The sequence below is a fragment of the Thalassospira lucentensis genome (genome assembly GCF_011806425.1).
GTDB lineage: Bacteria > Pseudomonadota > Alphaproteobacteria > Rhodospirillales > Thalassospiraceae > Thalassospira > Thalassospira lucentensis_B.
In genome coordinates, this window is record NZ_JAATOV010000004.1 from 57,672 (window position 1) to 173,014 (window position 115,343).

At 53.2% G+C, this 115,343-nt stretch carries 108 protein-coding genes and 5 tRNA genes (1 of these 113 only partly in view); 49 read left to right on the forward strand and 64 right to left on the reverse strand.

The window, feature by feature from the left end; all coding sequences use genetic code 11:
* Nucleotides 1–123: 123 nt before the first annotated feature.
* Nucleotides 124–1,344: an aspartate kinase gene (locus tag HCZ99_RS13765; RefSeq protein WP_167447599.1), complete on the reverse strand. Its 1,221-nt coding sequence runs from the start codon at nucleotides 1,342–1,344 to the stop codon at nucleotides 124–126.
* A gap of 145 nt (nucleotides 1,345–1,489) precedes the next feature.
* A complete protein-coding gene (locus tag HCZ99_RS13770) occupies nucleotides 1,490–1,819 on the reverse strand; it encodes a hypothetical protein (RefSeq protein WP_167447600.1) in 330 nt (109 codons plus the stop codon).
* A gap of 122 nt (nucleotides 1,820–1,941) precedes the next feature.
* On the opposite strand from HCZ99_RS13770, the gene ubiG reads away from it, so the two are divergent.
* A complete protein-coding gene (gene ubiG, locus HCZ99_RS13775; RefSeq protein WP_167447601.1) occupies nucleotides 1,942–2,700 on the forward strand; it encodes a bifunctional 2-polyprenyl-6-hydroxyphenol methylase/3-demethylubiquinol 3-O-methyltransferase UbiG in 759 nt (252 codons plus the stop codon).
* 82 nt (nucleotides 2,701–2,782) lie between these two features.
* Here ubiG and HCZ99_RS13780 read toward each other — a convergent pair whose 3' ends face one another.
* Nucleotides 2,783–4,216, reverse strand: a complete 1,434-nt coding sequence (locus HCZ99_RS13780) for a GGDEF domain-containing protein (protein ID WP_167447602.1) — start codon at nucleotides 4,214–4,216, stop codon at nucleotides 2,783–2,785.
* 277 nt (nucleotides 4,217–4,493) lie between these two features.
* Nucleotides 4,494–4,928 carry a DUF1178 family protein gene (locus tag HCZ99_RS13785; RefSeq protein ID WP_167447603.1) on the reverse strand — a complete coding sequence of 145 codons (435 nt, stop codon included), beginning with the start codon at nucleotides 4,926–4,928 and terminating at the stop codon, nucleotides 4,494–4,496.
* 116 nt (nucleotides 4,929–5,044) lie between these two features.
* Between HCZ99_RS13785 and HCZ99_RS13790 the strand changes: the two genes are divergently transcribed.
* Together HCZ99_RS13790 and HCZ99_RS13795 are read left to right on the forward strand one after the other, a co-directional pair.
* Nucleotides 5,045–5,587 carry a class I SAM-dependent methyltransferase gene (locus HCZ99_RS13790; RefSeq protein ID WP_167447604.1) on the forward strand — a complete coding sequence of 181 codons (543 nt, stop codon included), beginning with the start codon at nucleotides 5,045–5,047 and terminating at the stop codon, nucleotides 5,585–5,587.
* Between the two features lie 148 nt (nucleotides 5,588–5,735).
* Entirely contained in the window at nucleotides 5,736–7,649 is a 1,914-nt protein-coding gene (locus HCZ99_RS13795; RefSeq protein WP_167447605.1) for a PhoX family protein, read from the forward strand.
* A 118-nt stretch (nucleotides 7,650–7,767) separates the two neighbouring features.
* Here the strand turns inward: HCZ99_RS13795 and HCZ99_RS13800 are convergent, their stop codons facing one another.
* Nucleotides 7,768–8,307, reverse strand: coding sequence for a YHS domain-containing (seleno)protein (locus HCZ99_RS13800; RefSeq protein WP_175581511.1), 540 nt, complete (start codon nucleotides 8,305–8,307; stop codon nucleotides 7,768–7,770).
* 231 nt (nucleotides 8,308–8,538) lie between these two features.
* On the opposite strand from HCZ99_RS13800, the gene HCZ99_RS13805 reads away from it, so the two are divergent.
* From HCZ99_RS13805 to HCZ99_RS20515, 3 genes are all read left to right on the forward strand, one after another.
* Nucleotides 8,539–8,922 carry a VOC family protein gene (locus HCZ99_RS13805; RefSeq protein ID WP_167447606.1) on the forward strand — a complete coding sequence of 128 codons (384 nt, stop codon included), beginning with the start codon at nucleotides 8,539–8,541 and terminating at the stop codon, nucleotides 8,920–8,922.
* Nucleotides 8,900–9,079, forward strand: coding sequence for a VOC family protein (locus HCZ99_RS13810; protein ID WP_175581512.1), 180 nt, complete (start codon nucleotides 8,900–8,902; stop codon nucleotides 9,077–9,079). Before HCZ99_RS13805 ends, HCZ99_RS13810 begins: the two co-directional genes overlap by 23 nt.
* Before the next feature lie 62 nt (nucleotides 9,080–9,141).
* Nucleotides 9,142–9,393: a VOC family protein gene (locus HCZ99_RS20515; RefSeq protein WP_175581513.1), complete on the forward strand. Its 252-nt coding sequence runs from the start codon at nucleotides 9,142–9,144 to the stop codon at nucleotides 9,391–9,393.
* A 65-nt stretch (nucleotides 9,394–9,458) separates the two neighbouring features.
* Here HCZ99_RS20515 and HCZ99_RS13820 read toward each other — a convergent pair whose 3' ends face one another.
* On the reverse strand, nucleotides 9,459–10,295 hold the full coding sequence (locus HCZ99_RS13820) for a carbon-nitrogen hydrolase family protein (RefSeq protein ID WP_167447607.1): 837 nt from the start codon (nucleotides 10,293–10,295) through the stop codon (nucleotides 9,459–9,461).
* A 272-nt stretch (nucleotides 10,296–10,567) separates the two neighbouring features.
* Here HCZ99_RS13820 and HCZ99_RS13825 point away from each other — a divergent pair, with 272 nt between their 5' ends.
* Complete coding sequence (locus tag HCZ99_RS13825) at nucleotides 10,568–11,239, forward strand: GntR family transcriptional regulator (RefSeq protein WP_167447608.1); 672 nt, start codon at nucleotides 10,568–10,570, stop codon at nucleotides 11,237–11,239.
* A gap of 300 nt (nucleotides 11,240–11,539) precedes the next feature.
* On the opposite strand, the gene grxC is transcribed toward HCZ99_RS13825, so the two are convergent.
* On the reverse strand, nucleotides 11,540–11,797 hold the full coding sequence (grxC, locus tag HCZ99_RS13830; protein WP_167447609.1) for a glutaredoxin 3: 258 nt from the start codon (nucleotides 11,795–11,797) through the stop codon (nucleotides 11,540–11,542).
* A 136-nt stretch (nucleotides 11,798–11,933) separates the two neighbouring features.
* Nucleotides 11,934–12,689, reverse strand: coding sequence for a ComF family protein (locus HCZ99_RS13835; protein ID WP_167447842.1), 756 nt, complete (start codon nucleotides 12,687–12,689; stop codon nucleotides 11,934–11,936).
* A gap of 191 nt (nucleotides 12,690–12,880) precedes the next feature.
* Between HCZ99_RS13835 and HCZ99_RS13840 the strand changes: the two genes are divergently transcribed.
* Entirely contained in the window at nucleotides 12,881–13,798 is a 918-nt protein-coding gene (locus HCZ99_RS13840; RefSeq protein WP_167447610.1) for a methyltransferase domain-containing protein, read from the forward strand.
* A gap of 13 nt (nucleotides 13,799–13,811) precedes the next feature.
* On the opposite strand, the gene HCZ99_RS13845 is transcribed toward HCZ99_RS13840, so the two are convergent.
* Nucleotides 13,812–15,515: a methyl-accepting chemotaxis protein gene (locus HCZ99_RS13845; RefSeq protein WP_167447611.1), complete on the reverse strand. Its 1,704-nt coding sequence runs from the start codon at nucleotides 15,513–15,515 to the stop codon at nucleotides 13,812–13,814.
* Nucleotides 15,516–15,730: 215 nt separating this feature from the next.
* On the reverse strand, nucleotides 15,731–16,003 hold the full coding sequence (locus tag HCZ99_RS13850) for a DUF6500 family protein (RefSeq protein ID WP_167447612.1): 273 nt from the start codon (nucleotides 16,001–16,003) through the stop codon (nucleotides 15,731–15,733).
* Nucleotides 16,004–16,150: 147 nt separating this feature from the next.
* On the opposite strand from HCZ99_RS13850, the gene sfsA reads away from it, so the two are divergent.
* A complete protein-coding gene (gene sfsA / locus HCZ99_RS13855; protein WP_167447613.1) occupies nucleotides 16,151–16,864 on the forward strand; it encodes a DNA/RNA nuclease SfsA in 714 nt (237 codons plus the stop codon).
* Nucleotides 16,865–16,898: 34 nt separating this feature from the next.
* Here sfsA and HCZ99_RS13860 read toward each other — a convergent pair whose 3' ends face one another.
* On the reverse strand, nucleotides 16,899–17,570 hold the full coding sequence (locus HCZ99_RS13860) for a GntR family transcriptional regulator (protein WP_167447614.1): 672 nt from the start codon (nucleotides 17,568–17,570) through the stop codon (nucleotides 16,899–16,901).
* Between the two features lie 118 nt (nucleotides 17,571–17,688).
* Between HCZ99_RS13860 and HCZ99_RS13865 the strand changes: the two genes are divergently transcribed.
* The 9 genes from HCZ99_RS13865 to HCZ99_RS13905 all read left to right on the forward strand — a co-directional run bounded on the left by HCZ99_RS13865 (nucleotide 17,689) and on the right by HCZ99_RS13905 (nucleotide 28,086).
* Nucleotides 17,689–19,626, forward strand: a complete 1,938-nt coding sequence (locus tag HCZ99_RS13865; RefSeq protein ID WP_217701502.1) for an alpha/beta hydrolase domain-containing protein — start codon at nucleotides 17,689–17,691, stop codon at nucleotides 19,624–19,626.
* Nucleotides 19,627–19,901: 275 nt separating this feature from the next.
* The gene (gene map, locus HCZ99_RS13870; RefSeq protein ID WP_167447616.1) at nucleotides 19,902–20,708 is read left to right on the forward strand and encodes a type I methionyl aminopeptidase; all 807 of its coding nucleotides are present in this window, start codon (nucleotides 19,902–19,904) and stop codon (nucleotides 20,706–20,708) included.
* Between the two features lie 23 nt (nucleotides 20,709–20,731).
* The gene (gene radC, locus HCZ99_RS13875; protein WP_175581514.1) at nucleotides 20,732–21,670 is read left to right on the forward strand and encodes a RadC family protein; all 939 of its coding nucleotides are present in this window, start codon (nucleotides 20,732–20,734) and stop codon (nucleotides 21,668–21,670) included.
* Between the two features lie 49 nt (nucleotides 21,671–21,719).
* Nucleotides 21,720–22,109: a VOC family protein gene (locus tag HCZ99_RS13880; RefSeq protein WP_167447617.1), complete on the forward strand. Its 390-nt coding sequence runs from the start codon at nucleotides 21,720–21,722 to the stop codon at nucleotides 22,107–22,109.
* A gap of 422 nt (nucleotides 22,110–22,531) precedes the next feature.
* Nucleotides 22,532–24,166 carry a peptide ABC transporter substrate-binding protein gene (locus tag HCZ99_RS13885; RefSeq protein ID WP_167447618.1) on the forward strand — a complete coding sequence of 545 codons (1,635 nt, stop codon included), beginning with the start codon at nucleotides 22,532–22,534 and terminating at the stop codon, nucleotides 24,164–24,166.
* Nucleotides 24,167–24,247: 81 nt separating this feature from the next.
* Nucleotides 24,248–25,171 (forward strand): oligopeptide ABC transporter permease OppB, encoded by a 924-nt coding sequence (gene oppB / locus HCZ99_RS13890; RefSeq protein ID WP_167447619.1) that lies wholly within the window; start codon nucleotides 24,248–24,250, stop codon nucleotides 25,169–25,171.
* Nucleotides 25,171–26,079: an oligopeptide ABC transporter permease OppC gene (gene oppC / locus HCZ99_RS13895; RefSeq protein ID WP_167447620.1), complete on the forward strand. Its 909-nt coding sequence runs from the start codon at nucleotides 25,171–25,173 to the stop codon at nucleotides 26,077–26,079. The genes oppB and oppC overlap by 1 nt, the downstream gene beginning before the upstream one ends.
* A gap of 19 nt (nucleotides 26,080–26,098) precedes the next feature.
* Entirely contained in the window at nucleotides 26,099–27,073 is a 975-nt protein-coding gene (locus HCZ99_RS13900; RefSeq protein WP_167447621.1) for an ABC transporter ATP-binding protein, read from the forward strand.
* Nucleotides 27,070–28,086, forward strand: a complete 1,017-nt coding sequence (locus HCZ99_RS13905) for an ABC transporter ATP-binding protein (RefSeq protein ID WP_439654660.1) — start codon at nucleotides 27,070–27,072, stop codon at nucleotides 28,084–28,086. The genes HCZ99_RS13900 and HCZ99_RS13905 overlap by 4 nt, the downstream gene beginning before the upstream one ends.
* 116 nt (nucleotides 28,087–28,202) lie before the next feature.
* Here HCZ99_RS13905 and HCZ99_RS13910 read toward each other — a convergent pair whose 3' ends face one another.
* The gene (locus HCZ99_RS13910; protein WP_254869619.1) at nucleotides 28,203–29,045 is read right to left on the reverse strand and encodes a MipA/OmpV family protein; all 843 of its coding nucleotides are present in this window, start codon (nucleotides 29,043–29,045) and stop codon (nucleotides 28,203–28,205) included.
* 191 nt (nucleotides 29,046–29,236) lie between these two features.
* Nucleotides 29,237–30,991: an HD family phosphohydrolase gene (locus tag HCZ99_RS13915; RefSeq protein WP_167447623.1), complete on the reverse strand. Its 1,755-nt coding sequence runs from the start codon at nucleotides 30,989–30,991 to the stop codon at nucleotides 29,237–29,239.
* Between the two features lie 301 nt (nucleotides 30,992–31,292).
* Between HCZ99_RS13915 and purB the strand changes: the two genes are divergently transcribed.
* Nucleotides 31,293–32,603, forward strand: coding sequence for an adenylosuccinate lyase (gene purB, locus HCZ99_RS13920; protein WP_167447845.1), 1,311 nt, complete (start codon nucleotides 31,293–31,295; stop codon nucleotides 32,601–32,603).
* 109 nt (nucleotides 32,604–32,712) lie between these two features.
* Here the strand turns inward: purB and HCZ99_RS13925 are convergent, their stop codons facing one another.
* From HCZ99_RS13925 to HCZ99_RS13955, 7 genes are all read right to left on the reverse strand, one after another.
* On the reverse strand, nucleotides 32,713–34,284 hold the full coding sequence (locus HCZ99_RS13925) for a ribulokinase (protein ID WP_167447624.1): 1,572 nt from the start codon (nucleotides 34,282–34,284) through the stop codon (nucleotides 32,713–32,715).
* 11 nt (nucleotides 34,285–34,295) lie between these two features.
* Complete coding sequence (gene araD / locus HCZ99_RS13930) at nucleotides 34,296–34,997, reverse strand: L-ribulose-5-phosphate 4-epimerase AraD (protein WP_254869620.1); 702 nt, start codon at nucleotides 34,995–34,997, stop codon at nucleotides 34,296–34,298.
* A gap of 65 nt (nucleotides 34,998–35,062) precedes the next feature.
* Entirely contained in the window at nucleotides 35,063–36,043 is a 981-nt protein-coding gene (locus tag HCZ99_RS13935) for an ABC transporter substrate-binding protein (protein WP_217701503.1), read from the reverse strand.
* Between the two features lie 42 nt (nucleotides 36,044–36,085).
* Complete coding sequence (locus HCZ99_RS13940; protein WP_368484267.1) at nucleotides 36,086–37,069, reverse strand: ABC transporter permease subunit; 984 nt, start codon at nucleotides 37,067–37,069, stop codon at nucleotides 36,086–36,088.
* Between the two features lie 25 nt (nucleotides 37,070–37,094).
* On the reverse strand, nucleotides 37,095–38,672 hold the full coding sequence (locus HCZ99_RS13945; RefSeq protein ID WP_167447625.1) for a sugar ABC transporter ATP-binding protein: 1,578 nt from the start codon (nucleotides 38,670–38,672) through the stop codon (nucleotides 37,095–37,097).
* Nucleotides 38,669–39,454: a DeoR/GlpR family DNA-binding transcription regulator gene (locus HCZ99_RS13950; protein ID WP_167447626.1), complete on the reverse strand. Its 786-nt coding sequence runs from the start codon at nucleotides 39,452–39,454 to the stop codon at nucleotides 38,669–38,671. The genes HCZ99_RS13945 and HCZ99_RS13950 overlap by 4 nt, the downstream gene beginning before the upstream one ends.
* 447 nt (nucleotides 39,455–39,901) lie before the next feature.
* Entirely contained in the window at nucleotides 39,902–40,801 is a 900-nt protein-coding gene (locus HCZ99_RS13955; protein ID WP_167447627.1) for a LysR substrate-binding domain-containing protein, read from the reverse strand.
* Between the two features lie 97 nt (nucleotides 40,802–40,898).
* On the opposite strand from HCZ99_RS13955, the gene HCZ99_RS13960 reads away from it, so the two are divergent.
* Nucleotides 40,899–41,867: a DMT family transporter gene (locus tag HCZ99_RS13960; protein ID WP_167447628.1), complete on the forward strand. Its 969-nt coding sequence runs from the start codon at nucleotides 40,899–40,901 to the stop codon at nucleotides 41,865–41,867.
* A gap of 54 nt (nucleotides 41,868–41,921) precedes the next feature.
* Here HCZ99_RS13960 and HCZ99_RS13965 read toward each other — a convergent pair whose 3' ends face one another.
* From HCZ99_RS13965 to HCZ99_RS13975, 3 genes are all read right to left on the reverse strand, one after another.
* The gene (locus HCZ99_RS13965) at nucleotides 41,922–42,626 is read right to left on the reverse strand and encodes a CTP synthase C-terminal region-related (seleno)protein (protein WP_167447629.1); all 705 of its coding nucleotides are present in this window, start codon (nucleotides 42,624–42,626) and stop codon (nucleotides 41,922–41,924) included.
* A gap of 121 nt (nucleotides 42,627–42,747) precedes the next feature.
* Nucleotides 42,748–43,425: a response regulator gene (locus HCZ99_RS13970; protein ID WP_167447630.1), complete on the reverse strand. Its 678-nt coding sequence runs from the start codon at nucleotides 43,423–43,425 to the stop codon at nucleotides 42,748–42,750.
* A gap of 158 nt (nucleotides 43,426–43,583) precedes the next feature.
* Complete coding sequence (locus tag HCZ99_RS13975; protein ID WP_167447631.1) at nucleotides 43,584–43,904, reverse strand: DUF1476 domain-containing protein; 321 nt, start codon at nucleotides 43,902–43,904, stop codon at nucleotides 43,584–43,586.
* A 146-nt stretch (nucleotides 43,905–44,050) separates the two neighbouring features.
* Between HCZ99_RS13975 and HCZ99_RS13980 the strand changes: the two genes are divergently transcribed.
* The 5 genes from HCZ99_RS13980 to purL all read left to right on the forward strand — a co-directional run bounded on the left by HCZ99_RS13980 (nucleotide 44,051) and on the right by purL (nucleotide 49,183).
* Entirely contained in the window at nucleotides 44,051–44,830 is a 780-nt protein-coding gene (locus HCZ99_RS13980) for an NRDE family protein (RefSeq protein WP_167447632.1), read from the forward strand.
* A gap of 253 nt (nucleotides 44,831–45,083) precedes the next feature.
* Nucleotides 45,084–45,842, forward strand: a complete 759-nt coding sequence (gene purC / locus HCZ99_RS13985) for a phosphoribosylaminoimidazolesuccinocarboxamide synthase (protein ID WP_167447633.1) — start codon at nucleotides 45,084–45,086, stop codon at nucleotides 45,840–45,842.
* 124 nt (nucleotides 45,843–45,966) lie between these two features.
* Nucleotides 45,967–46,206, forward strand: a complete 240-nt coding sequence (purS, locus tag HCZ99_RS13990; protein ID WP_167447634.1) for a phosphoribosylformylglycinamidine synthase subunit PurS — start codon at nucleotides 45,967–45,969, stop codon at nucleotides 46,204–46,206.
* 80 nt (nucleotides 46,207–46,286) lie between these two features.
* Nucleotides 46,287–46,976 (forward strand): phosphoribosylformylglycinamidine synthase subunit PurQ, encoded by a 690-nt coding sequence (gene purQ / locus HCZ99_RS13995; protein WP_167447635.1) that lies wholly within the window; start codon nucleotides 46,287–46,289, stop codon nucleotides 46,974–46,976.
* Nucleotides 46,973–49,183: a phosphoribosylformylglycinamidine synthase subunit PurL gene (gene purL / locus HCZ99_RS14000; RefSeq protein ID WP_167447636.1), complete on the forward strand. Its 2,211-nt coding sequence runs from the start codon at nucleotides 46,973–46,975 to the stop codon at nucleotides 49,181–49,183. The genes purQ and purL overlap by 4 nt, the downstream gene beginning before the upstream one ends.
* Before the next feature lie 103 nt (nucleotides 49,184–49,286).
* Here purL and HCZ99_RS14005 read toward each other — a convergent pair whose 3' ends face one another.
* Nucleotides 49,287–50,516: an Mrp/NBP35 family ATP-binding protein gene (locus HCZ99_RS14005; RefSeq protein ID WP_167447637.1), complete on the reverse strand. Its 1,230-nt coding sequence runs from the start codon at nucleotides 50,514–50,516 to the stop codon at nucleotides 49,287–49,289.
* A gap of 396 nt (nucleotides 50,517–50,912) precedes the next feature.
* Here HCZ99_RS14005 and hflK point away from each other — a divergent pair, with 396 nt between their 5' ends.
* From hflK to HCZ99_RS14025, 4 genes are all read left to right on the forward strand, one after another.
* The gene (hflK, locus tag HCZ99_RS14010; protein WP_167447638.1) at nucleotides 50,913–52,040 is read left to right on the forward strand and encodes an FtsH protease activity modulator HflK; all 1,128 of its coding nucleotides are present in this window, start codon (nucleotides 50,913–50,915) and stop codon (nucleotides 52,038–52,040) included.
* The gene (gene hflC / locus HCZ99_RS14015; protein WP_167447639.1) at nucleotides 52,040–52,912 is read left to right on the forward strand and encodes a protease modulator HflC; all 873 of its coding nucleotides are present in this window, start codon (nucleotides 52,040–52,042) and stop codon (nucleotides 52,910–52,912) included. The genes hflK and hflC overlap by 1 nt, the downstream gene beginning before the upstream one ends.
* Nucleotides 52,913–53,026: 114 nt before the next feature.
* Nucleotides 53,027–53,218 (forward strand): DUF2065 domain-containing protein, encoded by a 192-nt coding sequence (locus HCZ99_RS14020; protein ID WP_167447640.1) that lies wholly within the window; start codon nucleotides 53,027–53,029, stop codon nucleotides 53,216–53,218.
* A 209-nt stretch (nucleotides 53,219–53,427) separates the two neighbouring features.
* Entirely contained in the window at nucleotides 53,428–54,915 is a 1,488-nt protein-coding gene (locus HCZ99_RS14025) for a DegQ family serine endoprotease (protein ID WP_167447641.1), read from the forward strand.
* Between the two features lie 79 nt (nucleotides 54,916–54,994).
* On the opposite strand, the gene serB is transcribed toward HCZ99_RS14025, so the two are convergent.
* Both serB and HCZ99_RS14035 read right to left on the reverse strand, forming a co-directional pair.
* Nucleotides 54,995–55,885, reverse strand: a complete 891-nt coding sequence (serB, locus tag HCZ99_RS14030; RefSeq protein ID WP_167447642.1) for a phosphoserine phosphatase SerB — start codon at nucleotides 55,883–55,885, stop codon at nucleotides 54,995–54,997.
* A gap of 86 nt (nucleotides 55,886–55,971) precedes the next feature.
* Nucleotides 55,972–56,613 (reverse strand): glutathione S-transferase family protein, encoded by a 642-nt coding sequence (locus HCZ99_RS14035; RefSeq protein WP_167447643.1) that lies wholly within the window; start codon nucleotides 56,611–56,613, stop codon nucleotides 55,972–55,974.
* 440 nt (nucleotides 56,614–57,053) lie between these two features.
* Here HCZ99_RS14035 and miaA point away from each other — a divergent pair, with 440 nt between their 5' ends.
* From miaA to ilvC, 4 genes are all read left to right on the forward strand, one after another.
* Nucleotides 57,054–58,019, forward strand: coding sequence for a tRNA (adenosine(37)-N6)-dimethylallyltransferase MiaA (gene miaA, locus HCZ99_RS14045; RefSeq protein ID WP_167447644.1), 966 nt, complete (start codon nucleotides 57,054–57,056; stop codon nucleotides 58,017–58,019).
* A 152-nt stretch (nucleotides 58,020–58,171) separates the two neighbouring features.
* On the forward strand, nucleotides 58,172–59,935 hold the full coding sequence (locus tag HCZ99_RS14050; RefSeq protein ID WP_167447645.1) for an acetolactate synthase 3 large subunit: 1,764 nt from the start codon (nucleotides 58,172–58,174) through the stop codon (nucleotides 59,933–59,935).
* Between the two features lie 104 nt (nucleotides 59,936–60,039).
* Nucleotides 60,040–60,549: an acetolactate synthase small subunit gene (gene ilvN / locus HCZ99_RS14055; RefSeq protein WP_167447646.1), complete on the forward strand. Its 510-nt coding sequence runs from the start codon at nucleotides 60,040–60,042 to the stop codon at nucleotides 60,547–60,549.
* Between the two features lie 121 nt (nucleotides 60,550–60,670).
* Entirely contained in the window at nucleotides 60,671–61,690 is a 1,020-nt protein-coding gene (gene ilvC / locus HCZ99_RS14060; protein ID WP_167447647.1) for a ketol-acid reductoisomerase, read from the forward strand.
* 109 nt (nucleotides 61,691–61,799) lie between these two features.
* Here ilvC and HCZ99_RS14065 read toward each other — a convergent pair whose 3' ends face one another.
* Nucleotides 61,800–62,987, reverse strand: coding sequence for an MFS transporter (locus HCZ99_RS14065; RefSeq protein ID WP_217701504.1), 1,188 nt, complete (start codon nucleotides 62,985–62,987; stop codon nucleotides 61,800–61,802).
* A 271-nt stretch (nucleotides 62,988–63,258) separates the two neighbouring features.
* On the opposite strand from HCZ99_RS14065, the gene HCZ99_RS14070 reads away from it, so the two are divergent.
* On the forward strand, nucleotides 63,259–64,167 hold the full coding sequence (locus tag HCZ99_RS14070) for a pseudouridine-5'-phosphate glycosidase (RefSeq protein WP_167447648.1): 909 nt from the start codon (nucleotides 63,259–63,261) through the stop codon (nucleotides 64,165–64,167).
* Between the two features lie 86 nt (nucleotides 64,168–64,253).
* Here HCZ99_RS14070 and HCZ99_RS14075 read toward each other — a convergent pair whose 3' ends face one another.
* Nucleotides 64,254–64,916, reverse strand: coding sequence for a pyridoxamine 5'-phosphate oxidase family protein (locus HCZ99_RS14075; RefSeq protein WP_167447649.1), 663 nt, complete (start codon nucleotides 64,914–64,916; stop codon nucleotides 64,254–64,256).
* 131 nt (nucleotides 64,917–65,047) lie between these two features.
* On the opposite strand from HCZ99_RS14075, the gene HCZ99_RS14080 reads away from it, so the two are divergent.
* The gene (locus tag HCZ99_RS14080) at nucleotides 65,048–66,568 is read left to right on the forward strand and encodes a PLP-dependent aminotransferase family protein (RefSeq protein WP_167447650.1); all 1,521 of its coding nucleotides are present in this window, start codon (nucleotides 65,048–65,050) and stop codon (nucleotides 66,566–66,568) included.
* Between the two features lie 110 nt (nucleotides 66,569–66,678).
* Complete coding sequence (locus HCZ99_RS14085) at nucleotides 66,679–68,172, forward strand: cryptochrome/photolyase family protein (protein ID WP_167447651.1); 1,494 nt, start codon at nucleotides 66,679–66,681, stop codon at nucleotides 68,170–68,172.
* Between the two features lie 56 nt (nucleotides 68,173–68,228).
* Here the strand turns inward: HCZ99_RS14085 and HCZ99_RS14090 are convergent, their stop codons facing one another.
* From HCZ99_RS14090 to infA, 6 genes are all read right to left on the reverse strand, one after another.
* Nucleotides 68,229–69,776, reverse strand: a complete 1,548-nt coding sequence (locus tag HCZ99_RS14090) for a CYTH and CHAD domain-containing protein (RefSeq protein ID WP_167447652.1) — start codon at nucleotides 69,774–69,776, stop codon at nucleotides 68,229–68,231.
* Nucleotides 69,777–70,311: 535 nt separating this feature from the next.
* A tRNA-Phe gene (locus tag HCZ99_RS14095) sits at nucleotides 70,312–70,387 on the reverse strand.
* Between the two features lie 104 nt (nucleotides 70,388–70,491).
* Nucleotides 70,492–70,692: a DNA gyrase inhibitor YacG gene (locus HCZ99_RS14100; RefSeq protein ID WP_167447653.1), complete on the reverse strand. Its 201-nt coding sequence runs from the start codon at nucleotides 70,690–70,692 to the stop codon at nucleotides 70,492–70,494.
* Nucleotides 70,689–72,116, reverse strand: a complete 1,428-nt coding sequence (locus HCZ99_RS14105; RefSeq protein ID WP_167447654.1) for a ribonuclease E/G — start codon at nucleotides 72,114–72,116, stop codon at nucleotides 70,689–70,691. Before HCZ99_RS14105 ends, HCZ99_RS14100 begins: the two co-directional genes overlap by 4 nt.
* Before the next feature lie 2 nt (nucleotides 72,117–72,118).
* The gene (locus HCZ99_RS14110; RefSeq protein WP_167447655.1) at nucleotides 72,119–72,751 is read right to left on the reverse strand and encodes a Maf family protein; all 633 of its coding nucleotides are present in this window, start codon (nucleotides 72,749–72,751) and stop codon (nucleotides 72,119–72,121) included.
* 94 nt (nucleotides 72,752–72,845) lie between these two features.
* Nucleotides 72,846–73,064 carry a translation initiation factor IF-1 gene (gene infA / locus HCZ99_RS14115; RefSeq protein WP_007092059.1) on the reverse strand — a complete coding sequence of 73 codons (219 nt, stop codon included), beginning with the start codon at nucleotides 73,062–73,064 and terminating at the stop codon, nucleotides 72,846–72,848.
* A gap of 276 nt (nucleotides 73,065–73,340) precedes the next feature.
* Here infA and HCZ99_RS14120 point away from each other — a divergent pair, with 276 nt between their 5' ends.
* The gene (locus tag HCZ99_RS14120) at nucleotides 73,341–73,835 is read left to right on the forward strand and encodes a GNAT family N-acetyltransferase (RefSeq protein WP_167447656.1); all 495 of its coding nucleotides are present in this window, start codon (nucleotides 73,341–73,343) and stop codon (nucleotides 73,833–73,835) included.
* 82 nt (nucleotides 73,836–73,917) lie between these two features.
* Here the strand turns inward: HCZ99_RS14120 and HCZ99_RS14125 are convergent, their stop codons facing one another.
* The 7 genes from HCZ99_RS14125 to HCZ99_RS14155 form a co-directional block, all read right to left on the reverse strand.
* Nucleotides 73,918–74,364, reverse strand: coding sequence for an arsenate reductase/protein-tyrosine-phosphatase family protein (locus tag HCZ99_RS14125; RefSeq protein ID WP_167447657.1), 447 nt, complete (start codon nucleotides 74,362–74,364; stop codon nucleotides 73,918–73,920).
* Nucleotides 74,365–74,370: 6 nt separating this feature from the next.
* Nucleotides 74,371–74,847 carry a UPF0262 family protein gene (locus HCZ99_RS14130; RefSeq protein WP_167447658.1) on the reverse strand — a complete coding sequence of 159 codons (477 nt, stop codon included), beginning with the start codon at nucleotides 74,845–74,847 and terminating at the stop codon, nucleotides 74,371–74,373.
* 50 nt (nucleotides 74,848–74,897) lie between these two features.
* Nucleotides 74,898–76,193, reverse strand: a complete 1,296-nt coding sequence (hisD, locus tag HCZ99_RS14135) for a histidinol dehydrogenase (protein ID WP_167447659.1) — start codon at nucleotides 76,191–76,193, stop codon at nucleotides 74,898–74,900.
* The gene (hisG, locus tag HCZ99_RS14140) at nucleotides 76,183–76,842 is read right to left on the reverse strand and encodes an ATP phosphoribosyltransferase (protein ID WP_175581515.1); all 660 of its coding nucleotides are present in this window, start codon (nucleotides 76,840–76,842) and stop codon (nucleotides 76,183–76,185) included. Before hisG ends, hisD begins: the two co-directional genes overlap by 11 nt.
* A 59-nt stretch (nucleotides 76,843–76,901) precedes the next feature.
* Nucleotides 76,902–78,194 carry a UDP-N-acetylglucosamine 1-carboxyvinyltransferase gene (murA, locus tag HCZ99_RS14145; protein ID WP_167447661.1) on the reverse strand — a complete coding sequence of 431 codons (1,293 nt, stop codon included), beginning with the start codon at nucleotides 78,192–78,194 and terminating at the stop codon, nucleotides 76,902–76,904.
* An 83-nt stretch (nucleotides 78,195–78,277) separates the two neighbouring features.
* On the reverse strand, nucleotides 78,278–78,832 hold the full coding sequence (gene dcd, locus HCZ99_RS14150; protein WP_167447662.1) for a dCTP deaminase: 555 nt from the start codon (nucleotides 78,830–78,832) through the stop codon (nucleotides 78,278–78,280).
* 116 nt (nucleotides 78,833–78,948) lie between these two features.
* A complete protein-coding gene (locus tag HCZ99_RS14155; RefSeq protein WP_167447663.1) occupies nucleotides 78,949–79,122 on the reverse strand; it encodes a hypothetical protein in 174 nt (57 codons plus the stop codon).
* 200 nt (nucleotides 79,123–79,322) lie between these two features.
* Here HCZ99_RS14155 and HCZ99_RS14160 point away from each other — a divergent pair.
* Both HCZ99_RS14160 and HCZ99_RS14165 read left to right on the forward strand, forming a co-directional pair.
* Nucleotides 79,323–79,397, forward strand: a tRNA-Thr gene (locus HCZ99_RS14160).
* Between the two features lie 25 nt (nucleotides 79,398–79,422).
* Nucleotides 79,423–79,497 (forward strand) — tRNA-Thr (locus HCZ99_RS14165).
* 97 nt (nucleotides 79,498–79,594) lie between these two features.
* Here HCZ99_RS14165 and HCZ99_RS14170 read toward each other — a convergent pair.
* Nucleotides 79,595–80,878, reverse strand: a complete 1,284-nt coding sequence (locus HCZ99_RS14170) for an oligosaccharide flippase family protein (protein WP_167447664.1) — start codon at nucleotides 80,876–80,878, stop codon at nucleotides 79,595–79,597.
* A gap of 6 nt (nucleotides 80,879–80,884) precedes the next feature.
* Nucleotides 80,885–81,916 (reverse strand): NAD-dependent epimerase, encoded by a 1,032-nt coding sequence (locus HCZ99_RS14175; protein ID WP_167447665.1) that lies wholly within the window; start codon nucleotides 81,914–81,916, stop codon nucleotides 80,885–80,887.
* Between the two features lie 210 nt (nucleotides 81,917–82,126).
* On the opposite strand from HCZ99_RS14175, the gene HCZ99_RS14180 reads away from it, so the two are divergent.
* Nucleotides 82,127–82,870, forward strand: a complete 744-nt coding sequence (locus HCZ99_RS14180) for a putative metalloprotease CJM1_0395 family protein (RefSeq protein WP_167447666.1) — start codon at nucleotides 82,127–82,129, stop codon at nucleotides 82,868–82,870.
* 284 nt (nucleotides 82,871–83,154) lie between these two features.
* Entirely contained in the window at nucleotides 83,155–83,808 is a 654-nt protein-coding gene (locus tag HCZ99_RS14185; RefSeq protein WP_167447667.1) for a response regulator, read from the forward strand.
* A 101-nt stretch (nucleotides 83,809–83,909) separates the two neighbouring features.
* Here the strand turns inward: HCZ99_RS14185 and HCZ99_RS14190 are convergent, their stop codons facing one another.
* The 10 genes from HCZ99_RS14190 to HCZ99_RS14235 all read right to left on the reverse strand — a co-directional run bounded on the left by HCZ99_RS14190 (nucleotide 83,910) and on the right by HCZ99_RS14235 (nucleotide 94,489).
* Nucleotides 83,910–85,874: a response regulator gene (locus HCZ99_RS14190; RefSeq protein ID WP_167447668.1), complete on the reverse strand. Its 1,965-nt coding sequence runs from the start codon at nucleotides 85,872–85,874 to the stop codon at nucleotides 83,910–83,912.
* Nucleotides 85,875–86,033: 159 nt separating this feature from the next.
* Nucleotides 86,034–87,032: an acrylyl-CoA reductase (NADPH) gene (acuI, locus tag HCZ99_RS14195; protein ID WP_167447669.1), complete on the reverse strand. Its 999-nt coding sequence runs from the start codon at nucleotides 87,030–87,032 to the stop codon at nucleotides 86,034–86,036.
* A gap of 95 nt (nucleotides 87,033–87,127) precedes the next feature.
* Nucleotides 87,128–87,508, reverse strand: coding sequence for a YkvA family protein (locus HCZ99_RS14200; RefSeq protein WP_254869621.1), 381 nt, complete (start codon nucleotides 87,506–87,508; stop codon nucleotides 87,128–87,130).
* A gap of 62 nt (nucleotides 87,509–87,570) precedes the next feature.
* On the reverse strand, nucleotides 87,571–87,795 hold the full coding sequence (locus tag HCZ99_RS14205) for a hypothetical protein (RefSeq protein ID WP_167447670.1): 225 nt from the start codon (nucleotides 87,793–87,795) through the stop codon (nucleotides 87,571–87,573).
* Between the two features lie 117 nt (nucleotides 87,796–87,912).
* Nucleotides 87,913–89,673 carry an asparagine synthase (glutamine-hydrolyzing) gene (gene asnB / locus HCZ99_RS14210; protein ID WP_167447671.1) on the reverse strand — a complete coding sequence of 587 codons (1,761 nt, stop codon included), beginning with the start codon at nucleotides 89,671–89,673 and terminating at the stop codon, nucleotides 87,913–87,915.
* Nucleotides 89,673–90,692 (reverse strand): glycosyltransferase, encoded by a 1,020-nt coding sequence (locus tag HCZ99_RS14215; RefSeq protein WP_175581530.1) that lies wholly within the window; start codon nucleotides 90,690–90,692, stop codon nucleotides 89,673–89,675. Before HCZ99_RS14215 ends, asnB begins: the two co-directional genes overlap by 1 nt.
* A gap of 2 nt (nucleotides 90,693–90,694) precedes the next feature.
* Nucleotides 90,695–91,729, reverse strand: coding sequence for a glycosyltransferase family 4 protein (locus tag HCZ99_RS14220; RefSeq protein WP_167447851.1), 1,035 nt, complete (start codon nucleotides 91,727–91,729; stop codon nucleotides 90,695–90,697).
* A 4-nt stretch (nucleotides 91,730–91,733) separates the two neighbouring features.
* Complete coding sequence (locus tag HCZ99_RS14225; protein WP_167447673.1) at nucleotides 91,734–92,498, reverse strand: glycosyltransferase family 2 protein; 765 nt, start codon at nucleotides 92,496–92,498, stop codon at nucleotides 91,734–91,736.
* Nucleotides 92,495–93,457, reverse strand: coding sequence for a glycosyltransferase family 9 protein (locus HCZ99_RS14230; protein ID WP_167447674.1), 963 nt, complete (start codon nucleotides 93,455–93,457; stop codon nucleotides 92,495–92,497). Before HCZ99_RS14230 ends, HCZ99_RS14225 begins: the two co-directional genes overlap by 4 nt.
* A gap of 3 nt (nucleotides 93,458–93,460) precedes the next feature.
* The gene (locus tag HCZ99_RS14235) at nucleotides 93,461–94,489 is read right to left on the reverse strand and encodes a glycosyltransferase (RefSeq protein WP_254869623.1); all 1,029 of its coding nucleotides are present in this window, start codon (nucleotides 94,487–94,489) and stop codon (nucleotides 93,461–93,463) included.
* Nucleotides 94,490–94,648: 159 nt separating this feature from the next.
* Here HCZ99_RS14235 and ygfZ point away from each other — a divergent pair, with 159 nt between their 5' ends.
* Nucleotides 94,649–95,563 carry a CAF17-like 4Fe-4S cluster assembly/insertion protein YgfZ gene (ygfZ, locus tag HCZ99_RS14240; RefSeq protein ID WP_167447676.1) on the forward strand — a complete coding sequence of 305 codons (915 nt, stop codon included), beginning with the start codon at nucleotides 94,649–94,651 and terminating at the stop codon, nucleotides 95,561–95,563.
* 122 nt (nucleotides 95,564–95,685) lie between these two features.
* Here the strand turns inward: ygfZ and ppdK are convergent, their stop codons facing one another.
* From ppdK to HCZ99_RS14275, 7 genes are all read right to left on the reverse strand, one after another.
* On the reverse strand, nucleotides 95,686–98,352 hold the full coding sequence (ppdK, locus tag HCZ99_RS14245) for a pyruvate, phosphate dikinase (protein WP_167447677.1): 2,667 nt from the start codon (nucleotides 98,350–98,352) through the stop codon (nucleotides 95,686–95,688).
* 78 nt (nucleotides 98,353–98,430) lie between these two features.
* On the reverse strand, nucleotides 98,431–100,494 hold the full coding sequence (gene glyS / locus HCZ99_RS14250) for a glycine--tRNA ligase subunit beta (protein WP_167447678.1): 2,064 nt from the start codon (nucleotides 100,492–100,494) through the stop codon (nucleotides 98,431–98,433).
* 3 nt (nucleotides 100,495–100,497) lie between these two features.
* The gene (locus tag HCZ99_RS14255) at nucleotides 100,498–101,373 is read right to left on the reverse strand and encodes a glycine--tRNA ligase subunit alpha (RefSeq protein ID WP_167447852.1); all 876 of its coding nucleotides are present in this window, start codon (nucleotides 101,371–101,373) and stop codon (nucleotides 100,498–100,500) included.
* Nucleotides 101,374–101,643: 270 nt separating this feature from the next.
* The gene (locus tag HCZ99_RS14260) at nucleotides 101,644–102,138 is read right to left on the reverse strand and encodes a hypothetical protein (RefSeq protein ID WP_167447679.1); all 495 of its coding nucleotides are present in this window, start codon (nucleotides 102,136–102,138) and stop codon (nucleotides 101,644–101,646) included.
* A complete protein-coding gene (locus HCZ99_RS14265; RefSeq protein ID WP_167447680.1) occupies nucleotides 102,107–103,795 on the reverse strand; it encodes a methyl-accepting chemotaxis protein in 1,689 nt (562 codons plus the stop codon). Before HCZ99_RS14265 ends, HCZ99_RS14260 begins: the two co-directional genes overlap by 32 nt.
* Nucleotides 103,796–104,276: 481 nt before the next feature.
* Nucleotides 104,277–105,059 (reverse strand): tRNA1(Val) (adenine(37)-N6)-methyltransferase, encoded by a 783-nt coding sequence (locus HCZ99_RS14270; protein WP_167447681.1) that lies wholly within the window; start codon nucleotides 105,057–105,059, stop codon nucleotides 104,277–104,279.
* 88 nt (nucleotides 105,060–105,147) lie between these two features.
* Complete coding sequence (locus HCZ99_RS14275) at nucleotides 105,148–105,414, reverse strand: putative signal transducing protein (protein ID WP_167447682.1); 267 nt, start codon at nucleotides 105,412–105,414, stop codon at nucleotides 105,148–105,150.
* A gap of 304 nt (nucleotides 105,415–105,718) precedes the next feature.
* On the opposite strand from HCZ99_RS14275, the gene HCZ99_RS14280 reads away from it, so the two are divergent.
* The 6 genes from HCZ99_RS14280 (at nucleotide 105,719) to HCZ99_RS14305 (ending at nucleotide 110,919) form a co-directional block, all read left to right on the forward strand.
* The gene (locus HCZ99_RS14280; RefSeq protein ID WP_167447683.1) at nucleotides 105,719–106,729 is read left to right on the forward strand and encodes a polyprenyl synthetase family protein; all 1,011 of its coding nucleotides are present in this window, start codon (nucleotides 105,719–105,721) and stop codon (nucleotides 106,727–106,729) included.
* Nucleotides 106,730–106,841: 112 nt separating this feature from the next.
* A tRNA-Pro gene (locus HCZ99_RS14285) sits at nucleotides 106,842–106,918 on the forward strand.
* Nucleotides 106,919–107,119: 201 nt separating this feature from the next.
* Nucleotides 107,120–107,196 (forward strand) — tRNA-Pro (locus HCZ99_RS14290).
* Between the two features lie 553 nt (nucleotides 107,197–107,749).
* Nucleotides 107,750–108,811, forward strand: coding sequence for a TRAP transporter substrate-binding protein (locus HCZ99_RS14295; RefSeq protein ID WP_167447684.1), 1,062 nt, complete (start codon nucleotides 107,750–107,752; stop codon nucleotides 108,809–108,811).
* A gap of 110 nt (nucleotides 108,812–108,921) precedes the next feature.
* Nucleotides 108,922–109,506, forward strand: a complete 585-nt coding sequence (locus HCZ99_RS14300) for a TRAP transporter small permease subunit (protein ID WP_167447685.1) — start codon at nucleotides 108,922–108,924, stop codon at nucleotides 109,504–109,506.
* Between the two features lie 21 nt (nucleotides 109,507–109,527).
* The gene (locus tag HCZ99_RS14305) at nucleotides 109,528–110,919 is read left to right on the forward strand and encodes a TRAP transporter large permease (protein ID WP_167447686.1); all 1,392 of its coding nucleotides are present in this window, start codon (nucleotides 109,528–109,530) and stop codon (nucleotides 110,917–110,919) included.
* A gap of 168 nt (nucleotides 110,920–111,087) precedes the next feature.
* Here HCZ99_RS14305 and HCZ99_RS14310 read toward each other — a convergent pair whose 3' ends face one another.
* Nucleotides 111,088–112,224: a DUF2336 domain-containing protein gene (locus HCZ99_RS14310; protein WP_167447687.1), complete on the reverse strand. Its 1,137-nt coding sequence runs from the start codon at nucleotides 112,222–112,224 to the stop codon at nucleotides 111,088–111,090.
* A 448-nt stretch (nucleotides 112,225–112,672) separates the two neighbouring features.
* Between HCZ99_RS14310 and HCZ99_RS14315 the strand changes: the two genes are divergently transcribed.
* Nucleotides 112,673–113,071, forward strand: a complete 399-nt coding sequence (locus HCZ99_RS14315) for a c-type cytochrome (RefSeq protein WP_167447688.1) — start codon at nucleotides 112,673–112,675, stop codon at nucleotides 113,069–113,071.
* Between the two features lie 90 nt (nucleotides 113,072–113,161).
* On the opposite strand, the gene HCZ99_RS14320 is transcribed toward HCZ99_RS14315, so the two are convergent.
* From HCZ99_RS14320 to HCZ99_RS14330, 3 genes are all read right to left on the reverse strand, one after another.
* Nucleotides 113,162–113,902, reverse strand: coding sequence for a DUF6969 family protein (locus HCZ99_RS14320; protein ID WP_167447689.1), 741 nt, complete (start codon nucleotides 113,900–113,902; stop codon nucleotides 113,162–113,164).
* A 203-nt stretch (nucleotides 113,903–114,105) separates the two neighbouring features.
* Entirely contained in the window at nucleotides 114,106–114,978 is an 873-nt protein-coding gene (locus HCZ99_RS14325; protein WP_167447690.1) for a formylglycine-generating enzyme family protein, read from the reverse strand.
* 207 nt (nucleotides 114,979–115,185) lie between these two features.
* On the reverse strand, nucleotides 115,186–115,343 hold the 3' end of the coding sequence (locus HCZ99_RS14330; RefSeq protein ID WP_167447691.1) for a hypothetical protein. Its footprint extends 253 nt past the window's final position; 158 of the gene's 411 nt are visible here — the last part of the coding sequence; its start codon lies beyond the right edge, outside the window; the stop codon is at nucleotides 115,186–115,188.

Consider the following 115,343-nt stretch of genomic DNA (forward strand, 5'->3'; position numbering starts at 1 on the left):
ATCATAACGGCCAAGACAGATCGTCCCAGCCAGAGCACATCTAAGGCAACATGCTCTACTATGTAATATTACACGTAATTTAACAGTGCCTTAATCGCCTAAAAAGCGATAGCACCCTGAAAATTAATCCGCGTCCAGACCGTATGCGGTGTGCAAGGCACGGACCGCAAGCTCGGTATATTCCTCGGCGATCAGAACACTGACCTTAATTTCCGAGGTGGAAATGACCTGAATGTTGATGCCCTTTTCCGCAAGGGTTTCAAACATTTTGCGGGCCACCCCAACGTGGGATCGCATGCCAACACCAATGATCGACACTTTGGTCACATCAGACGTGCTCAGCAATTCCTGATACGCGATTTCAGGTTTGTTTTTTTCAATCACCTGAAGCGCACGCTGGAATTCTCCGCGCGGAACGGTAAAGGTCATGTCCGTGCTTTTGCCGTCTTCAGAGACGTTCTGCACGATCATATCGACATTGATATTCGCCTCAGCCAACGGGCTGAAGATAGAAGCAGCGATGCCCGGCTTGTCCGCAACTTTAACCAAGGTAATCTTGGCTTCGTCACGGCTATAGGCAATCCCGCTCACGACTTCCTGTTCCACGATTTCGTCCTCGTCTACAACAAGTGTTCCTTCTGCTTCGCTAAAGGTCGACCGGACCTGCACCCGAACGCGATGGTTCATGGCCATCTCGACGGAACGGGTCTGAAGGACCTTCGCACCCAGCGAAGCCAGTTCCAGCATTTCTTCGTAGGTAATCTTTTCGATCTTGCGTGCCTTGGGCACAATGCGCGGGTCGGTGGTATAAACACCTTCAACATCGGTGTAGATATCGCAACGATCTGCTTTCAACGCCGCGGCCAAGGCCACCGCCGATGTATCAGACCCACCACGCCCAAGTGTCGTGATCCGGTTGTCCGGCGCGATCCCCTGGAACCCGGCAACACAAACGACTTCGCCGCCATTCATGCGCTTATCAAGTTCGGTGGTATCGATATCCTTGATCCGGGCCTTGGCATGGGCGCCATCGGTCCGAAGCGGAATTTGCCATCCCAACCATGACCGCGCAGGCACATCCATGCTTTGCAATGCCATGGCCAAAAGACCGACAGTCACCTGCTCGCCCGATGATACGATGACGTCATATTCACGCGCATCATACATCGGCGACACTTCCTGTGCCCAGCCAACCAGTTCGTTGGTCTTGCCCGACATCGCGGAAACAACAACAGCAACCTGATTGCCGGCATCCACCTCGGATTTGACCCGACGCGCGACATTCTTGATTTTTTCGACATCAGCGACCGAAGTGCCGCCAAATTTCATGACAATACGGGCCATGAAGTATCCCCGCTATGCTCGCCGTCGATCGGCTATCCGAAAATGACGGTATGTGATCCGGTCCCGAACAGGTGCGCTTGTGAATTAAAGCCGCCAATTACAGCCACCAATTACAGCCACAAGTCTCCTGATCCGGGCGGCGTTATCAATACTGCCATCCGCCGTATGAAACAAGCATCAACCAAACCGAGAAACGCCGCTTTTGCATTTTTTCCGTGCGAAAAACGAACCGATCTGTTTCGAACAGGGTGATTTTGTGAAATTTTCCACCAATTTTACCCAATAACCCTGAGGAACCATACCCTTTACGCAACGCTCCCTTTCCAAAAGCCAACAGGAAAACAACTGATCGCTGACTATCCCAACCGGCCTTGCGCGCACACCGCACAGCATATAACACCACGCATCCAAGCACGGCTCTCGCCCCACAGGCGAACAGATCGGAATGCCCCGCGTGATGCAGCTCGGCAAACACACAATCATCTGACAGTCATCTGACATTTCCCCGACCCCACATGCAGCACAGTCTTGCCTTGCCCGTCTGGCACGCGTAAACAGGGCATTCCACATTTGAATTCACGCCTTCGGAGCCACGCCATGTCGGATGCATCCGCCAAAACCAGCCGTACCGCCAATAGCGAGGAAATCGCACGTTTTTCCGCAATGGCCGAAAAATGGTGGGATCCCAATGGCGTGATGAAGCCGCTGCATAAATTCAATCCGGTGCGTTTGGAACTGCTGCGCGATAACATTTGCGCCCATCTGGGCCGCGATCCAAACACCATTGAACCGCTCAAAGACATCGAAATCATCGATATCGGCTGTGGTGCCGGGCTTCTGTCTGAACCGCTTGCGCGCATGGGGGCCAAAATGACCTCGCTTGATGCCGCGCAAAACAATATCGACGTTGCCAAGGTCCACGCCATGCAGTCGGGTCTGGAAATTGATTATCGCTGTGGCACGCCGGAAATGCTGGCCGACGAGGGCAAGCAGTTTGACATCGTGCTGAATATGGAAGTCATCGAACATGTCGATGATCCGCAATTCTTCATGCAGGCCTGTGCATCGGTTCTCAAACCGGGCGGCTTGATGTTTATCGCCACCCTGAACCGGACCTTGAAATCCCTTGCCTTGGCCAAGATTGGCGCGGAATACGTTCTGCGCTGGGTTCCCGCAGGCACCCATGACTGGCGCAAATTCGTCAAACCGTCAGAAATGTCGGGTTACTTGCGCGGTGCGGGGCTGAACATGGTCGATATCACCGGTGTTGCCTATAACCCGATGAATGACACATGGGCACCTGCCCCGCGTGATCTTGACATCAATTACATGGTCATCGCGCAAAAGCCTGAATAAGCTTGCGCCATAACGCATAACGCCCAGCCAACACCAACGCCGACACAGACGCTAAAGTGCCGCAAAACGGGTTGATCGCCGCCTAAAGCGCGACCACCCTGTTGCGGCCTTCGGCCTTCGCACTATACATCCCGTTATCTGCCTGCCCGATCAGGTTTTCCAACATCTCGACCTTGTCGAGTTCCCGGCTCACGACACCAATGCTGGCCGTGATCGTGATCGGGGTGCCATCGGCGGTCGGCACATGTGTTTCTTCCACCGCCTTTCGCAACCGATGTGCAAGCGCTTGCGCATCAATTGGCGCCATATCGGGCAACAGCAGGCTAAACTCCTCGCCGCCCAGTCGGGCAAACAGGTCTTGGTCGCGCAGATTGGCGGAAATGATTTTGGAAATCGCGATCAACGCCTGATCCCCGGCCCGATGCCCATAGGTATCATTGATCGATTTAAAGTGATCAAGATCAAGCACCATCACGCTCAGCCGCCCCTTTTGCGCGGCAACCGCTTCGACCATGGCTTGGCCCATCGCCATAAACGCCCCACGTGTGAGTGTGCCGGTCAAAAAATCATGCTTGGCGGCATGGGCCAGCCGGTCCACCAACTCAGATCGTTCACGGTCAATCGCGGCAACCGTCAACGGACCAAAGGCCAGCATCGCAATCCCCAAACGCAGCGACAATGTCCCCAAATACGGATTTTCCGGGTCCGGCACCGTGGCAATCATGTCAAATTCCAATCCCGCCATCAGCCACGGCGCGATCAGTGTAATCAAAAACGCCACCACCGGCAGCCGATAGGTCAGCGTACACCACAACAACGCCGGCAGCGGAAAGACCACAGCACCTGGCCCGCGCACCACCGTCACCATGGCCACACTGATAAACAGCAAAACTGCCGGGACGAAAATATAGAACGATTTGACGGCAAACTCTTCGCGCAGGTCCGCATACAGACCAGATCGCCACGCCGCCCGGGTTAACGGCACCATCAATGCAAACGGCAAAATCACCATAAACGCGACAAAGTTCGACGACGCCCAAAACATGAACGACACCAACGGATCGCCCTGCATCGCGACACCTTCGGCGACACTGGCAACAAGCCCCGCTGCCACCGATGCGGCCGAACTAATCAAAAACAGATACAGGATCGAAACAGCGCGTTTTAAAAACTGGTCCTCGGCACTTAAAAGCGCAAACAGGTATACACCAACCGCAACACTGGCAAGATTGGGCAAGCTATACAAAACCGCCTTCACAGGGCTGGCCCCGGTGATTAGGTCCGCTGCCAAATACCCGGCAAATGCCGCCAACCAGCCAAGCGGCGTGTGGGCTTCTTTAACGCGAATAAATGCCACCAGCAAAAGCGCATTTGCCGGCCACAACACCGCCAACATGCCTTCAGGCCGGGTAGAAATTCCCGCCAAGGCCGATACAAAAATAAGGATGCCAACGCCAAACGCCCCCAAAACATATGGCGTGAACCTGAAATAAGCCGCCTGCAACAACGCCCCCATTTAACAACTGCAATCCTGTATAGGAACGCTATCGCACACAATTACGCCGCAGGAACCACCTTGTTCCCGCGGCTCCACAATTTATATTAGAATATAAGCGTTTTCGTTAAATCTTTGGCAGCAAAACCGAAATCGGCCTCAAACCCAAAGCTTCAAACCCAAAGCACAAAACAAGGTAAGCACGTCCGCAGAAGAAATCCGCACAAGAAAACATGTGCCCCCAAAACCACCTTTGGGGGCGTTATCGATCACTTCTTGCGCTGCCAGGGTCCGAACCCTAGTTCTTTTTGGTTTTGTCGTCCCAAGGCAAGGCATGCACATCAATGCCTTCATCGACCAGCTCAACCGCTTCCTTGATCGATGCTTCGCCGTAAATGCCGCGCTTTTCGGTCTCGCCGTAATGGATTTTGCGCGCTTCTTCGGCGAATTTGGTCCCGACATTTTCGCAGTTGGTTTCAACCTGTTTGCGGATTTCGGCAATGGCGGCTTGTGTGGCTTGGGTGACGGCGACTTGGCGCTGCTTTTCCTGCGCCTCTTCTTTTTGGCGCGATGTGCGCAACCGTGGGGCCATCAACGCCTTGCCGACATTGGACGTCCCGCACACCGGACAGGACAAATCCCCACCGGCGGCCTGCGCGTCATAAGTCGCGCCGTCCTTGAACCAGCCTTCAAATTCGTGATCATGTTCGCATTTAAGCTGAAATAGAATCATGATGGTGTTTGCAGAAACCGTATTGTTCGTATGACGATAAGATAACTGTAATATGGACTGTCTGGGCGATGATCGCCAGTCAGGTGAGAAACCTTCAATAAACAAGATTTATAAAAATGTCATCCCAATTGCCATCCCCTTCCCCATCGCCTTGGATCACGCAGCACGCCCCGGCCCCCAAGCCAGCGCAAAATCATGCCCTCGACCTTGCATGTGGCACCGGCCGACACAGCTTTTGGCTGGCCGATCACGGATGGCAGGTCACCGCCCTTGATCGCGATCTGTCAAAAACCGACTGTGCTGCCAATCCTACGATCAATTGGCAACAGGCCGACCTTGAAACCGGCACGTGGCCCCTTGGTGACCAGCAATTTGATCTGATTGTCGTCGTCAATTACCTGCACCGGCCCCTGTTTGAACATCTGCGCGATGCAGTGCGGCAGGGCGGCTTCCTGATCTACGAGACCTTTATGATCGGGAACGCGGCATTTGGTCGCCCGCGATCACCGGATTTCCTGCTCCGCCCCGACGAACTCAAAGATACATTTTCCGACTGGACCCTCCTTGCCCACCAGCAAGGCCCGATTTACGCGCATAACGGTGATGAAATTCGCGCGATAAAACAATCGATTGTCGCGCAAAAGCCGTCAAAAACCTGATCAAAAGGTGCTTTGAAAATCGACTGCAATAAATCCGTAACGTCCTGTTTTTGCAAAAAGAAACATAACTTTCACAATCAAAACTTTTCGTTTCTGGCATTTTCTTCCCAGCCATTTCCCGCATAAGGCCCGTTGAGAGAGAAAAGCCATGAGCGATAAATACGAAATCATCGAAGATAGCGACGATATCCCGTCCAACCCGACCAACAATCCGCGCATCGACGATCTGATCAGTGCCCGCCTTTCCCGGCGTGGCTTTTTCAAGGGCCTGATGGCAACATCGGCTGTTGTGGGTGCCGGCATCGCGACCCGTGGTGCCGCCAAGGCGGCCCCTGCCTCAACCCTGACCTTTAAGTCGATCCCGCAGAAAATTACCGAAACCCACGCGGTTGCCGATGGCTATGACGCCAACGTGCTGATCCGCTGGGGTGACAAGGTTGTCGCCGACGCACCGGCATTCGTGCCCGGTCAGGTTGACGCCGCTGCGCAGAACAAACAGTTTGGCTACAATAATGACTTTGTCGCCTTTATGCCGCTGCCGGTCGGGTCGAACAATTCCGATCACGGCCTGCTGTGCGTCAGCCACGAATACACCAATGCCGAACTGATGTGGCCGGGCCTCGAAGACGGCATGGGGGCCAGCAAGGAACAGGCCCTTCACGAAATTGCCGCCCATGGTCATTCGGTCATTGAAATCAAAAAATCTGGCAATACGTGGCAGGTTGCTGACGGATCCGACTATGCCCGTCGCATTTCCCCGCTTGATACCGAAATGCAGATTACCGGCCCTGTGGCCGGTCATGACCGCCTTAAAACCAAGACCGATCCGACCGGCACACGCGTGATCGGCACGCTCAACAACTGTGCGGGTGGCAAAACCCCATGGGGTACGGTCCTGATCGCCGAGGAAAACTTCAACGGTTACTTTGGCGGCGACATTGCCAAAACCAGCGAAGAACGCAACTACAAGCGTTTGGGCATCAGCAAGGACAGCTGGTATTCATGGGTCAAATATTTCGACCGTTTCAACGTTGAAAAGGACCCGAACGAGCCAAACAAATTTGGCTGGATGGTCGAAATCGATCCCTATGATCCAACCTCGATGCCCAAAAAGCGCACCGCCCTTGGCCGCTTCAAGCACGAAGGCGCGACCGTGATCCTGAATAAGGACAACTCGGTTGTTGCCTATTCCGGTGACGATCAGCGCTTTGACTATCTCTATAAATTCATTGCCACGAACAAATACAATCCGAATGACCGTGCGGCGAACATGGACCTTTTGGAAAACGGCACACTGTATGTCGCCAAATTCCATGATGATGGCAGCCTCGACTGGATGCCGCTGAACTTTGGCGAAGGCCCGCTCACAGCGGAAAATGACTTCCACAGTCAGGCCGATGTTCTGATCGAAACCCGACGTGCCGCCGACCTTTTGGGGGCCACCCAGATGGACCGTCCCGAAGACGTCGAACCGAACCCGGTCAATGGCAAGGTCTATGTCATGCTGACCAACAACTCCAAACGCAAGGAAGGCAACGCACCGAACCCGCGTGCAGCCAACCCGCATGGTCACGTGCTTGAACTCACCCCTCCGGGTGGGCGCGGCAAGGATGCCGATCACACCGCAAGTCGCTTTAATTGGGACATCATGATTGCCGGGGGCAACCCGGCGGTTGCCGATCACAAGGCGGTCTACCATCCCGCCGCCGAAAGCTGGGTTTCCTGCCCGGACAACATGGCAATCGACCATCGTGGGCGTCTTTGGATCTCCACCGATGGCGCACCGAAATCCGACATTCCTGATGGCATGCACGCCACCGATGTCGATGGTCCGGGCCGTGCGCTGACCAAGTTCTTCTTTGCCTGCCCGGTTGGCGCAGAAATGTGCGGCCCGGAATTCACCCCGGATGGAAAGACGCTGTTCCTTGCTGTTCAGCATCCCGCTGACGGGTCAACTTTTGACACGCCAAGCACCCGCTGGCCGGACTTCCAGGCGAAACTGCCACCCCGTCCGTCGGTCGTGGCTGTCACCAAAAATGACGGCGGCGAAATCGCAGGCTAATCCCTGCCGTCGCTTCCCGTCTTTCAACGCAAAACGCACCGGTCCCTTTGCCGGTGCGTTTTTGTTTGTTTGGTTGTTTGTTTGGTTGTTTGTTTGGTTGTTCACTGCCGATGCGTGATCACTTAATCGGCGCTGGCCCGCCATAGGTACCATCATTGTCACTGATATCGGTCCAGTTATCATCTGACGCGTCATCGGGCTCAAGATCGGTCCAATTTTCATTCGCGGTGCTGATATAATCGTTGGCATCCGCACTCCATGTTTCCGCGACCTCGGGCGTGATGTTTAGATAAAGCTGCCCATCGACAATCCGCCACAGGTTCGGGTTGGCGGGCACTTTCGCATCCTTGGCAACGCCAAACGCGCAATGACCATCATATTTCGGGGCATATTTCGCCGGATTGGCTAAAAACATGTCGCGGTTTTCGGCGGACGAAAACGCCCATGTCGCCCCATTATAATCGGCGGTAATATCGGCCCTGCCCGGCACCGCTCGCGGCGGCATCATGCCCGGTTCTTTTTGCGCCAAATTAAAATAGGCCACCGCGTCATAGCCACTTACCGCAAAGCCGGTTTCATCTACATATTGCGCCCCGGCAACGGCTGCACCCGTCATCCCCACCAACACAGCAGCACTCATCATCAATCGCTTGAACATATCTCGTTTCTCCGGTCCAATTAACGCACTCAGTTAAAGCCATGCGCCCAGAATGGCGCAGGCGACCGCAAAATCGAAATGACGTCGCGACACTGTTTCGTGAATGTGTGTGAGGGCAAAACCCTGTTACGAAAAAATCAGTGATTTTCGACACAAAAAGCCCTTGACCTAAACTTAAGTTAAGGAATTACCAAGGAAGCATCAGTTCCATTTAAGAAAAAGGAAACCGCCATGACTGCTGCATTTCTCGAACATGTGAATTTCACCGTTTCCGATCCCGCCAAGACCGCGCAGAATTTGTGTGACTGGTTTGGCTGGCATGTCCGCTGGCATGGCGATTCGATCTATAATGGCACCACCTATCACGTCGGCAGCGACACCAGCTATGTCGCGCTCTATTCGCAAGGCGATCCAAACGAAGGGCACGAAACGTCTTACACCACGCGCGGCGGGATGAACCATGTTGCCATTGTGGTCGATGATCTCGATGCCACCGAACACCGCATCAAGGCCTCGGGGATCGAAACCTTTAACCACGCCAACTACGATCCCGGCCGCCGCTTCTATTTCCGCGACGCCGACGACATCGAATTTGAAGTGGTCAGCTACGCCTAACCATGTCGCCATTGTGGTCGATGATCTCGATGCCGCCAAACAAGGCATCAAGGCCGCCGGGGTCGAAACCTTTAACCACGCCAACGACGATCCCGGCCGCCGCTTCCATTTCCGCGACGGCGACGGCATCGAGTTCGAAGTCGTCAGCGACACCTAACCATGTCGCCATTGTGGTCGATGGTCTCGAGGCCACCGAACACCGCATCAAGGCCGCCAGGATTGAAACCTTCGACCACGCCAACGACGATCCCGGCCGCCGCTTTTATTTCTGCGACGGCGATGACATCGAATTTGAAGTCGTCAGCGACGCCTAACCCTGTCGCCATTGTGGTCGATGATCTCGATGCCACCAAACAACGCATCAAGGCCGCCGGGATCGAAACCTTCGACCACGCCAACGACGATCCCGGCCACCGCTTCTATTTCCGCGACGGCGACGACATCGAATTTGAAGTGGTCAGCTACGCCTAACCATATGGGCGCTTACGGGGCACGAGATTTTCGGGTTTGCCGGGCTTACTTGGTTTTCTGCGGCGCTAGCACGGTTGATAGCTCTGATCGTTTTGCAGCGACGGCACCATCCGTCGCACTTCCTCGACCCGATCCAGATCGATCTCGGCGGTGACAAAGCCGGGTTCGGTCCCGCCATCGGCCAAAACAGTGCCCCACGGATCAATGATCAGCGAATGACCAAAGGTTTGCCGATTACCCGGATGGTCACCGCACTGCGCGGCGGCAATGACAAAACAGCCATTTTCAATCGAGCGCGCCTTTAACAAGGTATGCCAGTGCGCCTGCCCGGTTGTCCGGGTAAAGGCCGCCGGGATGCTGAGCATCGTCGCACCAGCCTTGGCATAATCGCGAAACAGATGCCCAAACCGCACGTCATAGCAAATCGACACCCCGATCTTGCCAAACTCGGTCTCGGCGATCTTGGCGGCATTTCCGGGCCGGAATGTTTTGCTTTCGCGGTAGCTTTCCCCATTGGCCAGATCGACATCAAACATATGGATTTTATCATATGACGTGATCACCTGCCCCTCAGGCCCAATCACAAAACACCGATTGGCCACCCGGTCTTCATCCCGTTCCTCGCCGCTGACCTTCACATGCAACGACCCCACAATCAGGGTCGATTGCAGCTCGGCGGCCAAATCGCGGAAAAAGCTCAATGCCGGATGGTCATTTTCGGCAAAGGCGGCGGCACGCACCTTTTCCCCGCCAAATGACATCATCGACACGTTTTCGGGAAATGCGATCAACCGCGCCCCTGCCGCATGCGCATCACGGGCATAGGCCGCTGCGCGCGCAAGATTGTCGGACATATCATCACAGGAATTCACCTGAACACAGGCCGCCATGAAACGGGTCATCACGCAGTCTCCTTTTTATCATTTCCCGATGATGATGATGAAGATGTCAGCGCGATGCGGCAACAGTCATTTGCCAAAACTCATACAAATACAAATCAACGGTCCCGCGTGCGGATGACCACGTTCTGAACCGCTGCAACGACTTTTCACCAAAAACAAATAATCTCGATCATTATTCACAATTTATGATCAATCAGGGCTGGGGCAAATTTCGACTTTCGCGATATCAAATTAGTGTATACAGTATTCCACATACCCAAGAAGGATCGAAGATGGAACCTCTTTCCGGCCGTAAAAGTCTGACTGACGAAGTGCATGACCGTTTGGTCGACGCACTTTGTTCCGGTGCACTCCCTCCCGGAACACCCTTGCGTCAGGAAGCCTTGGCTGAGGAACTCAATGTCTCGCGGCAACCGGTGTTGCAAGCTCTAGGGTTGCTGCGGCGTGATGGACTGGTCGAACCGATGGGACGGCGCGGATATCGTGTTGCCCCGGTGGATGCCGATTTGGTCCGACACGTATATGACCTGCGAGAAGCGTTTGACGGGCTTGCGGCCCGTTTAGCCGCACATTCCTTGGCATCGGACCGGAAGTCGGGTCTGCGGGCTGCCATCGAACAGGGACACCACGCTCTGGGCAGCGGCGACACCGCAGAACTTGTTGCAGCCGACGTCGCATTCCATCAAACGATCTATCGCCTGTCGGGCAATCCCCTGTTGCCCGAAGCATCGGCCGCTGTGTGGCTGCAAATCCGGCGCGTGATGCATGCCGAACTCCAGAACGGATCGTCCCGAGATCCCATCTGGATTGAACATGAAACCATCGCCGACGCAATCTGTGCCGGCGATGGTCATCTTGCGCAAAAACTGGCGATTGAGCATACCCAAAATGCCAAAAAACGCCTGATTTCCAACATGCGCGATAGCGACAACACCCCAAACTAACCATCCCCTCGCGCCCCAATCCACCGCGCCATAAAAACAAAATGCGTGGTGGGACCAATAGGCAGCACCTCTTCGCCACCTTAGCCGTCCTTAGCAAACGCCGGCCAAATAGCACGTACCTGAACAAATCAGGGGGCGTTGGCAGCTCGTTTTGAAATCAGCACTGTTGTTTTACCGGACCAATTTTGACGCGACGCAGAGGCCTGTTGATGATGGTCACGGACAACTCGCCCCCAAAACGCAAAAACCCCGGCCAAAAGCCGGGGTTTTTATCATCATACAATTGCCTAAGCGATTGGATTAGGCCGAAAGTTTGGCGTCCAGACTGTTGGCAGCTTCAAGCGCCATCAGTTCGTCGCAGCCGCCGATATGTTCGTCATTGATGAAGATTTGCGGCACGGTATGTTTTCCGTTGGCACGGTCCATCATTTCCTTTTTGCGCTTTGGCTCCATCATCACGTCGATCAACTGGTACTTCGCACCTTTTTCTTCGAGCAGCTTGCGCGCACGCTTGCAATAGGGGCACCATTCGGTGGCGTAAACTTCAACTTTTGCCATATGGCATTCTCCTTATATTTTCACCGGTCCCGGTTTTCATGACCCTGAGATATACGTTAAATCAGAGAATGCAACATCTGGGATGGCGTAAAATCCGTTGTGAATGGCCGCCTTGTAACAGAAAATTTGTGCCGCGTCATCGCACCACACGCGCAACCGTGATCACAGATATGTGCGCAGCCCCGGCCCGCTTTAAAATTCGGGCACAGGCATTGGCCGTCGCCCCGGTGGTCAGCACATCATCAATCAGCACGATATGCGCCCCGGCCAAACCAAGACGCTGCGCACGGGCTTCATCGACGTTAAACGCCCCACCCACTTCGCGTTTGCGCGACGATGGCCCCAACCCGCCTAGGCTTCGAGTATAGCGCGCACGGCGCAGCACCACCCCGTCCCAGGCAATGCCGGTGTGGCGCGACAGCTTTTGCGCCAACAGTCCCGACTGGTTATAGCGGCGCGTCCATAATCGACGACGATGCAATGGCACGGGCAAAATCAAATCGGCCCCATCCCAAATGTCATGCCCGGCCTGAAACATCCAACGAGCCAAAAGCGGGGTTAAGTCCGTGCGATCCGCATGTTTGAAGCGCAAAAGATAATCGCGACTGTGATCATCATAGACAAGGGCAGCGCGCGCACGGTCAAAGGCAGGCGGCTTTTGATGGCACGGCCCGCACAGGGTTTCATCGTTGCCATCCCACCGCGTGTCAGCGGCATCAAGTTCAAACGGATATCCACAACAAGCACAATGGGGGGCAGTGATAAACCGCAAACCCGCCCAGCAGGTCGCACAGACCGCGTGGGTGGTGTCGGTCACATCCCCACAGCCCCCGCAACGCGGCGGTAAAATCGCATCAATCCCGACCCGCAATGCGGACCGCAAAAATGCCATTGCCAATATGGATTTCCCCCACGTGACGCCACACCCAAAACACGACAAACAGCCTATCATATACACGCATAAGGACAGCGGAAATTTCGGGGCAAGCTTGAATGCGATGAAGGTTGATTGCGCAATTGGCCCTGAGGTTCTATCTAAGTACAAATTCTTGTAACCCGATAAATGCCGGAGCTTCCCGCCCCATGGCCGATCCGATCACTGTCTTTGATCGACATATTTTAAAACTGCGTCGCGACCGTGCTGCCACCCGTGCGCAAGAGTTCAATTTCCTGTTTGCGGAAACCGCAGATCGGCTGGCAGACAGGCTGGAAGATACCACGCGAAACTTCCCGCATGCGGTTGATCTTGGCTGTCATAGTGGCGAATTGGGTGAGATCCTTGCGACCAGCAAGCGGATCGAGACCCTGCATCAGGCCGATATATCGCAGCGCTATGCCCATGCGGCGCGCGCCCAAAATGGCCGATCCAGCCTTGTGGCGGATGAAGAATTCCTGCCCTTTGCCGAAGGATCGCTTGATCTGATCTTATCGAACTTAAGCCTGCATTGGGTGAATGACCTGCCGGGTATGTTGCTTCAGGCGCGGCGCGCTTTGAAACCAGACGGGCTATTTTTGGCCTGTATGTTGGGCGGGGAAACCTTAAAGAACCTGCGCGAAGCACTGATGACGGCCGAGGCCGAAGAAGAAGGCGGTGTGTCCCCGCGTGTTTCGCCCTTTGTCGATATCAAGGATGCCGGGGCACTTTTACAACGCAGCGGATTTGCCCTGCCGGTGGTGGATGCCGATGACATCACGATTGATTATCCCGATGCATTAAAACTGATGCGCGATCTGTCGGGGATGGGCGAAAGCAACCTGATTGCCAAACGTTCCAAGAAATTCACCAAACGCAGCACCCTGGCCCGTGCCGCAGCGCTTTATCATGAGCGCCACGGCCGGGAAGATGGGCGTGTGCATGCCAAGTTTCAGGTGATCTATCTGACTGGCTGGGCGCCTGATGAAAGCCAGCCCAAGCCGCTGCGTCGTGGCAGTGGGCAAGTCAGTTTGGTTGATTTCCTCGGTGATGTGCCAGACAAGCCAACGCCGGAAGAAAACAACTAAAGCCACTTTAAACTTATGCCGCACGCACGGCGTCGACAAATTTACTGACCTCAGTGCGCAATGTATCTGCGGAACGAGACAGTTCGCGGGCACTGGTTAAAACGTCACCAGCCGCCTCGCCGCCTTCGCGGGCGGCCTCGCTGACTTGGGTGATCGCCGAATTCACCTCGCCGGTACCTTCGGAGGCTTGGCTGACATTGCGCGCAATTTCACTCGTCGCGGCATTTTGTTGCTCTACCGCGGCAGAAATGCTGGTTGAGGTATCACGTACTTCGGTAATCACCGCCGAAATGCCATCAATGGCATCCGCGGTTGACTGGGTCACGGTTTGTACTTCGACGATGTGAGTGGTGATGTCTTCGGTTGCCTTGGCGGTTTGGGTGGCAAGGTTTTTCACCTCGCTCGCGACCACCGCAAAGCCCTTGCCTGCGTCACCCGCACGGGCCGCTTCGATTGTGGCGTTCAACGCCAACAGATTGGTTTGCGATGCGATGTCCTGAATAAGGGTCACGACTTCGCCAATTTTCTGAACGGACGCCACCATCTGTTCGGCTGTCAGGCGGGTTTTGCCCGCATTTTCATTCGCTGCCCCGGTAATATTTGCGGCATTCTGCATCTGGCTGCCAATTTCACCGATCGAAGACGCCAATTCTTCACAGGCGGCAGCAACGGTTTCGACATTCGTTGACGCCTGATGGGAGGCCGATGCCACTGCTGCGGCCTGTGAATTTGCTTCTTCGAGGATAGAAGTCAATGTTTCAGCGGCTGTTTCAAGCTCAACCGCAGCGGATGCAACGACCGAGACGACGCCGCCAACCGTAACTTCAAAATCGTCGGCCAATTTATTGAGCTGCTTAATACGGCGTTCTTCGGCAAGACGTTCTTTTTCCTCGGCTTCTTCTTCAAGCTGGCGGGTACGCTGCATATTTTTCTGGAAGACTTCGATGGTTGTCGCGATGTCACCAATCTCGTCGCGTCGACCAACACCGTAGAGCTTAGTATCGATATTTCCGGCTGCAAGCTTTTGCAAAACGTCGACGATACGGCTAATTGGCGTGATAATGCCCGCGCGCGAGATATAAAAACCAAGAGCAAAGCCAAGCAAAATCGCCACACCAGAGAACACAAACATACCGGTGCGGGTGGTTTCAAACAGATCCGAAGACGCCGCCCCCAAGGACTTCATTCGGTTTTCGGCAAGCAACAGATAATCGCGGATCGTATCATTGAGTTTTCGGGCGTTTTCGCGATTAGAACGCGCCGCTGCGACAAGTTGTTCGCGCAGTTGGGCAACATTTTCGCCCGTGCTTTGGGCGGCAAGTTCAAGCGTTTGGGAAACCTCATCACGGTAAATTTCGTAGTTTACCAAAACTTGTTCGAGCTCTTCTTTGCGTTTGGGCCCGGCTGTTTTATTGAGGTTTTCGATGGTTTCGAGAAAGACGGTCTGTTCTCTTTGAATTGATTCCCGCATTTGCGCGATTGTATCGGGCTCGGGATCGGCCGCAATTCGGAATTCTGCGCGGTTCAACGACGTAACGACACGGAGCAGTCGACTGCCATCTGCGGCTTCTTCGCCTGCGATGCGGGTATTTTCGGATGATGAATATAATCGATCAAGCCCCCATATCCCGACACCTGTATTCACACACAGAAACAGCGACGAAAGTGCGATGACAATCAAGACTTTTGCCGAGATGCTAATTTGACCGAGATTCATAAAACTCTCCAATGACAATGCAGCTTTGAGATGCAGAAGGCATTGGGTCTAGGAAATGAACAAACCTGCCGCCCACCTTCACATGACGTTTGTTTTCTTATATTTACGCCGATACCCTCGTTTTTCCGCCATATTCAAAATACGTGAATCGCCTGAACCACGCTTCTTTTAGGTTATAATTTCAAATAATATTTCAACCCTAAATACGTTCTTTTTTATCTGGTGCGTTCGCGTCCGAGCACAGCCTCGCTGTTTTTTTCGCCGTATTGATCGCTGCGTTCTGACACTATGGCGCGGATTTTGGTGGCCTTTTCGAAATGATCGAGCTTATGGTTTTTGATCCACCATGTGGCGGCCTCCATCAACAGATCTGGATCATCGTTGCGGTTGGCAAAAAACGCATAAAATGACAGGCCGACACCGTCGCCTTTTTGCGCGATTTTCGCATCACAGGTATCGATGATTTTTTGGCGGAGGCTGTCGCGCATGATGGGTCCTTTGTGTGTCATTGGCGTATCTTGTCGGTGTCTGGTGTATCAAGGCTTGATGTATGACGTGATTGCCGTGACATTGGCAGTATCGTGACCCAACACAGATGACAGTTTCTGTCAGGACAGATTCCCGAAAGGCTTCCCATGCACCTGCCCACACCGCTGATCCACGGCAAATTGATTAAGCGATACAAACGATTTTTGGCCGATATCGAGCTTGATGACGGGGAAGTTGTGACCGCCCACTGTGCCAATCCCGGCGGGATGATCGGACTTAAGGAACCGGGTATTGATGTTTGGCTGTCAACGTCAGACAACCCGAAACGCAAATTGAAATATAGCTGGGAAATTTGCCAGATCGGCGATGCGTGGATCGGGATCAATACCGCACATCCCAATGCGATTGTCGAAGAAGCCATTTTGGCTGGCAAGATTACGGAACTTACCGGCTATCAGGACTTAAAACGCGAAGTGAAATACGGCAAAAATTCCCGTATTGATATTTTGCTGTCCGATCCGAAAAAGGGTCTTTGCTATGTGGAAGTTAAAAACGTCCACTTAAAGCGCGATGAAGATGTGCCGGGACTGGCCGAATTCCCCGATGCAGTCACCGCACGCGGAGCAAAGCATTTAGATGAAATGGCCGATATGGTCGCCGACGGGCACCGGGCGGTGATGTTTTATCTGATCCAGCGCACCGATTGCGGCCAATTCACCCTTTCGACCGACATTGACCCACATTACGGCGAACGGTTTAAAGCCGCGCGGTCAAACGGGGTTGAGGCCATTGCCTATGATTGTTCGATTGATACCAACGCGGTCACCGTCCGCAATCCCTTGCCGATTGTGGGATTGTAAGGCTGTAAATTTGCAAGCCTCATGACGGCGCAGGTTACGGGCCCTGCGTCGCCTTGGCCTTTATTTTTTCCAAAGAGGCGATCAGATCGCTAAACCGGTCGCCTTGTATTTTGACATGGGCGAGCAACGATTCGCGCGCAGCGGGCGCGTCGCCGGCAAGGATTTTTTCAATGATCTGCTTATGCTCGTCAAAGGATGCCTTCATGCGGTTATGGACCCGCAACTGAAGCCGACGATAAGGGCGAAGGCGCCGGTGAAGGAACGCGCATTGCTCGCTGAGAAAGCTGTTTTGGCTGGCGGCATAGATGACGTGGTGGAAGGCCTCGTTTTCATAATAATAGGCGTCGGTATCCTCGTTCGCCGCGGCTTCTTGGCAGCGAAGATGGGCGTTTAGCAGCTGGGTTTTATCCTCTGGCGTGTGACGTCGGGCGGCGGATGCACCAGCCATGCCTTCAAGCTCGGCCATGACTTCAAACATTTCAAAGACATATTTGGGGCCATGATCAGCGACAAGCGCCCCCCGGCGGGGCCGAAATTCGATCAAGCCGATGGCGCTTAGTTGCATCAGAGCTTCTCGGATGGGGGTGCGCGAGACACCAAACCGTTCCGCCAACTGCGTTTCATCTAGTCGCGCACCAGGGGCGAAATCGCCGGTCAGAATCCCGTTTTCAATATCGTCCCGAAGCTTGTGAAAAGTGCTTCCCATTCCCCCACTCTTTCGCATACGAATTATAAATTATTGTATACAACATGTTTGACTCTGCACACAGCAGCGGCAAACCTTGCGACCATCATCCTATAGTTGATTTAATCGGGAGGAAATGATGAAGAAAAAAATAGCAATACCGGCACTGCTTGCGATGGGCACCATCGCAACAGGTGCGGCAACCAACGCGCAGGCCCGCGTCACCAATTTCGAAGTGACGTCAAAGACCACTGCGTTTGAAGGAATGCCATTCCCCAAAGTCGGTACCTATGATCGCATTGATGCCATCGCGACCTTTGCCGTTGACCCGAATTCACCGCGTGTGGCCGACATTGTCGATATCGACAAAATCCCGGTCAACGAAAACGGCGAGGTTGTTTTTTCAAGCGAAGTGTCGATCCTTCAGCCAACAGATCCCAACACTAAATCCGGGTTGCTGTTCTATGAAGTTCTGAACCGCGGGCGCAATCTGAGCTTAACGCTTTTGAACCGGTCGAATTCGGCAGATATCCCCGAACAAGCCGGGGATGCTGGCGATGGTTTCCTGATGCTGCGCGGCGACACGGTTGTGTGGTCCGGCTGGCAAGCGGGCCTTCCGGACGATGCCATTAACATCGAGCTTCCTGTTTTGTCAGACATTACCGGTCCATCACGCGAACAGTTCATTTTTGACAAAGACGGCACGACCGGCAAAGGCAAGCTGAGCTATCCGGCGGCGACCCTTGACGTCACACAGGCAACATTGACCGTCCGCCAAAATGAAGGCGCCCCACGCCAGACCCCGGCGGGACTTTCGTTTAAATATATCAGTCCAACTGAAATTGAAATTACCCGCCCAGACGGCATGGATGCCGGTGCGATCTATGACTTTGTTTACCCGGCGAAAAACCCAGTTCCGCAGGGCCTTGGCTTTGTTGCGACCAGCGATACGGTTTCGTTCCTGCGCGGTAATCCGGGCCATGATGTTCAAAGCCCGCTTTCTGGCATTGACCACACATTGGGTCTTGGCATTTCGCAATCGGGCCGTTTCCTGCGCGATTTGATTTATCAGGGATTTAATGCGGATGACACCGGCGCGCAGGTTTTTGACGGGGCGATGGCGCATATTGCCGGGTCGCGCAAAACCTTTAGCAATTATCGATTTGCCAAGGCGGGCCGGTATTCACGCCAGCACGAAGATCATGACTATCCGGGCGATCAGTTTCCGTTCAGTTATGCCGACACCACGGACCCACTGACCGGACAGAGCGGATCGATCCTTTCGGCGTGTGAAGAAACAGATACGTGCCCGAAAATCATGCATACCGATACGTCGACTGAATTCTGGCAGGCACGTGCGGCATTGGTTGCGACCTCCCCGGCCGGGGAGCCGTTGAAGATGCCGGAAAGTGTCCGGCTGTATTTCATTGAAGGTGCGCCGCATTTCAATGGCTGGACGGCGGAATCGAAAATGAACCCGATGTGCCAGTATCCAACAAACCCGCTGAGTTCTGCGCCGATCATGCGGTCTTTGTATTCGGATATGGCCGACTGGATCAGCACGGGTGAAATACCGCCAGAAAGTCGCTATCCGAGTGTTAGCAATGGGACATTGACGCCACTGGCCGATTTCAAGATGCCGAAATTTGGCGATATGGCCCCTGTGCCGTCTTATAATCAGTTGCAAGTGATGGATTATGCCACCAATCCGCCCAAACGCGGTGCGATGTATCCGGCATATGTTCCGACAGTTGATGCCAATGGCAATCCAACCGGCGGCGTTGCGTTGCCTTACGTCGCGGCGCCGTTGGGCACCTATGCGGGATGGAACCTGCGCAGCGAAGGTTATGCACCGGGTGAATTGTGCAGCCTGAACGGCCTTTTCGTACCGTTTGAAAACAATGCATCGGGCGATGGCCGCAAAAGCCTTAGCCAGCATTATCAAAGCCAGGCCGATTATCTGGATGCGGTGCGTGCGGCGTCAGAAAACCTGGTTAAAGACGGCTATATGCTGTCGGGTGACATCGGCTATGTGATGGACAAGGCAGAGGCCAACAGCAGCGTTTTGGCAAACTGATTGTTTGTGACACACACCACGTTGCGTGATCCTGTGTAATATCGACACAAGATCAAGATGACTTAATCCAGATGACTAAGCCCGCCCTTGTGGCGGGCTTTTTCGTGCCCGAAAGCATGGTGCTGCGGGCATCCTGTGATTGTTGTTTTTTAAAGCACAAAGCGGCGCGCATATCAGCCAAACCTTGCCAATCAGGACATCTGGCTTTATGTCATTGTGCACCAAATTCGTTAAATACATTGATAGATACATAGCCGAGCTTAAGGAGATTTCGGGTGGCGAACGGAAAAGTTAAACTTCACGGCCCCGAAGCATTTGAAGGCATGCGCGCCGCCGGTCGGCTGGCAGCAGAAGTGCTTGATATGATTACCCCGCATGTTGTGCCGGGGGTGACCACGGGTGAACTTGATCGCCTGTGTGATGAATATATCCGCGATCACAATTCCATTTCGGCTTGCCTGAATTATCGTGGCTTCCCGAAATCGATTTGCACATCGATCAACCATGTTGTTTGCCACGGTATTCCCGGCGACAAAAAACTTCAGAATGGCGACATCATGAATATTGATGTCACGGTCATTTTGGATGGTTGGTATGGCGATACGTCGCGCATGTATATCGCCGGTACACCCAAAGTCATGGCACAGCGCCTTGTTGATGTGACCTATGAAGCGCTTTGGCGTGGGATCAATGTGGTCAAACCGGGTGCGACCCTTGGCGATATTGGCCATGCGATCCAATCCTATGCCGAGGGTGAGCGGTTCTCGGTCGTGCGTGATTTCTGTGGTCACGGGCTTGGTCAGGTGTTCCATGATGCGCCGAATGTCTTGCATTACGGCAAGCCGGGCGAAGGCCTTGTTTTGGAACCGGGCATGATCTTTACGATTGAACCGATGATCAATCAGGGCACTTATGCGTGTAAAATTTTGCCAGATGGCTGGACAGCGGTGACGCGAGACCGCAAACTGTCGGCACAGTTTGAGCATTCGCTTGGCGTGACCGAAGACGGGTTTGAAATCTTTACCCAGTCGCCAGCGGGCCTTGATAAACCGCCCTATAACGTTGGCAAGGCTGCCGAGTAACGGGCAAACCGGGGGAAGCAGATTTGAGCGACACACAAAATCGCAAACCTGCATCTTCCCCCGGATCATCGGCCCCGACCACGCCGAGCTTAGAAATTGATGATGGCACGCGGGTCTTTTTCGATCCGGCCCGCGACATCGCCCCATCACCGCAAAGCCCCGCATCTGTGTCACCGACGTCAACAGCGCAAAGTGCGCACATCGACGATGGGGCGACGCCAGATGCGTCAGGCACGCCCCCCAAAGACGCCGAAGCCCCCCAAAAGTCAGCCGGTGCAGGCAAATCCCCCAAACCGCATTATCACGGCCACCGCCAACGGCTGCGCGAGCGCTTTATCAAAGGCGGCGCAACGGCCTTGGCCGATTATGAATTGCTGGAACTGATGTTGTGCATGGCGATGCCGCGCGGCGATGTCAAACCACTGGCGAAATCGTTGGTTACCCAATTTGGCAGTTTTGCCAATGTTCTGGCCGCCCGCCCCGAAGATTTGCACAAGGCCAAGGGACTTGGCGAAGCCGGGATTGCCGCGATCAAAATCGCAGAGGCAAGTGCGCAACATTTATCGCGCGAACGGGCGATGGAATTGCCGGTCATTGCCAGTTGGGAACAGCTGATTGATTATTGCCGGGTGCGGATCGGGCATCTGAAAAACGAAGAACTGCATTTGCTGTTTTTGGACCGCAAAAACCGCCTGATAGCCGATGAATGCCATCAACGCGGCACCGTCGATCACACGCCGGTTTATCCACGCGAAGTCATCAAACGCGCGCTTGAGCTGCATGCGTCGGCCATCATATTGGTCCATAACCATCCAAGTGGGGACGCCACCCCATCGCGCGGAGACATCGACATGACACGCAAAATCGTTGAGGCCGCCAAGGCGATGGAAATTGCCGTACATGATCACATCATCATCAGCCAGGCGGGATATAATTCGTTCAAAACCCTTGGCTTGATATAGCGCCCAGCCCTAACCGCCGCCAAAACCGCTACCAACCAGAAAGAACACCATGGCCCATATTGGTTTGATCACGGTTGTCGTGCGCAATTACGACGACGCCATTGCGTTTTATACCGACAAAGTCGGGTTTGACCTGATTGAAGATACCGATCTTGGTGATGGCAAACGCTGGGTGATTGTGGGGCCAAAAGGCGCAACTGAAACCCGCATTCTGTTAGCACAGGCACGCGGCGAACGCCAAACATGCGTCATTGGCGATCAAACCGGTGGACGGGTGGGCTTTTTCCTTAATTCCGATGATTTTGCCCGCGATCATGAGCGCATGACAAAAGCCGGTGTTCATTTTCTTGAAGCCCCCCGAAATGAGCCCTATGGCACGGTGGCGGTATTTGAGGACCTGTATGGCAACAAATGGGATTTGATTGAGCTTAAATCCTGATCAGAGCACCTGACGCCAGCCACGTAGATCGTTGATCATAAAAGTCGATGAATGCGATTGCGGGGGCACCTCGTGGAGCAGGATCGATTCGCATATCCAAATGAACCGTGCTGCTTAAATGTGAACTGCTTCGCAGCCAAAAACACAACTTTTCCGCGTCACAGAGCATATATTAGCAATTAAATTCGCGAACAGCCCGCCAATTTTCCATCCCAACTTACAAGCGTATATTCATCGGCGAATTATTGTTTTTACGCATGATTCCACTATTGCGACCCAAATATCGCGCACAACTCCACCGATTATTTCACTACGATGAAATCAAGACTTGCAGTTGACGCATAGCAGCCTCAGTATTTTTGCGTACGTACTTTCAGGGAGTGCGTCACAACAAATCAAAATTGCTGAGGGAGACATTTCACATGTCACAAAACGCGATGACCGCAAAGGGTCTCGTGAGCGGACTGATAAAGTCGTCACGGGCCTTTGTGCTGGGGACCGCCTTGATTGCCGGGTCGATGACCATGCTGTCCTCCACCCACGCGCAAGCTGAAAAGATTCTGCGGGTTGGGAATGATGGTGAACCACAATCCATGGACCCACATTTCATCTCGACCGTTCAGACCAGCCGTCTTTCCGATGATATGTCGTTGGGTCTTTTGACCTATGGCCCCGATGGGCAGCCGGTTCCCGGTGCGGCAGAAAGCTGGACCGTTTCAGACGACGGGATGACATATACCTTTAAAATCCGGGATCATAACTGGTCAGACGGAACCCCGGTCACCGCACAGGACTTCATCGCAGGCTGGCAACGCCTTCTTGATCCGGCACTGGGCGCGGAATATGCGTCGCTTTTGTACATCATTGAAGGTGCCGAGGACGTCAATACCGGCAAAGACGGCGCGAAACTCGCAGCGACGGCCATTGACGACCATACCCTTAAGGTCAAGCTGACCGCACCGGCCCCCTATTTCCTCGCTCAGCTTACCCACCAGACGGCCTTTGCAATCCCGCGTCACGTGGTTGAAAAATATGGCAAGGACTGGGTAAAGCCGGAAAACATCGTCGTAAACGGTCCTTACAAACTGGTTGAGTGGATTCCGAACGTTCATACCAAACTGGTCAAAAACGAAGAATTCTACGACGCCAAGAACGTTCCGATCGACGAAGTGATTTACTACACCTACGAAGATCGCACCGCGATGCAGAACCGTTTCCGCGCCGACGAACTTGACGTCGCGCGTGACATTGCATCCGAACAAATTTCCTGGTTGCGTGACAATCTAAGCGACAGCCTGCGCATCGCCCCCTATGCGGGCATTTATTATTACGCGATCCGAACCGACAAAGAAAAATTCGCTGATCCGCGCGTGCGCAAGGCGCTTTCGCTTGCCATCAACCGCGAAGCCATCACCGATGCGGTTCTGAAAACCGGTGAACTTCCGGCATATTCCTTCGTGCCGCCGGGAACAGGCAACTATACCGAACCGGCCTATGTTTCATGGAAGGACCTGCCCTATGGCGAGAAGGTCGCAGAAGCCAAGAAACTGATGGCAGAAGCGGGCTATGGGCCGGACAACCCGTTGAAATTCACCCTGCGTTACAACACGTCGGAGAACCACAAACGCATCGCGATTGCCGCACAAAATATGTGGAAACAGATCGGTGTCGAAGCCGACCTGTTTAACACCGAAGGCAAAATCCACTATGCCGACCTGAAAGTTGGTGATTTCGAAGTCGCCCGCGCAGGATGGATCGCCGATTACAACGATGCGCAGAACTTCCTGTTCCTTGGTGAAGAACGCACAGGTCCGCTGAACTATGCCGCGTTCGGCAACCCGCGTTATAACGAACTTATGATGGAGGCCGAAAACGAAGGCGACCTGAAAAAGCGCGCGGAACTGATGCATCAGGCCGAAGCCATCATGATGGAAGCGCAGCCCTACATCCCGATTTACTACTATGTCTCGAAACAGCTTGTATCGCCAAAGGTCAAAGGCTGGATCGATAATGCCCCGGATCGTCACCTGACCCGCTGGCTCGACATCGCCGAGTAAATTTCGCCTTGGTATCGCAGGCTTTGAAGGCGTCATCCCGCCCAAGGCCTGCGATCACCCCGACGGGGATGAGAAAAAAACATGTTATCATACGCCATTCGGCGCCTGCTGATCGCGATCCCGACGCTGTTCATCGTGATCACGGTGGCCTTTTTCATGATGCGTATTGCACCGGGCGGTCCATTCGATCAGGAACGTGCACTGCCACCCGAAATCGAAAAGAATATCAAGGCCGCCTATGACCTTGATAAACCGCTGATCGCGCAATACGGCATTTATATCGGCAAGCTTTTGCAGGGTGACTTTGGCCCATCAATCAAGATCCGTGACTTTTCCGTTGCTGAACTGATCATGGCGGGCGCACCAGCATCCATGCAGCTTGGTTTAAGTGCAATTGCCCTGGCCCTTGTGTTTGGCATCGGGTTTGGCACCTATGCCGCCCTTCGACAAAACAGTGCGGTTGATTTTGCCGTGATGGGGATTGCCATGATCGGCATTGCCATCCCGAACTTTGTCATGGCGCCGTTACTGTCGCTTGTTTTTGGACTGTATCTTGCGATCCTGCCGACCGCAGGATGGGGAGACGGCGAAATCCAGTACAAGATTTTGCCGATCATTGCCCTTGCCCTGCCCCAGATTGCCTATATCGCGCGCCTGACGCGCGGATCGATGGTCGAAGTGTTGCATTCCAATTATATCCGCACGGCACGTGCCAAGGGACTGCGCGAAAAGTTGGTAGTGAACCGTCATGCGATCAAGGGCGCACTTTTGCCGGTGATTTCCTATCTCGGCCCGGCAACGGCCGCCGTCATGACCGGATCGGTTGTGATTGAAAGCATCTTTGGCGTGCCCGGTATTGGCACCTATTTCATCAAGGCCGCATTGAACCGCGACTACCCGCTGGTGATGGGGGTGGTGATTGTCTATGCGGTGATGATCATCTTGCTGAATTTCCTGGTCGACATGGTTTACGGCCTTCTTGATCCCAAACTGAAGTCACCCTGATGATGAATAAATCCGAAAAGACAGCCCTGCTGCAATCTGCAAGTGCGGCCAAGGAAATCGAAGGGCGCAGCCTGTGGCGTGATGCCCGTATCCGCCTGTTTCGTAACAAGGCCGCCGTGGGATCCATGATTATTCTGGGGATTATCACCCTGCTTGCGATCATCGCCCCGCTTTTGAGCCCATATGCCTATGACCAGATCGACTGGGGATACATTCAGGAAGGCCCGAACTGGGAAAACGGCCACATTTTTGGCACCGATGGCAATGGACGCGACCTGTTTATCCGCGTGCTGTATGGAGCGCGCGTGTCATTGGCCGTCGGGCTTTTGGCAACGGCCGTCTCGCTGATCATTGGCGTGACATATGGGGCCATCGCCGGATATTTCGGCGGCAAGATCGACAGCATCATGATGCGGTTTGTCGATGTGCTTTATTCCCTGCCCTTCATGTTCTTTGTCATCATGTTGATGGTGGTGTTTGGTCGAAACATCTTTTTGATTTTTGTCGCCCTTGGTGCGGTTGAATGGTTGACCATGGCCCGCATTGTCCGGGGTCAGACACTTTCGCTGCGGCGGCGTGAATTTATCGAGGCCGCCCATGCCACGGGGGTTTCGAACTTCAAGATCATTTTCCGCCATGTCATCCCCAATGTTCTGGGGCCGGTGATTGTCTATATGACACTGACCATTCCCCAAGTGATCCTGACAGAAAGTTTCCTGTCTTTCCTTGGGCTTGGCGTGCAAGAGCCGCTGACCAGTTGGGGGGTTCTGATTTCCGAAGGCGCAAAAGTGATCGAAGCATCGACCTGGATGCTGATTTATCCGGCGGTGTTCCTTGCACTGACACTGTTCTGTTTCAACTTCATCGGCGATGGCCTGCGCGATGCGCTGGACCCGAAAGACAGATAGGACAGGAAGGAAACACATCATGACAACCAACCATATTCTGACTGTCGAAAACCTTTCTACGCGGTTTCAAACCCCGGATGGCGAAGTCGAGGCGGTCAATAACGTCAATTTCCACATTGATCCGGGCGAAACGCTTGGCGTTGTCGGGGAATCTGGATCGGGCAAAACCCAGATTTTCCTGTCCCTGATGGGGCTTTTGGCCAAGAACGGCACATCGACCGGGTCCGTTCGCTATAAGGATAAGGAAATCCTCAATCTGCGGCCCCGCGAATTGAACAAAATTCGCGGTGTCTCGATGTCGATGATCTTTCAGGATCCGATGACATCGCTGAACCCGTATTTGAAAATCTCCCGACAAATGACAGAGGTACTCGTCGAACATCGCGGGATGTCCGAGGCAGAAGCCTTAAAACGTGCCATTGCGATGCTTGACCGTGTCGGTATCCCCGGTGCGGCGCAACGCGTTCACATGTATCCCCATGAATTTTCCGGCGGCATGCGACAACGCGTGATGATTGCCATGGCGCTTTTGTGCGATCCGGAAGTTCTGATTGCCGATGAGCCGACCACAGCCCTTGATGTTACGGTGCAGGCACAGATCCTTGATCTGTTGCGCGATCTGCAAACAGACTTCAACACCGCAACGGTGATGATCACCCACGATCTGGGTGTGGTGGCGGGCCTGTGTGATCGGGTGATGGTGATGTATGGCGGGCGGGTTGTTGAAACCGGCACCGTGCGCGACATTTTTTATGACAGTCATCATCCCTATACCGAGGGCCTGTTGAAATCGATGCCGCGCATTGATCGCGCCAACGAAGACAACATGTTCGCCATTCCCGGCCAACCACCCAATCTTCAAAACCTGCCGACGGGCTGTGCCTATCAGGAACGCTGCGGCTATGTCATGGATCGATGCTGTCAGGAGCGCCCGTTGCTCAAAGATTTTGGGGATGGCCGGGCCAGCGCATGTTTCCGGGAGGACGGGCAATGACGGTCATGACGACAGCACCAGACAAACGCGACAACGCCCCGATCCTGTCCGTCCGTGATCTTAAGGTTCATTTTCCGATACCGGGCAAAGGCCTGTTCGCCAAGGACCGACCGCTTAAGGCCGTCGACGGGGTAGATTTTGACCTTTATCCCGGCGAGACACTTGGCGTGGTTGGGGAATCTGGTTGCGGGAAATCCACATTGGGTCGGGCGATTTTGCAATTGATTGCCCCATCGGGCGGACAGGTCGCATGGCTTGGCAAAAATATTGTCGGCATCCCACACCGCGATATGCAGCCCCTGCGCCGGGATTTGCAGATCATTTTTCAGGACCCGCTCGCCAGTCTTAATCCGCGCATGACGATCGGCGAAATCATTGCGGAACCGCTGGTCACCCACAAACCTGAACTGGGCAAGGACGAAATCAAGACGCGCGTAAAACGCATGATGGCGCGGGTGGGACTTTTGCCGCAAATGATAAACCGCTATCCGCATGAATTTTCCGGGGGACAATGCCAGCGTATCGGCATTGCACGCGCGATGATTCTGGAACCGAAATTGATTGTGTGTGACGAACCGGTTTCCGCCCTTGATGTGTCGATACAAGCGCAGATCGTCAATCTGTTACAGGAATTACAGCGTGAATTTGACCTGTCGCTGATTTTCATCAGCCATGATTTGTCGATTGTGCGCCATATCTGTCACCGCATTATGGTGCTGTATCTTGGCAATGTGATGGAGCTTGCGGACCGTGACAGCATCTATGCCAACCCCAAACACCCCTATACCAAGGCGCTGATTTCAGCCGTGCCAATTCCCGACCCGGAAATTGAACGCAATAAGGAACGCATTGTTCTGACCGGCGATTTGCCAAGTCCGCTGTCGCCGCCGTCAGGATGTGTGTTTCGAACCCGGTGCCCGTTCGCACAGGAAAAATGTGCAACGGACGTTCCGACAATTGACCGTGTTTCGGAAACTCAGGAAGTCGCCTGTCATTTTCACAACAGCATCTAAATAAGAAGCCTGTCACAATTGCACCCGAAAACTTACGGACCGTCCTTAGACGGTCCGTTTTCTTGTGTAAAACCAAGTGATCAATTCGCCGTTTTTAGAAAATCCGTATCAACGGATCAAAACGTGTAAACGAGGCCGAGGCCAGCACTGAGCACATAGTCATCATCAATGATCGGGCTGTCGGTATATTCGTCTGATAGATAGACGACACCGCCGGTACCGATGATGTTGAGGTTTTCGGTCAGCGGATAGGCGACGCTGAGATCAAGGTGGGGCAAGAAGGTCGCATCGGGGGCGTAATAAGCCCGGTCCGCGCGGACTTCGTTTCGGGCAACACCCGCACCATAATCCACCAGATTTTCGCTTTGCCATGTGACACCCGCACCCCATTTAAAGCGTGCGTGTCCCCATTGTACCGGAACGGAATAGGACAAATCGACTTCGTGACCGTCATGGGTATCGGTTACATCGGTCAGATATTTCCCAACCAATTCACCGCGCCATAGGCGTGTGGCAAAGCCCATCCCGATATCATACCCCATATCGGGATCTTCCATCCCGTTTAGGTACGCACTGTCATCCGGGTCAAAAGGTGCGCCACGCAGGCCACCGATAAAGGACACACTGGCGAAATCGTTTTTCCAAACTTTGATATCGACCTCATCGGTCCCGATATGCATGCGTTCCGCATCATAGGCAATCAGCGGAAGACCGTTCAAATCGGTACTGTCTGCACCGCGGTAAGGATTGCTTTCGACTTTGCCGATCGCGCCCAATTGCCAATTTCCGCCCAACCACGGATCTTTTTCACCAGTCCCCTGCCCGCGCTGGGTGTCAGTGTTCGCATTCTGTGCGTTTGCCGGGGCACTGAGCGTAATCGTTATGGCAAGCGCACATAACGCCAGCCCGACAGCAATCATGACATCGCCCAACCGACGTCGTACTTTTTTCAAAACCATTTATCTGCACACCTTTTGAGAACCATTACGTTATGTCGGCCAGACAGTACGCCGAGACACAATGTAATGGCGTCCGGTTCTATAACTTCGGACGGATGACACAAAAAACACCCGTCTGAGTGCACATTTTCACGTGCCCTATTATGAGGATGCAACAATCTATGGACGAGAAACGTGGTGAAAATTTGTGCTTAGCGTGAAATCAGGAAGGCTTCGATATCGACATCGTCGCACTGTTCGGGCTGAAGGAACTTTTTTCCATATTCAAGGTACGTGCCGCTGATCAGGAACAGTTCGAACAGGTCATTATCAATCTCGCCCTTATCACGCATATCGCCCAAGATCGCGATGCATTCAGACATACGCTTGGGGCGTTTATAGGGGCGGTCAACAGCGGTTAGGGCTTCGAAAATGTCGGCAATCACCATCACCTTTTCGAGAATACCCATTTCATCGCCGGTCATGCCATGCGGATAGCCAGACCCGTTCATTTTTTCATGATGGTTGCCCGCAATCGCCGGAATACGTTGCAGTTCATTGGGATAAGGCAATTGCGCCAGCATATCCTGTGTGACGACAACGTGGTCATTGATCACTTGGCGTTCTTCGGCCGTCAGGGTGCCGCGCGCGATCGACAGGTTATAAAGTTCGCCGCGGTTAAAGCCCTGATAGACCTGATCTTCGCGATCCATCAAAAGGTTTTCAGCCCCCGCTTCGCGCAAGGACGCCAAATCAGCATCACTTAACCGCTGGTTTTCCGCCCATGATAGCCCGACCGTGCGATCAAAATGGCGCACCCATGTTTGCCCGGCAATATCATGCAAGGCATCGATGGTTTCGCCGCCCAGTTCGGCATCGCCAATATTGGCGTCCGCCACCATGGCAAATTGGGTTTCAAGTTCCGTCACCCTTTTGTTGAAATCAGCATCGCAGGTATCGGCATCTTCGCCCGCGAGTTTGCGTTTAAGCATGTCGATTTCAGCATCACGGCGCAGGACTTCGAACCGGGTGCGGATTTCGTGAATACGGTTATGGATGGTTTCAAGCTTGGTCGATTTTTCGATGACATGATCAGGGGTGATGATCTTGCCGCAATCATGAAGCCAAGCGGCCAGATCCAGTTCATACCATTCCATATCGGTCAGATAGAAATTGGAAAACGGCCCGATTTTGTCATCCACCGCCGCCTGCGCCAGCATGCGGGCAATAACCGGCACCCGCGCGCAATGCCCCGCTGTATGGGGGGATTTGGCATCAATCGCGTTGCCCAACACCCGCACGAAACTTTCCATCAGATCGCGCTGAGACAGCAAAAGGCGCCGGTTTTCAATCGCCACTGCCGCCTGACTGGCCAGGGCATTTATGATCGGTTCAATCGCCGGATCAAAGGTGATGACATGGCCCGCGTCATCCCGGGCATTGATCAGTTGCAGCACACCAATCACACGTCCGGCACTGCTTTTAAGCGGGACGGTTAGAAACGATTTTGATCGATAGCCGGTTTCCGCATCAAAGGCGCGTGTGCCGGTAAAATCAAATCCGTCGGCGGAATACGCATCTTCGATGTTAATCGCCTTGCCACTCAGCGCGACATAGGTGGCGATATTGCGATGATTGGGATGCCCATCAGCATCATAAAGCGGAAGGGGTGGAAACGGTTTGTGCTGTTCGCGCCCGGAAACAAAGAAGGTATTGAGCGTATCGTTCATAAGGATACGAAACTGAAGTTCGGTTTCTTCTTTGTTGACGAGATAGAGCGACCCACCATCCGCATTGGTAAATTCGCGTGCGGCCATGAGGATTTTTTGGTTCAGCTCGGCGCGGCCTTGCGGGGCAGAAAGCGAGATCCCCAAATCAACAAGCTGTGCGAGGTGATTGGCGTCTGCATCGCGGTTTTTGGCCCCGTTAGGCCGGTGACCTTTTGCCCCATCGCCTTGGCGCGTCATTTATTTTCTGCCCACTCATACTCACGGATGATCAGAACGCCTTATACCGGCGCAATCTATTAGCATTCAGTATTCTATATAAGTTGCCCTAATTCGAACAGAAGACAATCTTTGAAGCGGTAAAAAAGGGATCATATCCCGGCTATAACCGTCTGCAGACTTGCCAATTGGGCCGGAATGGACTATCCGACCCGGTGAAAGCGTGCCGGGCTGATCATCGCGTTCTTCATCACGCGCCCCGATCATGATGATCATTCAGATCATTTTCTGGCACCCAACCAAATTGCCCGGAGGCGACCGCATGATCCCGCGTTATTCCCGTCCACAGATGACTGCTATCTGGGAACCGGCGAACAAATTCCGTATCTGGTTTGAAATCGAAGCCCACGCTGCTGACAAGCTGGCCGAGCTTGGTGTTATTCCAAAAGAGTCCGCCAAGCTGGTTTGGGAAAAAGGTGACAAACCTTATACCCAGGACCGTATTGATCGCATCGACGGTATCGAAGCAGAAGTCAAACATGACGTGATCGCGTTTTTGACCGAACTGTCTGAACAGGTCGGCGAAGAAGCCCGCTTTGTCCATCAGGGCATGACCAGCTCGGACGTGCTTGATACCTGCTTTAACGTTCAGTTGACCCAAGCAACCGATATCCTGCTTGAAGACATGGACAAGCTGTTGGCAGCGCTTAAAAAGCGCGCCTATGAAACCAAAGACGTGCCTTGCATGGGCCGTTCGCACGGCATCCACGCAGAGCCGGTCACCTTTGGGCTTAAGCTTGCAACGTTCTATGCCGAATTCAAACGTAACCGCGATCGTTTGGTTGCTGCGCGCGAAGAAATCGCCACCTGCGCGATTTCCGGTGCGGTTGGCACCTTTGCCAACATCGATCCGAGCGTTGAAGAACATGTCAGCGAGAAACTCGGCCTGAAACCAGAGCCGGTTTCAACCCAGGTTATCCCGCGTGACCGTCATGCGGCCTATTTCGCGACCCTTGGCGTGATTGCGTCCTCGATCGAGCATCTGGCAACCGAAATTCGCCACCTGCAGCGCACCGAAGTACGTGAAGTTGAAGAGTTCTTCTCTAAGGGGCAAAAGGGCTCCTCGGCGATGCCGCACAAACGTAACCCGGTTCTGACCGAAAACCTGACCGGTCTTGCCCGTCTGGTTCGTTCAATGGCCCTGCCGGCGATGGAAAACGTTGCGCTTTGGCATGAACGCGACATTTCGCACAGCTCGGTCGAGCGTAACATCGGTCCAGATGCGACCGTGACGCTTGATTTTGCTTTGATGCGTTTGGCCAATGTGGTTGAGAACCTTGTCATCTATCCGGAACGAATGGACGAGATCCTTAATCAGATGGGTGGTTTGGTCTTCTCGCAGCGTGTGCTGCTGACCCTGACCCAATATGGCGTATCGCGCGAAGATTCTTATCGTATCGTTCAGCGCAACGCGATGAAGGTCTGGAACCGTGAAGGCGATCTTTTGTCGCTTTTGAAAACCGACGAAGACGTGACCGGCAAAATCCCGATGGATAAGCTTGAAGCGCTGTTTGACCTTGGTTACCACACCAAGCATGTGGACACGATCTTTGCCCGCGTCTTTGCCGACTAAGGCAAGCCACGGACATTAAAACAAAGCCCCGGTTCGTTTTAAACGACCGGGGCTTTTTGTTGTGTTTTTGAATGATCAAACGACGTTGTCGCGACAGTCTTTGGGGCGGTTAACCGCCAATACGAAAGGCGCGAAGACGCGGCAAGATGCTTCCAAGATCAAGCGGATCACCTTGGCCAAAGCCCATATAGATCGCGCGGAAGATGTCAAACAACTCGTTATAGGTTTCAACCGCCTCAGGCCGCGGATTGATGATGCGCGGCTTGGGTGCCAGGCGTTGCTGTGCGGTTGCGATGTCAGCGATGGCACCACATGCGACGGATGCCATAATGCATGACCCCACCCCGGTTGGGGAGCTTTCAGGCACATGTACCGGACGGTTTAACACATCGGCATAAACCTGATTTAGAACGTCGTTCTTTTGCGGAATGCCACCGCCATTCACAACATGGCGAATTTTCATGCCGCATTGTTCCATCCGGTCATGGATGATGCGGGTGTGCATTGCCATGCCTTCGATGGCGGCGTGAAGTTCGTCTTCGGCCTCGTGGCCCAAATCCCACCCCAGCGTTATGCCGCCCAAATCAGGACGGACCAGAACGGTGCGGTCGCCATTATCCCAAGGCAGGCGCAAAAGACCGGTTTGACCGGGGCGATAGGCATCCAATCCTTGCATCAAGGTTGGCAAATCGCGGCCCGACCGTCTGGCGATGGCTTCGAACACGTCGCCGGTTGCCGACTGGCCGGCTTCGATGCCGGTTGTTTCGGGCGTGACACTGCCCGGTACAACGCCGCAAATGCCCGGTACCGGAACCACATCATCAGGTGCGATGGCAATAAAGCAGGTCGAGGTGCCAACCACATTGACCACATCGCCCTGCGTGCCGCCACTGCCCAGCGCATCCCAATGGGCATCAAACGCGCCAAACGGGATCGGGATGCCGGGTTTCAGGCCCAGTTTTTCTGCCCATTCTTCAGACAGATACCCGGCGACTTCCGGTGCCATGCCAAAGCGGCCTTCAAGCTTTTGATTGATGCCATCCAACAACGGATCAACGCGCGACAAGAAGTCCTGTGATGGGTAGCCGCCCCATTTGGGGTTCCACATCCATTTATGCCCCATCGCACAAATCGAGCGGGGAATATCCGCAATGGCCTTAACCCCCGACAGGGTCGCAGCCACCATGTCGCAATGTTCAAGAGCGGTCGCGACTTGATCACGTTTGTCCGGATTGTGGCGCAGGAAATGCAACAGCTTGGCATAGCCCCATTCATGGGAATATGTGCCGCCGCACCAGTCCAGCGCTTCGAGGCCTTCGCGGCGCGCCAATGCGGTGATTTCTTCGGCCTCGGCATGGGCAGAATGATCGGCCCAAAGATAATAATCAGCCAGTGGCTGTAAGTTTTTATCGACCACCACAACGCTTGATCCGGTGGTATCCGCCGCAAAGGCCGCGATGTCATGGCCATTAATGCCCGCCGCCTTGATCGCACCACGGGTCGCGCGGACAAGGGATGCCATATGATCGGCATGGGCTTGGCGCGCCATCAACGGATCGGCCGGGTTTCGATGCAGCGGATAGCCTTCTGAGACAGATGCAACGGTCGCACCGCTTTCGCAGTCCATCAGGGTGACGCGGACGCTCAGTGTGCCAAAATCGGCACCGGCAACATAGGTCATGGGGTTATCTCTCAGTTCTGTCCATAGGTCGCGTTTTCACCATGCTTGCGCAGGTAATGGCGATCCAGAAGTTCCTGTGAAATGGGCGATGCGGACGGTGAAATGGTCAAGGTATGCCAGGCCATTTTTGCGACTTCTTCAAGGATCATCGCGTTTAAAACGGCACTTTCAAGCGTATCGCCCCAAACAAAGGGACCATGCCCGGCAACCAAGGCAGCAGGAATTTCAAGCGGGTCACGCCCCGCAACCGATTCAACAATCACATCCCCGGTTGCCGCGACGTAGCGCGTTTTGATTTCTTCGGGGGTCAAATGGCGGGTGACAGGGATCGTGCCATGGAAATAATCGGCATGCGTCGTGCCGAGCGGAATGATCGGCTGGCAGGCCTGTGCCATGATGGTGGCATAGGTCGAATGGGTGTGGATAATGGCGCCAACGCCATCAAACGCACGGTAAAGTGCCAGATGCGTTTCAAGATCAGATGATGGACGATACAGGTTGGTTTGGCTGCGACCATCAAGGTCACACACCACCATATGATCGGCTGTCATATCGTCATAGGGCACACCGCTTGGCTTAATAGCAAGAAGACCACTTTCGCGATCAATGCCGCTGGCGTTGCCAAAGGTTGCCTTGACCAGTCCGTGTCGAACGGTTGCAAGGTTCGCGTTAAGCACATTCGCTTTCAGCGTATCAAGGTTCATGGTGGTCATCATCCGGTATCAGAGAAAGTCAAATTAATGGTGCGCCGACGCGCGGCGCACCATGTCAACGAAGCTTAACGCTTAGCTGTCCAACCTTTGTATTCGTCAAGGTTGTCAGCGGTGATCAGCATCGGTTCGATCAGGACGGTCGGTTCTTCTGGGCGTTCGCCCTGGTAGAATGCGTAACCCATATCAAGCGCACGGCCTGCCATGGTGTACGGGTCCTGTGAAGCAGATGCCTTAAACAAAGAATCCGCCTGTGCCAGGCTGGCTTCGGTGTCTGGTGCACCGTCAACGCCGGTAATGATCAGATTGGTCCGGCCCAACTGCTTGGCAGCAAGTTGCGCACCAAGACCCATCGGATCATTGGCTGCAAAGACAGCGTCAATATTGTCAAAGCGGGTCAAAAGGCCCTGCATTGCCTGCAGGCCGCCATCACGCGAACCTTGGCCGTTCTGATCATCAGAAAGAACGGTGATGCCGTCTGCCGATTTAAAGACTTCTGAGCACCCTTTGAAGCGATCGTTCAGCGAAGACGAAGACGGGCCTTTGATGATGGCAACATTGCCCTTACCGTCAAGCTGATCGACGATATATTCACATGCCTTGCGGCCTGCGGCGATATTGTCGGTCATGACCGTAACGTCGGCACCCGGTGCAGAAACGTCAAAAGCGGAAATGACGATACCAGCATTTTTTGCACGCATGACAGCCGGGGCAATTGCCTCTTCGTCAACGGCATTGAGCATGATGATATCAACGCCTTTGGCGATGAAGCTGTCGATCTGGCTGACCTGTTTATTCAGATCATAGTCAGCAGATACCGAGGTGATGTCGACATCAGGATTGATGGCGCGTGCGTGGTCTTCGATGCCTTTGATGGTGGCAACAAAGAACGGGTTGCCCAAAAGACCAACAGAGATGCCGATGCTTTCGAGTTTTTTATCGTCGGCCTGTGCCGCAGACGGCATCAAGCCGCCCGCCAAGGTGGCCGCAAGTGCCGTACCCATCATCATTTTTTTGAGTACCGGCATCAGATTCTTGGTGATTTGCATTTTTTCCTCCTAGATTGATATGCATTCTTGTCATTGAGAGAGTTAGGTGCGGCTACCGCTTTTGAGGCGGTACCGATCAAGGGAAACGGCTGCGATAATGACGAGCCCCTTAATGATGAATTGCCAAATGTCGGAAACACCGGTCAGGATCAGGCCATTGGTCAGAACCGCAATGATCAGCGCGCCAACCAAGGTGCCCCAGATAGAACCGACACCGCCAACAAAGCTGGTGCCGCCAAGGATCACGGCCGCAATCGCATCAAGTTCATACGCCTGACCAAGTTGCAGGCCGTTGGCCGCATAAAGCCGCGCGGCCGACATGATGCCGCCAACCCCGGCCAGGAAACCGGACGCGCCATACACAAACAGCAGCACGACGGAAACTTTAATCCCGGTCAAACGGGCGGCTTCGTGGTTACCGCCGATGGCGTAAATCCACGTGCCCAGAACCGTGCGGCGCAGGATGAACCAGCTCAACACGATGACGGTCAAGGCGATCAGTGCGAGTATGGGAATCCCCAAAATGGAACCATTGCCGATAACCGCGAACGGAAGCTGCCCGTTAAAGACGGTGGTATCTTCGCCCATCAGTCGGGCAATACCGCGCACGGCCGTTAAGGATCCCAAGGTGATAATAAACGGCGGCAGTGCCAATAACGCAATCAAAGCACCATTCACGAGGCCAAACATCAACCCCAACGCCATTCCAGCAGGAATGGCCATCCAGCCGATACCAGGCACGAGCGAGACAATCAAAGCGCCCATGGCAGAAGCGGCAAGAACAGAACCAACAGACAGGTCAATCCCGCCGGTCAGGATCACAAAGGTCATCCCCGCAGCCAGCACGATATTAATCGAAGCCTGCTGCATCACGATGGACAGGTTGTTCACTGAAAGAAACTTACCCGTCAGAAGCTGGAACCCAACGGCCAGCAGGATCAGAACCGGCAGCATGCCCAGCGCCCTGATCACGCTTTGTATGTTCATGCTGTTGTTCTTGTTTTGGGCATCAGTGATGTTGGTCACGACTTGGTCTCCATCTTTTAGGGAGTCAGGATAAGGCTGCTTGCGCGGGTGCGGTTTGACGGGGGTGATTGCCAGCCGGGCCGGACGACGGGCCGGTCGAAAGACGCATGATGTCTTCTTGTTCAATCGCCTTGCCGTCTTTTGGGGATATCTCGCCAGCGATGACACCTTCACGCATGACCAGCACGCGATCAGACACACCAATGATTTCGGGCAGTTCGCTTGAAATCATCACAATCGCAATACCCTGCTGTGCCAAGCCATCAATCAAACGATAGATTTCCGATTTCGCCCCGACATCAACACCACGCGTTGGCTCATCAAGAATGATCACCTTGGGCTTGGCTTCCAGCAGGCGGGCAAGCAGGACTTTTTGCTGATTGCCCCCAGAAAGCGCGCCAACCGTAATTTTTGCGGATGGTGATTTGATTCCGAGATTTTCAAACGACTGGCGTGCGCGGGTTTCTTCCTTGCCAAAACGGCGAATACCACCCGGACCAGAATCGCTTTCCATCACGGAAATGTTGATGTTGTCGGAAATCGTCATATCCAGAAACAGACCAAGTTCCTTACGGTCCTCGGTCAAATACGCAATGCCTTCGGCCAGCGCGTCGCGTGGGGATTTTGGCGTGACGTCCTTGCCGTTCAAAAACACCTTGCCCGATACAGCCGGGTCCGCACCATAAATCAGACGCGCAAGTTCGGTTCGACCAGAACCGACAAGCCCGGCAATGCCCAGAACTTCGCCGTGATGAACATCAAACGAGCAATCCTTGACCAAAGCCGCATCAGTCATGCCTTTGACCGACAGCACGATGTCACGTTCCCCGGTGTGGGGTTTGTGTTCCTTGGTATAGAAGGTCGACATATCGCGCCCAACCATCATCGACACAAGGCGTTCGGCATTAAGCTCGTCATGTTCAAGCGTACCGACATAGTTTCCGTCGCGCAGAACCGAGCACCGATCAGACAGGCGATAGATTTCTTCCATCCGGTGGGAAATATAAATGATTGCGATGCCTTCGGCCTTTAAACCCGCGATCACGTCAAACAGCTTTTCGGTTTCGCTGCTTGATAAAGACGTGGTCGGTTCATCCATGACGATGATCCGCGCCCCGCGCGACATGCCGCGCGCAATTTCGACCAACTGACGTTCGCCAAGTGACAGGGATGCCACCTGTGTCGATGCACTGAACTTTACGCCCAGACGTTCGAGGATCGGGGTTGTTTCATCGCGCATCGCAGCACGGTCAACAATGCCACGGCGTGTGCGTTCATTGCCCAAAAAGACGTTCTCAGCTACCGTCAGATTGGGTGCGAGCGTCAATTCCTGATAAATCACGGCAATGCCATTGGCCTGGGAAATTTTGGGGTTCCCGGTCTGAATGGGGGTGCCATTGATGCGGATATCACCGCCAGCATCGGGCGTATAAGCACCCGACAGGATTTTCATCAGTGTTGATTTGCCAGCACCGTTTTCTCCCATCAGGGCGTGGACTTCGCCGCCATAGGCCGTGAGCGATACGCCTGACAGCGCGACAACCGACCCGAAGGTCTTGGAAATGTCGCGCATCTCAAGCAAAGGGTGTTCTTGTGGGGTCATATGCCTTTGCTCTCCCTTGCTTCCACAACCATGTAATCAACACCGTGATCTTCTAAGATCTTGGCATCGGCATCGGATAGACCATCATCGGTGATCAGCCGGTGAACGCGCGTTAGCGGCAGTGCAACCGTTGGCGGGCGCTCGGCAAATTTGCGGCTATCAACAAGGACGATGGTTTCATTTGCTTGGCGGGACATGTCATCACACAACCGCACCAGCAACGGATGGCTTTCAAGCAGCCCATGCGAGCTGATGCCAAGGGCGCCGACAAAGAATTGATCGGCGAAAAAGTCATAACCCTTGCCCGCCGGGTCATACAAAATCCCCGGTTCCCGGTGCACGTCACCACCGCCGACAGTCAGTTGGCAGGTGCCATTTTCCGAGAGATACCCCGCAAGCGGCGTTGAGTTGGTGAAGACGCGAATATTGCGTGATGCGATCTGGGTGCCAAAGTGAAAACAGGTCGACCCTGCATGAACGATGATCGATGATCCATCGCGCACCAGACTTGCGGCAGCCACGGCAATTGCACGTTTACTATCAACGGCAATGTCACGGTTTTCGATAAAGGGAAGATTGACAGCACGGCGTTGCACGGGCACCGCGTTTGCGGCAATGCCACCGTGGACTTTTTGGCCCAATCCCGCATCGGAAAGCTTTTCAATGTCACGTCGCGCCGTCGCAGACGAGACACCCATGACAGATGCAAGCTCATTGACCGAGACAAAGGTTTTTTCTTCCAGCAATTCGACAATTGCTTGGTGTCTTGGTAGATCGCTCATTCGACGTCCATCCCTAGCCTGCCGGTTTTATGTTTACCGATCATTGCCAGTGACGATGAACCAGTTCGATCTTTTTTGCAACATTTTAGTCACATAATGAAATAAAATGATCATTTCTGCAGCGCGCATGAGCGAAAATGGCAACGCACGGCGGCTATTTTACCGTTAAAGAAGAATGATTTAGAGGTAAATCTTTTAAAAGTTGCGATTACAGCGCCCCGTAGAGTCGCCAAAGAGCGATTGGGGCGTCCAAATCTGTGAGTAACAGGGAAATTGCACCATTTGTGCTCAGTGTTGCTCAGTACCGCTCACGTCGCGTCCAACTGAGCGCCATTGAGCGCACATCACGGCAAGCTCTGCTCAAACTTAAGCAAACCATTTCAGTCCGGTTTGACCAACAAAGCCGAGTCTTTGTCAAAGCACGCAACGTTGCATGACGAAAATACGTCAGCCGACAGCAAGTTCTTGCGCCTCTGCCAAGAGCCAATCACGAAACAGCTTTGCCTGCCCGCGAAGGGCGCGGCTTTTGGGGTGGACCAGATAATAGCCAAACGGTACGCGCAGGACATTTTGGGGAAACAGGTGAACAAGTTTGCCCTCGGCAACGTCTTCTTCGGTTAGGAGCGGATTGGCAAGAACAACACCCTGCCCGTGAATGGCGGCCTCGATCGCCATGGAGGTTTGATCAATTTCAATTCGGGTGATTTTGCCAACTTCCTGTGCAGCAAGGCCGGAATACGCACCCAGCCAATCATCCCACCACGCATGCAAGATATCGTTCAACAAGGTGGCGCGGGCCAGATCGTCGGGTGTTTGCAAGTTCAGTTGATCCCGGTAGGACGGCGCGCAAAAGGTTGCAGCCTGCCCCTGATAAAGCAGCACGGTTTCAAGACTGTCATCTTGGTCATCGAAATAGCGAACGGCGATATCAACCGGATCAAGATTGAAATCGATCATCTGGCTTTGCGATCCGACATGCAGCGATGTTGTCGGGTGATCAATCAGAAAGCGCGCCATGCGGCGTGAAAACCATTTCGCCGCAAAGCTTGGCGGCATCACAACCCGAACCGACCGATCAGACCGATCGCGCACCTGTTGGCTGGCATCAACAATTTGGCGCAAGGCGGGCTGAATACGCGCGGCATATTCCAGACCATCGGCCGTCGGACGGATTTGCCGGACAGAGCGTGTAAACAGCTCCTGCCCCAGCCACTCTTCGAGCTTTTTGATCTGCTGACCAATCGCGCCTGGGGTGACGTTTAATTCTTCGGCGGCAAGAGAAAAACTATTTAGTCGAATAGCAGCCTCAAACGCACGCAACGAGTTTAGCGGAGGATATGAAACCATGATGCAGTTTTTCTATTCCATTGCACAGATAACATGATTTGTAGCCGATGCGCGCAGTTCCTACAATCGGGCAATCCCCACAAGCGAAAGCGACCCGATGAAACGCAGCATATCGAACCCTTATTTTATCTTTGGTCTTCTGGCCCTGTTATGGGGTCTGACGTTTCTGTTTAACAAAATCGCTGGCGTCGTGGTGTCGCCCATTCAAATCGTCATGGTGCGGGTGGTGATGGGATTTTTACCGGTCCTTGCCTTTGCCCTGTCGCGCAAGGTTTTGCGCTGGGAACATATCCGTCATTTGCACCATTTCGTGGTGATGTCGCTGTTGGCGGCGACGGTATATTATTATGCCTTTGCCACGGGCATTTCGCTTTTACCATCAAGTACGGCAGGGATGTTAAGCGGGGCCATCCCACTATTTTCATTCGTCGCAGCCGCGATATTTCTGCGTTCAGAGCCAATCAATATCCGATCCATCAGCGGGCTTTTGATCGGGTTTAGCGGTGTCATCCTGATTGCCCGACCGTGGGACAGCGCGATTACCAGCAGTGATTTAAACGGGGTACTGTGCATAACCTTTGGATCATGCTGCGTTGGATTGTCATTTGTTTACACGCGCAAATTCATAAGCCCGCTTGGCATATCGCCGATTGCGCTGTGCACCTATCAGCTGGGACTTGCGTCCATCACCTTGCTGATCATGGGGGATTATGACGGGATTTCGATGATTTTCACCGACTGGAAAGCCGCCGGATCACTGTTTATCGGGCTGGGCCTGATGGGAACAGGTGTCGCGTTTATGTGCTATTACCATCTGGTCGGGATATTGGGGGCGATCAAAACAGCCAGCGTCACCTATATCCCACCCGTCATCGGGCTTTTGACCGGTGGACTGATCCTGGGCGAGACGATTTCGATTAGCGACATCATCGCCACCGCCGCAATTTTATCGGGCACCTTGCTGATGCAATCCTCGCGAAATGCGACAGCCAACACCCAAAGCCCACCTACCCGAACGCCATCAGATGGCAGCACAACAGCACAGCATCCCTGCAAGCAAACCTAAACCGTGTCTGACACACCCCCGCGAAATGGCGCGGGGGCGTGTGCATTTACGCAGTTATGCGCGCGTCACAGATGCCGCGCGGACAAAGGCGGTGATCAGCGGATGGGTTTCGCCGCGCAAGGCGGATCGTTCGGGCTGGAAAGCGGTGCCGATGAAAAAGCGATGGCCGCGCAACTCAACCGCACGCGGATCATCATTATTGTCCCAGGCACTGATCACAAGATCCTGCCCATCAAGCAGCCCGGCATATTCCGGGTTCAGCCCATAACTGCAGCGATATGTTTCGCTGATGGTCGGGACACCATAATGGCTTTGGATCAAACTGTTTGCGGCCAATTTGATGCCGCCATCCTGATCAATCAGGGCACAGACAAGCGGTGCGATCAGCGGCAATGCCGCATCCGGGTCGGTTTCGGCATTGGCAGCATCGGCAAGCCCCAAAACATTGCGGGCATATTCCAGAACCGCATGTTGATACCCACCACAGGTTCCGAGAAATGCGAGGTTATGTTCACGGGCATAGCGAATGGCATTTAACGCCCCGTCCAAACTGGCATACGGGCTGGCCGGGACACACCAAACACCATCATATTGCGCCAGAACATGATCCGCATCCGGGGCAAGGGTCGGCGTTGCGATCCAGTCAAACGCGACATCGGTTCCGATATGATCAGCAGCAATTTGAAGGGCTTTGGGGATGGCTTGGTGGGCGACGACATTTGGGTTGAAGTCGCCAACAAGTGCAAGGCGGATGGTCATAAAAAGAAAATCCTCGTTTCAGGTGACATAGCGAGGAAAACAGCCGTGTTGATCATAAAAAACGGCCCGTGAAAACACGGGCCGAATTAACGCTCAGACAGAGCTGCCTTTGACGAGCATATTACAAAGTTCCGGTACGCGCCATATCTTCGAGTGCGATTTTTACCGCTTGGGCGCGATTCGAAACGTTGAGTTTGCGATAGATGTTTTTCAGGTGGTATTTTACCGTGATTTCGCGCAAATCAAGATGCCGCGCGATATCCTTGTTCGGGCGTCCTTCGGCAAGCAAGGCCAACACTTCGCGTTCGCGCGGTGTCAGACGTGCAAAATCACCTTCATTGCCAAAGCCACCCGCCATGCGTTTGTCCGCGTCCGGCCCACCAACGATGCCGTCGCTCATATCGTTGAGGATCGAAGACGGAAGATATTTTTCACCTGCAAGGACCAGCTGAATGGCATTTGCCAATGCCTGGCCGCGCAGCGTTTTGGGAATGAACCCTTGTGCGCCAGCTTCAATTGCGTGGCGGACATCTTCGCTGCGATAGGCACCGGAAAGCAAAACAACTGCCGTGGTTTTGACAGCCTTATCCAATGTCCGTTTTAGGCCCTCGAGCCCGTTCATGCCGGGCATTCGAAGATCCAGCAAGATCAGGTCGAAATTATTTGTCGCATCAATACATTCGAGTGCCGGTTCCAAAGAACCGGCTTCAACGACTTCACACCCATCAAAATATTGCTGAAACAGCAACGATAGTGCTTCACGAACCAAATCGTGATCGTCCACCAATAGGATACGCAAATCCCCTGCCCCTCTTTACCACACAGGCGTCCCTACCCAGACACCACGAGCACCACACCAAAAAGTTGTACCCTTTATTATTTTTTGTTCACATAAAGAATACGGGACAGCTTAGGTGTTTGCAAACCCGAAGATTTTTCACACATCGCTGGTTGTAGTTACCCGCCGAGGAGTTCGGCCCGCGCAACCGGACGAAGTTCTTCGAGTTTGGCCTGTACTGTGCTTAACGTCACGCCTGTGTTTTCGCGTTCAAGGTCGATCATCAAGAAATTGATGATACTGTTTTCTTTGGGATTTGTAATTACTTCGCCAATGACCTTCTTGGCGTAGTCCTGACAGGCGGCTGGCGACAGGCCCATTTGCTCGCCGGCCCACATGGCAAGCATCTTATAAAGGTGGGCTTCAATCCGGAAATCTTGTTCCAAGTCGAAACTGTATTTCGCTTCGAAGCCGCGTTCGCGATCATTCATCGTGTTCATGTCGTCCCCTTTTCCCTGATGTTCGTCTTTAATTCGGATCGATTACATGCACTGTACTACGTATGACCGCGCAGGGGTAATTTCATCCCCTTATAGGTCACTTTTGAATTTGACAAACTCGTCCTCATGCCGCTTTGATCTGGCTCATGTGTACAGTCATTATATTACGCCGACCCGACCATGATTGGCCCGTTCTTATTGGGGCCAATCGCGACGAAATGAACAACCGCCCCTGGCAGCCACCCGCGCGCCATTGGGAAGACCGCCCCGATGTTGTCGCAGGACTCGATGAAACGGCCGGTGGCACGTGGCTTGGCGTTAACGAAGAGGGTGTGGTGGCCGCCGTCCTTAATCGGTTTGGCACCCTTGGCCCGGCCGATGACAAACGATCACGCGGTGAATTGCCACTTGAAGCACTTGATCATGCCGATGCCATTGTCGCCGCACAGGCCCTGGCCGAACTTGATGGCACGGCCTATCGCCCGTTTAATATGGTGATTGCCGATAACCGCGATGCATATTGGCTGGCCAATCGGGGCGATGGTAAAATTGAAATCGCCGAAATCCCCGAAGGCCTGTCGATTGTGACGGCCTATGATTTGAACGACACCGAAAACAGCCCACGGACAAAGCGCAATCTGCCGCGCTTTATCAGTGCGCCCGCCCCCAATCCCGAAGCCGACGATTGGTTTGCATGGCAGGCATTGCTTGCCGATACCGGTGTTATGCCACCAGACCCCGATCATTATGATATTCGCAGCGACGCACTTTTGGTTCGCAGCAATATGGGATTTGAAACGGTTTGCTCATCGGTGATCGGGCTTCCGGCGATTCCCACCGATAAAAACGAACTTCCGCGTCGTCCGGTCTGGTTATTTGCCAATGGGCAGCCCGACACCACCCCATTTCACCCGGTTGCCTTATAGGCACCGGGGAGATGCCGGGGCGCCCCCACACTTGGAAAAAGCGTGTAAAACGGCGCAATACGGTCGAAATATCGGCGAAATATTGCGTCGCAATAGCGTTTGGTCGGACTGTTGCAAATTCTGATTATCAAATCTGCATAAATAGACCTTACGCGACAATTGAGTTTCTGTCCCAGCACTGCTATATGGGGGGCGCGATTTTCAGGGTGCTTGGGGACACTCCCAGCACACAAAGATGTGAAAGATCCCGCCAATGTCCAGAAAGACGCCCATCTATGAGGGCAAAGCCAAGGTTCTTTACGACGGTACCGAACCAGGCACGATCATTCAGTATTTCAAAGATGATGCCACCGCCTTTAACGCGCAGAAGCGCGGCACGATTGCAGGCAAGGGTGTGCTCAACAACATGATTACCGAATTCGTCATGAGCCGCCTGGCGGAAATCGGCATCCCGACACACTTCATTCGCCGTTTGAACATGCGCGAACAGCTATGCCGCAAATGTGAAATCGTTCCGATCGAAGTTGTTGTGCGCAACATCGTCGCCGGTTCGATGGCAAAGCGTCTTGGCCTTGAAGAAGGCGAACGTCTGCCGCGTCCGATTGTCGAGTTTTATTACAAAGACGACGATCTGGGCGATCCGCTGGTATCGGATGAACATATCCTCGCTCTGGGTTGGGCAAGTGCCGAAGAGCTTGAGGAAATTGTTGGCATGACGCTGCGTGTGAATGACTACTTGTGTGGTCTGATGCGTGGCATTGGCATCAAACTGGTTGATTTCAAACTTGAGTTTGGCCGTGTTTGGGAAGGCGATTTTGCACAGCTTGTTCTGGCCGATGAGTTCAGCCCGGATAACTGCCGTCTTTGGGATGCGGAAACCAACGAAAAGATGGATAAGGACCGCTTCCGCCGCGATCTTGGTGGCGTTGAAGAGGCCTATCAGGAAGTGGCACGCCGCCTTGGTGTCCTGCCGGAATCCGCCGAAATAGAAATGCTCAATAAAGACAAATAATCCCCAAGGCCGCGTTCGCGCGGCCTTTTTCTTATGGCTGGCCGGTGTGAAAATCATCGGACAGCGTTTTGTTTGCAAGCAATGCCGCGCGAAACCCGCGCATGCGAACTTAAAGGAGCTTCTCGTGAAAGCACGTGTTCATGTCACCCTGAAGAACGGTGTTCTTGATCCGCAAGGCAAAGCCGTTCACCACGCCCTTCAGGGTCTTGGTTTTGATGGCGTTAATGACGTCCGTCAGGGCAAGTTCATTGAACTGGAAATCGACGGTACGGACGAAGCCAAGGCCAAAGCCGAGGTCACCGAAATGTGCGAGAAGCTTCTCGCCAATACCGTGATCGAAGACTACACCATCGAGCTGGCCTAACCGCCCCGCCAAGGTTTTGCTGCGGCAAGCCTTTGCGTATCAAGATTACGTAACGGACCCTAATCGAGAGACGGTATTTCATGAAATCCGCTGTCATCCTGTTTCCCGGCATCAACCGGGAAAATGACGCCATCGCAGCCCTAGAACAGGCGACCGGCACCAAGCCGACCCTGGTTTGGCATGGCGAAACCGAGCTTCCCAACGTCGACATCATCATGGTTCCCGGCGGTTTTTCTTATGGTGACTATCTGCGCTGCGGGGCGATGGCGGCAAAATCGCCGATCATGCGCGCCGTTGCTGACCGTGCCGGTCAGGGTGTGACCATTTTGGGTGTGTGCAACGGTTTCCAGATTTTGACCGAAGCCGGTCTTCTGCCCGGTGCGCTGATGCGCAATGCCAGCCTGAAATTCATTTGCAAAAACACGCATCTGAAAATCGAGAACACCAGCAGCCGCTTTACCAACCAGTATGGCATGGGCGATGTGGTCGATTATCCGGTGGCCCATCATGACGGCAACTATTTTGCCGATGAAGACACGCTGAACCGTCTTGAAGGCGAAGGCCGTGTTGTTCTGCGTTACTGCGATGCCAATGGCACGGTTGATCCGGCGACCAACCTGAATGGGTCACAGCGCAATATTGCAGGCATCATCAACGAAGCGGGCAATGTTCTTGGCATGATGCCGCATCCGGAAAATGCCATTGATCCGCTGCATGGCGGGATTGATGGACGCGGTCTGTTCAAAAGCATGGTGGAGGCCGTATCGTGAGCACGAACCAATTTAACAGCACACCGATCACGCCTGAGCTGGTCAAAGAACACGGACTGAACGAGGAAGAGTATAAACTCGTCCTCGAAATCATGGGCCGTGAACCCAACATCAATGAACTTGGTATTTTTTCGGTTATGTGGTCTGAGCATTGCTCCTACAAATCATCGAAAAAATGGCTTAAAACCCTGCCGACCAAGGCCGATTGGGTTATTCAGGGACCGGGTGAAAACGCCGGTGTCATTGATATCGGCGACGGTCAGGCCGCCATATTCAAAATGGAAAGCCACAACCACCCGTCCTTTATCGAACCATACCAAGGGGCGGCCACCGGTGTTGGCGGCATCATGCGTGATGTCTTCACCATGGGGGCACGTCCGGTTGCCAACCTGAATGCGCTGCGCTTTGGCGCGCCGGAACATCCGAAAACCCGCCACTTGCTGAGCGGTGTTGTCGAAGGGATCGGCGGTTATGGCAACTGCATGGGCGTTCCGACCATTGGCGGCGAAACCAATTTCCATGCGTCCTATAACGGCAATATCTTGGTCAATGCGATGACCGTGGGTCTGGCCGATACGGATAACATTTTCTATTCCGCAGCGGCTGGCATCGGCAACCCGGTTGTCTATGTCGGTTCGAAAACCGGCCGTGACGGCATCCATGGCGCGACCATGGCGTCCGCCGAGTTTGATGATGACAGCGATGAAAAGCGCCCAACTGTTCAGGTTGGCGATCCGTTCACCGAGAAACTGTTGCTTGAAGCCTGCCTTGAACTGATGGCGACCGACATGATCGTTGCAATTCAGGACATGGGTGCGGCCGGTTTGACGTCATCCTCGTTCGAGATGGCCTCAAAAGGCGGCGTTGGTGTTGAGCTGTGGCTTGATAAAGTTCCGATGCGCGAAGAAGGCATGACGCCCTATGAGCTGATGCTTTCAGAGTCGCAGGAACGCATGTTGATGGTGCTTAAACCCGGTTGCGAAGATGCCGCCAAGGCGATCTTTGACAAATGGGAACTCGACTTTGCGGTGATCGGCACCCTGACCGATACCAAACGCATGGTTCTGAAATGGCATGGTGAACTGGCAGGCGATCTTCCGATTGATCCGCTGGCCGAAGCATCGCCGGAATACGACCGCCCGTGGGAAGAGACCCCAAAACAGGATCGCATTGATCCGGCCAGCCTTTCGGGCAAGGTCGATCATATCGATGCGTTGAAAACCCTGATTGCGTCATCTGATTTGGCATCGCGTCGCTGGATCTGGGAACAGTATGACCATCTGGTCATGGGCAACACGATTGTCCGTCCGGGTGGGGATGCCGGTGTTGTACGTGTTTCTGGCACGAACAAAGGCATCGCCGCGACCACTGACTGTACCCCGCGTTATGTCATGGCCGATCCAATCGAAGGCGGCAAACAGGCCGTTGCCGAAGCATATCGTAACCTGATCGCAACCGGTGCCAAGCCGTTGGCGATCACCGACAATATGAACTTTGGCAACCCGGAACGCCCGCGCATCATGGGCCAGTTTGTCGGTGCCTGTAAGGGCATTGCAGATGCCTGCATCACGCTGGAATTCCCGGTCGTGTCGGGTAACGTGTCGCTTTATAACGAAACCAACGGCGAAGGCATCATGCCGACCCCGGCCATCGGTGGCGTTGGTGTGATTTCCGATCTGGACCATCATGCAACCATCGGCATCAAAGCCGGTGAAGGCACGCTGATCATGATCGGTGCGGCGACCGGTGAATTGGGTCAGTCGCTGTATCTGAAAACCATCGAAGGTCGCGAAGAAGGTGCACCGCCGCCGGTTGATCTGAATGCGGAAAAACGTGCTGGTTCGCTGGTGCGTGAGCTGATTGAGCTTGGTGTTGTCAAAACCTGTCACGATATCGCAGATGGCGGCCTGTTGGTTACCATTGCTGAAATGTGCATGGCTGGCAATGTCGGCGCGGATGTCAGCCTGCCAGAACAGGGCAGCGAAGCCGCATGGCTGTTTGGCGAAGATCAGGGCCGCTACGTGATCGCAACCAGCGATCCGGACAAGGTTCTGAATGCAGCAGCCAGTGCCAATATGGCCGCGGTGATCGTCGGTCAGATCGGTGGCGACGCCATCAGCATCGAAGGCGAGGCCAAAGTCAGCGTTTCGGAACTGCGTGATCTGAACGAAGGTTGGATGCCATCCTTTATGGCAGACGCCACCTAATCCGCAGATAATCCTGCAAACACAAAACCCCGCCAGAACACTCTGGCGGGGTTTTGTTTGTTTAGGCCAATCGACGGTATCAGCGCTGGCGCCAGCGCCAAAATCACTTAAAGCTGATTTTTGGGAACAGGCTTTTCTTTTTCGGGGCGGCAACCGGGCCGACCTGATCGTCAATTGCCGCCGCGATTTTATCGGCAATCGCCCCATACGCCTTGGCATATTCGCCATCGGGTTCGGTATGAACAATCGGTTTGCCTTCGTCCGCGCCCAGACGGATTTTAAGATCAAGCGGGATTTCGCCCAGGAACGGCACGCTGAGTTCGTCGGCTGCCTTATGCGCGCCGCCATGATCGAATACGTGATCCACGTGGCCGCATTCCGGGCATTTGTAATAGGACATGTTTTCGATCAGACCGAATACCGGCACATTGACCTTGCGGAACATGTTCAGGCCTTTGCGGGCATCCAAAAGCGCGATGTCCTGTGGGGTGGAAACAATCACAGCCCCGGTGACGGGCACGCGCTGCGCCATGGAAAGCTGAATATCGCCGGTTCCCGGGGGCATATCGACGACCAGAACATCAAGTGCGCCCCAATCAGTATCACGCAACAGCTGCTCAAGTGCGCCCATGGCCATGGGGCCACGCCAGATCACCGGTTGTTCTTCGTCGACCATAAAGCCAATCGACATGATACGAATGCCAAAGGCCGATGGCGGGGTCATTTTGCCATCGATGTCAGACTTGGACGGTTTGGCATCGCGCAGACCCAACATGCGCGGCAGACTCGGCCCATAAATATCAGCGTCAAGCAAACCAACCTTAAGCCCCTTGGCCGCAAGCGACAGCGCCAGATTGACCGACGTGGTTGATTTCCCCACCCCACCCTTGCCGGATGCAACGGTGATGATGCTGCGCACATCGGGCAGGTCAATCGGCTTTTGCCCGCCGCCTTGGGGCCGCTGACCGGGTTGGCCGCCTTGCGGGCCACCAGAACCTGCCTGTGCGCCAGCGGGACGTGACGGCGCACCAGATGCAGAAGACGCAGGTGAACCACCACCATTATCGCCAGAAGCAGCGCCAGAGCGTTCCGCCGTCAGGGCAACACGTGCGGTTGTGACCCCGTTCACAGCAGCCACCGCCTTTTCCGCCTGTTGACGCAGGTCTTCGAGGGACGGTCCGCGCTTGGGATCGACTGCAATCATGACATTGACGGTTTCGTCTTTTATATCAATACCTTGCACCATATCCTTGGCTGTGATTGATTGGCCGTCTACCGGGTCGATCACGCTGTTTAGGGCGGCGATAATCTGTTCACGGTTGGGCGAGGTCATATTGCAGTCTCCAATTTTTACCTTAAGTCCGTGATCTTATAGAACTTGCAGGCGCGTATCGTTGTTTTGCAGGGCAAGCTGTCATATAAGGCGAAAGAGCATGCGCCGTCCAACAAGTTTCAGTGTGTTTGGTTTTGGCGCGGTGTTTGACGCACCATAGCTGGCAAATCGGTGGGCACCATCGCCGACCAGATGCGGTGAAGTCAAACATCGTAAAAATCAGATGCGCGGGGCAGATCGTTTTCAGGGGGACCCTTTAAGCGTCATCTGGGGTCAAACTGCAGGTTTATCCTTGCACCGCAAAAGCGCAACTGGGCACAATGGACTTTGTTGGACGGAGCGTGCGCTCGGTAGACGAAAAATAAACACCGAACGGCAAGAAGAGGAAAACACTCGATGCCATGGAATTCACAAGGGGGCGGTGGCCCCTGGGGCAGCGGCGGAAATAAAGGCGGCGGTCAAAACCCATGGGGACAGCGTCCTCAGGGTGGCGGCAACGGCGGAAATACGCCCCCCGATTTTGACGAAATGATTCGCAAGGGCCAGGAACGCCTGAAACGGCTGTTCCCCGGTGGCGGCGGATACAAGGGCTTCGTGCTGATTGGTATCGCGATCATCGGGTTGTGGCTTTTGACCGGTTTTTACCGTGTTCAGCCTGGCGAACAGGGCGTCACGCTTTTGTTTGGCAAATGGGTTGGCACCACGGGTCCGGGTCTTAACTATTTCCTTCCGGCTCCGATTGGCGAGGTAATCAAACCGAACGTCGAGCGGACCAACCAGATCGAAATTGGTTATCGCGGCAATGGTTCTGTTGGCAATGGCGGCACCCGGGACGTTCCGGAAGAAAGCCTGATGCTGACGGGTGATCAGAACATCATCGATATTGATTACGTTGTTCAGTGGCGTATCAGCGATGCGGGTTCGTACCTGTTTAATGTCCGTGATCCGGAAAACACCATTAAGCTTGCTGCTGAAAGTGCGATCCGCGAAGTCATCGGTAAAACCAATCTGGAAGAAGCTCTGACTGTGGGCCGTGTCCGGGTTGAGGAACAAACGCGTACGTTGTTGCAGTCGATCATGGACGGCTATGAGTCGGGCGTGTTCATTGCAGAAGTTAAAATGCAGAAAGTTGATCCGCCGCGTGACGTTATTGACGCGTTCAACGATGTGCAGCGTGCTCGTCAGGACCGTGATCGTTCCCAGAACGAAGCACTGGCGTATCGCAACGACATCATCCCGCGTGCAAAAGGTGAAGCAGAACGTACCATTCTGCAGGCCCGTGCATATAAGGACCGTGTGACGAAGGAAGCACAGGGTGAAGCAGAACGCTTTACCTCTATCTATAATTCCTATCTGACCGCGCAGGATGTCACGACACGTCGTCTGTATCTTGAAACCATGCAAGAAATCCTGAGCAAATCTGACAAGGTCATTATTGATCAAAATGGTCAGGGTGGTGGCGTTGTGCCGTATCTGCCGCTGCCAGAAGTTCAGAAACGTGCGAATGCAGGAGGCAAGAACTAATGGCAAGTCCTAAACTTATTGCCGCAGGCGTCGTGGTTGTTATCGCCGCTGTGGTTGGTTCGATGTGCGTCTTTACCGTACGTCAGGATCAGCAGGCACTTGTTCTTCAGTTTGGTAATCCTGTTCATGCGGTTTCCGAACCGGGTCTGCATTTCAAACTGCCGATCCAGAATGTGGAATATTACGAGCGCCGCATTCTTGAACTTGATCCGCCGGTACAGCAGGTTCTTCTATCGGACCAAAAGCGTGTCAATGTTGACAGCTTTGCCCGTTGGAAAATCGTTGATCCGCTGACCTTCCGTCAACGTGCGACCAACACAACGAACTTTGTTCAGTTGTTTGGTCAGCGTCTGAACTCGGTCATCCGGGGTGAATTGGCACAGGCACCGCTTGTGACACTTCTGTCGGACAACCGTGCGCAGATCATGGAAAAGATCCAGGCAAGCTTGGTCGAGCCGGCCAAGGAGTTTGGTGTTCAGCTGATCGATGTGCGTATTGGTCGTACCGATCTGCCACAGGAAACGTCGCAGGCGGTGTATAACCGTATGCGGTCTTCGCGTATTGCCGAGGCTGCCCAGCTTCGCGCAGAGGGTGAAGAGCTGAAAGCCAAAATTCAGGCCGAAGCAGACCGCGAACGCGTTGGTATCTTGGCCGAAGCAAGCCGTCAGGCTGAGGTTCTCAGCGGTGAAGGTGATGCAGAACGAAACGTCGTTCTTGGTAAAGCCTATGGCAAAGATGCGGAATTCTTCGAATTTTATCGTTCGCTAGAATCCTACAAAACCGCGCTTTCGAATGGCTCGACCATGGTGCTTTCACCAGATAGCGAGTTTTTCCAATACTTTAATAAGTCGGCGCCTCAAACAAGCCGCTAGACAAAACATAAGGGCGACCGGCATATTAGTCAGGTCGCCCTTTTTGTTTTCATAATTATGATCTGCCTTCAAAAGCGCTGGCAGACTTAAAAAAACGCCGGAACGTCCGAACCCATGAAGGAACTTGCCACAGCCATACTTTTGGCCATTGCACTTGAAGGCATGTTTTATTCGCTGTTTCCCGGCGGCATGAAACGGGTGATGGAAATGGTTCAGGAAATCCCGGAATCACAACTTCGCGCCGGTGGACTGATTGCGGCCATTGTCGCAATTGGGGCAATTTGGGCGGTGCGCATCTGGCTGTAAGGCGCGGATTTTTGCCAAAAAATGGGGAAATCCACACAGCGTTCGCCACAATGTCAGGATCATATTTCCTGTTTTTTCCTCAGGCCTGCCCAATTTCTGCCAAACTCGGGGTTAATTTGATTAATTAAGCAATGGATGAATTACCCCGTGTCTATTGCGCGCTGCTTTTTGAATTTACCGTGAACGCGGCAACCAACAGGATCAAACACATGCTAAAAGCGTTATACAACCCAGTGCGGAGCAAAGTCGGCGCGGCACTGGTGCTTGTTCTTCTTGGCGTGACCAGTGTTTCGCACATCGCGAATGCCCGCCCCGCTCCTGACAGCTTCGCTGATCTGGCGGAACGCCTTCTTCCCAGTGTTGTGAATATTTCGACAAGCCAGATGGTCGCAGACCGTCAGGGCCCCGATTTCCAATTCCCTCCTGGTTCTCCGTTTGAAGACCTTTTCCGTGACTTTATGGACCGCAACGGTCAGGGCGATCAGGCCCCACATAAACGTCGTGCGACCGCATTGGGTTCGGGTTTCATCATCTCGGCCGATGGTTACATCGTGACCAACAATCACGTCATCGATGGTGCTGATGAAATCACCGTTCGCCTGCATGATGGTGATACGCTTGACGCTGAATTAATCGGTCGCGACCCGAAAACCGACGTCGCGTTGCTTAAAGTCGATCCCAAAGAAGACCTGCCATTTGTAAAATGGGGCAGCTCGGACGATGCGCGTATTGGCGATTGGGCCATGGCGATTGGTAACCCGTTCGGCCTTGGTGGCACGGTCACCGCTGGTATCGTTTCGGCACGTAACCGTAACATCAACCAGGGTCCGTATGATGACTTCATCCAGACCGATGCGGCGATCAACCGTGGTAACTCTGGCGGTCCGCTGTTTAACCTTGATGGCGACGTGATCGGCATTAACAGCGCGATTTATTCCCCGTCTGGTGGTTCGGTCGGTATTGGCTTTGCCATTCCGTCTGCCATCGCCCAGGGCGTTGTCGAGCAGTTGAAAGAATACGGTCGTACCCGTCGTGGTTGGCTTGGTGTTCACATTCAGACCGTTACCGACGATATCGCAGACTCGGTCGGCCTTGATGACGCCAAAGGTGCCATGGTTGCCGGTGTATCTGACGACAGCCCGGCAAAAGAAGCCGGCATCAAACAGGGTGACGTTATCCTGAAATTTGATGGCAAAGATGTTGACAGCATGCGCAACCTGCCGCGGATCGTTGCAGAAACCAAAATCGGCAAGGACGTCGATGTTGTGATCTGGCGTGACGGCGAAAAGAAAACCGTTCAGGTCGAACTGGGCGAGCTTGAAGAAGATGTCGTTGCAGCCAATGCAAACAATTCTGATGACAGCAAATCCCCAGCGGCAATTGACGAAGCATCGGTCGATGCGCTTGGCCTGAAAATCGCCAACGTCAATGACGAGCTACGCAAACGCTTTAACCTTGCCGAAGGCACCGAAGGTGTCATCGTGACCGAGGTTGATGGCGACAGCTTTGCGGCGGAAAAAGGTGTCCGTCCGGGCGACATCATCATCGAAGCATCGCATAGTTCCGTTTCAAACGTCGAAGACGTGATGGATGCCGTGAACTCAGCCGTTGATGATGACAAACGTACCATCCTGATGTTGATCGAAACATCTGCCGGTGCACGTTACTTCGGCCTTACACTAAATTCCGACGACTGATCGTCGTTCTAAAAACCATATAAAAAAGGGCGGCCTGTTTAGTCAGGTCGCCCTTTTTGTTTGGATATGTAAAAACAAATCAGTCGACAAAATCGGACTTGGCATAGCCTTGCAGATACAAAAGGGCGGTTAGATCACCGTGATTAATGCAAATGCGCGCCTGTTCCTGAACGGATGGTTTGGCATGAAACGCAACGCCTGTGCCGGCCAGTGAAATCATCTGCAGGTCATTGGCGCCATCGCCAACCGCAATCGCATCGTCGACCGTGATCCCCTGCTCTGCCGTCAGGTTTTCAAGCGCATCAACTTTGGCCTGCCGATCCAGAACCGGTTTTTGCACCTTGCCGGTCAGTTTGCCGTCTGATGTGATCAAGACATTGGCCTGATCATAATCAAAGCCAAGCTCATTGCGAACTGCACCGGTAAAGAAATCAAACCCGCCAGATACAAGGGCCGCAAACGCGCCATTGGCCTTCATGGTCGCAACCAGCGTTTTGGCCCCGCCGGTATATTCCACGGTTTTCCATGCTTCGGCCAACATATCGGTCGACATGCCATCAAGCAGCCCAACGCGCTCATCAAGGGCAGCTTCGAAATCAAGTTCGCCATTCATCGCACGGGCGGTGATGGCCGCGACACGGTCCTTAACCCCGGCAAACTCAGCCAACTCGTCAAGGGTTTCGCCAGTGACCATGGTGCTGTCCATGTCTGCGATCAAAAGCTTTTTGCGACGGGTGGCGATTTTTTGGGTGACCGCATCGACCTCAAGCTCCGCCTCCTCAAGCGTGGTATCGGCTACATCAAGGGTGATGCCCTCAAACTCAAGGTCGCAGGCCTCGCCATTTGCCAGCCAGCTGACACCGCCGACAAGCGCGCCCGCCCCAGTCAGCGCAATCGCCGCACGATCAATGATGGCATCTGTCAGGGCGTTCGAATTCGGGGCAGCGATCAGGGTCAGAACCAAATTCATGGTGTGCGGGCTCCTTGGCGGGAAAGAGATAAAACCGATATGCCGCCTTTATCCGAATTGAACCGGGCAAAGACAAGCAGTTTTCGTCAGGCGTTGGGCAAGCCCGGATCACTATCACGCAGAACGGCGTGGTCCGCCATCCTTTGCCACCAACGCTTCAATCGCGGACAATGTTCTAGGACGTCACGTCCTTCGGGTGTTGCGCAGAAATAAGCCATCATCGCCCCAAGATGAAGATCAGCATGACTAATGTTTGCGCCAACCAAAAACGCGTCGTCGCCCACGAGTTTTTCAAGAGCATCGCACACGTTCCGCGACGTGTTCTTTCCAGCGGCGATGACGCTTTCATCTGGTTGATCGCCTTCGATTGGGCGGAAGACACGATGGGCAAAAACCTGTCGCACCATTGGCACATAACCATAACTGTCTGTGATGCTGATGATCTGAACCATTCGTGCTTTTGCTTCGACAGAATCAGGCGATAGCATTTGGGGTGCAGAAATATCGTCGAGATACCGGGTGATTGCCGTGGTTTCGTACAAGACAAAATCGTTATTGCGGATCACCGGCACGCGCCCAAACGGGTGCAGATTGCTATGGTCTGGGGCGATTTCGTCAGAAAACGGATCCATTTCGACATAGCGATACGCTATCTCCTTGTAGGACAGAGCCATCCGAACAATGCGGGTGTAAACGCTATAGCGGTAACCGTATAAAATGACGGACATGTGCCTTCCCCTCCCAAAGCAGCGCGACATCATCATAAGATCACAGTTGGCTGACGTTTCAAAGCAACCGCCAGAAAAGTGGACCGGTCGTGATCTCGGACCGTGGTAAACCGTCACATGTCTTGTTATCGCCTGAAGACTATTAAAACGTCACGGACGTCTTAAGATCGCGCGCAGAGACGCATAACTGGGCAAATTACTGCGCAAATGGTTTGACGATTAGCGAATGACAGCGTTTAACCAATGTATCTTGACGATTGATCTCATCGTTGTGCACAAGTCAGCCACCCTGGATGTGCCCGATCCGAAGTCAGAACGTGATGCCCTTATTGCAACACCCGCATGACGGTCGTTACACACAACGTCAAAGATTTTAATCAAACAAGCGCACGTTTGCTTGAAGCTTGGCACCGTTAATTGATCAGAGACAACTTCGTACCATGTCTGCAGAAACCACCCCAATCGCCCAAATTGTCCTGATCGTTGCCGGACCAACGGCCAGCGGTAAATCAGCCCTTGCACTTGATATGGCCGATGCCTTTGACGGGGTAGTGATTAATGCCGATAGCATGCAGGTTTATAAAGAACTGCGCGTACTAAGCGCGCGTCCCGATGACGATGAAATTGCCCGCGCGCCCCATCGGTTGTACGGGGTTTTGTCGGGGGCAGAAGCCTGTTCGGCCGGGAAATGGCGGGAAATGGCCATGGCCGAGATTGCCGATTGCCATGTCAAGGGCAAACTTCCGATCATTACCGGGGGCACGGGCATGTATTTAAATGCCCTGACCGCCGGGATTGCGCCGATCCCCGACGTACCGGCCCGGATTCGTGAAAGTGTGATGGCCGAGCTTGCCGAGATCGGCCACGCGGCATTTTTTGAAAAATTCAAACGCGATGACCCGGAAACCGCCGCCAAACTTGATGGCAATAACACCCAAAGAATGATTCGCGCCGCCGAAGTTTTGGCCCATACCGGACGCGGATTGGCCAGTTGGCACACGGAACCGGTGATCACGCCGCCAGAAAACATGGTGTTTAAGAAACTTTGTTACATGCCGCCGCGCGACATTCTGTATGACCGCTGCAACCGGCGTTTTGATCTGATGATTGAAAAAGGGGCAATTGATGAGGTGCGTGATCTGATCGCCATGAACCTGCCGCAAACCGCACCTGTAATGAAGGCTGTCGGCGTCAGAGAGCTGTCTGCATATCTTTTGGGCACCACCGATCTTGAGACCGCACGCGAACTGTCACAGCGTGAAACACGGCGCTATGCCAAGCGACAATTAACGTGGTTTCGCCATCAAATGACCGACAAGGAAATCATCGACGCGCAATATTCGGAAAGTTTGGCCGACAAATTGCGTCATGATATTAACCAATTTCTGTTGACCACGCCAAAGTGAGGCGATAGGTTGGCGCTTGCACCGCCGGAATGGCGGAAAACCGCCGTTTCGGCGGATTTTTCAACTCCAATTCAAGGATAATTGGAACATGTTTCAACCACGCGGTTATCACGCGACACGTTGTTGTCGCTAAGTAAAGAGGCTCGAAAATCATGGCAGAACGTATTTTGAACGGTTCGGAAGTAGTGTTGCAAGCCCTGGCAGATCAGGGTGTGGAAGTCGTGTTTGGCTATCCCGGCGGCGCTGTCCTACCGCTATATGACGAGATTTTTAAACAGAACCGTATTCGTCACGTTCTCGTGCGCCATGAACAGGCTGCTGTCCACGCTGCTGAGGGTTACGCCCGTTCGACCGGTAAGGTCGGCGTTGTGCTTGTGACCAGCGGACCGGGGGCAACCAATGCCGTTACGGGCCTTACTGACGCGTTGATGGACTCGATTCCCGTTATCTGCCTGACCGGTCAGGTGCCGACCCATTTGATCGGCAATGATGCGTTTCAGGAAGCCGACACCACCGGCATTACCCGCCCGTGCACCAAGCATAACTATCTGGTGAAAGATCCAGGCAAGCTTGCACGCACCATGCACGAAGCTTTCCACGTTGCGTCTTCTGGGCGTCCGGGGCCGGTCGTGATTGACCTTCCCAAGGATATTCTGGTTGGCAAGGCGCCCTATCTTGAACCGTCACAGGTTCAGCACCGGACCTATAACCCGGTGGTCAAAGGCGACCGTGGTCAGATCGAAGAAGCGCTTGAAATGCTGGCATCGGCGAAAAAGCCGATCCTGTATTGCGGCGGTGGCGTGATCAATTCCGGCGAGCAGGCTTGTAAGCTTCTGAATGAATTCACCCGTACCACGGGCATTCCGATCACACTGACCTTGATGGGTCTTGGGGCTTATCCGTCGTCGGATAAACAGCATCTTGGAATGCTGGGCATGCACGGAACGTACGAAGCCAACATGGCGATGCATGATTGCGATGTCATGTTTGCCGTTGGCGCGCGATTTGATGACCGTGTAACCGGCAACCTTGATTTCTTTGCGCCGGGTTCGAAAAAAGTTCAGATCGATATTGATCCGAGCTCGATCAATAAAAACGTCGCTGTTGATATCGGTATTGTTGGCGATATTGCCCATGTTCTTGAGGACATGATCAAAATCTGGAAAGCCAAGCAGTATAAAATCAACGCCGAAGCGCTTGATGGCTGGTGGAAAGAGATTGAAGGATGGCGTGAAAAACACTGCCTGTCCTACAAACAGCCAAAAGACATCATTAAGCCACAGCACGTTATTCGCCGTGTGCATGCACTGACCCGTGATCGCAAAACCTATATCACCACCGATGTTGGCCAGCACCAGATGTGGGCGGCCCAGCATTTCGGGTTTGAACATCCGCATGAATGGATGACGTCTGGTGGTCTTGGCACCATGGGCTATGGCATGCCAGCCGCCCTTGGCGTTCAGGTCGCCCATCCCGAAGCGACGGTTGTTTGCTTTACCGGTGATGCGTCAATCATGATGAACATTCAGGAATGCGCGACGATGACGCAGTATCGTCTGCCGATCAAAACCGTGATCCTGAATAACCGCTATATGGGCATGGTCCGCCAGTGGCAGCAGCTTCTGCACGGGTCGCGTTATTCCGAAAGTTATAGCGAAACCCTGCCCGACTTCGTCAAATTGTCCGAGGCATTCGGGTTTACCGGCCTGAAATGCGATAACCCGGCTGATTTGGATGACGCCATTGCCAAGATGCTTGAAATCGATGGTCCGGTGATTTTGGACGTCGCAGTCGATGACAAGGAAAACTGCTATCCGATGATCCCATCGGGCAAGCCGCACAATGAAATGCTGCTTGCACAAGATAGCAACGGCGATGAAGCGATCGATTCCGACGAAGGAATGGTTCTGGTCTGATCCGCACCCGACAAAAGTGCGAGACGATATCATCAAACCAAATTGAAAAAGCCGGTCTGGGCGGCATGAAAATGCCCCCAACCGCGCCCTAGCGGAGCGAAACCGTGAAAGAAACCGAAATTTCGAAGCACACCATTTCTGTTCTGGTGGATAACGAAGCTGGCGTTCTGGCCCGTGTTATTGGGCTGTTTTCTGGCCGTGGCTATAACATTGAAAGCCTGACCGTGGCAGAGGTCGATGCGCATACCCATGAGTCGCGCATTACCGTTGTCACATCGGGCACCCCGATGGTCATCGAACAAATCAAGGCACAGCTTGCGCGGCTTGTCCCGGTTCATAAGGTCAATGATTTGACCCTGTCAGGACCGTGTGTTGAGCGTGAACTGGCCCTGATCAAGGTGATTGCATCCGGCGAGAAACGTGTCGAATCCCTGCGTATTGCCGATATCTTTAAGGCACGCGCGGTCGACGCGACAAATAATTCCTTCGTTTATGAAATCATCGGCAGCCCCGAAAAGATTGACGCTTTCATCAAATTGATGGAGCCGCTGGGGCTTTCGGAAATTTCGCGTACCGGTGTCGCGGCCATTTCGCGCGGCACATTGACGATGTGAGTTTGCCAAGCCCGTTGATCCGCATCGGGCTTGGTATTAGGGGATTTTGCCCCTAAACCTATTTGATCCATCCCGCCACGCAGCTAAATAAGCGTGGTCCAACGTCCAGAGGTATCGAAAGATGCGTGTTTATTACGACCGCGATGCAGATGTTAATCTGATCAAAACCAAAAAAGTTGCCATCATTGGTTACGGTTCGCAGGGCCACGCCCATGCGCTGAACCTTCATGATTCCGGCGTTGCCGAAGTCGCTGTTGGCCTGCGTGAAGGTTCTTCTTCGCGTAAGAAAGCGGAAAATGCTGGTCTGAAAACCATGACCCCGGCCGAAGCTGCTGCTTGGGCAGATGTTGTCATGATCCTGACCCCTGATGAACATCAGGCTGCGATCTATGCCAACGAACTGCGCGACAACCTTAAAGAAGGCGCTGCTCTTCTGTTCGCACACGGTCTGAACGTTCACTTCGGCCTGATCGAGCCGCGCGCCGATCTTGACGTAATGATGGTTGCACCAAAAGGCCCGGGCCACACGGTTCGTTCTGAATATGCACGTGGCGGCGGGGTTCCTTGCCTTGTTGCTGTTGAACAGAATGCGTCGGGCAATGCGCTTGACCTGGCTCTGTCTTATGCATCGGCAATCGGTGGCGGCCGTTCGGGCGTGATCGAAACCACCTTCCGTGAAGAGTGCGAAACCGATCTGTTTGGCGAACAGGCTGTTCTGTGTGGCGGTCTGACCCAGCTGATCAAATACGGGTTTGAGACCCTGACCGAAGCTGGTTATGCACCGGAAATGGCATATTTCGAGTGCCTGCACGAAGTGAAACTGATCGTTGACCTGATGTATGAAGGCGGTATGGCCAACATGCGTTACTCGATCTCGAACACCGCAGAATACGGCGACTATGTCACCGGCCCGCGCGTCATCGATGCATCGGTCAAAGACCGCATGAAAGAAGTTCTTGCTGACATTCAGGAAGGCAAATTCGTACGTGACTTCGTTCAGGAAATGCATTGCGGTGAGCCGATGTTCAAAGCAACCCGTCGCTTGAACGCAGAACACCCGATCGAAGAAGTTGGCACCAAACTGCGCGCGATGATGCCGTGGATTGCTGCGAACCAGCTCGTCGACAAAGAAAAGAACTAAGCAATCGCTTAGCCTTTCTAATGCAAACGGCCGCCCTTTTGGGGCGGCCGTTTTGCTTTGGGCTTGGTGCAAAATCCAAAGCCTGAGACTTGCTGACGTGTTGTCCCGACTATTGATGCATCCGTTTGATCGGAAGCCTGAATTCCGTTGCAGCCCAAATCACCACACACAGGATCGACACCCCCGATCCAAGGGCGACAATCGCAGGCCAGCCGCCCATACCATATGATACCGCCGCACTGGCAGAGCCACATGCCCCACCAAGGAAGTAACTGGCCATGTAGCCGGTGGTCAGGCGGCTGCGGGCCTCGGGGTTGAGGCGGTAAATCTCGCTTTGGTTGGAAATATGCGCACCTTGGATGCCAAGGTCGAGCAACACCACACCAAGACCAAACGCCACAAGCGACCATTGCCCCCAATACAGCAACGCCCAGCTTGATACCGTCACCATCAAAAAGCCGCCGGTACTGAGCCTTGCCCAACCGCGATCTGCCAAGCGTCCGGCGATGCGCGCGGCCAAAATGCCAATCGCGCCGATCAGGCCAAACATGCCGATCATGGCTTCGGACATGTCATATTGGCGTGAGAGCATAAAGGCCATTGCCGTCCAGAAGATGCCAAACACGCCATATTGCAGTCCCCCGATCAAGCTGCGGCGGCGCAAGACGGCTTCATCCCGAAACAGATGCAGGATCGAGACATAAAGTGTGCGGTAACTGGTGTTGGATGTCGGGGCCAGATGGGGCAAGATTTTAAAGCAGGCCACCGAATAGCCCGCCATCAATACGGCCGCGACGATAAACACCGCCCGCCACCCGGCAAGTTCGGCCACGACACCGGAAAAGGTGCGCGCCAACAAAATGCCCAGCAACAGGCCACTCATGACCGTTCCTACAGCCGATCCGCGTTTGTCATCGGTGGCAAGATGGGCGGCCAAGGGTACAAGAATTTGCGCGGTCACACAGCTGATGCCGACCATGATGCTAAAGATCACCAGCATCAAAAACGAATGCGATAACCCCATCGCCAAAAGGCCCACGGCGGTTAAGGTCGACGTCACGGTCAGTAATTTGCGCCGTTCATGATGATCGCCCAAGGGCACGACCACAATCAATCCGGCGAGATAGCCCAATTGCGCGACCGTAACCAACAGGCCCGCCTTGGTATCGCTTAGGCCATATTCACGTGCAAGCAGTTCCAGCAGCGGCTGAACATAATAAAGGCTGGCAACGGAAATGCCGCTTCCGACCGCCATAAAGGCCAGAAGCCCGCGGGTCAGAACTGGTTTGGAATGCATAAAAGAAACCCCAAAAAGGTAAGTATTTGCCGCATGATACGCAGGAGGTGGCCGGGTTACAACGCATGCGCTGGCACAGGTGCCTTTCACATTTGGCATGGATATGTCCAAACGGGCTTTGGCTTGTCCCAGCACACATCCGCCAAAGCACAGGAGCAGCGCCCGCATGGGCGCAAAACAATGCTGTTATGCCGTGCTTAGGACTGGATTTCGTAGGCCAATCCGCGTAATCCTGACCTTTAAAACTTTAACTCAAGCATGAGCATATTACATGTCGGACTATATCGATATCGCCCCCGAAGTCGCCGAAGCCTTTGCCGCTGGCAAGCCGGTTGTCGCCCTTGAATCCACGATCATTTCCCATGGCATGCCCTATCCGCAGAACCTTGAAACAGCGCGCGCTGTTGAGCAGGATGTGCGTGATAATGGCGCCATTCCCGCAACCATCGCCGTTATTGGCGGCGTTTGCAAAATCGGCCTTACGGCCGATGAGTTGGAATATTTTGCCAAGGGCAAAGACATCCTGAAACTGTCGCGCCGTGACATTCCTTATTGCCTGGCGAAAAAACGCGACGGTGCCACCACCGTATCGGCAACCATGATCCTGGCCGAAAAAGCCGGTATCCGCGTGTTTGCCACTGGCGGTATTGGCGGTGTTCACCGTGATCTTGCCGGCAATTACGATGTATCGGCCGATCTGACCGAACTTGGCAAAACCAGTGTTGCGGTTGTCTGTGCCGGGGCAAAGGCGATCTTGGATATTCCCAAAACGCTTGAGCATCTTGAAACGCTTGGCGTGCCTGTCATTGCCTATGGCACCGATGAATTCCCGGCATTCTATTCGGTTGAAAGTGGTCAGAAAGCGACCCTTCGCCTTGATACGCCCGAAGAATTGGCCGCGTTCCTGACGGCCAAATGGGACTTTGGCCTTGAAGGCGGTGCCGTCATTGGCAACCCGCCAGAAGCCGACAAAGCATTGGCCCGCGAAGCGATTGAAGGTGCGATTGAAGATGCCCTTGTGGAAGCCAGCCAAAAAGGCATTCAGGGACGTGATGTGACGCCGTTCTTGCTTAAACGCGTGACCGAGTTGACCGATGGCAAAAGCCTTGAAGCCAATATTGCGCTGGTGCGCAACAATGCGCGTCTTGGTGCCAAAATCGCAGTTGCGATGGCCGACTAATACATCGTCGTTTAGGACCCAAAAACAGGCTGACAGAGGATCCTCTGCCAGCCTGTTTTCGTTTTACATCGCTGGGCCTGTCGGCGTTAGGCCGGTTTTTGCCCCTGCCCGGCAAAAGCGGGATTGATCTTGGTGTCGTCAATGGGCGTGCCCCAGACATTCTGGCACGGCAGCACCCCGGCCCAGACGGGCAGTTGGTAATCTTCGTCATCATCAACCGGATCGCCAGTTCTGACCTTGGCGGAAACTTCGCGCAGGTCAAAGCCCATGAACATGGTTGCTTTAAGTTCCTGCGTATTGGGTTGGCGAATGGTGTCCCAACGACCGGGTTGAAGCTTTTCAAGAAACAGGCGCGAATGTTCCATCTTGTCCGCGTCATCGGTGACAACCGTTCCCTTGCCGTAAATCACCACTGATCGATAATTGGCCGAATGGTGAAAGGCAGAGCGCGCCATCACCAGCCCATCAAGATGGGTAATACACAGGCAGGCATCTGCCCCGTCGGCAATTGCTGCCAAAATCCGGTTCTTGGTCGCCCCATGGATATAGATCCGTTCACCCACCCGCCAATGGGCCGTTGGGATCATGGTTGGGCGTCCATTGACCACCGTGCCAACGTGGCAAATCAATGCATCATCAATAATGCCGTGCACGGTGGCGCGGTCATAGGTCGCGCGTTTGGTGCCGCGCACGATTTTGGTGGCGGGATGAACGTCATATTGCGGCGAAAGGTTGGTGGCGTCAGACATGGCGTGTTCTCTTTGTTTCGTCGTGTTGTTATCGCGAATAATTCATCCCGATCATCGCGACTATTGGACTTTTCAAAAGGTCCATTATAGTAAAATAGATAGAACCAATTTAACCCGACAGGCCGACCACCATGCGCAGTGACTATAGCTGGATTTATCCAAGCCAAACCGATCCGGCAGATAACCGCACCGCGCCGGTTGCCTATCGGCGGCTGTATCATGGCATCCGCGCGGCGATCTTGGACGGGCGGCTTCATCCGGGCGAACGGCTTCCGGCCAGTCGGGATTTGGCCAAATCGCTTGGCATTTCGCGCAATACGGTGGTGAACAGTTTTGATCTTTTGACATCCGAGGGATATTTGGAAACCCGGGTTGGTGCCGGAAGCTTTGTCGCCAGCACCCTCCCCGACCGGGATATGGCCGCCATCCAAAAAGCCAACGAAAAAGACAGCCATACCAAGGGCAGCGAACGCCCGCTTCGCCTCAGCCAGAGTGTAAAGCGGATGCTGGAATATCAGCGGCGCTTTCCGCGGTTTCGCATCGCCCGGCCCTTTAACCCGGCGACACCGGATTTGAACGCTTTTCCGTTTGACCTTTGGGCGCGGTTGCTGCGGCGCGGGTGGCGCGCACCTGATCTTGATTTAACGATACCCGATGATCCGCTTGGCTTTGCGCCGTTGCGCCATGAAATTGCACAATGGTTACGCCAATCGCGCGGGGTGAATTGTGATGGCGATCAGGTAATGATTGTATCGGGCGCGCAACAGGCGCTTGACCTGATTGCCCGTGCGCTTGTTGATCCGGGCGACATCATCGCCACCGAAGACCCGGGTTACGAGGGCATTCGTGGCGTGCTGGCGGCAAGTGGGGCAAAAGTTCAGGCCGTACCGGTGGATGGCGATGGGCTTTGCGTGGATCGACTTGCGGACACATCAACACCAGCGCGCATTGTCGTCACCACGCCATCACGGAATTACCCACTGGGGACGACACTGTCGCTTGCGCGGCGGTTGGCGATGCTGCATTGGGCGGATGCCAATGATGCGTGGATTGTCGAAGATGATTACGACAGCGATTACCGTTATGACGGACCGCCGCTGTCATCCCTGCAGGGATTAGACCGGCAAAACCGCGTGATTTATGTCGGCACGTTTTCGCGGGTGATGTTTCCCGGTATTCGGCTTGGATATCTGGTACTGCCAAAGGTTTTAATCCCGGCGTTTCGGGGCATGCGGGGATTTGCCGATGGTGTGCCCGCCCCAACCGCACAGGCCGCCTTGGCCGCATTTTTTGCCGAGGGGCATTTTGGCAGCCACGTGCGCAAGATGCGACTGCTTTATGCGGACCGGCGGCATCATTTGCAAAACCTGATTGCCCAGCATGCTTCATCGCAACTTTCGATCATGCCATCGGATGGCGGATTGCATTTTTGTGCCCGCCTGATCGCGGGGCATGATGACATCATGATGCAAGAACAGATGGTAAAAGCCGGCCTCGATTGCCGGGCACTGTCATCCTATTTCCATGATAAATCGCCAGAAAACCGACCCAAGCTGCCGCAAGGATTGGTTCTTGGATTTGCCGGATGGCATAAAAAGAGCCTCACCGAAAGTTTTGGTGAACTGGTCACGATTTTAGACCGTAACTCATGATGTACCCCAAGCCAGAGAGAGCGGCTTAGCTACACTTCCCTACAGCTGTCGAAGTTGAGTTGCTCTCTCCTTCTTTGGATATCCTGCCGACACCATCCTCAAGGATAGAAATGACCAAACGTTCCATCGCCATCATGTGGTTTCGAAACGATTTACGTTTGGCCGACAATCCGGCCTTGCGCGCGGCGGCCAAATGGGCGCGCGACAATGACGGATGTGTTTTGCCGGTCTTTGTTCTTGATCCTGTTATTTCCGATCAACTCGGCGGGGCGACGCGATGGTGGCTGGAAAAAAGCCTGCGCGTCCTTGACCGGTCTATAGCCGATCTTGCCGCTGGTGGTGATGACATTGACGATATTGATGCATTTTCGGCGTTGCGCCTGTTTACCGGCAAAGCATCCGCGGTGTTTGATAAAATCATCGAAAACCAGTCGGTCGGTGCGATGTTCTGGAACCGGCTTTATGACAAGCCATCGATCAAGCGCGATACCGACATCAAGGCGGACATGATGGATCGGGGACTTGAGTGCGAAAGCTTTAAGGGGCAGCTTCTGTTTGAGCCATGGGAAGTAAAAACCGTTGCGGGTACCGATTTTAAGGTGTTTAGCCCGTTCTGGCGCGCCTGCCAAAAAAGTGAGCCGCCGCGCTCCCCCAATGAGGCGCCCGACAAAATCGCCCTATGCGATGAAAAGATCAAAGGTGCGGTTGGGCTTGATGCGCTTGATCTGTCGCCCAAGCCATTTGACTGGGCAGCGGGACTGGATGAACGTTTTACCCCCGGTGAAAAAGGCGCGATGGATCAGTTGTTTGATTTCATCGATGACCGATTGCAAGATTACGCCGATCTGCGCGATCGCCCGGGCCACCGGGTGACATCAGAACTTTCACCACATTTGCGGTTTGGCGAAATCAGTCCGTTTCAGGTTTATCACACCGCCAAACATTTTGCCGATGCCAACCCCGGCAAGGGTAAAACCGCGTCCAAGTTCCTGTCGGAACTGGGCTGGCGGGAATTTTCCCACCATGTGCTGTTCCACGCAAAAGACCTTCGCACCGAACCGCTTCAGGAAAAGTTCAACGATTTTCCCTGGGCCGATGCGCCAGATGATTTGCGCGCTTGGCAACGCGGCCAGACCGGATTCCCGATTGTCGATGCCGGAATGCGCGAACTTTGGCATACGGGATATATGCATAACCGGGTTCGAATGATTGTCGGATCGATCTTGGTCAAGCACCTGTTGATCCATTGGCGCGACGGATTGGCATGGTTTGATGACACGCTTGTTGATGCCTGCCCGGCCAATGATCCGTTTTCATGGCAATGGATTGGCGGATGTGGTGCGGATGCAGCACCGTATTTCCGTATTTTCAACCCGGTGCTTCAGGGCGAAAAGTTTGATCCCGAGGGCGAATATGTTCGCCAATGGGTGCCCGAACTTTCCGATATGCCCGACAAGTTCCTTCATAAACCGTGGGAAGCGCCCGAAAGCGTTCTGAAGGATGCTGGCGTGACGTTGGATGATACGTACCCAACACCCCTGATCGGCCTTAAAGAAGGGCGTGAACGGGCATTAGAAGCCTATAAGGCGGTCAAAAAAGACTAAGGCAAACTTGCCTTAGCCTTTTTCTGTGTTTGCGATGCTGTGACCTTAAATGCCGATCACAGCCAGAACAGTTTGCGTTCGGCAAATTCTTTCCACGCCATGCCAAGCCCATCAAGCTCGTGATCAACCCGCCCGGCAAACCAGCCCGACACCAGCCCAATGGCAACCAGTCCGTCTTTTGACAGGTTAGGGGCCAATGACATCAGGCGCTTTTCCGCCACGGATGCGTCATGCAGGTGACCCAAAATATCTTGCAGGGCGACAAGGCCGCTTCGGAATTTTTTGACTTTCTTGCCGCCATAAACACCGCCAAAGAAATCGGTGCCATAGCGCATCTGTTTGACATCCAGACGCAGGGCATGAAGCTGTGGGGTGGTGAGAACCATGATGTTATCGCCGCGCCGAATGCCCCGTTTATAGGCTTTATCAAGCAACGGCTCGGCCATTTCACCGACCGGGGCAGCCATCGCCTTCATCTGCGCCGCGCTGGCGCCCGATGCCCAACGTGAATAGGTCGCCCACGCGCCAAGGATCAAGATAAGCTGCCCATATTCGGGGCTATCAAGCATATCACGGGCCGTGGCCAACGCCTTTTTCCGCTCCGCCTCGGCGGCGGTGCGCAACTCAGAAATTCCGGCGTGCTGTGGGAAACGTTCTTCGATCTGGGGCATGGTTTCGCCAAGGAAAACATCCCAGTCACGCAGCGCATCAAGTGCCTTGCTGCATGATTTCAGCAACCGGCGCAGCAACACCGCCTCGCCATTTGGCAGGTTCTTTTTAAACAGGTTAAACGCCACGCGCAGGCGGCGCATGCCCACCCGCATCTGATGGCAGCCTTCGACATGCACGTCTTCACGCACGCAGACCTCATTACCGAGGATCATGCGCAACCCTTGCGCCAAAACAGCACGAAAGGCCATTTCCGCGGACATATCGGAACTCAGCGCGACCGGATCGGGCTTAAAGAAACTGATGCCATTGCCCAGATACAAATCGCGCCCGCGTGACGCCTTAGATCGCATGCTCAGCAACAGCGGCACGCTGCGTTGCAGTTCAAGGGCAAGGTCAAACAAGGCGGCGGGGTGGCCTTCTTTAAGTTCAAACTCAACCTCAGAAATCGGGACTTCTTTTTCACCCGAACGCACCACACCCTGATCAATTGCCATTTCCATCGTGGCATCACGATAGGTCAGATCAACAGCACTGCGTTTCAGGTCACTTTCAAAAATACGGTCGAGCTTTTTCTTTTTCACAAACTTCTTAAGGAGCTTTTTGACGTCCTTATCTGTGAAAAGATCAAGATCGAGATCACCATTTTCCAGATCAACCGTCCATTCGTTGCGCGCGGGCAAGGCTTCGCGCAGGCCATTGGATGTTTTGACTGTTTGCTCCCACCCCATGCTGCCTTTTTTGCGCAGGCGCACGGCAAGCCCTTTGCGGGCCAAGGAAAGCTTTGGCGTGTCATGATAGGCCGAAACAAGATGGGTTGTTGTCAGACGGCGGCCTTCTTTGACCTCTCGCAGAACCGACGCGTTTTTAAGACGCGCAACATGTTTTGGATCGATGCGAAGTTTCAGTTCGATCTCGATCTGCTTTTCAGCCATTTTTATTCCCTCAGGCAATCCGGTGCGTTATGGCGCGTATACCATAATTTACCCTAAGACATTCTTGGAAAATGGCTTTTCAATGTCACGCGCCAAGGCACCAAGAATTGTAAAATTTCGGTAACAAAGCGCAAAAAGCGTCTTGAAATCAAGCTTTAAACATCTGGCTATCGCTTTGCTCAGCGATCCATTTTCATTTGAAAATGCTTTGGCGTTTTGAAGTTCATTTAATCGGATTTTACGCCCCTACCCGCCTAATTTGGCGTTTCGGCCAATAGCACCGGCTCAGCGCCACAGCGATTCCGCTCCCAGGCATCACCCAAAAACAGTCGCGCTGGTTAGGGTGTATGACGCATGCGTAGCGCGGAAAATTGGAGTGCACAGCCACACCGCATTATCGCGATGGCCAAGGCGCAGATGGTATCGGAAAGAAGTTTCTTTTGGCGAAGGCGGCTCCGGGACCGAGCTTTGCCAACATTCACCGCAAAAACAAAAAACCCGGCCAAACGGCCGGGTTATTTTTGCTTTTGAAAGATGGTGCCCAGAGGCGGGTTCGAACCACCGACACGCGGATTTTCAGTCCACTGCTCTACCAACTGAGCTATCTGGGCACTTTATCTTTCGTCTCTGTTTCCAGAGCGTTCCCTGCGGAACGAGCGGGGTTATACAAACTCCTTCGGGGCTTGTCCAGACTCAAATCGCATTTTTTTTGTACTTAAAATTCTTCTTCATCTTCAAGGTCTTCGAGATACTCTGGCGGCTCGGTTGCGGGAATTGCGTAGCTTTCATTCAACCACTTTCCAAGATCCAGATCCGCACAGCGTTTTGAGCAGAAGGGCTTGTACTTTTCATCCACCGGCTTGTCACAAACAGGGCACGGCGAGCCTGCTGTTTTTGCTGTATTTTTTTCGGTCATATCTTTTTCTCCAAGCGGTAGGCATCTTCACTTAGCGTTGGGTCGGCAATGATTTCGGGGGCAACGCCCAATTCATTTTGTAAAATTTGTGTGCCGTTGACATCCGATGCAAGCAGCTGGGCCATCATGGGCGACACATAAAGCGACATGGCCCCAACGACACCACTTCGGCATTGGGCAATCACCCCCCGTATCACGCCATTCAGTGCGGTTTGGGCCGAAAGCCGGCGGACATCTGATTTTGCCTGCATCCGTTCATAAAGCGATTCGCCCGACCGCTGGCGGCTAAATTCGTACAAGCCAAGCCGGGTAAATCCGCCGATTTGAACCGCGCCATCAAGCTCCGCGCCAAAGGATTTGCGCAGGGTACTGTCAAACATGTCCCGGCCCGTGCGCGATTTCACGCGCAGTGGGTCAATCACAATCAAACCACCGATATTACGCAGGCGGATTTGATGGACGATTTCCTTGGCCGCGCGGTTATTCACCTCGATCGCGCGGGTTTCGGCATCGCGCCCCGCATCCGCGCCCGCTGCGTTGACATCAATCGCACACAGGGCGGTCGTCGGATCAATCGCGATCCAGCCCCCACCGGGCAGGTCAACCTTGGACGCGACGGCGTTATTGATTTCATCTTCCAGGTCGATATCAAGATCGATATCCGGGTCGCTGGCACCAAACAAAAGCTGTGAGCCAGCGTAGCGGGTAAGATTACCATCCGGGGCCCCACGGGCCTTTAAAAGGCCGCGCAGGCGTACAAATTCGCTGGTGCCATCAACCATACATGCGCCACCGGCCATAAGATGACGTTCAATCATTTGATCGACGTCCGATTGCGCCGCGGAAATAAGTTTTGGTTTCTTGGGATCGGCAAGGGCTGCCTGTGCGGCCACCCAATGTCGGCGCAACAGGTTATATTCCCCGGCAAGGGCCGCCTCGGACCAATCAAGAGCCTGACTGCGCAGCATGATGCCATCATCATCGACCTGAAGCGCTTTAAGCTGGCGCGCCAAATCAGTGCGGCGGTCTTCGTCTTTGAGTTTGCGGGGAATTTCGATCAGCTTGCCGTTGGGGCGCAAGATCATGCCAAGGCCTTCGATGGCAATCCGCCCGGTAAGCTTTACACCCTTGTCCTCAAAACCAAGACGGGCGATTTGCACCAGCACCCATTGGCCTTCATGAAGCGGGGTCGCATAGCGATCAAGGGGCAACAGACCATCAGAAAGCCCATCAAGGGCAACCATGGCCGCAGCCATTTCAGGCAGAACTTTGGTCACACGGCCAAGATGAAGATCAAAGCGTGCTGGCCCACCGCGATCAATCCAAAGACGCGAAAGACGTCCCTTTTCGATAAGGGCGATCCGCCGTTCAAGCGCAACAGCGTCAATCAGCAGGCGGCCGTTTGCAGGTACGCCAGCTGTCATGATCAGACCTCGTTGAATTGATAGCCAAGGCCGCGCAGAAGACCATCCACCTCACATAGGGATAGTCCGACGACATTGGAATACGACCCCGAAATCGCCTTAACAAAGGTCGCGGCATGGCCCTGAATGGCGTATGCGCCCGCTTTGCCCTGCCATTCGTCATGCGACAGGTAACGATCAAGGTCCTCGTGACCGAGGGTGCGGAATTTAACCTGCGTTTCAATCACACGCGATCGTTCCGTCCCATCCGGCGCAATCAGGCACACACCGCCATAGACGCGATGACGACGCCCCGAAAGCAGGGTCAGGAATTTACGGGCTTCGCGTTCATCAGATGCCTTACCCAGCGCACGTGTGCCGCAGGCAACCACAGTGTCAGCTGCAAGAATAAAAGCCCCGCCATTGCTTTTGGCAACGGCACGGGCTTTTTCTTCGGCAAGGCGCAGCGCAAGACGGCGCGGACTTTCGTCGGCCTTGGGCGTTTCGTCGATATCTGCCGGGGCAACCTGATCTGGCACAATTCCGATCTGCGCAAGCAGCTCAAGACGGCGCGGCGATGCAGAGGCCAATATCAGTTTCGACAAGACGCGGCTCCCGGATGTCGGATCTTTGACCGTGGTTTGCGATATGATCATCTCACCCGCAATCCATACACAGAAAAATTGCCCTTGGGCGCAAAGGTAAACCGCACGCCAGACAAGGTCAATTTACGCTGTAGCAGGTTTCAGATTACTTGAAACGGAAGGTGATACGACCCTTGGTCAGGTCATAAGGGGTCATTTCGACGCTGACACGGTCCCCTGCGAGAACGCGAATACGGTTCTTACGCATTTTGCCCGAAGTGTGAGCAAGGATTTCGTGGTCATTGTCCAGCTTCACACGAAACATCGCGTTGGGCAGAAGTTCAACGACAGTGCCCTGAAACTCGATAACGTCTTCTTTAGCCATGTGACTCCTAGCTTTCGTATTGCAATATCAAAATACCGGTGGGGCGCAAACTGCTCTGAACCGGGCAAAAGGTCAAGTCCTTTCACATCAACGCATCAGCGGCCCTGCACTGCAGGTTTGACATGTCAGCGGCGAAACACCGCTTAAAACGCATCAAAGCCCACAAAACCCCAAGGGTTATCAAGGTTGCTTGCAGTGTTGGTTCTTTGCGATGATACTTAATCGCCTCTATTGTTTGACAGAACTGATAATCTTCGCACATAGGAGATTGATACCATGTCACCACAGCAACTGCCTGAAATCCGCCTTGCGGAAGAGTCCGATGCCCCGGCCATTCATGCCATGCTGTATGAAATTGCCGCGGCAACCGGCAGCGCGGAAAAGTTCGTCAGCAGCCCCGACGACATTGCCCGCGATGGGTTTGGGCCGTCGCCTGCGTTTGAAGCGCTGATCGCAACGGACGATTTGGATCCGGTCGCCTTGTGTCTTTATTTCCCAAGCTATTCGACGTTCCGCGGACAAGCGGGCGTTTACATGCAGGACCTGTATGTTGCGCCATCCCATCGCGGCGGCGGATTTGCGCAAAAGATGGTGCAGGCCGTCGCGCAACGCGCAGCATCGCAGGGCAAAAGCTATATCCGTCTTTCCGTCGATGCCAAAAATGTCGTTGGCCAACGATTTTATCAGAAAATCGGCATGCGCCATGCTGATGATGAAAAGATCTTTGTGCTTGATGGGGATGCCTTTAGCGCGTTGGCAAACAGCGCATAATCAGACTTTTGCGACCAAGTATTGATGCCCGCGTTTTATCATCAGACTATTGGTATCTAACCGCCGGGATTAAACGGTTACGTCAAACGGTTGGTGCGGGCCCAATGGGAAAACGATCAAGGATGCGTTTTTTGATCTGATAGCGCACCTGACGATAGGCTTCCAGGCGTGTTTCGCGCGATCCTTCGACAATGGTGGCATCGAAGGTATTCCAGAATTCAACATCACAGGCCATGGTGCGGGTCATTTCGACCGCCCGGTGCTGGGCTTCTGGTGACATGGTGATGATCAGATCAAAGAACCCGTCTTCAAGCTGATCAAACGTTTTTGAATGGTATGAGGATATATCCAGACCGATTTCATTCATGACTTCGACGGCGAAACCATCAACGTCCCCTGCCCGCACCCCACAGCATTCGACATAAATCCGCGTTCCATAAAAATGACGCATCAGGGTGGCGGCCATGATGGACCGCACGGCATTGTAGCTGCAGGCAAAAAGGACAGAACCGGGAAGCTCGTCTGCCACGGCCCCTTAACCCCGGATATGAAGGACGCAGATCAGCGTAAATAGGCGCCGGGCGGTATTTTCATCCACGGTCACCTTCTCGGCCAGCAATTCACGCAACTGTTCGGAGCCTTCGTTGTGAAGGCCCCGTCTGGCCATATCAATGGTTTCGATCTGGGCTGCACTGGCCTTTTTGATCGCATCATAATAGCTTTCGCAGATCATGAAGTAATCTTTGACGATCCGGCGAAACGGCGACAATGGGACAGGAATGGTCGTCAGGTTTTCGGTATCATCGTCGCCGCGCACATCCATATAGATGCGGTTTTCTTCGATGCGCATATGCACCGAATACGGCCCTTCGAAGCCGCCAGCCGGTTCGAAATGGTTGTCTTCCAACAGATCATAAATCGCGACAGCTTGTTCGTGTTCGACCTCAGGGCGGCGACGCACCTTGTACTTTTCGTCAAGATAGATACCGGCGATACACTGGCTTTTGGCCATGGCTCTCTCCCTGCGGTCGGCTTACACGCTGCACTGCAACGCTCTATAGCTTACATCTGGTTTGACCGAATCGCTACAGAAAGTCCATGTGCCTGCAAACCTTCACTTTCGGCAAGTGCAATTGCAGCCGGTCCGATCTTGGCCAGGCTTTCCGGGGTGCATTTGATCAGTGATGACCGCTTGACGAAATCAAGCACACCAAGACCGGAAGAAAACCGTGCCGAACGGGCCGTTGGCAAGACGTGGTTTGGGCCAGCAACATAGTCACCAATGGCTTCTGGTGTGTAACGCCCTAAGAAAATAGCACCGGCATGATGAATATCTTCTGCCAATGCGTCGGGGTCATCCACCGCCAATTCCAAATGTTCTGGCGCGATCCGATCCACAAGGGCCGGAGCCTGCGACAGATTTTCCACCAAGACAATTGCACCAAAGTCGCGCCAGCTTGCACCAGCAATTTCCGCACGCGGCAGTTTTTCCAGATGGGCATCAATGGCGACCTGTACGCGATCGGCAAAATCGGCATCATCCGTAATCAGGATTGATTGCGCGACCGGATCATGTTCGGCCTGCGACAAAAGATCGGCTGCCACCCAGCTTGGGTCGTTGCTGCCATCGGCAACCACCAGAATTTCCGATGGACCGGCAATCATATCAATACCGACCTGCCCGAACACCCGGCGCTTGGCCGCAGCGACAAAGGCATTGCCAGGCCCGACAATCTTATCGACCGGTTTGATGGTTTGGGTGCCATAGGCCAAGGCAGCAACGGCCTGTGCCCCGCCAATCCGGTAAATTTCATCAACACCGGCAATGCGGGCGGCTGCCAGCACCAGCGGGTTCATTTTGTTATCCGGGGTCGGCACAACCATGACCAAACGTTCGACACCAGCAACCTTGGCCGGGATCGCGTTCATCAAAACCGATGACGGATAGGACGCCAAACCACCGGGGACATAAAGGCCCGCAGCCGATACTGCCCGCCAACGCCAGCCTAACTCAACACCGGTTTCATCGGTGTAGCGTTCGTCGCTTGGCATCTGTTTTTCGTGATAGGAGCGAACACGCTTCGCCGCCAGCTCTAGCGAGCTCAAAAGATCGGCATCAACTTCGGCGACCGCCGCGTCGACTTCGGCGGCGGTTACTGCCATGCCACTGGCATCGATGTTCAGACGATCAAAACGGTTGGTGTATTCACAAACCGCTTCGTCACCACGCGAACGCACATCGGCAATAATGTTGGCAACGGCGACATCGACATCGGCATCTGATTCGCGCTTCATGCCCAGAAGCTTGACAAAATCGTCCTCAAACCCGGCATCGGTCGTGGAAAGTTTAAGCGGCATTGAGCACCTCGGAGAAACGGTCGATCCATGGCTGAACATCAGTTGGGCGGGTTTTCAAAGCCGCGCGGTTGACGATCAGACGCGATGTGACGTCAGCAATATGTTCGATCTCACGCAGGCCATTGGCTTTGAGCGTGTTACCGGTCGAGACCAAATCGACAATACGACGACACAGACCAAGGGTCGGTGCCAGCTCCATGGCGCCATTCAGCTTAATGCACTCAGCCTGAACACCCCGTTTGGAAAAATGATTGCGCGTAACGTTTGGATATTTGGTGGCAACGCGTACATGTGACCAGCGCGACGGATCGTCACCATCAACCATGTCTTCGGGTTCGGCCACGGCCAAACGGCAATGCCCGATATTCAAATCAAGCGGCGCATAAATATCGGGATAATCAAATTCCATCAGAACGTCATTGCCGCACACCCCAATATGGGCCGCACCAAAGGCAACGAAAGTTGCGACGTCGAAGCTGCGCACGCGGATGATATCGATATGCGGATGATTTGTAGCAAACCGAAGCGCACGGGATTTGGGATCATCAAATGCGGCTTCCGGTTCGATCCCAGCAGATCGCACCAGCGGCATTACCTCGTCAAGAATGCGCCCCTTTGGCAGGGCCAGCACCAGCTTTTCGTCACTCATCAATCAGTCGCCTTACGCGTTATTTAATGTCCGAATCGCATCGCGATCCCGAACCGGCGTTACGCCGGCACCCGAACACGTTCAATTTGCGCCCCACAGGCGCCAAGCTTTTCTTCCAGTCGCTCATAGCCGCGATCCAGATGGTAGACACGGTTAATAACCGTCTCGCCCTCGGCTGCCAAGCCCGCAAGCACCATCGAAACCGACGCGCGCAGGTCGGTTGCCATCACTTCAGCACCGGAAAGTTTCGCACTGCCACGAACAATCGCCGAACGGCCATGCACATTGACATCAGCCCCCATACGGCTGAGTTCAGGCACGTGCATAAACCGGTTTTCAAAAATCGTTTCGGTAATCATCGACGCGCCGTTGGCGACCGACATCAGCGCCATAAACTGCGCCTGCATATCGGTTGGGAAGCCAGGATAGGGTTCGGTCATCACGTCAACACCGCGCAGAGTTGCCCGGTTACCGCGAACTTTCATGCCGTTGTCGGTTTCTTCGACTTCGACACCTGCCTTGCGCATGGCTTCGACCAAGCTATCAATCAGTTCAAGCCGTGTTCCGGTCAGCTCAATCTCGCCACCTGTAATGGCCGCTGCAATCGCATAGGTGCCGGTTTCGATCCGATCAGGAACCACAGAATATTCTGCGCCATGCAGGCGCGGTTTGCCGGTAACTTTCAGGGTATCAGTGCCGATACCTTCGATCTCAGCCCCCATCGCCACAAGGCAATGAGCCAGATCGGAAACTTCGGGTTCGCGGGCGGCATTGGCAATCGTGACCACACCATCGGCAAGGGAGGCTGCCATCAGGGCATTTTCCGTTGCCCCAACAGAAACCTGCGGGAACAGGACATGCCCGCCCTTAAGGCCTTCGGGTGCGCGGGCTTCGATATAGCCCTCTGTTAGGTGGATCTCGGCGCCCATGGCTTCAAGCGCCTTTAGGTGTAGGTCAACGGGACGGTTGCCAATGGCGCAGCCACCGGGCAAAGACACACGTGCGATACCGCAGCGTGCGACAATCGGCCCCAGAACCAAAACAGACGCCCGCATTTTGCGGACAAGATCATAAGGCGCGGTTGTCGATACGATTTCCTTGGCCGTCATTTCCAAAACATGGCCGGTATGGCCACCATTTGGCGCATGACCGTTCAGATGCAACGCGACACCATGCTGGGCCAGCAAATTGGCCATCGACGTGATGTCAGCCAAATGCGGCAAGTTTGACAGGGTCAGCGTTTCATCGGTCAGAAGGGAAGCTGCCATAAGTGGAAGGGCCGCATTTTTGGCACCGCCAATTGCGATTTTACCCTGCAACCGGCGGCCACCGGAAATCTTAATCTTGTCCATTCAATCCTCATTGTGCTGTGTCTTATGCGCACAGCAAAACCATGTATTGGCCTGTTACAGCCTTATTTGCTGCCATGCCTTTATCACAGGCGCGGCAGCGTGACACCTTTTTGGCCCATATATTTCCCTGCGCGATCCGCATAGGAGGTATCACATTCACTTTCGGCTTTCAGGAAAATGAACTGACAGGCGCCTTCGTTGGCGTAAATCCGCGCTGGGAGCGGCGTTGTGTTTGAAAATTCCAGCGTCACGTGCCCTTCCCACTCGGGTTCAAGCGGGGTGACATTGACGATGATGCCACAACGGGCATAGGTCGACTTACCAAGGCAGATCACCAGCGTATCGCGCGGAATGCGAAAATATTCCACGGTACGGGCCAGCGCAAAACTGTTGGGTGGGATCACACAGCAATCGGTTTTGCGGTTTACGAAACCGTCATCGGAAAAATCCTTGGGATCAACAATTGCCGAGTCGACATTGGTGAAAATCTTAAACTCGTCGGCGACACGCGCGTCATAGCCATACGAGCTGACACCATAGGAAATCACGTCATCGCGCTTAAAACCGTCAACAAACGGTTCGATCATGCCTTTTTCCTGCGCCATCTGGCGTATCCAGTGATCGGGTCTTACCGACATTTTGTCACCCCTGCTTGCTGAAACGAACTTTCATAAACGCCCTTGTGCCGACCGGCCCTATTGGTTGTACCCGCCGTATTGCATCAAGATCAATAAACGATGACGGTTAACGATGCCTAATGATTGTCGTCCGCCGCGTTTGTGCTGTCTTTGGTGCTATTATCGGATTGATCCTTGCGGGATCTCTTTTGCTGTTTGCGCTTTGCCAAATTGGCGCGCAAAGCTTCGGCTTCGCGTTTTAACCGTTCTTCGTTTACCGCCGGGCGGATATCGGATTTCTTTGCGGTCATGATTTGATCCGGGTTGCGGTTGGTATGATCAGGCATATAGCGCGATGTTATAAAACAGCAGGCGAAAAATTACAGCCGATCTTGACGAAAACAGGGCGAAAAGCAGATATCGACCAACAATCGAAAAACTTCGTCTATTTCGGGCTTGACCAAATACGGATCCGTGGCCTATAACCCGCCCGCACCGCAAAGGGCTTTATGCTGCTGTAGCTCAGGGGTAGAGCACTCCCTTGGTAAGGGAGAGGCCGGGAGTTCAAATCTCCCCAGCAGCACCATTTGCCCATTTCGCGGCCTGCATAGGCTGCCGTAGCTCAGGGGTAGAGCACTCCCTTGGTAAGGGAGAGGTCGAGAGTTCAAATCTCTCCGGCAGCACCATTTTCCCAAGACGAAAATTACACAGAATAAATAGCGCAAACAGCTATGCTGTAAATGTTTGCTTTTGCGTGGTTAATCTGTTTCGAACAGCGCTGAATTAGCGCTTAAGCAGGAAGCGAAGCGACAGAACAGTCGGATCAACCCCTAGCGTCTTGCGACACAAGATCGCCAACAAAACGGGGTAGCCTGCCACTGAAACGGCCCCAACAACCACACCACCGGCAAGACCGGCCTGATTCATCGCAACAAACAACCCTGCGACCGTTATTGCCGACCAAACAGTAATAATTTTGGTCATCGCCCGGTGAATGCCGGTCATATTCAACAAAGCCACACTGGGTCCGCAAGCCGCCTGTATGCCATATGCAATCAGCATCATACGCAAATAGGGCACTGCCCGGCTGTAGTCATCGCCAAAGAGCGACAAGAGCAACGGGGAGAAGACAAAGAACACAATGCAAACTGGCACAGCTACAAGCATCGAAAACGCGGTCGCACGCGCGATAAGCGATTGCAATTCCCATTTGTCGTCTTTTGCCATTGCACGCGACAAAAAAGGCGAAACGACAGAGTTCACGGCCGTCAGCGCGAAAGCCACCAACATCGAAAGACGAATGACTGCACCGATTTCACCGGCATCAAATGCCGTTAGCGTGACACCAGCAATAATCACCGGCGACTGATTAAGCAGAGCAACCCCAAGCTTTGAGAACAGCGCGTTCAAGCCAAGCTGCAACCAGCGGCGAATATCGGCCATTTCTGGATCAAAGCGATCTTTCCAGTTTATGTGCCGACCTTTGACCACCAGACATAACGACACTGTCACGCCCGCACCGAGTGCAAGGGCATAGGACATGACAATCGTCAAAAGTGAAAGCTCATGCAAAATCCAGAAATGCATGAGCAGCAAACAGAGACCGAAAACCAATGGCCGAATAACCGCTTCGCCGACCACCGCACGCGAAACATTGGCGTCCGCACGAATTGTGCCTTGTAGCACGGCCATAATCACAGAGAGCGGCAAACAAGCGCCGGCGGCAATCCCGATGGGCAAATCATAGTGGCGGAATTTTAAGAGCACGATAGCCAAAACAATCCCGCCGAGCGTTGACAGAACGCTTGAAAACAGCAAGACAAATCGCTGCATTCCGCTGACTAACTGAGGTTGGCCATCCGCACGGTATTTGGGCAGAAACCGCACAATCGCAGTATCCATACCAAACGTGGCGATAGGTGCCGCTGAGATAATCAACCCGAGTACAACACTAAAGAAACCAAAAAGATCTTTGCCGCCATAGCGTGAGATAAACACGCTGGCCAAAAACATCATGCCCGCCGAAAACGCGTTGGCGAACAGCACAAAAATAGCGGCAAATTTCAACTTAGTTTATCCGTAAAAGGAACGATACCATTCGACAAAATTGCCAATCCCGGTTTCGATTGAGGTTTCCGGTTTGAAGCCGACCGCATCGGTCAGAGCGACAACATCGGCATAGGTCGCAGGTACATCGCCATCTTGCATCGGCATCATGTTCTTTTCTGCCGTTTTACCCAGCGCTTTTTCAAGCGTTTCGATCATATACATCAACTCAACCGGGCTGTTGTTGCCGATGTTGAACACACGGTACGGCGCCGAGCTGGTGGCAGGATCAGGTTTAGCCGGATTCCAATTTTCGTTTGGCGCTGCCACGGTCGAGATACAACGATAAACACCTTCGACAATATCATCAATATACGTGAAATCGCGGCGCATTTTGCCTTGGTTAAAGACGTTGATCGGCTTGCCTTCGAGAATGGCCTTGGTGAACATGAACAATGCCATATCCGGGCGCCCCCATGGACCATACACAGTAAAGAACCGAAGCCCCGTTGTCGGCAGACGATAGAGATGGCTGTAGGTGTGGGCCATCAATTCGTTGGCTTTTTTCGATGCTGCGTACAGGCTAATCGGGTGATCAACGTTATGATGAACCGAAAATGGCATCTCGGTATTCATGCCATAGACCGAGCTACTGGACGCATAAACAAGGTGCTTCACGCCGTTATGACGGCATCCTTCAAGGATATTTGTGAAACCGACAAGGTTTGCATCGATATAAGCATGGGGATTTTCAATCGAATAGCGCACGCCCGCCTGTGCCGCGAGGTTCACCACATAAGTTGGCTTCTCGGTTGCAAAAAGATCTGCAATGCCTTCGCGGTTCTCCAAATCCATGCGGACAAATTTGAATCCAGGCTTGCCCTCAAGCCGCGCCAAACGGGCTTCTTTGAGGATGACGTCATAGTAATCATTGACGTTATCCAAACCAACAACGGTCGTCCCTTGCGCCAACAACTTTTGGCAAAGGTGTGATCCAATGAAACCGGCAGCACCGGTGACCAGTACCTTCTCATGGGCGGGAATGGCAAAGTCGAGCATGTTCCTCGGGATTCCTGTTTGGTATGGTTTGCAAGATGGGTGATATCGCGCTTCGAATTTCGGCCATTCTGATAACAGCACGGCCTTGATTTCGCAAGATACGAGAAGCAGTCAGGCCGCCCGCGCATCCAGCACAAGACAGAAAGATGATTATCTGTTATTATCATGAACGTCACGACACACAGTTAAACCTGAGGTTTACGAAGCCATATGATTGCAACTGGCCAAACCATTGCCAACCCGAATGGCGGCGGAATGGGCGTTATCCTGAATGTACGGGAGATCGCACAAACCGCTGATGGCCGCGTTTTGGCTGAGTATGAGGCTGTCGAGGTTGCTTTTTCGGGCCCAAACACTTCATCTCCTTACGCTATTTCAGGCAAAGACAGTGACGCTGCCAGGACGCGGCTTGTTGATCCACGCACCCTGACAGAGGCGCAGGCTGTTGCCGCCGGTGTCAGCCGGGCAGAATATCGTCAAGCGCGTGAAACCAATGAAAAACAAGATGGGGCCACAGGCGTCGGATCCGCGTCAAGTAATGCCGATCTTGAGCCAGCAGAAAAAGCCACCGTCGCACAATTGCAAGCACGTGATTCCGCCGTGCGCCAAGAAGAACGCGCACACGCAGCAGCTGCTGGCCCTTATGGATCAGCGCCGCAATATGAATATCAGATCGGCCCCGATGGGAAAGCTTATGCAATCGGCGGACATGTCGATGTCGGCATTTCAATGACGGGCTCGGCCGCGGACCGCGATCGTGCTTTGGCAACGCTGCAAAATGCGGCCATGGCGCCCAATGCCCCCTCAGGGGCAGATATGGCAGCGTTTAGACAGGCAAGTTTGCAACGTGCAACCGCAAAACCTGATAGCGATGCATCTATACCGAAAGAATCCATTCTTCCAGACAACAATACCGGGAACGATAGAAAGCCGGGTATCTCGATTTCCGTGTGATTCTAAACCCCGAAAAGTCATTCTCAGCTTGCACATACTATCCAAATAGCGACACTGAATCGACACCAAAACACAATTAACTATCCGTTGGGATAATTTAAAAAACGATAAACTATCCAGCCGTTTGACAGACCCCTCGTTTTGTTGAATGCTGCGCGCGCGTTCGGGGGGACGCATGAACTGAACATATAGAACTTCGCGATTCCGTATCTCGGGTGCGGTCGCGTTTCTGACGCAGACGGACGGATGTCCCAAGCGCGGACAAAAACGGGTACGGCATAAAAATGAACATCCTGCTAGCAGACGACCATGACCTCGTCAGAGACGGGATCACTTCCTTCCTGAAAACAGCAGCACCGGAAGTAGAAGTCTCACAGGCAAAAGACTTTGCCGAAGCGCTTTCAGTCGTTGACGGCGACACAAAAGTCGAACTTACCATACTTGATCTAAACATGCCGGGTATGAACGGCCTTTCAGGTCTGACCGTAATGCGTCAGAAACATCCGGACATCCCGGTTGTCATCTTGTCGGGTTCGGTAAAACGCAGCGACGTTTTAAATGCACTTGAGCACGGGGCTTCTGGCTATCTGCCAAAAACCCTGTCAGGCAAATCCCTGATCAATGCCCTGCGTTTGATTCTTTCAGGCGAGAAATACATTCCATCTGCCTTGTTGGAAGATGACGGCACGAAAATTCGCCCCGGAGAAATTGACCTTGAAGGCCTATCACCTGACAATCCTTTGCGCCAATTGACCAATCGTGAGCGCGAAGTTCTTGCCCTTCTTACCAAGGGCCTGTCGAACAAGGAAATCGCCAAACAACTTACCGTGCGCGAAATTACGGTCAAAGTTCACCTGACCGGCATCTTCAAAAAGCTTGGCGCAGCCAATCGTACTCAGGCGGTTAAAATCGCCATGCAGCTCGGTTGGGAAGCCTGACCTAAGTAGGCGCTAAAGATCAACGCATAAAAAAATAGAGCCCGGCAATTTTGCCGGGCTCTATTTTTATCAATGACGCTTATGTGGCACGTTTCATTACCCTACTGGCTGTATACGTCAGCAAGTTCGTCAAGGACGGCCAAGAGCTCTTTTAGATCAAGCGGTTTTGGCATCACCATCACCGGTGCATCTGCCCCGTCATCATCTTCCACAGGGCGCTCTGCATCCCCTGGATGCCCTGTCATCACGATCACTGGCATAGCAGGGTTTCGATCCCGCAACGCCTTCACAAGCGTATTGCCATCCATATAAGGCATCCGAATATCGGTAATCAGGATATTGGGTGCCATTACGCCTGCGCTGGCCAAGGCGTCTTCACCGTTGCTAGCGGCAGAAACTGAATATCCTTGTGCCTCGAGGTAGGCAGCGATGATTTCCATCGCATCAATTTCGTCATCGACCACAAGGACGCGAATCGTTTCACGGACAGCGCGACTAATGCTGTCATGTTGCACGTGCCCGCCCTCTTCTACCGCAAGATCGGTATGATCATCGACATCTTCGCCGATACGCGCCACCGGAAGAGTTACCTCAAAACAGGCACCATCCCCCTCATTGCGCACATCAATCTTACCGCCCATGGCTTCGACAATGCCGTAACTGACCGAAAGCCCGAGACCTGTGCCCTTGCCTACGTCTTTCGTGGTGAAAAACGGATGGAACAAAAGATCAATCGCAGGCTCGGGAACGCCACCACCATTGTCATTGACCGCCAATTTCAAGAATTTTTGGTCTTCATCGATCATGGCGCTGACGCGGATTAATCCGCCAATACCGTCGGCATCATCGCCGTTCTCATTGATGGCGTCGCGCGCATTGGTCAAGATATTGACCAGCACCTGTTCAAGTTGAACTTGGCGACCATTAACCAAACACTTTTGCGAGGGAGCCACGACATCAATCCCAATACCCGATAATCGGCAGTCATGCTCGATCATGTCCACCGCACGCTCAACAGCTTTCATCGGATCAAACGGGGCAAAGTCATCATCGTCAGGGCGGCTATATATCTGAAGGTGCTTGATGATTTCAGACATCCGCTCGGTCTGACCGCTGATTAATGACAGACGTTCGCGCTGAAAGGCCGGTTTTACGGCTTCCAGATCATATTGAAGTGCGCATGTGTCGGCCGCCATCCGAATGACATTCAGTGGCTGGTTCATTTCATGGGCGACAGATGCCGCCATTTCACCCAAAGTGGCCAGCTTGGATGTCTGAACCAACTGGCGTTCGACTTTGTGCTTTTCAGTGACGTCTTCGGCCAGCATCAGCATTGCTGGCGCGTCTTCGTGGGTAAACGCAATTGCCGAAACTTCGAGTTCGACGATTTCACCATCTGGCCGGGTACACATAATGACGAAGTCTGCACGACCACTATAGCCGTTTTTATAACGCTCGATATACTCCAAAAGCGTATCGCGGCTAGATGGATGAACCATTTCCATGAAGCTGCGACCAACCAACTCAGTGGTATCTTCCGCGCCAAGGATCGTAAGGCCCTGCTGATTGATATAGGTAATTTCTTCGCCGCTTAGGATAGAGATCAGCTCTGGGGCAAGCTCAACCAGCTTACGATATCGTTCTTCACTTTCCTTAAGCGCCCGTTCGGCCCGCGACCGTTCAATCGCATAACGGATGGAACGGCGAATTGTCCGCCCGTCTGGGAACTCTTTTGTCAGATAGTCCTCTGCTCCATGCTGGAGGGCATCAAAGGCCAGCTCTTCGTCTTTATGGCCGGTTAGAACGACAACCGGGGCGACATTCTTACAGCTGCGCACCCGGCTGATGGTCTCAACCCCCGATGAATCAGGCAAGGTCAGGTCTAGCAACACGACGTCGAAACGCGCCCCTGGACCATCCCCATTCAAAAGGGTCATTGCCGAGGCAAGATCACTGCAATGTTCAATATCAAAGGGCTCGCCGGTTTCCTCAAGAAGCGTTCGGACAAGGAACGCATCTCCAGGATTATCTTCAATCAGAAGAAGGCGAAACCGCTGATCAGCCATTACGGCAATTTCCACTTTTAAATTCATTTCTTCCCGTCAAGTAGGGGTGAGACCGTTCTTTCCATTACTTTTAAACTACTCCCATCCGGCAACAACCCGTTTCTCAGACGCCCCAGCCCTATACCGGAAAAAGCCCTTAGGGCTGAGGCCTTGCCGACCTTAGCAATCCTGGACGTCAATCAGCACGCGACCTTTGACCTGACCTTTTAAGATTTTCTCGCCCCACTCAACGACATCGCCCAGCGCGATTTTCGTTGTCGCAGCAGCCAAATGATCGGTTGGGAGTTCTTTGGCAAGCCTTTCCCAAGCCTTCGTACGGGTTGCATAGGGGCACATGACAGAGTCAATCCCAATGAGACGCACGCCACGCAAAAGGAACGGCAGAACAGTCGCGGGCAAATCTGGTCCGCCGGCAAGCCCGCAGGCTGAAACCGCACCATGATACTTCATTTCGGAAAGAACATGTGCAAGCGTTGTGCTCCCGACACTGTCAATCGCCCCAATCCAACGCTCTGCCAAAAGTGGCTTACTGGTATCGGTCAGTTCATTGCGGTCGACGAGTGTTGTAGCGCCCAAACCGCGCAGGTAATCATGCGTTTCTGCCCGCCCAGTTGACGCCGCCACTTTGTAGCCCAGAGCAGACAAAATGGATACAGCGACGGAACCAACGCCTCCCGCAGCGCCTGTCACAAGAACTTCGCCATCCTCATCAGGTGAAACACCTTGTTCCTCAAGCGCCATGACCGCAAGCATCGCGGTAAAGCCAGCGGTTCCAATCGACATGGCCTGCCGACCAGAAAGGCCGTCCGGCAAGGGGACAAGCCAATCGGCTTTCACCCGGGCCATTTGCCCATATCCGCCCCAATGCACTTCGCCCACACGCCAACCGGTCAAAACCACTTCGTCACCTGGTTTGTACCGGTCGTCGCCGGACGTAACGACTTCACCAGAAAAATCGATACCCGGAACGTGGGGATAGGTTCGAACCAACCGCCCCAGACCATTAAGGATCATACCGTCCTTATAGTTCAAGGTGGACCATTTGACCCGGACAAGAACATCGCCTGCGGGAAGATCATCGGTTGTCAGATTGCGAAACTCGGATGTTACTTTCTTGTCGTGCTGGTCCAAGACAAGTGCGCGGAATGCTTCGGCCATAGGAATCCTCCCGATCTAAAATTGTTTGGATCAAGAGTATTCTTGCGTAAAGCCCGCTGTCAAACAAACCATTGAATACAGCGGTCAAAAGTCCATCATTGCGATATCGTTAGACGCTCCGGCGCGTCGGCGATATCAGGACTTGCCAGGATAACAATCAGCAAAACAGCGATGATCAGGATGATGATATAAAGAACAGCGCGCCCAGTGCCCTTTTGTTCTACCACATCATCAGCGACGACATCATGACGGACCGTAGCAGGTAGACTACGATAGGATAACCACCCCAAAAACGGCACGATCACAAGATCATCGACCCAGCCAACACCAACGATAACGTCGGGGAGAAGGTCAACCGGGCTGATCAGATACAAAATACCGGCCAATAGAATAAACTTGGATTTCACTGGTACATCGCCGCGCATTAACGTGCGCAACAAATTGGGAACAATCATCCATGCCGATGGTCTAGCCATGAGAGTCCCCAATTTCCAAATCTAAAAATATATTCTTGGCGCCAAAGGATAGCCTGCCGGACTTACCAGTTTGAAAATGGGCCGTTCAGGTGGCTGTCAGTGCTCGCGGAAACCAATCGCTCAGACCGTCGGGTAATTTCGTATGTAGCTGATTGCGCACCAGTATCTGCAATCGGCTTTACTTCAAGCAAGGGCGGCTCAATATCAGCTGGTGGAACGCTGATCCACGCAAGGGCGATGGCAAAGCCGAGCACAATCGCCATCGTCAGTTTATCGAAATACAGCATAGCCCATCGTCCTACAGAGTTTCTGTTTTTTACTTATGTAAACAGAAATGCATTTGGACGAAGTTTGTTCCCGAACCAACACGAAGGTTGAATAATAATAACTAAATTCGTGGGAAATCAAGGTGCCAGAGCTTCAAAAACATCACCTTCTGGCGCATGACCCAGAATATTGGCCTGATGCCATAACGCGTAGAAAAGAAGATGCCAGCATGCCGCCCCTTCCTTTTTACCGGTTACGTCAAACAGCTTTTCCACGCGCGTCGGATCGGCAATTTCAAGAATGCCTTCCTGATGGGCGACCAATGGGCCAAGACGCTTACCCTGCCCGGCAATCCACTCGCCGACGGGCACAGTAAACCCACGCTTTTTGGCAAAGGGCTGTGCCATGGGCAGACACCGTTCCAACCAGCTACGCAACAGGAACTTCCCAACACCTTTACGCACCTTAAGGCGGTCTGGCAGGTGATAGGCAAACTCGGCGACAAAGGGATCAAGAAATGGTGTGCGCCCTTCAAGACCATGGGCCATAAGCATCCGATCCAGTTTGATCAGCAAATCGTTTGGCAGCCAGTCTGCGCAATCGACCGCCTGAGCGACGGCAAGGCGGGAGCGTTTACCATGGCTTTCCCGGCTTTCGGACGCAGCAATACCATCACGCCAACCGTCAAGAATTTCAGACTGCAGAACGTCACTCTTATCAAACGTTCCCTTCGATCGCATTACACGGCCGCCCAACAATAGAGGCCGCATGACTGACCGATAACGGCCATAGCCGCCAAACAATTCGTCGCCACCTTCGCCAGAGAGCACAACCTTGAAATCACGTGCGGCCTCGGCAGCAAGCTTATAGGTCGGCAGGATGGCATAGTCGGCAACCGGATCATCCATTTTGGCGGCCACTTGGGGCAACAAATTCCAGAAGTCGCGCTCTGAGAACATTACTTCAACATGTTTGGCATTACATGCTTTGGCCACCGCACGGGCCAGTTCGCGTTCATCATGTACACTTGATGATTCGAAGGCTGCGGTATAGGCGGTCACCGGCCGCTCATTAAGACGATGCATCATCCCAAGAAGCGAAGCACTGTCGACCCCACCCGACAGGAACATGGCGTAATCAACGTCAGAGCGTTGATGAACACGCACGGAATCTTCAAACACCTGATCCCATTGAGTTAACGCATCTTCGAAATTGACCCCGACCACGCCCGTATCATTCAGAACCTTTCGTCGACAGCGTTCAACCACCCGCCCATCTTTCAGAACGATGGTTTCGCCGGGTAACAAACGTTTGATGCCATCAAGGATCATATCACCGCCGGTGGTAAACTGAACCTGAAGCAGCTCAGAACGTGCATCTTCGCGTACCGTTCGTCCTACCAACCCGGCTGCAACAAGTGCTTGTGCTTCGGACGCGAATGCAAAGAATTCTGGCGTTTCGATATAGTAAAGTTGTTTAATGCCAAACGGATCGCGACATAGCACGACCTGGTTTTCGACCACGTCATGAATTGCAAAGGCATACATGCCGCGCAACTGATCAAATCCGCCGACGCCTTCTTTTGCATAAAGACGAAGGGCGGTTTCACTGTCTGATCGGGTTTTAAAGCTGGCTTCGCACAAACGTTGGCGGAGCTCGACATAGTTATATATTTCGCCATTGGCGACGAGCGCACTGCCATTTTCATGATAAAGTGGTTGATCACCGGTATTAAGATCAATGATCGCAAGACGCGTTTGCACAAAGCCCACCGGTCCCTTGATATAGCGCCCGTCACCATCGGGACCGCGATGCCCCAGAGCATCACGCAAGCGATCCAGGACTTCAGGATCAAATGTTTGCTTATCCTTGGCGATAAAACCTGCAATTCCGCACATTAACGTGCAACCTTGTCAAAAAAAGCCATGTATTTTTTTACGACCACGTCTTCGGTGAAATCTGCTTCAAACGCAGCATGGCCTTCACGCGACAATGTGTCTGAAAGAAGTCGATCATCAAGAACTGTCCGTAAATCAGATGCCAAGGCGCCGGCATCCTCAAGATTGGACAACAACCCAGTTTCGCCAGGCTTAATCAACTGAACGGGACCTTGGCTTGCCTGTGCGACAACCGGCTTTCCATGCGCCCAAGCTTCAATTACCATATTCCCCAACGGTTCATGCCGTGAAGATGCACAAAACACGTCGCAAGTCGCAAACAGATTGGCAACATCGCGTCGCCAACCGAGCAACCGAACGCGATCAGCAACACCACATTCGCCAGCAAGCTTAAGAAGATCATTCTTTAAGTCGCCGGCCCCCGCAATCCAAAGATACGCCTCGGGAACTTCCGCCAGAGCGCGGATTAGGGTATCAAACCCCTTGTTCGCATGTAGGCGCCCAAGTCCAAGAATGAGCGGCGCATCATCAGGTGTATTAAACTCTGATCGATCGAGTGCCCAGCCGGGGTTGGCATCAACAAAATTCGGCAAATAATGCGTGCGTTCCGATGGCCAACCTTCGGCGATAAGGTAATCGCATATATCGCGTGTATTCCCGATCAAGTGATCACAATCGCGGAAATTCTTAAGCTTGTAATAGCCACCAAGCCGAGCAACTTTTACAAAATCACCAGATGGCGTAAGACGGCTGGCCCGATTCATCCAGCTCATTACAACACGCGGTTTGTGGCGTTTGAGCTGTTTGCGCAAGCACAAAGGCGTTTTGATATCCAAACGCCCGCCAAAAGGTAACTCGTCAAATGAAACGCCGTTGACAGCAAGCACGGAATTTCGAGCTTCGTTCCGGCGCACGATACAATGTTGATCTATTCCGGCACGCTGAAACCCACAGGCAAGCCTTACAAAGAACTCCTCTGCGCCGCCAAATTCGCCACCGGCCATGGTTTGAAGTAGCATCGTCACGGGACCAACCTTTCGAATGCTTCAGCCGCCTGTTCCCATCCCCAACCTCGCTGTTTTTCAAGCGCTGCTTTGTGTTGTTTAGCCCACAGGTCATCGTCGTTCAAAATTTCGGCTGTTCGCTTGGCAAACACATCATCGTCATTGGCAACAAAGCCAGTTTGCATATCGATAACGCGTTCCGCAACACAGCCAATTTCCTGCACCACACATGGAACGCCCATTGCTTGTGCTTCTGCAAGCGCAAGGCAGAAGGTTTCCCCAACATCGCCACGATAGGCCATAACACGCGCTTGACGCATTTCGTCAAGAAGCTTTTTCTTGGGAACAGGTCCACGAAAAACAATGCCCTTATCACGAAGGGTTGCTGCGTGATCAAGGATCGACTTCATCAGCTGGGCTTTTTCATCGCCAACCGCCCCATAAGTTTGCGAACCGGCAAAAACATGCAATTCAGCATCGGGAGATAGCGGATGAATTTTTTCCACCCAAAGTTCAACGAGCCAATCTAGCGAGCGCAATGGGTTGGATGTAAAAATCGCGCGCTTCTTACGCACCTCGCTTCCGACTTCAGATGTCCTAAACATTTTTTCTATGCCGAGCGGAATGACAACCCGTTCTCCAGAAGGCGCCCATTTAGGGTAGGTCGCCAAATGATGCTGCCCGGAAAAAACAATAGCAGGTTTGATTCTCCAAAGACGCGAAAGATAACGCCATTTCAAAAGATATCCCGCCGGATTGTGGATCCAGAAAACAGTGCGTTTGGCGTCGGGCATTTTATCCAATAACCTATGCCCGCGATTGGCAATATAGAGATCTGCCATTTTTGGAAATCCATCCGTTAATGGACGCCATCTCACACCGTTATTTTCATGGGGGTTGTCGCAATGATTAAGGACTGTGACTTCATGCCCACGTGCAGCCAACCCTTCGGCCAACGAAATAACGGCTGTCTCCGCCCCACCAAGAGGACGTTGTGCAAGCATAAAGCTGTCAAACTTGATACCATCATCGGCCAGTACGATTGTTGCCATCGGGTTATTTGTCCTCGTATTTGGCCTTAATGTACGAAATGACCGGGAACAACCCAGCAAATAACGCGATCAGGAACCCAATCCCGCCTTCTTTGTATCCCTTCCGGCCGATATAGCATCGGATAAAACGCGAAAAAAGTCGTCTAATGTTATTGGCAAATGTGCCAATTTTACCGCTGTCACGTAAATCAGCAGCGCGCGCAGTTGAATAGCTATCAAGCCGCTTGATCATGTCGGAAATGTTCCGATCAACATAGTGGCGTACCGGATGGGTTAGGCGCGGCCCACTATCCCCGGAAAATGTTACCGCTGGATGGACACGCTGAGGGCCCCAGCATTTAGCACCCGTGCGAAACAGCCCGCCGTAGGACGACTTTCCAAACGAAGAGCCCCAACCATACCTTACCAGACGTTCACCGACATAGTTATCGACCGGAAGATTATGATAAGCATATACGCTGCTTGCGATCACTGTACGAATTTCGCGGCAGAGTTCTTCGGAAACATGTTCATCTGCATCGACTTCCAGCACCCAATCACCGGAAACTTGCGCCAATGCGTAGTTTCGCCGCTCTCCCTCCATGGCCCAGCTTCCGACCAATGTTTTCGCCCCGGCGGCCTTCGCGATTTCTTCAGTCCTATCGGTGCATTTGTCACATAGAACAATGATTTCATCAGCAAATGCCACATGCGCCAAACACGAAGGAAGACGGTCTTCCTCGTTATGTGCTGTGATGACCACGGTCAGTTTAGGTGCCTTATTTGTCATGCTCCGCCCCGCTCTTTTGCGCTTAAAAGTGCGTCAACCGCGTCAATAACCTTGTCCACAGAAAGGCCGCCCATCAAACTGTCATGGGATCGCCATGTCGCGCCGGATGCCCAGATTTCGTCATAGGACATATCGGTTCGAACATGGGCCGCAATCGGGCCGCACGGTCCATAATTTTCTTCACGCGATGGGCCAAACAGACCAAGTGTCGGGATTCCAGCAGCAGCGGCCATATGCATCAATCCACTATCATTACCGATATAAAGATCACTGCATTCCAAACATGCCTGAACCGTTAGCAAATCTTCATTGCCGAAAATCACCGTGCGCTCGTTTTCTGGAACTGCATCAATCACCGGCGTTGCGGACTGACGCTCATTAGGAGCGCCCAACAATAAAATATGTGCACCGGGCAATAGCCCATCTTCAGCGCGCAGGCGGTCGATCAAGTCGACAAAACGTTCTGTCGGCCAAGTTTTACCGCCCCAATTTGCTGATGGCCCGATCGCAAGAACCTTACGATGGTCTTGGGGAAGCAATTCTTTGGCAAGGCTGAGATGCTTCTGATCTAACCAGACTTTGGGATAAAGCCCCTTATCCAAGCCTATCATTTGCGCCATTTGTTCAACACGGTGAATGCGATCATCATTACCAGACAAAACAACGCGTTTTGCGCCGGGGAGAACATAAGCTGTCGCACTGCCGCGCAGGTCGACGATAATGTCCCACCAGTTCAGGACCACCGATTTCCAGAGTTTCCACCAGTGACCGCCGCGTTTTTGTTTTGGCATCTCGATTATGCGTTCAAGATTGGGCACGGCTTCGAAAATAGGGGCGGCCACCGGACCACAGGCGACCGTCACTTTTATGCCCGGATAGGTCTCGACATAATGGCGCAGGACCGATGTCGACAGGACAGCGTCACCCAAGCGGTTGGACGTAATAAACAGCAGACGCACAGCTTAAATCTTCTCCAGCTCGCCAGCGACATGGATCCATTCGCGGCGATCATTGCGTGCGGCTTCGGACTGACTGGCAAAGAAGGACCGGTCGGTCAGAAGCTGATAGGTGATGTTGCCATAGGCTGCTTCGTCAGGCACGATATAGCCCGTTTTGCCATCTTCAATCCGGCTTTTGGCAATTCCACCATAGGAAACAACCGGGGTGGCAGCGCCGAGCGCATCGACAAGCCATTGCCCCGCATGATCGGTGCCGTATTTACCGTGATGCAGGAATGCCCGCGCATTGGCAACGGCTTGGGCCATATCACCTTCGGATTTGGGATGTAAAACCCGAACACCTTTGTCGATTGCCGACCGCACCAAATCAACAATATCGTCAGATACCTGAACGTTTTCGCCCGCCATGGCGGTAAACAGATCATAGGCATAGATTTCCAAAATCGCGTTGGGGGCTTTTGGCGCGACATAGGCTTCCCAAATGCGGACGATCTGGGCGATGCCGCTTGTCGTGTTTGCAACCGTAACTGCAACTTCTTCGCGCGATTCAAATGCCCAATGCATATTTGCCGCCATGACAAAGGCGGTGACAGCACCGGGTTTGATCACGATCGGTTTTTTCACCAAATCAGCGTCGAAGCCCTTTTTTTGGGCATCGTCTGTAAAGACGATCTGCACTTCCTTGTCATGCAGGACCAAACGCACGTCATCCGCATTGAGCTTGGCAGGATCACCATCAAACCAAAGGATCGCCTGCGCACCAGCAGGCACCGAAGCATGGCTTAGCAATGCCGGATCGCGCCAGACAATAACCGTATCGACCGCATCGCCACCAAAGGGCGGCAATTCGGCATCAAGCTGTCGCCATGCGACCCCGTGCATGTCCCGGTCAATTCCCCCATTTCGGCGGGCTTCGACTTGGTGACCACGGGCAACAAGGGCCTCGGCCAGTGCGATAAAGGCGCGCTGTGCGGTCCCAAGCGGGCGGGCTTCACGATCTTTGGGATCGAAGCCAATAGACTGATCAAGCATCAAGATTTTCATGTCTTTGGTTCTATCCGTTTGGCGCCCGTTTATGAAGGGTTTTCTTGCACCCGGCCGCGCGTAAGGCACTGAGAGAGCACTTGCGAATTTGACGCAATTGCCCCACATTCCGATCAACTCATTCCGACAAACCGGAGCCCACAAAATATGACCGAAACATTTTATGCCCTTCTGCCCGATCGGGCCGTAATCCGGGTAAGCGGCCCGGACCGCGTCAGTTTTCTGCAAGGGCTAGTATCAAACAATATTGAAACCGTCACAGCCGAACAATCAAGCTACGGCGCGCTGCTGTCGCCGCAGGGGAAGTTCCTGTTTGATTTCTTTGTCTATCAACAAGACGAAGATAGCCTGTTGATCGAGTGCGAGTACGGGCAAGATGGTGCGCGCGCGGCCGAGCTTTTCAAAAAGCTGCGCATGTATAAACTGCGCGCCAAGGTCGAACTTTCCGATGTCACCGACAGCTATGATGTAATTGCCGTCTATGGGAAAGACGCCCTTTCGGCTCTTTCCCTTACCGACAACCCGGGCAGCACATCTGCATTTGCCACTGGCATCAAGTCCGTTGACCCGCGGTTGGCTGCAATGGGCGCACGCGTATTACTGCCGAAAAACTCCCTCGCCGAAATGGCAGCCATCGGCGCGCAGGAAGGCACAGTTGAAGCGTATCACGAGATGCGCGTAGCACTTGGTGTGGCGAATGGCAGTGAGGAACTTGAAATTGATCGGGCGATTTTGCTCGAAAACGGTTTTGAAGAACTCAATGGCGTTGATTTCAAAAAAGGCTGCTTTATGGGGCAGGAACTGACCGCCCGCACCAAATACCGTGGCCTTGTGCGCAAACGCTTATTGCCAATCAAGATTGAAGGTTCTGCACCAAAGCCGGGCACTACGATTATGAATGGCGACAAAGAAGCTGGGATTATCCGTTCGGTTCATGGCGATGGTGGCCTTGCGCTGATCCGCTTAGAACGCATTAGCGACGATGCAGAGCTTCTGGCTGATGGCGCGAAAATCGCGGTGACAGTGCCCGATTGGGTGTCATTGCCCGAGAAGTCGGCGTAACGATTGCGCAGTTGCGGCCTTAAGCGTGCGATAAACACCAAAGATACGCGAACGGCGGCAAGTTAACTTGCCGCCGTTTCTTTAGATCTTATTCGCTAGGTTGCTGCGATCAAGTTTATAGACTACTTGCGATCGAGGGCGGCCTGTGCGGCAGCCAAGCGGGCAATTGGAACGCGATATGGTGAACAGGACACATAATCCAATCCTTGCGCCTCGCAAAATGCGATGGAGGATGGATCGCCGCCATGTTCACCGCAAATCCCAAGCTTGATGTCAGGACGCGTTTTGCGACCACGTTCCGCAGCCAATGCGACAAGCTCGCCAACACCTTCCTGGTCAAGCGATACAAACGGATCACCTGCAAAGATTTCCTTGGCAATATAGGTATCCAAGAAACGCGACGCGTCATCACGTGACAGACCAAAGGTCGTCTGGGTCAAATCGTTGGTGCCGAAGCTGAAGAATTCTGCTTCTTCGGCGATTTCACCGGCCCGCAAGGCGGCACGGGGTAGCTCGATCATGGTGCCGACAAGGAAGGTCAACTTGGCCGATTTTTCGGCTTCGACTTCGGCCGCGACCTTAATAATCGCAGCTTTGAGGATTTCGAGTTCCTTTTTGCCAACGATCAGCGGGATCATGATTTCCGGAATGACGGGGTCACCGCCATCTTCTGAAACTGCAATTGCGGCCTCAAAAATCGCACGGGCCTGCATTTCATAGATTTCCGGATAGCTAATCCCAAGGCGACATCCACGATGGCCAAGCATCGGATTGGCTTCGGCCAGATCAAGCAGTCGGCGGCGGACAATCGCCTCTGACACGCCAGCGGCATTGGCGACCTCGGCAATCTCGGCATCACCATGCGGCAGGAATTCATGCAGCGGCGGATCAAGCAATCGGATCGTAACCGGCAGTCCCTTCATGATCCGGAACAGGTCGATAAAGTCTTGGCGCTGATAAGGCAAAAGTTTTTCAAGGGCTGTGCGACGCCCCTTTTCGGTTTCAGCCAAGATCATTTCACGCATGGAAATGATGCGTGCCGGATCAAAGAACATATGTTCGGTCCGGCAAAGGCCAATCCCCTCTGCCCCGAAACCACGCGCGGTTTGTGCATCATCCGGGGTTTCAGCATTGGTGCGGATTTTAAGCCGGCGCACACCATCGGCCCATGCCATCAACTGGGAAAAATCACCTGACAGATCGGGTTTAAGTGTCGCCACTTCGCCCAGCATGACTTCGCCCGTGGCCCCATCAAGGGTGATAACGTCGCCTTCCTTAAGGGTGACACCGCCCGACATCATGGTTTTGTTGGCATAATCAATCTTGATCGCGCCAGCACCACATACGCACGGTTTGCCCATGCCGCGCGCCACAACGGCGGCGTGACTGGTCATTCCCCCGCGGGACGTCAGGATACCTTCGGCGGCATGCATGCCTGCAATATCTTCCGGGCTGGTTTCGATCCGGACCAGAATAACTTTCTGGCCCTTGTTATGCGCCCAATCTTCGGCAACTTCGGCGGAAAAGACAATTTGCCCGGACCCGGCCCCTGGCGATGCAGGAAGCCCCATGCCGATAACTTTACGGGCGGCTTCTGGATCAAGGGTCGGGTGCAGCAATTGGTCAAGCTGTGCCGGGTCAACGCGACGCAGCGCGTCTTCTTTGCTGATCACGCCGTCCTGACACATTTCAACGGCAATGCGAAGGGCGGCCTTGGCCGTTCTTTTGCCGGCACGGGTCTGGAGCATGTAAAGCTTGCCCGATTCAACGGTAAACTCCATGTCCTGCATATCGCGGTAGTGCTTTTCAAGCTTGTCGCGAATATCGCACAGTTCCGCAAAGACCGTTGGAAGCGCTTCTTCCATCGAGGTCAAATCCGAACCGGATTCTTCACGTTCAATCTTGGTCAAAGGTGCAGGGGTTCGAATGCCCGCCACCACATCTTCGCCTTGCGCGTTGATCAGATATTCACCGTAAAAACGATCTTCGCCGGTCGATGGATTGCGTGAGAAACAAACACCTGTCGCGCAATCATCGCCCATATTGCCAAAGACCATGGCCTGAACGTTAACCGCAGTTCCCCAGCTTGCCGGGATGTTGTGCAGACGGCGATAGGTATTGGCGCGCGCGTTCATCCAACTGCCAAACACGGCACCGATCGCACCCCAAAGTTGCTGACGCGGGTCTTGCGGGAACGGCTGCCCGAGTTCGCTTTCGACTTTTTTCTTAAAGGCCGTCACGACTTCGGCCCAATCATCAGCACTTAATTCGGTATCAAGGGAATAGCCCTTGTCTTCTTTTTGAACCTCGAGGATTTCTTCGAAGTGGTAATGCTCAACACCGAGTACCACATCACCATACATCTGAATGAAGCGGCGGTAGCTGTCATAGGCAAAACGACGATCACCGGAAACCGTTGCCAACGCTTCGACCGTTTGATCGTTCAGGCCAAGGTTTAAAACCGTATCCATCATGCCTGGCATTGAGGCACGCGCACCAGAACGCACCGATACCAAAAGCGGATCACGCGCGTCGCCGAACTTGCGACCGACCAGCTTTTCAACAGCCGCCAGCGCCGTTTCGACTTCGGCATTCAGACCATCGGGATAAGCACGGTCATTATCATAAAATGCCGTGCAGACTTCGGTTGTAATCGTAAAGCCTGGCGGGACCGGAAGCCCAAGATTGCTCATCTCGGCAAGGTTTGCACCCTTGCCCCCCAAAAGTTCACGCATATCCGATCGGCCTTCGGCGTTACCACCGCCAAAACCGTAGACCCATTTGGTCATCTTGCCTTTTCCTCATCTGGTTAAGGCCCTTTGATGGGCCGCCCCAGGATGGGGAAAGCCCCGGAACCTCAGCCTGTTTTATGTTTCGATCTTTGAGAAGTCGGCAATGTCATGCAAGGCCGTACGAATTTGCGCCAGCAACTTAAGCCGGTTGGCACGTTCATCAGCCTTGTCACTATTTACCGTGACCTTTTCAAAGAATGCATCGACAGGTTCACGCAACCGCGCAAATTCGGTCATTGCCGCGGCATAATCCTCGTCGCGCAACAGCGGCAAGGCGTTATGCCGGACATCGATGAGCGCCTGATACAGCTTGCGTTCTTCATCCACACTCAGAAGATCCGCGGAAACATCCGCGTCATAGGACGTGTCGTCCTTTTTCTCTTCGATGCGCAGGATATTAGACGCACGCTTATAGCCAGCCATAAGGTTGACGCCGCTTTCACCGGAGACAAAATCGGAAAGCGCCTCAACCCGCGCCAGCAGGCGGACAAGATCGTCCTCGCCATCAAGGGCAAACACGGCAGACACCAAATCGTGGCGTACCCCCTGTTCACGCAGATGGACTTTCAAACGGTCGGCAAAGAATGCCAAAAGTTCATCCACCGCCGCATCGCGACGAATGGCCGACGGGTACTGAGAAACAGCAAATGCAAACACACGCCGAAGCGGCAAACGCAAACCGTTTTCCAGAACCAATCGAATGACACCCAATGCAGCACGACGCAGTGCGAACGGATCTTTGGACCCGGTCGGCTTTTCATCGACAGTAAAGAACCCGGCAAGGGTATCAAGCTTTTCAGCCAAGGCAAAAGCAACCGAAACAGGCGCTGTCGGGCACGTGTCCGACGGACCTGCCGGCGCGTAATGCTCGGCAATGGCGTTGGCGACTTCTGGGGCTTCGCCGTCATTTTCGGCGTAATACTTACCCATCAGTCCCTGAAGTTCGGTGAATTCAAACACCATCTGCGACACCAGATCAGCCTTGCCGATTTCAGCTGCGCGGTCGGCCAGTTTGACGTCACATCCGGGAATATCCGTCGACAATTCACGCGCCAAACCACGCAAACGCAAGACGCGTTCAGACAGCGACCCCAGTTTGGCGTGGAAGACGATATTATCGAGTTTCGGCAGACGCGATTCCAGCGTCACTTTCCGATCCTGATCCCAGAAGAATTTTGCATCATGCAGGCGCGCACGCAAAACGCGTTCGTTGCCAGCGATGATTTTGGCGTTGTTGTCGGCTGTTACCATGTTTGAAATGGTAATAAAGCGCGCGGCAAGCTTGCCGTCCTTGTCTTCGACGACAAAGTATTTCTGATGTTCACGCATCGAGGTTTCAAGAACTTCGCGCGGGATATCCATGAACTGGTCATCGACTTTGCCCATGACTGGTACTGGCCATTCCACCAGACCACAAACTTCTTCGAGAAGACCATTGTCTTCAAGAAGTTCGAAACCTTCGTTCGCCGCCAGTTTTTTCGCACCATCAAGAATGACCTGCTTGCGCTCTTCTCGGTCGAGCATGACGTTGGCGGCGCGCAGTTTATCTTTGTACTCAGCAGCATTGGCGACAGCGAAATCTTCCGGGGCCAAAAAACGATGGCCACGTGTGGTGTTGCTGGCGGTTACCGGGCCAAAGCTTGCCGGGATGACCTTACCATCGAACAGGCACAGGATGCTGTCGAGCTGACGCACCCAGCGGACTTTCTGATCGGCCCAGCGCATCGATTTTGGCCAAGGCAGTTTGACCATGGCGTCTTCGACGATATCTTTGATCACATCGGCACTTGGACGGCCTTTTTGTTCGACAATCGCAAACAGGAAGGTGCCCTTTGGCATTTCGCGTTTTTCGCACTGATCAAGGGTCACACCGTTCCCGGCAAGAAAGCCATTGATCGCCTTTTCAGGCGCATCGGCGCGCGGACCACGGCGTTCTTCGCGAAGGTCGGGCTGCTTTTCGGGCAGGCCGTTAATAATCAGGGTCAAACGGCGCGGCGTGACCAATGTTTCGACCGTGTCAAACGCAAGATCAGCAGCCTTGAGGCCGTCAGTGATCAGTTTGGCAAGGTCTTCGGACGCACGGGCCTGCATACGGGCCGGAATTTCTTCGGAAAACAGTTCAAGCAGCAATTCGGCCATAACTTATGCCTCCTCTTTCAGATGGCCGCGTGATCGCAACCACGCCTCGCAGCAGGACTTCGACATGTCACGAACACGACCGATATAGGCCGCACGTTCGGTCACGGAAATCACACCGCGCGCATCAAGAAGGTTAAAGATATGGCTGGCTTTCATTGCCTGCTCGTAAGCTGGCAGCGCCAAACCACGTTCGATGTTTACGCTGCATTCTGCTTGGGCGTCCTTGAAGTGCTGGAACAGCATATCGGTGTTGGCAACTTCAAAGTTATAGGTCGATTGTTCGATTTCGTTTTGAAGGAACACATCGCCATAGGTCACGCCCTTGCCGTTATAATCAAGGTCATAGACGTTTTCGACACCCTGAATATACATCGCAAGACGTTCGATCCCGTAGGTCAGCTCGACCGGGACCGGGTTGCATTCAAACCCGCCAACTTGCTGGAAATACGTGAACTGGGTGACTTCCATCCCATCAAGCCAAACTTCCCAGCCAAGTCCCCATGCGCCAAGGGTCGGACTTTCCCAGTCATCCTCGACAAAGCGGATGTCGTGGGCCATTGGATCAATACCCAGATGCTTAAGCGAGCCAAGATACAATTCCTGTGAATTGCTTGGCGATGGCTTCATGATCACCTGGAACTGGTAATAGTGCTGCAGACGGTTGGGGTTTTCACCGTACCGACCGTCAGTCGGACGACGTGATGGCTGCACATAGGCGGCATTCCAGCTTTCCGGGCCGAGCGCGCGCAAAGTTGTCGCGGTGTGGAAGGTACCGGCACCGACTTCCAAGTCATAAGGCTGAAGGATGACACATCCTTGATCAGCCCAATAGCTTTGCAGTCGTAGAATAATTTCCTGGAATGAAGGGGGACGTTGCAACCCGTCGAGCGCCATTGCGCAAACTCACTCTTACTGTTGTCTGTAAATTAGAGCGGCAAGCTACCGCCCTGCCCCGTCGCGGTCAAGGACGCAAAAGCCCTGAGATGCCCGTAATTTGCAACCCTTGCATCACGGCCCATGACAGAATGCCGCATCGCAACATCATAGTTCCGCCATCTGGTGCAGATTTTCAAACGAAATCGACGTGCTTTGACACAAAGTCGAACAGACGCATTTACTGCAAAGGCCAAGACATAGGGATGGTTGAGCTCAGAGATTCTGAGGCAAAACAAGCGTCTCAGCTTTCAGGGCAAATTGATCGGGATTAAACGTCGCAGCGATGCGCATCGCCCTCGGCATGGTAAACGCCGCATTTGGGGCACTTTTCCATTTCCTGGGCCACGGTCTTTGGCTGGCTTTGTTTGGTATGTCGGGTTTGCTTTGGCTGCTGATTTTCAGACATCTGTTTGAAGCGGTTAAATAGCTTGAAACCTTGCCAGACAACGACAATGACCAAAGCGGTAAAGAGAATTTTCGAAAAGCTGAGCATGTCCGTTCCCAAAGCGCAAAGAATCTGGCGGCATCGCGCAACCAGAAGGCCCTTATATTAAACTCTTTCCGATTTAGAAACCGGGCAATGGCAAAAAGGCACGCATCAAGGTTTATCGGCTTTAAAGCAAAAAAGCCGCCCAGTTTCCCGGACGGCTTTAGATATTTGCAAAAGGCGCTTTGATTATGCGCTTTTAACGCCTTGAAGAAACGCACTTACAATATCGCGCATTTTCTCAGCTTCATGCGACAGCTCAGACGATGCCTGCAGCACGTCACGTGCAACACCGCCGGCACTTTGAACCGCACCGGTCACCTGATGGATGTTTTCATTCACATCTTCGGTGCCTTTGGCTGCTTCGTCCACGTTGCGCGCGATCTCGCCCGTGGCAACCTGCTGTTCTTCAACGGCTGCTGCGATACTGCTTGAGATCTCGTTGATTTTTTCAATGATCTCAGCAATTGAGGCAATGGCGCTAACAGCTTCGTCTGTTGCAGCACGTGTTGCTGCGATCTGTTCGCCAATGTCAGCCGTCGCACGCGAAGTCTGGCTGGCGAGGTTTTTAACTTCGCTGGCGACAACAGCAAAGCCTTTGCCGGCTTCGCCCGCACGTGCGGCCTCGATGGTGGCATTCAGCGCCAGAAGGTTGGTTTGACCAGCAATATCTTCGATCAAATTGACAACTTCGCCGATCTTGGCCGATGCTTCCTGCAAATTACCAACAACTTGGCCGGTATGACCTGCACGTTCGACCGCTTCTTTAGATACAGCAGCTGCTTGCGACACATCCTGTGCAATCTGACGGATCGAGGCGGAAAGCTCCTCCGCCGACGATGCGACAGTCTGAACATTACCAGCAGCCTGGGTTGCGGCCGATGCCACAGCCGATGACTGCGAGGTTGCTTGCTCAGCAGATGCCGAAAGTGTCGAGGCATTTGCCTGAAGTTCCGTCGCGGCAGATGCCACGGCCGAAATTGTCGCACCTGCGTTGATGTCAAACTCGCGCGTCAGATTTTCAATACGCTCAGTACGCTCGTTACGCTCGGCAGTGTTTTTGGCTTCGACGGCGGCCAAACGATCTGCTTCGATCATGTTATCGCGGAAGACCTGAACAGCTTCGGCCATGTTGCCGATTTCATCACCGCGACCGACACCGGGGATTTCAACCGTTTTGTTACCACCTGCAAGGCTTTCCATCGTATCGGTCATATCGCGAATAGGACGCGCAATCAGACGTGACAGTCCCCACGAAAATACAATCGTCAGCACAGCCACAAGCACACCAACCGCAATCACCATTTTGGTCGCCAACGCAAACTCTTGGTCACCGCGGAACGATGCCGCTTGTCCGCCAGCCTCGTTGATGGTGATCAAGTCACCAAGCAACTGGCGCATTTCGGTATTAACGGATGATGCCTCGCCCAGCATGATGGCACGGGCTTGTTCAGTGTCGTTCTTCTCAGAGAACGCCAAAGCACGTTCCCAAAGAGCCTTATTCTGCCCGATCAGCTTTTTTACGCGTGACCATTTGCTGCGTTCTTCATCGGTCGAGATCAGCATTTCATAACGCTGCACTTCAGCAGACTGCTGCATCATACGTTCGTCAATAAGCTGCTCACGGCGATCCATCTCAGACTTTTCGCTTGAGAGGATGTGGCCCAACCCCAAGAGCCGGATAATATTCGAAGACGTGCTGATTTCATTTAGCGCACGGATGCTGGGCATCCAGACTTCGTTGATTTCAGAAGACGTTTCGTTAATCGTATTCATTTTCACAATGGAAAATGTACTTGCGATAACGTTCACAATCAGCATTGCACCGAATGCGAATATAAGCTTATTAGATATTTTTAAATTAGACAAAGCGCCCATTATTCACCCCAAAATAAAGCAAAATTCATTTGCTATTTTAGCAGTCAAAGATTCTTGGACTTTACGATTACAAAAACTCGCCCAAAATCTATTCTGCCAAAAGAAGTCCCTGCACCATCAGAAACGAGAACTTCCGTATCAAGTGGATGATTTTTATTCAACACTTATAGGTATGCGTTCTATGCAACTAAGATAATCAAAACAAAAAATGATTTTTACCTGAGATATTTGAAATAAATACAAAAATAATACTTTAAGTTAAGAGTGACATTATATAATCAATCCCCGATTAAAGCGGAAGCCAATCGCGTGCATTAAATGCACCGACACAGCCATAATTATATGGCTGTATTAAATCGGGAATTTTCGTTGGAATACTTTGGGAAACGCCAAGCCGCACGCGACCTGGGATCGCAAATCACCCTCGCTTGGCAAGCATTTTAGAAAACCGGACAAAATAATTTGCGAAGGGGCCTAAAATCTAAAGCGGAAGGTAGGTCGGCTTACGTAACATGTCTTCGATATCAGGTAAGAAAGCCCCGGCTTCATCATGCAAAACGATCCCACGGCGCATTGATAACGGCGAAGCCACCCCTTTGCGGGCAGAAACAATTACACGCAGTGGCGTAGATGCGCTTTCTTTGCTCCAAATCGGGAAAACAGTCATGTCGCCCGCCCGCCCATGCAACATCCCAATAATGCGATCAAGATGATCGGCGCGATGAATGAGTGTGATACGCCCCTTTGGCCGGACCATTTTCAAACAAAAGCCAATCCAGTCTTTCAGATCGGCACTGCCTTCCTGATGGGCTTTTGCCCGGCTTTCATTTGCGGGCGGCGTACCCCCGGCATAGTAAGGCGGGTTTGAAATCACCTGATCAAAGCTTTCGGCCTGAAGCCCAATATTGCGATCATTGATATCGCCGTGAATAGGTGTAACACGACCAACCAAATCGTTTTCCACGACATTGCGGCAATAGAGTGCAAACAAATCGTCTTGAAGCTCAATCCCCGTCACGTCGGCATTTTCAAGACGCCGCGCAACGCAGAGACCGGCCGACCCAACAGCCGCACCGACATCCAAGATCTTTTGATCGCGCCTGGAATTGATCGAAACCGATGCCGCAAGCAGCACCGCATCCACCGCCGCCCGGTATCCATCAACCGGCTGCTTTAAGGTCACCGCCCCACCCAGCAAGAAATCGTGACTGATCCGGTCTTCGGGAAAGTCAGGAACCTCAAATGATGTAAGCGCGCGTGTCATCAGGCGTCTCTATGTGCGTTAGATTTTCTTTTGTCTGGGACTTTAAGGAAGCCTTGTTCAGTTCCTTAAACACCTCGGGCCACAAATATTACTCGGACGTCAGCTCGTCCTTTTCATCTTTTGCGTCTTGGGCTGCGTTATGGGCATCAAGTTCGCGTCTGGCAATATCAAGAATGTATTTCGCACGACTTTCCTCTGCGCTGTCGACCATCAAGCGCCTTGGCAGCGCACCGATTGATCCATCAAGGATGCTGGCGTGATAATCAAAGATGTGGCTTGAAATGCCTTCGTCCTCCAGCACCGATTGTGCCCAGCTTAATTCAATCGGGTCGTTGCTGCGAAACAGTTCGATCATTTAGCGTTTCCCCTTAATGTTCTGAAATATTTTGGTCAATTGGCAGGTTGCGCGGTGGGTTACCAGGACGGTTTGCGATCTAGTATCCATATCATACGTATATTAATGTGGTGACCAATTGCGGGTGATTTAACAATTTCACCCCAAAGACCGCCATTTATCTGGGATTGCACCTTTTGCATCACAGCATTTGTTCACTTGACCGGTATGCCCTTGGCTATCTATGTTGAGGCCGCCTGAAGTTATTTGCAATCTTCGCTATATACAGGCCGCGAAGATGCCATAGAAAAAGTCGGAATACAGCGTGACCAATACCGCACCGCAGACAAAGCCTCAGCCGAGCCTTGATTCACTGGTTCACCTTGTTGACGCCGATATGAAACGCGTCAATCAGGTCATCATTGATAATATGCACAGCGAAGTTGCGCTGATCCCCCAATTGGCGTCTCATCTTGTTGCCGCGGGTGGCAAGCGTATGCGCCCGATGCTGACACTGGCATCCGCCCAGCTTTGCGGTTATGGCGATGGCTCAGATTCAGTTAATCTCGCAGCCTGCGTTGAGTTCATTCACACCGCAACACTGTTACATGATGATGTGGTTGATGAAAGCCAGCTGCGCCGTGGGCAGGCATCTGCCAATGCGCTGTTTGGCAACGAAGCCAGCGTTCTGGTCGGCGACTTCCTGTTTGCCCGTGCCTTTGTTGTCATGGTCAAAACCGGTTCGCTTCGCGTTCTTGATATTCTGGCCCAAGCATCCGCTGTGATTGCCGAGGGTGAAGTTCTTCAGCTGTCGACGGCCAATGACATGGCAACCAGCGAAGAAGCCTATCTTGAAGTCATCACAGCCAAAACCGCCGCCCTGTTTGGGGCCGCGTCGCAAATTGGTGCGGTAATTGCCAATCGTTCCGCCGAAGACGAAGAAGCCCTGCGTCTTTATGGTATTTATCTTGGCACGGCTTTCCAGCTGATTGATGACATTCTGGATTACTCGGCCCATCAGGCAACACTTGGCAAAACAGTTGGCGATGATTTCCGCGATGGTAAAGTGACCCTTCCGGTGATTATTTCCTATGCCAAGGGCGATGACGACGAAAAAGCCTTCTGGCGTCGCTGCATGGAAGATCAGAACTTTGAAGATGGCGACCTTGACCGTGCACAACAGCTGATCCGCAAACATGATGCGCTTGAAGCGTCGATGAACCGTGCGCGTGAATATGGCCAGATGGCCATTGAAACCCTGACCCGCTTTGAAGATGGTGCGATCAAAGACGCCATGATCGAAGCGGTCGAGTTCTGCATTTCGCGTCCTTACTAACCCGACCAAGTAACACGTATTTTCCTAATTTATGCCGGGGTTCGCCGTGCATGGGGCAAAAATATCTTGCGTCATGCGCAAGAAACCATTATCACCCGGCTTCGCAGAATGACGGAGCGTAGCTCAGCCTGGTAGAGCACTGTCTTCGGGAGGCAGGGGTCGGAGGTTCGAATCCTCTCGCTCCGACCATCATTCAAAGGCCCTGAAACGATCCGTCGTTTCAGGGCCTTTTGCGTTTGGAATGATCGCAAAACAACAGCTTTTGGGTGATCTTGATTTGCGGTCGGGCAACCCTGTGCTGAATGTTGGCGATTTGCAAAATTTTTCGCCCGAAACGGCTTGATTACACTTGATCCGCGCCAAAAGAAGAGCTAAACCTCCCGCCACTGACGGAGCGTAGCTCAGCCTGGTAGAGCACTGTCTTCGGGAGGCAGGGGTCGGAGGTTCGAATCCTCTCGCTCCGACCATCAGTCGGGCGGTCCTTTTTTTAAAGGATCGCCCGTTTTCATTTTGGCGTACTGCCACGCAAAACAGCCTTCCCCGTTCCATAAACGCAAGCCCCCTTAAAACACAGATGCTTTGACCTGTTCGTCGCATGAGCAAACCGCATGCTCATAGACCAGCGATCCCTCATCAACATCGTCACGACCACCATCGGTGTGCCAAATGGCACGTTTGCCCTACTCAAAAGGCAACCTTCCGGCAAAAAAATTTTGTAAACGGCGAGGATTGTTGAACTTTTAAGGATAGGACCAAGTTGCAGCCTAAGCATTTGAATAAATACGCATTATCGTGCGTAAATTCTGGTTTCATTAATGGGTGCAAACCATTTTTCGACCAACTTATGAGATATTTTATTGCGCTGCGCGCGAAACAAACTTGCCCATAGTTGCGGATTACGCTTATTCTTTGCCCTGCAACATCAAAATCGGCGGAAAACCGCACCAATAATAACAGCAAAACGCGGTGGCCCGCTTTACGTGGTATTACCAATTTCGGACTTCTTAGGGAGGAAGACGAATGAGTTTTTCTAAACTGTTAAAGTCGGCAACCTGTGTCGCGGTTCTTGCGGCGGCAGCATTTTCGGCTGCTCCGTCTGATGCGAACGCGCAAGAACGCGTGCGTTGGAAAATGGGTTCGACCTATCCGGGCAGCCTGACCCAGCTTGGGACGCTGGGCAAACGTGTTGACGACAAAATCGACGAGGTTTCCGGCGGCAATATTAAGATCAAATTCTACGAGCCGGGCGCACTTGTGCCTGCCCTAGAAGTATTTGATGCGGTTTCCACTGGTTCCATTGATGCAGCCTTTTCCACCCCGGGCTACTGGGCAGGTAAAGTTCCGGCTCTTCAGCTTTTTGGCGCAGTACCGTTTGGGCCCCAAGCAGGCGAATACCTTGCGTGGGTTAAATTTGGCGGCGGTCAGGAAATCTTTGACCGGCTCTATGCGGAACATGGAATCAAGTCGCTGTTCTGCGGGCTGATCGCGCCAGAGGCTTCTGGTTGGTTTTCCAAGGAAATCAATTCGGTTGATGACCTCAAGGGCCTAAAAATGCGCTTCTTTGGTCTTGGCGCCAAAGTGATGGAAAAACTTGGTGTTTCCACCCAGCTTCTGTCAGCGGGCGATATCTATCCAGCGCTTGAGCTGGGCACCATTGATGCGACCGAATTTTCCATGCCGGCGATCGATCTGAAACTTGGGTTCTATCAGGTTGCCAAATACTATTACTTCCCTGGTTGGCATCAGCAGTCGACCTTCTTTGATCTGATGATGAACAAAGAAAAATGGGATGCACTTTCTGATACCCAGCGCGCACAGATTGAATCTGTTTGTAACGACAACCTTGCATACGGTTTTGCAGAAGGTGAAGCGATACAGTTCGCGGCCCTGAAAGAACTTCAGGAAAAAGGCGTGAATATCAAAAAGTGGTCGCCAGAAATGCTCGATGCAATGCGGGGTGCTTGGGAAGAAGTGGCAGGTGAACTTTCAAGCCAGGATGCAGACTTCAAAGAAGCCTATGACAGTTTGCAGTCGTTCCGCGCAGATTACAAAATCTGGAAAGACATCGGCTATCTTGATTAATCCAACGGTCTGAGAGACTGCCTTCGCAGTCCATAAAAACAAGTCACGGCAAGGCCGGGTCCGCATGCCCCGGCCTTGCCAGTGAAGGAAAAGACCTGGGAGACTTTTCTATGGAAGCGCTACTGAAAGTAAGTGACGGCATTGATGCCATCGTCACGCGTATTGGCAAATGGGCGTCGCTGCTTGCGATCCCGCTGATGCTGACCATCATTTATGACGTCATCCAACGCAAGTTTGGCGGTCAGGGATCGATCAAGCTGCAGGAACTTGAATGGCACCTGCATACGGGCCTGTTTATGCTGTGCTTTGGGTTTGGCTATATTCGCGATTCTCATGTCCGCATCGAACTGATCCGCGACAACCTTCGCCCCCGCACACGTGCAATTGTCGAAATGATTGGCGGCATTGTTTGTGTTCTGCCGTTCTGCGCCTTGGTGCTGTATTTCGGTTTTGATTTTGTCGCACGTTCTTTTGACGCCCACGAGGTATCTGCCTCGACCACCGGCTTGACCCATCGTTGGATCATCAAGTCGACCATCCCTATCGGCTTTGGCCTTCTCGCCATGGCGGGGCTTTCAGTCTTTTTGAAATGCTTCGTCTTTGTCTTTGGACCAACCGATCTGCATAAGCGTGCAGGTTATTACGTTGGCACCCACCACGCAGACCTTGGCGAAGTTGCCAAGATCGAAGACTAAGCCGAACAGGGATACCTCCAAATGGATAACTTCTATATCGAAGACTGGTTTCCGCTGTTCATGTTTGCCTGTATCGGCATCTTTGTGTTCACGGGGCTTCCGGTCGCCTTTGTTATTGCGGGCATCGGGATTGGCTTTGGCTTTCTTGGCATTGCCTATGATGTTTTCTCGTTTATTGAATTCTTCAACATCGTTTCGCGCATCTGGGGTGGCATCGCCGAAAACATGGTGATGGTTGCTGTGCCGATGTTTATTTACATGGGCACGATGCTTGAAAAAAGCGGTGTCGCCGAAGACCTTCTCGAATGCCTGAATATGCTTCTGCGCAAGGTTCCAGGTGGCTTGGCCCTGTCGGTAACCTTGATGGGAACCATCATGGCCGCGACCACAGGGATCATCGGTGCGTCGGTTGTGATGATGACGCTTCTGGCCTTGCCGGTGATGCTGCGGCGTAATTACGACCCGTCGCTTGCGACCGGGACGATTGCCGCATCGGGCACCCTTGGCATCCTGATACCACCATCCATCATGCTGGTTCTGATGTCTGATTTGTTGTCGGTTTCTGTCGGCAATCTGTTTTTGGCGTCGATCTTGCCAGGCCTGCTTTTGGCAAGTCTTTACACGGTCTATATCTTTGTACGTTGTCAGCTAAACCCGTCGCTTGCACCGCCCCTGCCAGAGGGCGAGGCTGTTCACGGCAAAGACCTTTTGATGATGATGCTCAAAAGCTTCCTGCCGCCGGTGTTTTTGATTGTGCTGGTGCTGGGTTCCATTTTTGCGGGCTTTGCCACCCCGACGGAGGCCGCTGGCGTGGGTGCCGTTGGTGCGACCTTCCTTGCATTCGTGAAAGGGCGTCTGAAATGGCCGGTTCTTAAGGATGTTTGCGAACGGTCTGCGCTGACCGGGGCGATGCTGTTCTTCCTGTTTGCCGGGGCAACCGTCTTTTCCTATGTGTTCCGATCCCTTGGCGGGGATGACCTTGTCATTGATCTTGTCGAAAGTGCCGGCCTTGGATCGTGGGGCGTTTTGCTGCTTCTGATGCTGATCGTCTTTATTCTTGGCTTCTTCTTTGACTGGGTTGAAATCACCCTGATTGTTCTGCCGATCTTTGCACCGGTTATCGCCCAGCTTGATTTTGGACATCATCTTGATGTCGGCGGATTGGGTGCAACCGAAACGCAGGTTCTGACATGGTTTGCGGTCCTTGTGGCGGTTAACTTGCAAACAAGCTTCTTAACCCCGCCCTTTGGCTTTGCCCTCTTTTACCTTAAGGGCGTCGCGCCAAAATCGATTTCCATTCAACAGATCTACAAAGGCATCATTCCCTTTGTGCTGTTGCAGGTCATCGGATTGATTCTGGTAATGGCCTTCCCGGAAATTGCACTCTGGATGCCCAACACCCTCTTGGAATAGGCACCCTACACCGAAAAATTTGAAAACAAGGCGCTGCTTGATGCAGCGCCTTGTTCGTATCTCGCCCATCCCACCTTCAATCCCTAAACCCCAAACACACAAAAGCCGCCCAAAAGGCGGCTTTCACTAAATAACCTAGTGTCTTGCTCGTGCGACAGCGTCAGTACATTACTGGTGCATTGCCCGTTCGCTGGGCAGTTGCAACATCCGGCCCATCAGGTAGTCGACATCATCGGAATCGAATTCGACACCCAGATCACCATATTGGGTCAGAACACGTTCGATCATGCGACGCGAATAACGCTCTTTGTCTTGCTCCCCACCGTCAAAGCCGGTTTCGCGCGCAACTTCCATGGCAGCACGAACCCCCGGGAAGAAATGTTCTGGCAGGCCAGCCTTGTTGTAGATCGCTTCAAGCCCGAAAGCACCGCTGTCATGGATGAGGATGCGGGTGTTAATCAGCGACACACCGGCACGGCGGGCAACGGCTGCCTCAAAGAATGAAAGATCGCCCATGCAAAGGGCGCGCAGGATCAGGCCACTTGTCAGACGGTTGTTGGCATAAAGATGTTCGACCAACAGTTCGACATCCCGGTCTTCAGAGCCTTCGCCCAAAAGGCCGATGGTGGCACTTTCCTGTGACTGGGTCATCACCGCATTTACAATCCCCTCTGGGATGTGGCCGCGGGAAATAAGCTCTGAGCGCATCCGTTCAGACACAAGCGTCACCAAACGTTCCGCAATCGTGATCGGCAGCTGATTGCGCTCAATCATCGGTTTTTGGATGCGTTCGTTATCGCCGAATTCTTGGACAACCTTTTGCAAGGAGACTTCACTGATTTGCGCACCAGCATTCGACACCAGATCAACCATCACGTCTTCATGGCCGATATCGACAAGGGTCGCAGAAACGACTTCTGATACGTGGGCGCGCGACGCAATGGCGCGCTGCTTTTCGACACTGTCGGCATTGTCGCCAATGATCTCGACCAGATCAGAATCGTTTAGAACTTCGGAAAACTTCAAGACCGGCAGGGCAACGTCATCAACGTCGCGCGCCAAAGTCGCGACAACGTCATGCGGGACAAGCGGTGTTTGCTGCAGGTTTTTGGCCAGCGCCTTGCGCACGCGGACTTCGGCATCGCGGATCATCAAGCGGAAGATATCTTCGGCCAAGACACGTTCACTGTCAGACAGCGTGTCTGTTGAAAATTCACGACTGATCTTGTCGGCCGTATCCGCGCGGTTAGCCCCCGACGGATCCTGAACCAGCTTACTCAGATCTTCTTTGGTGATACGCGGCAATAGATATCTCCTGGCACGCTTACCGAATGTCGTTCATCCAACCGTCCAACATTATACGCGAGGCGGAGTTTCGACAAACTATAATTTCCCCGAAATCTGTGCAAATACCCGATAATCAACGCTCTAGCCTGATCTCACGCCCTTTTGAAAAGCCCCCAAAACGGTATGGCTTCCTCTAAAATGCGTACAGATCAGGTTCTTTAACGCCGCAAACGACAGCGAATCTAGTGTCAAAATTCCCAGTTATTGGTTTCAGAAAATTGACTAAACTCAAATCGCTTGCGTTCTGTATGTGTTAAATGTCGTGACGATTTTTAAAATCTCAACAGCACGGTTGTATTTTTTAAGCACAATGTTCCGCACTGTTGACATGACGGTTCCTCAACAGGATGCTCGTCTTCGAAGACGTAATCCCGGTAAACGGGAATGAACAAAGAGAGGCCAAATAATGTCACTTTCCCGCAAAATTGCATTCGCTGCCACGTCGCTGATCATTCTTTCTACTGCCCCGGCAATGGCCGGCGACGCAGCAAAAGGTGAAAAACTTTTCAAACGCTGTGCTGCCTGCCACAGCCTTGATGCTGGCGTAAACAAAGTTGGGCCAAGCCTTGCCGGCGTTATTGGCCGCCAATGCGGTTCTGCAGAAGGCTTCAAATACGGCAAAGGATACAAAGCAGCCTGTGAAAAGGGCTTTGTCGCCGATGAAGCATTCCTGACAGACTACTTGAAAGACCCTTCTGCTAAACTCAGCGAGATTGCCGGTTCCAAGCAGCGTTCCAAAATGGCTTTCAAGCTGAAGAAAGACGAAGACATCGCGGACGTGATCGAGTTTCTTGAAACGAAATAATTCGACGAGTTCGTTTATTGAACGCAAAAGGCCGATGCACAAACGCATCGACCTTTTGTTTTTTCAGCAATATTGTTCAATCCGGTCAGATTAAGCTGCGTCGCGCCTGCGCCCAAGCTCGGTCCCGATTTCACGCATTTGCTGGGCAACTGAGATGTCTTGGGTTGAGGTGACCTCAAGATCGCGGTCTTCGTAAACGTCGCGATCAGGATGTTCTTTCTGCCATGATGCAACGGCTGCGTCGCGCCGACGGATGAGTTCTTCGATCTGCGGGCGGTACAGGATCATCATACCCGATATCCAGCGGTTCACGGGCCAAGATGGCTGCGCATGATCGATGATGAAATGATCAAGCATCGCTGCAACGTCTCCACCGTCATACCAAACCTCGCCGGTGACCCAGCGATTGGTGGTAAACAGGCGCTGACAAAATCCAAACTCGTCCATCGAAAAAGCCACCAGATGCGACAACGCATCATTTGGGCCTTCGGGATATTCAAAACCGTCTATCTGTTTGGGCTTAATGCCATCTGGCATACCGCGCGGACGCATGAAGCTATGGAAATGGCCATGCTCATCCCAGGCGCGCCGTTCTTCCTTTGGGTGGGCGTGGTAATAGAACTGCGCATGGGATTGGCGATCATAAACATCGCCTTCGGGGTAATGCGTCCATTCATAGAACGTGCCGCCTGTTTTGATCAGCTCGCCAACGATATTGTCGCCGGTTGCTGTCAAAACCCGGTGGCATTCCATAACATCACGTCCGGCAGCCAACATTTTTTCAAGTTGCTTTGTCGGAACGGACGTCCAGTCGATTTCGATATCATTCATCTTGGCACCAGTGTCGTTACGATCCGCTTGATAGCTCCGCAAGGTGCGGAAATATCGCGATTCTGACCCCACAGGCCAATCAATCACGTTCAACAGATAGTGCGTTCTGCGTATTGCGCAACAATTGCAATTCGAGATATCCCGGCTTTACACCGACGATCAGACGAATAATTGCGCATTCCCATCAGCGGAACAATTCAAATTCAATCTCGGTACATCACCCGAAAACCGATCAGAATATGGCGCAAATGTTCGGGCCGGGCATGGCGGGCAGCCGGACGACACACACCGCAACCACGATCATCCCACGAACCGCCTTTTACGAACCGATAGCCTGCCTGACCAGATGTTGATGTCCATTCAAACACCTGCCCGACCCCATCCAAAAGCCCAAATGGCCCCGGCCCATACTGTCCAACCGGCGTTGTATCAAAGGGCCCGTGATCACCACTATTTAAGCGATCCGCATCAAAAATATTGCCCCACGGATAAAATAATCCGTCTTCACCGCGCACGGCCTTTTCCCAATAGAGTTCGCTGGGCAATGCCCAATTTTTATCGGTCTTTTTACGAAGCCATCCGATATAGGCCTGCACGTCTTGCCAGGATACGAGTACAACCGGATGGTTTCCACGTCCTCGCGGTGGGATGCCATTTTTCCAAATAAAGGGCAGGATGCTTTCATAATTATAAATCAGACCCTGGCGATCCCATTCATCCTTGCTGATATCTGGCGCGGGGTAGTCCGTGTCCTTGATAAACAACGCGTAATCGTCGTTGGTCACCGGTGTCTTGGAGATATGGTAAGACAACAGATGGACGCGCCATTTATCCGTCTCGATATCGTACCAGCGGTTGCGCCGACTGATGTCATGGCCGTAGACCTGTTCATCGATATCGTAGGCATATTTGCGTTCAACATGATCAGATCCCTGCCAGAACCAGCCCGCCGGGATTTCCACGGTTGATGGTCCTGCAATCGCCCCGGATTGCGCAAAAGCCGCATCTGACAACGTCCAAAAGCACGCCACAGCAAAAATCTTTTGCAAAATTGCAGATGTGACGCGGTTTCTCATCAGTCGTTTCCGTTTTGCCGAAGGGTATCCTCACGGTTTAGTTAACCGTGCGCGGGGGCCTTTTTACCTCATTAGAAGATTATGAACATGCTTAAATTTGATCTGTTTTCAATCGACTTGGAAACGTCATCCGGCGTTCGGCCTTATGACCGACCAAAACCAGGGCGTTTAACCGCCATATGTTAAATGCTTTCTCACACGCATCTTTCACACAACAGTGAAACCATGTGACGCCGCCTCTGAGATGATTTGATCCATAGTCATGCCGACATCAAGACGCCTTCGTGTAAGCGTCCATTCAAATAACAGCATCCTCAGAGGGGCCACTATCATGACCAAGAAATCAACCCGCCTTACGCAGCACG

Coding starts and splice junctions, on each gene's coding strand:
- HCZ99_RS13795 (WP_167447605.1), top strand. CDS start 5,736: ATGAGCGATAAATACGAAATCATCGAAGATAGCGACGATATCCCGTCC.
- HCZ99_RS13910 (WP_254869619.1), bottom strand. CDS start 29,045: ATGGTTTTGAAAAAAGTACGACGTCGGTTGGGCGATGTCATGATTGCT.
- HCZ99_RS13975 (WP_167447631.1), bottom strand. CDS start 43,904: ATGAACACGATGAATGATCGCGAACGCGGCTTCGAAGCGAAATACAGT.
- dcd (WP_167447662.1), bottom strand. CDS start 78,832: ATGTCGGTAAGACCCGATCACTGGATACGCCAGATGGCGCAGGAAAAA.
- HCZ99_RS13900 (WP_167447621.1), top strand. CDS start 26,099: ATGACAACCAACCATATTCTGACTGTCGAAAACCTTTCTACGCGGTTT.
- HCZ99_RS13785 (WP_167447603.1), bottom strand. CDS start 4,928: ATGATTCTATTTCAGCTTAAATGCGAACATGATCACGAATTTGAAGGC.
- HCZ99_RS14020 (WP_167447640.1), top strand. CDS start 53,027: ATGAAGGAACTTGCCACAGCCATACTTTTGGCCATTGCACTTGAAGGC.
- HCZ99_RS14325 (WP_167447690.1), bottom strand. CDS start 114,978: ATGAGAAACCGCGTCACATCTGCAATTTTGCAAAAGATTTTTGCTGTG.
- HCZ99_RS13950 (WP_167447626.1), bottom strand. CDS start 39,454: ATGAGCGATCTACCAAGACACCAAGCAATTGTCGAATTGCTGGAAGAA.
- HCZ99_RS14120 (WP_167447656.1), top strand. CDS start 73,341: ATGTCACCACAGCAACTGCCTGAAATCCGCCTTGCGGAAGAGTCCGAT.
- HCZ99_RS14270 (WP_167447681.1), bottom strand. CDS start 105,059: ATGACACGCGCGCTTACATCATTTGAGGTTCCTGACTTTCCCGAAGAC.
- HCZ99_RS13850 (WP_167447612.1), bottom strand. CDS start 16,003: ATGCGCGACAGCCTCCGCCAAAAAATCATCGATACCTGTGATGCGAAA.
- HCZ99_RS13820 (WP_167447607.1), bottom strand. CDS start 10,295: ATGACCCGTTTCATGGCGGCCTGTGTTCAGGTGAATTCCTGTGATGAT.
- HCZ99_RS14005 (WP_167447637.1), bottom strand. CDS start 50,516: ATGACCTCGCCCAACCGTGAACAGATTATCGCCGCCCTAAACAGCGTG.
- HCZ99_RS13955 (WP_167447627.1), bottom strand. CDS start 40,801: ATGGTTTCATATCCTCCGCTAAACTCGTTGCGTGCGTTTGAGGCTGCT.
- oppC (WP_167447620.1), top strand. CDS start 25,171: ATGATGAATAAATCCGAAAAGACAGCCCTGCTGCAATCTGCAAGTGCG.
- hisG (WP_175581515.1), bottom strand. CDS start 76,842: ATGAGTGACGAAAAGCTGGTGCTGGCCCTGCCAAAGGGGCGCATTCTT.
- hflC (WP_167447639.1), top strand. CDS start 52,040: ATGGCAAGTCCTAAACTTATTGCCGCAGGCGTCGTGGTTGTTATCGCC.
- ygfZ (WP_167447676.1), top strand. CDS start 94,649: ATGACCGAAACATTTTATGCCCTTCTGCCCGATCGGGCCGTAATCCGG.
- HCZ99_RS14185 (WP_167447667.1), top strand. CDS start 83,155: ATGAACATCCTGCTAGCAGACGACCATGACCTCGTCAGAGACGGGATC.
- HCZ99_RS14025 (WP_167447641.1), top strand. CDS start 53,428: ATGCTAAAAGCGTTATACAACCCAGTGCGGAGCAAAGTCGGCGCGGCA.
- HCZ99_RS13880 (WP_167447617.1), top strand. CDS start 21,720: ATGGCCCATATTGGTTTGATCACGGTTGTCGTGCGCAATTACGACGAC.
- HCZ99_RS14035 (WP_167447643.1), bottom strand. CDS start 56,613: ATGTCCGTCATTTTATACGGTTACCGCTATAGCGTTTACACCCGCATT.
- HCZ99_RS14070 (WP_167447648.1), top strand. CDS start 63,259: ATGTCGGACTATATCGATATCGCCCCCGAAGTCGCCGAAGCCTTTGCC.
- asnB (WP_167447671.1), bottom strand. CDS start 89,673: ATGTGCGGAATTGCAGGTTTTATCGCCAAGGATAAGCAAACATTTGAT.
- HCZ99_RS13800 (WP_175581511.1), bottom strand. CDS start 8,307: ATGTTCAAGCGATTGATGATGAGTGCTGCTGTGTTGGTGGGGATGACG.
- acuI (WP_167447669.1), bottom strand. CDS start 87,032: ATGGCCGAAGCATTCCGCGCACTTGTCTTGGACCAGCACGACAAGAAA.
- oppB (WP_167447619.1), top strand. CDS start 24,248: ATGTTATCATACGCCATTCGGCGCCTGCTGATCGCGATCCCGACGCTG.
- ilvC (WP_167447647.1), top strand. CDS start 60,671: ATGCGTGTTTATTACGACCGCGATGCAGATGTTAATCTGATCAAAACC.
- infA (WP_007092059.1), bottom strand. CDS start 73,064: ATGGCTAAAGAAGACGTTATCGAGTTTCAGGGCACTGTCGTTGAACTT.
- hisD (WP_167447659.1), bottom strand. CDS start 76,193: ATGCCGCTTAAACTTTCCACGACCGATGCCGGGTTTGAGGACGATTTT.
- murA (WP_167447661.1), bottom strand. CDS start 78,194: ATGGACAAGATTAAGATTTCCGGTGGCCGCCGGTTGCAGGGTAAAATC.
- HCZ99_RS14275 (WP_167447682.1), bottom strand. CDS start 105,414: ATGATCGAACTGTTTCGCAGCAACGACCCGATTGAATTAAGCTGGGCA.
- HCZ99_RS13790 (WP_167447604.1), top strand. CDS start 5,045: ATGTCATCCCAATTGCCATCCCCTTCCCCATCGCCTTGGATCACGCAG.
- HCZ99_RS14265 (WP_167447680.1), bottom strand. CDS start 103,795: ATGGGCGCTTTGTCTAATTTAAAAATATCTAATAAGCTTATATTCGCA.
- HCZ99_RS14175 (WP_167447665.1), bottom strand. CDS start 81,916: ATGCTCGACTTTGCCATTCCCGCCCATGAGAAGGTACTGGTCACCGGT.
- HCZ99_RS13925 (WP_167447624.1), bottom strand. CDS start 34,284: ATGACCTATGTTGCCGGTGCCGATTTTGGCACACTGAGCGTCCGCGTC.
- HCZ99_RS13965 (WP_167447629.1), bottom strand. CDS start 42,626: ATGACCATCCGCCTTGCACTTGTTGGCGACTTCAACCCAAATGTCGTC.
- ppdK (WP_167447677.1), bottom strand. CDS start 98,352: ATGACCAAATGGGTCTACGGTTTTGGCGGTGGTAACGCCGAAGGCCGA.
- HCZ99_RS13945 (WP_167447625.1), bottom strand. CDS start 38,672: ATGACCCCACAAGAACACCCTTTGCTTGAGATGCGCGACATTTCCAAG.
- HCZ99_RS14100 (WP_167447653.1), bottom strand. CDS start 70,692: ATGACCGAAAAAAATACAGCAAAAACAGCAGGCTCGCCGTGCCCTGTT.
- HCZ99_RS13980 (WP_167447632.1), top strand. CDS start 44,051: ATGTGTACAGTCATTATATTACGCCGACCCGACCATGATTGGCCCGTT.
- HCZ99_RS13915 (WP_167447623.1), bottom strand. CDS start 30,991: ATGACGCGCCAAGGCGATGGGGCAAAAGGTCACCGGCCTAACGGGGCC.
- HCZ99_RS14085 (WP_167447651.1), top strand. CDS start 66,679: ATGACCAAACGTTCCATCGCCATCATGTGGTTTCGAAACGATTTACGT.
- miaA (WP_167447644.1), top strand. CDS start 57,054: ATGTCTGCAGAAACCACCCCAATCGCCCAAATTGTCCTGATCGTTGCC.
- HCZ99_RS13905 (WP_439654660.1), top strand. CDS start 27,070: ATGACGGTCATGACGACAGCACCAGACAAACGCGACAACGCCCCGATC.
- HCZ99_RS14300 (WP_167447685.1), top strand. CDS start 108,922: ATGGAAGCGCTACTGAAAGTAAGTGACGGCATTGATGCCATCGTCACG.
- HCZ99_RS13840 (WP_167447610.1), top strand. CDS start 12,881: ATGGCCGATCCGATCACTGTCTTTGATCGACATATTTTAAAACTGCGT.
- HCZ99_RS14235 (WP_254869623.1), bottom strand. CDS start 94,489: ATGCTTGATCAGTCTATTGGCTTCGATCCCAAAGATCGTGAAGCCCGC.
- HCZ99_RS14220 (WP_167447851.1), bottom strand. CDS start 91,729: ATGGCAACAATCGTACTGGCCGATGATGGTATCAAGTTTGACAGCTTT.
- HCZ99_RS14090 (WP_167447652.1), bottom strand. CDS start 69,776: ATGGCTGAAAAGCAGATCGAGATCGAACTGAAACTTCGCATCGATCCA.
- purB (WP_167447845.1), top strand. CDS start 31,293: ATGATCCCGCGTTATTCCCGTCCACAGATGACTGCTATCTGGGAACCG.
- HCZ99_RS13885 (WP_167447618.1), top strand. CDS start 22,532: ATGTCACAAAACGCGATGACCGCAAAGGGTCTCGTGAGCGGACTGATA.
- HCZ99_RS14295 (WP_167447684.1), top strand. CDS start 107,750: ATGAGTTTTTCTAAACTGTTAAAGTCGGCAACCTGTGTCGCGGTTCTT.
- HCZ99_RS13780 (WP_167447602.1), bottom strand. CDS start 4,216: ATGGGGGCGTTGTTGCAGGCGGCTTATTTCAGGTTCACGCCATATGTT.
- HCZ99_RS14200 (WP_254869621.1), bottom strand. CDS start 87,508: ATGGCTAGACCATCGGCATGGATGATTGTTCCCAATTTGTTGCGCACG.
- HCZ99_RS14180 (WP_167447666.1), top strand. CDS start 82,127: ATGATTGCAACTGGCCAAACCATTGCCAACCCGAATGGCGGCGGAATG.
- HCZ99_RS14110 (WP_167447655.1), bottom strand. CDS start 72,751: ATGATCATATCGCAAACCACGGTCAAAGATCCGACATCCGGGAGCCGC.
- HCZ99_RS14080 (WP_167447650.1), top strand. CDS start 65,048: ATGCGCAGTGACTATAGCTGGATTTATCCAAGCCAAACCGATCCGGCA.
- HCZ99_RS13960 (WP_167447628.1), top strand. CDS start 40,899: ATGAAACGCAGCATATCGAACCCTTATTTTATCTTTGGTCTTCTGGCC.
- HCZ99_RS13860 (WP_167447614.1), bottom strand. CDS start 17,570: ATGGGAAGCACTTTTCACAAGCTTCGGGACGATATTGAAAACGGGATT.
- grxC (WP_167447609.1), bottom strand. CDS start 11,797: ATGGCAAAAGTTGAAGTTTACGCCACCGAATGGTGCCCCTATTGCAAG.
- HCZ99_RS14205 (WP_167447670.1), bottom strand. CDS start 87,795: ATGCTGTATTTCGATAAACTGACGATGGCGATTGTGCTCGGCTTTGCC.
- HCZ99_RS13805 (WP_167447606.1), top strand. CDS start 8,539: ATGACTGCTGCATTTCTCGAACATGTGAATTTCACCGTTTCCGATCCC.
- HCZ99_RS14315 (WP_167447688.1), top strand. CDS start 112,673: ATGTCACTTTCCCGCAAAATTGCATTCGCTGCCACGTCGCTGATCATT.
- HCZ99_RS14065 (WP_217701504.1), bottom strand. CDS start 62,987: ATGCATTCCAAACCAGTTCTGACCCGCGGGCTTCTGGCCTTTATGGCG.
- HCZ99_RS14105 (WP_167447654.1), bottom strand. CDS start 72,116: ATGACAGCTGGCGTACCTGCAAACGGCCGCCTGCTGATTGACGCTGTT.
- hflK (WP_167447638.1), top strand. CDS start 50,913: ATGCCATGGAATTCACAAGGGGGCGGTGGCCCCTGGGGCAGCGGCGGA.
- HCZ99_RS13865 (WP_217701502.1), top strand. CDS start 17,689: ATGAAGAAAAAAATAGCAATACCGGCACTGCTTGCGATGGGCACCATC.
- HCZ99_RS14225 (WP_167447673.1), bottom strand. CDS start 92,498: ATGACAAATAAGGCACCTAAACTGACCGTGGTCATCACAGCACATAAC.
- HCZ99_RS13835 (WP_167447842.1), bottom strand. CDS start 12,689: ATGGCATTTTTGCGGTCCGCATTGCGGGTCGGGATTGATGCGATTTTA.
- HCZ99_RS13935 (WP_217701503.1), bottom strand. CDS start 36,043: ATGCAAATCACCAAGAATCTGATGCCGGTACTCAAAAAAATGATGATG.
- purQ (WP_167447635.1), top strand. CDS start 46,287: ATGAAATCCGCTGTCATCCTGTTTCCCGGCATCAACCGGGAAAATGAC.
- HCZ99_RS14215 (WP_175581530.1), bottom strand. CDS start 90,692: ATGCTACTTCAAACCATGGCCGGTGGCGAATTTGGCGGCGCAGAGGAG.
- HCZ99_RS13765 (WP_167447599.1), bottom strand. CDS start 1,344: ATGGCCCGTATTGTCATGAAATTTGGCGGCACTTCGGTCGCTGATGTC.
- sfsA (WP_167447613.1), top strand. CDS start 16,151: ATGCACCTGCCCACACCGCTGATCCACGGCAAATTGATTAAGCGATAC.
- HCZ99_RS14190 (WP_167447668.1), bottom strand. CDS start 85,874: ATGGCTGATCAGCGGTTTCGCCTTCTTCTGATTGAAGATAATCCTGGA.
- HCZ99_RS14320 (WP_167447689.1), bottom strand. CDS start 113,902: ATGAATGATATCGAAATCGACTGGACGTCCGTTCCGACAAAGCAACTT.
- HCZ99_RS14155 (WP_167447663.1), bottom strand. CDS start 79,122: ATGACCGCAAAGAAATCCGATATCCGCCCGGCGGTAAACGAAGAACGG.
- purC (WP_167447633.1), top strand. CDS start 45,084: ATGTCCAGAAAGACGCCCATCTATGAGGGCAAAGCCAAGGTTCTTTAC.
- HCZ99_RS14050 (WP_167447645.1), top strand. CDS start 58,172: ATGGCAGAACGTATTTTGAACGGTTCGGAAGTAGTGTTGCAAGCCCTG.
- ubiG (WP_167447601.1), top strand. CDS start 1,942: ATGTCGGATGCATCCGCCAAAACCAGCCGTACCGCCAATAGCGAGGAA.
- araD (WP_254869620.1), bottom strand. CDS start 34,997: ATGACCACCATGAACCTTGATACGCTGAAAGCGAATGTGCTTAACGCG.
- serB (WP_167447642.1), bottom strand. CDS start 55,885: ATGAATTTGGTTCTGACCCTGATCGCTGCCCCGAATTCGAACGCCCTG.
- HCZ99_RS13825 (WP_167447608.1), top strand. CDS start 10,568: ATGGAACCTCTTTCCGGCCGTAAAAGTCTGACTGACGAAGTGCATGAC.
- HCZ99_RS14305 (WP_167447686.1), top strand. CDS start 109,528: ATGGATAACTTCTATATCGAAGACTGGTTTCCGCTGTTCATGTTTGCC.
- HCZ99_RS13845 (WP_167447611.1), bottom strand. CDS start 15,515: ATGAATCTCGGTCAAATTAGCATCTCGGCAAAAGTCTTGATTGTCATC.
- HCZ99_RS14130 (WP_167447658.1), bottom strand. CDS start 74,847: ATGGCCAAAAGCCAGTGTATCGCCGGTATCTATCTTGACGAAAAGTAC.
- HCZ99_RS14075 (WP_167447649.1), bottom strand. CDS start 64,916: ATGTCTGACGCCACCAACCTTTCGCCGCAATATGACGTTCATCCCGCC.
- glyS (WP_167447678.1), bottom strand. CDS start 100,494: ATGGCCGAATTGCTGCTTGAACTGTTTTCCGAAGAAATTCCGGCCCGT.